The organism is Acinetobacter sp. YH12211 (assembly GCF_013418015.1).
Classification (GTDB): Bacteria; Pseudomonadota; Gammaproteobacteria; order Pseudomonadales; family Moraxellaceae; genus Acinetobacter; species Acinetobacter towneri.
In genome coordinates this window covers 1-115,343 of record NZ_VPCW01000007.1, presented here as the reverse complement: position 1 = coordinate 115,343, position 115,343 = coordinate 1, and the positions used below count along the sequence as shown (strand labels likewise).

The window sequence follows — 115,343 nt, the reverse complement described above, 5'->3', positions numbered from 1 at the left end:
TTTTGATCTTGTTTAGATGAGTCACAGGCGCTAAGCAAAACCATCCCGCTCAAAATTGCACCCAGATAAACCGATTTTTGCTGCATGATTTCCCCAATTCACTTATCAAAAATAATCTTTAATCTTTTACCGCCCCCATAATAAAACAGCTTCCTAAAGAAGCTGTTTTAATTTTGAAACTTTTAGCAACGCTGAACATTCATCTACGCTACGCTGATCGCACCTGCCAGATCAAACATTAGCAACGGCTTAGTGCTCGCGTGTATTTCTAAACTCAATGTCAGGGTAACGCTCTTGCATTAACTGTAAATTCACACGGCTTGGCGCGAGATAAGTTAAGTGACCACCACCATCGACAGACAACTGATCGTGGGCTTTTTTCTTAAATTCGTTAAACTTTTTCTCATCGGCACAAGACACCCAGCGTACCGTGTTGATGCTGACAGGCTCGTAAATACAATCGACTTTGTATTCTTCTTTCAGGCGATAGGCGACGACTTCAAACTGTAGCACACCAACAGCACCTACGATTAAATCATTGCTGTTTTGTGGCATAAAGACTTGCGTTGCACCTTCTTCTGAAAGCTCTTTAAGGCCTTTTTGCAGCTGTTTGGACTTCAATGGGTCTTTCAAGCGTACACGACGGAACATTTCAGGTGCGAAGTGCGGAATCCCTGTAAATTGCAACTTTTCACCCGAAGTGAAGGTATCGCCAATTTGAATCGTCCCGTGGTTATGTAGACCAATAATGTCGCCCGGCCAAGCTTCTTCGAGGTGCTGACGGTCACCTGCCAAGAAGGTCAAGGCATCGCTGATACGTACATCTTTATCAATACGCACATGCTTCATTTTTAAGCCTTTTTCATACTTGCCTGAACAGATTCGCATGAAAGCAATACGGTCACGGTGCTTCGGATCCATATTGGCCTGAATTTTAAAAACAAAACCACTAAAGCCTTCTTCATTGGCTTCTACAATACGGTCTTGCGTTGGATGTGCTTTTGGCGGCGGCGCATATTCACTGAATGCATTCAATACATGATCTACACCGAAGTTACCCAAAGCAGTACCAAATAGCACTGGTGTTTGACGACCCGCTAAAAACTCTTCACGGTCTAAAGGCTCATTCGCCATTTGTACCAATTCAAGTGATTCTTCAAATGCCGCCCATGCCAATTCACCTACTTTTTCACGTAGGTCTGCATGGTTATAGCCATCACGTACTTCAATTTCAGGAATGGTTGAACCAAAACCTGATTTGTACACATAAAACTTTTCTTCGATGAGGTTAAACACCCCTGCGAAATCACGCCCTGTACCCATTGGCCAAGTGATTGGCACACACTTAATTTTGAGGACATTTTCAATTTCATCCAACAACTCTAATGGTTCACGAATTTCGCGGTCCATTTTGTTGACGAATGAAATGATGGGTGTGTCACGCATACGACACACATCCATTAATTTAATGGTACGGTCTTCGACACCTTTCGCACCATCAATCACCATCAGTGCAGAGTCCACCGCAGTTAGAGTGCGGTAAGTATCTTCAGAGAAATCTTCGTGCCCTGGGGTATCGAGCAGGTTAATCATTTTGTCTTTATACGGGAATTGCATCACCGAAGTTGTAATGGAAATACCACGTTCTTTTTCCATTTCCATCCAGTCAGATGTTGCGCCACGATCTGACTTACGGCTTTTTACCATCCCTGCAACTTGAATGGCTTGTCCCCATAACAGCAGTTTTTCTGTCATGGTGGTTTTACCAGCATCGGGGTGGGAAATAATCGCGAAAGTACGTCGCTGTGCGACCTGCGCCGCTAACTCATCTTTAAAACTCATGCAAGACACCTACTGCAGAACCGCAGTGTATAAGATCAAAATGATCAATATGAAAAATTGGCGTAATTGTAGCAGATTTGAATCAAATTTTATTGATTGTTGATATGTTCTAATTTATCCACAACTGAGAATATAGTTATTTTTTCAATCTATACTTTTGCTTTTGGCTTTTCGGTTTTTCTGGAATCGTACGTTCAATCAAACCTACTTCTATGGCAGGATTCATATCGTTCTTTTGGAATGTTGCGCTATGAGTTAAACCTAACAACTGCATCAACTCAGCCAAACTATATTCATCTTGTTTCATCACTGAAATTAAACGCTGGACTTGGTCGCTCACTTGTACGCTATCTTGAGCGGTAGCATGATCGCTAGCTTAAGCCGAATGTTTAAACAGCTCTTCTAAACGCTCAACATCCATTGGTAAGCCTAATAAGTAGCCCTGTAATTGCTGACAGCCTAAACGGGTTAAAATCTCAGCTTGCAATGGCGTTTCCACCCCTTCAGCGGTCACAGTTAAACCCAGTTTAATGGCTAACTGAATAATACTTTCTAAAATTAATTCTTCTTTGCTGTCCAAACACAAATCTAAAATAAAAGCACGGTCAATTTTCAACTCATCGACTGGCAATTTTTTCAAATACAAGAAACTCGAATGTCCTGTACCAAAATCATCAATCGCCAATTGAATCCCCATTTGACGCAAACGCTCAAAACTACGAATACTCGATTCAATATGATGCATTGCTGTACTTTCAGTCACTTCAATCATCAGGTGATGGGGTTGAATCTCATAGCGTTTAAACAAGTTTTCTAACGTCGAAAATAAGTGTTTATGTTCAAACTGCACTGCCGATAAATTCACAGCCACAGGAAATAACGGTGCACCCGATCTTTCCCAAATTTGAATTTGTTTAAAGGCTTCTTCTAGCGTCCAATAGCCAATTTGAATAATCAACCCCGTCTTTTCAGCCCCTTTAATAAACATATTTGGGGTAAGTAAACCATGTACGGGGTGATACCAACGAATTAAAGCTTCTACGCCACAAATTTTATGGTCAGCGGCTTTAAACTTTGGCTGATAGAACAACGCAAATTGTTGTTGTTCAACCGCTTTATATAAATCATTAATCAACTTACTTTGGCTTTTGGCCTCAAGTAACTCCAGATCATAATTAAATACCGAACTGGTGTTACGCCCCTGATATTTAGAGGTCAGCATCGCCGCATCAGCATTCATTAAAATATCTTGCAAATTGGTGCCATGCTCTGGATACATCGCAATGCCAATACTGCCTGAAATATTAATGACCTTGCCTGCAATTAAGAAACTTTGCTGAATCAGTTCTAATATTTTTTCAGAAATGAGCGTGGCTTCTGCGATATCGGTATGTTCAATCACCAAAAGAAATTCATCGCCACCAATTCTTAATAACTGGGTATTTTCGCCCAAGTGGGATTGCACACGTTTAGACAACTGAATCAGCAATTGATCGCCAACATGGTGTCCAAATACGTCATTCACCGCTTTAAAGCGGTCTAAGTCGATATACAAAAACGCAATTTTAGTATTTTTTTGCCGATGCTCAGAAAAAAGCAATTGTGCATATTCGGCTAAATATAAACGGTTGGGCAATTTGGTCAGGTTATCTTTGACTGCCTGATTGGCCAATTCACGGTTGGCTAAAGACAATTGTCTGCTTTTTTCTTCTAAGCGCAGCTCCAGCAGAGATACGCCCACCGCAGCAGCAAAAATCAGACTGGTCACTAAAATAACCACCAACAGAGCTGGCCCTTGCCCGATCTGGAAGTGCCCTGATTGAGGCAAATCTGCTGTAGAGTAAAAATGCAGTGCTTCCATGCCTATATAGTGCATGGCAACAATGCTCAGACTCATGAGCACCGCAATGAAAATTTTATATTGTGCCTGACGCCCCATTCTGCACTTGGAATGAAACATAAACCAAAAGGTAAGTATTGCACCGCCAATGGCCACTAATACAGACAGTAAAACAATCGTGGGATCATAATAACTACGGTAGCCTTCTACCTGAATTCCCATCATGCCCGTATAGTGCATGCCTGAAATGCCCAACCCCATCAAAATGCCGCTCAGGATCAAACGCGCCACAGGCAGGGTCGATTGCGTGGTCAGCCAAACCGCAAACGTAGAAGCGATAAATGCAATAACAAAAGATAGGGTCGTAAAGCTAAGATCAAATTGATACGGTGCAGGTAACTGGCATGCCAACATGCCCACAAAATGCATACTCCACACTGCCGCACCCAGCAGCAAACCACTCATGATTAATGCAATTTTTTTTAGTTGTTGTCGTACATTTTGAAAAAGCATTTGCTCAACAGACACTGCAAAATAGCAGGCCAACACTGAGATTGCTACCGAGCCGATTACCAAGCTCAGATCATAATGTACATGCATCATTAGATGTATCCATCTCTGTCATATTATATTGTTTTTCGGCTACTCAATCTCACACTCTCTTATAAATAATAACTAAAAAGCAACCTGAACGACGGATTGATCTAGCAAAGACTGCATTGACTTAAGAGTCTAATACTATTCCGCTTTGGTCAATAGTCAAATATATAATATGTCATCATGAAATAATGGCAATTCAAAACTGCTAAAAATAGCTGTCTGACTCAAAGCTATATGCATCTTGTCACTTTACTTTTCGCTTTAGGATGAAAAAAACCAGCAACTTTTAGCTGCTGGTTCTATTTGATTAAGATTCTAACATTGTTTTAAGGTTGATTCGGCTCAGAAACACCTTTTTGTAACATGGCATAGTCTTGCAACACCTGCGCTGCTTCAATCACAAAAGCTTCTTCCTCAGGTAAAGCAGGGCGTTGTGCCGCTTTCATTTTGGCACGCGCTTCTGCCAAAGCATCAATAGATGCCTGATAGCTTTCCCAATTAGCAAATGGTTTCAAACCTGTTTCCTGACGGCGTTTGTTTTCCGCAGTCAGCGTTTGTTGCTCCAAAGCTAACAACTCTGCTCTGCGTTGTTCAATATCTAACACAATGCTTTTGCGATCTTCAGTTTGTTTGGCAATTTGCTTACGTTGTTCCAAATATTGAAATTGCGGATCAAGCGTGACACGTTGCTGTGACAATTGCCCTAGCTTGGTGATGTACGGCTGTACTGAACCTTCACGCTTAAATGGTGCAGTTGGAATAGTATCCCACTTCAAAGCATTTTTCGCTTTGCGTTCACCAAACTCCTCATTGTAAATATCCACCAGTTTAATGTCAGGAATCACACCTTTGTTTTGGGTACTTCCACCTGTAATACGGTAGAACTTACGTTGAGTTAAGGTCGCCTGCCCATAGGCTAAGGTGTCGAGTTGTACCTGCGCTGTACCTTTACCTGTGGTGGTGCTACCAATCACAATCCCGCGCTGATAGTCCTGAATTGCAGCAGAGTAAATTTCACTGGCCGAAGCAGAAGCAAGGTTAATCATCACTGCCAATGGGCCTGCATAAGTCTGTGCACCGCCATCGTCATCTTCAAATACGCTCACGTTGCCATTGCCATCACGAATTTGCACTACAGGGCCTGATTTGATTACTTGCCCAAGCATACGTGCCACTTCTTCTAGTGAACCGCCAGGGTTGTTACGTAAATCGACAATAATCCCTGCGACATTTTTGGCCGCCAAACTTTTCAGGGCATTGTTGGTATCTTCCGACACCGAGCGATATTCATTACCTGCACGACGCGCACGGTAATTCAAATAAAACGATGGAATTTCAATCACACCATAGGTATAAGTTTGACCATCACGTTTGATGTCAATCGTTCGTGAGCGAACTCCCGCATCTTCTTCCTGAATCACATCACGCACAATGGTCACATTACGCGCCTGATTCATCGCCGCACCCGCACCCAACAAACGCACAGTGACTTTGGTGCCACGTTTACCACGAATCAGCCCAACAATTTCATTACTCGGCCAACCCACAACATCCACCATTTTTTCGCCATCTTGCGCCACACCAATAATGCGGTCACCCGATTTCACCTGCCCTGTTTTACTTGCAGGGCCACCTTCAACAATGGTTTCAATTTTAGTGTAGTCTTCATTGCCCCGTTCAGGACGAATCGACACCCCAATTCCTTCAAGCTGCAAAGTCGTTTGACGGTTCAGCTCCATCGCATCGACAGGTGGGAAATAATTGCTGTGCGGATCATAAGTCAGCATCATCGCATTCAAAGTTTTATCCAGCACGTCATCGCTCTTTAAACGATCCATTCGCTCTAACTGGCGGGTATAACGCTTGGTTAAAGTCTGAACTGGTGTCAAATCTTCTGGACTTGCCAAATCCTGCCCATTAGTCAATTCAGGGTTATCTTTAATGGCTTTTTGTTTTGCCAATTCTTCTTCTTTGCTAATGGTCAGGTTAATGAGCTGCGACACCAGCATTTTTTGCCAATGCTTACGCATTTCTGCTTCAGTATTAAAGAACGGTGCTTTTTCCCGATCTGTTTCAATCGTGACATTTGGCTGTTTTAAATTTTGTGGTTTTTTCAGCTCTGCCAACATGAAATGATAAAACTGTTTTAAGCGTTCACGATACTGTGCATGAATTTGATACGGTCCAGCCAAATTGCCTGCTTTTAATGAAGCGCCAAATGTTGCTGCATATTGTTTGCGGTATTGCTCAACTTCTTTAGCCAAAAACAAAGTGTGGTCAGGGTCTAAACTGTCGATATAAAAATCAAAAATGCGCTGCGACGTCGCAGCATCTAAACGCTGATTTAAATAATGCTGACGATCGACCAAGGTCGCCAATTGACGCGAAACCAAAGCTTGTTCCTGCGTCGGCACAATACTGTTAGCAACGACAGCGGTATTATTGGCTGCAATTGCCTCGTTAATGGCGTGAGAAAAGAAAAAACCGCCAGTTGCTATTGCAACCGCACAAGCGATGGTTTGAAGTTTCATAAAAATATTTACGTCCTTGGTTTTTGACCAATCTCTGCTTTTCACAATGAATTGAGCAGATTCAAAATCTTATACAACTTAATTTGGGTCTGTCGTGTAGTTTTATCATAATCTGTGCTGTCAAAATGTAGCAAATCATTGCAGAATTCAGGTATTGTTTTTTTATTGATAAAAATCGAATACGGACACCCAATATGATTGGCGCATTGATGCTCGACATCGCTGGCACAGAACTTACTCAAGAAGATATTGAACTATTAAGCGCTCCGCAAGTCGGTGGAGTCATTTTATTTGCCCGAAATATCCAATCTCCTGCGCAAGTACGCGCCTTGACCGACCACATGCGTCAGGTACGCCCTGATATTTTAATTGCAGTCGATCAGGAAGGCGGACGCGTACAACGCTTAAAACAAGGTTTTACCCTATTGCCTGCTATGGGTAGATTTGGCGAGTTATACCAAAACGAACCTGAACGTGCCTTAGATTTAGCCGAAGAATGTGGCTGGTTGATGGCCACCGAAGTATTAGCGGTAGGCATTGATTTTAGTTTTGCGCCTGTTTTAGATTTAAATGACATCAGTGATGTCATTGGAGATCGTGCTTTTGCTGCGCGTCCTGTCGATATTATTGCTTTGGCAGATGCTTTTTTACGTGGAATGCATCGTGCAGGAATGGCAACCACAGGCAAACACTTTCCTGGACATGGATCGGTTAAAGCAGACTCTCACGTTGCTGCCGCGATAGATTCACGTTCTTTTGCCGAAATTCAACAACAGGATATGCAAACCTTTATCCAACTGCAAAATCAACTGGATGCGCTCATGCCTGCGCATGTCATTTATGATCAGGTCGATCCGAACCCTGCAGGTTTTTCTGAGTTTTGGTTACAGCAAGTGCTTCGCAAAGACTTGGGCTATGATGGTGTACTCTTTTCGGATGATTTAAGCATGCAGGCGGCTTGTGTAGCAGGCGATGCCGATGCACGTATTCATGCCGCTTTGCTTGCAGGCTGTGACATGGGATTGGTCTGCAACAACCGTGCTGCACAACGATTGGCTTTAAATGCGATTGCCGATTTACCCTTGCCGAATCAGGCACGTTTAGAACGCATGCGCGGTAAAATCCCTGAGCTTAGTGCAGAGTTTAGCATTGCTGAAGTTTTAGACTTGGGTGATGAATGGCGAAGCGTCCGTGATCGTATCTTGGTATTTAAAGAACAAAGTGCCACGCTACTGGCAGCACAAACTAGTCACGACCCGACCAATTATTCAAGTACCACTAAAAACGCTGCGACTTGAGATCACCACAAACTAACTAGGGTCTGTTGACAATTCGTCTATGTTTGCGACGTGAGAGATATATCTCGCAAGATTTTTTAGCTGATATAAGGCATGGGACAGGAAATTTAGTCATTCTAAATGACTGGCACATAACGCAATAGCAGCAAAAAATATGCTCGTCCTGAAAGGCTGTGGCTAAAACTTTCTCAGATTGCGTTATGGAACTTGAAAATAGGTCCACTATTCCCTGCGTTTTATGCCTGATCTGCTCAGTTTTAGCCTACAGCGCAAGCCATTTATGAAATGTCAACAGACCCTATACGCCTTCACTTTTTCACAGCATTTATACGACAAAGGAACACGACAGCGTGTTCCTTTTTGATTATGATAAACTTATTCTATTTTGAGTATATGCCTGACACCGCAGCTTGAGTGTCAAAGCATGCCTAAAAAGACAACGACCACCATACAAACAATTAAGGTCTATACGAAAATGACAAAAACATTGCTGAACAGCAAAATCACGACAGAAAAAAGGACTGAAATGCACAACTCGGATGCCAAGCCAACTCGCTCAGACACGACTGCATTGTCCAAACATCGGCATATTTCTTTTACCGCACATTATACGGGATATATCTGGTATCAAAGGGGGATTTCACATCCTGTATTTGCGACCCGAAAAGGTAAGTTTTTAGCCAAATTGGTACATCCTTTAGAAAACTGGGCAGAACGTCATGTGGGCGGCAGTATGCGCAGTACCCTCAAACAACGTCACCAAATGATTGATGCACACTTAACCGCACTGATTCAGCAACATCCGCAATTACAAGTGCTCGAAATTGCATCTGGGCTGTCACCACGCAGCTGGAACTTTCGACAAAAATATCCTGAACTGAATTACCGTGAACTGGATTTGCCTGATATGGCGCAAATTAAAACTCAAGCGTTACGACAAATTGACCACGACGCACCTGAAGTTCTCACCGCCGATATTTTTAGTGAATCCTTTCAACAGGCCTTTGAATATTTTGATCACTCGCAGCCCTTAGTAATTATTAGTGAAGGTTTAATTAACTACTTCAGCAAAGACATGCTACAACAGCTGTTAAATGGCATGTGTAACTACACCCAAGACTTTCCAGAACTGCATTATTTAACCGATATTTACCCTGAACCCGTCAAAAACAAGCTCGCCAATTTTATTTGGAACTGCAGCCGATTATTGAAATTTATGTCACGCAGTGCTTTCACCTTTCACTTTCAATCTCCGCAGGAATTAACTCAGTTTTTTCAAAATGCAGGTTTTGAGCAAGTGCAGCTACAACAACCACAACTGTATTTTTCCAACAGCTCTTTAGAAAAAACAACCGCAGAACATTTAGGCGATTTAGTCTGGATGGTTCATGCCTACAAAAAAAATAGCGTGGTTTAACACGCTATTTTGATTCTATTTTCTTTGGATAATTTTAAACCAAGCACTGATTTTATCTACTAACAGGCATATTCCAAATTTTGTGCAGCCGCTTTTTGACGTTCCACATAACGCAACAAACGCTCTGCCACCTCAAAACTACCATGCTTAAATAATGCGCGTAGTTGCTGCCCTTGGCTTTCAAAAATTAAACATTCAATGCTAAAACTGCCTTCCTCATCCTGTAATTCTAAGGCCATATCTCGTTCAAACTGTGCTGCTTGTGCCGCCAACGCAGCATTTTCAAAATCAAGCAATACACCAAAGAAGTTTAAATCGACAATGTGCGTGGCAATTTTCAAATCAGAATGACGATACTGCAAATGACTTTGCGGATTTTGCACCCGAATACGCGCTTCTCCACGGCGTTCCATCGTCAATAGTTGCGCACGTGTCATTGGAATAATGCCATCTAAGTCCTGAATAGATTCATCGCTTAAAAAGGTCGCAAATAAATTCATGGTTTCTTTACGGCGCTGTAATTGCGGCACATGATCTGCATTGGCAATCATGGCAAATTCCATGTTCGGGCACTGTAAGGCAAAATTGGCATTTTCATGCGGCAAGGTAAAACTGTCATATTGCCCACACGCCACCAAAACCTTACATTGCGGAATAGGCACATTGGTTAACCGCAATAAACGGTTGCAGTTCACATCGTAGCGATCTTGCTCTGTAGCGGTAAAGTCGGCCATTTGTCGGTAAAACAAACGCTTTGCAGTCGGTGACATGCGAGTTTGTTCCATTTTGGCATGATTGACCAAGTATAAAATCACCGCCTGACCAAATTCATCCATGCGCTGCTCTTTCATTAAATGCAGTGATTCTTCAAGCAACATGCGCCAACTTTTACGGGTCTTTTGCATAACCCCCATTAAAATCATGCGATCAATCAATTCAGGACGCTGATCTGCTAGACACGATGCCACCACCGAACCCAATGACATGCCCATGACGGATACTTTATCTAAGCCGACAATATCCAGCCAATCACCCAACATCTGACCTAAATCATGCAGTTCTAGCGTTCCTGCCGACTCACCTGTTTCCACATTGGTCATTTGCTGATTGGCGCCCATAGATGGCATATCAATTAAAATAATTGGCCCAGCACGAAAGAGCTGTTCCACACAATATTTATATGAATTAAAGTTTTGGAATGCACCGCCAATAATCACAATTGGGGTTAAATGAGCGGTTTCTGGCTGAGCAATTGCCATGTATTCCACTTTCCAACCACTAATCCAAGTAGTACGAGCGGGTTGTTTAAAGCTGTGCTTATCGTAAATATCAAAAAAAAAGACATGCGAACTTGCGTCCTGTACATCCGTATCCATCTGGATCATGGAATTCATATTCCTTACCTCCATGCGCATTTTATTTTTATTGTGCAAGTGTTCGTAATTGAACGATTACCCACTTATCTGAATTAAAGTGGCATCCTGCTTATTGTTGTGAATGACATCAATGTCGTTATCGCATCATTCTATACAGGTGCTGATTTTATACGCAAGATTTTCTATGACCGCTCATCTACTTTTAAATCATAAAGCATTTCAAAATATTTATTTTAAAGATGAAAGCATTGAAAAATATGTAAAGATTGAACAATTTAGTCTATTTTCTGCCGGGATGCTTCATTGTGCAGGCACAGACTGCTAATATCGAGATGAAATTTCTAAGTGATCAAACCGCTATGCAAGAGTCTATTGAACAATATATGCAAACGGTAGGACAACAAGCACGCCAAGCCTCTCGTGTCTTAGCAAGCGCTTCTACCCAATCTAAAAACAATGCGTTATCGGCTATTTATACGGCATTGGAAAATAGCGAGTCCGCTATTTTAGCTGCCAACCAAATTGATATGACCAAAGGTCGTAACAACAACTTGGATAGCGCACTGCTTGATCGCTTAGAACTTAACCCCGCACGCTTTAAAGGCATGTTACAAGGTCTGAAAGATGTGATTGGTCTCATGGATCCAATTGGTGAAATTACCGATATGGCTTACCGTCCATCTGGTATTCAATTGGGCAAAATGCGTGTACCGCTAGGTGTGGTGGGCATGATTTACGAATCACGTCCAAACGTAACCCTTGAAGCTGCGTCTTTGGCATTAAAATCAGGCAATGCGATTATTTTACGTGGTGGTTCTGAAGCACTGGAATCTAACCAAGCGATTGCTGCCGCGATTCAACACGGCTTAAAAGCATCAGGCTTGCCAGAAACATCGGTGCAAGTGATTAACACCTCAGACCGTGCTGCCGTTGGGCAATTAATTACCATGTCTGAATATGTAGATGTAATTGTGCCACGTGGCGGTAAAAGTCTGATTGAACGCATCAGCAATGAAGCGCGTATTCCAGTGATTAAACATTTGGATGGTAACTGTCACGTATTTGTAGAAGCACAGGCCGATTTACAAAAAGCCCTGCCTATTGCCCTGAATGCAAAAACTCACCGTTATGGCGTGTGTAATGCTATGGAAACCTTGTTAGTCGATGAGCGAGTTGCTGAGCAATTTCTACCTCGCATTGCAGAACTGTATGCAGAGAAACAAGTTGAATTACGCGGTTGCCCTGCAACCCAAAAGATTTTAGGCACGACTGTCAAAACTGCCACAGAAGAAGACTGGTACACCGAATATCTAGGTCCAATTTTGGCGGTTAAAGTGGTTTCAGGAATTGATGAGGCAATTGAACATATCAATAAATATGGTTCACATCATACTGATGCCATTATTACTGAAAACTTTAGTTTGGCGCGTCAATTCTTGGCTGCGGTAGATTCTAGTTCAGTCATGATTAACGCTTCTACACGCTTTGCTGATGGTTTTGAATATGGTTTAGGTGCTGAAATTGGAATCTCTACCGATAAAATTCATACCCGTGGCCCTGTCGGTTTGGAAGGTTTAACCTCACAAAAATGGATCGTGTTTGGCGATGGTCAAATCCGCCAATAAAATCCATCTGTAATTTTGCAATATCCAAATATAATGTTCAGTTTCACAGGAAGCTGAACATTATTCCCTTCTATTTTTTAGACATTGTTTTAAGACACAGTTCCACTACACATTTCTGCCTCACGCTCACTTAAAATAAAAACACCATCAAGATTAGAAAAATCATCAAAAAGAGTGGCGATGCTTATGTTTTATTATTTGATTATTAGTACCTTTGCTTTAGCACTGTTGGTGTCGTTCATTGTCATGCGTCTGTTTTCCAGCTCCATCAATGCAATTTTGGCGCGTATCATCCACGACCCAATTCATGAAGCATGGGCAAAGTACACCAAATTTGCTGGCATGGTGGTCGGCACATCTTCAGGCATTCGTATTTACGATATGGAAAAATACATTACCCCACTCACCTATGCCGAAAATGACAAAAGAATTGTGATTGAACTGACGCAAGAACGCTGGGTATTGGAAATTTACCGCACCATTATTGAAACCTTACAAGGCTTGGCGTGGATGATGTTGGTGTTTTTTATGGTGGCACTGATTGCTTATGTGATTGTCCGTTGGTCGGAAATTAAATACGCTGCCAAATCAAAATAAACCGACAAAGATTGAGGAAATAATTTAAAACAGTTTGCCACTCGCCTGCAGAATGAAGTGTGCTATGTTAAGAGAATACAACAGGAATTAAGCAGAAATTTTAGACCATCATTTCATGAAAAAATGAAAGTTTCGGGCTGATAAATTTTAATTATTTCTGATTTCATGGTCGATAATGCTTAAGTCTAATCTCCTAAAGTCTATCTAGGAGCAATAAAAAACCCATGATAAAACATACGTAATGATCAAGATTGCAACACAATAGATTGCCGTTTGCCATATCTTGCAATGCAGCTTGATTGACTAGGGATAACTTCAATTAGAATTCGGGTACATAAAAGTGACTACATCAGTATTAGTGATTAACTGCGGATCTTCTTCTATCAAATATGCGCTTGTATCTGAAAGCGTTGGAGATCGTATCTTTGGTTTGGCAGAAAATCTAGGTTCTGCTGATGCGCGCATTAAAGGCATTACCGCAGGTGGTGAGCCGCTCGAACTTTCTATTCCACATGCTGACCATGAAAAAGCATTGGAAACTATTCTTGGTCGCTTATCTCAATATAAGCCTCAAGCCATTGGTCACCGCGTTGTACACGGCGGTACTTTGACCAAAGCAGAATTATTAACAGAAGAAATTGTTCAACGTATTCGTGAAGCAACTCCGCTTGCTCCGTTACATAACCCAGCACACTTGGTGGGTATTGAAGCAACGATGCGTTTGTTCCCAGAGCTTCCGCAAGTGGCTGTATTTGATACTGCATTCCACCAAACGATGCCTGCACACGCTTACCGTTACGCAGTACCTAAATTCTTATATACCGACCACAACGTACGTCGTTATGGCTTCCACGGTACAAGCCATGCTTATGTTTCAGAGCGTGGTTCAGAATTGGCTGGCAGCTTTAAACAAGGTGGCTGGTTAACAGCTCACTTGGGTAACGGTAGCTCAACTTGTGCGATCTGGAATGGTCAAAGTGTAGATACTTCTATGGGCTTAACCCCACTTGAAGGTTTGGTGATGGGTACCCGTAGTGGTGATGTAGATCCAAGCTTACACAGCTTCCTTGCAAGCAACTTGGGTTGGGACATCTACAAAATTGACAAAATGCTGAATAGCCAAAGTGGTTTACTCGGCTTGTCAGGTTTATCGAACGACATGCGTACTTTAATTGAAGCATCTGAACAAGGCAATGAAGATGCAACGCTTGCCATTGAAGTATTCTGCTACCGTTTAGCTAAATCTTTAGCTGCGCTTAGCTGTGGTTTACCACGCTTAGACGGCTTGTTCTTCACTGGTGGTATTGGCGAAAACTCTGCTTATATCCGTGAAAAAACAGTATCTTACTTACCACACTTCGGTTTCAACTTCAGCAAAGAGCGTAACGACAACCTAAAACGTGGTACTGAAGGTCGTATCGATGCTGGTACAGGCCCACAAATTTGGGTTGTACCAACTGACGAAGAAGGCCGTATTGCTAAAGAAACTGCGCACGTTGCTGAGGAGCTAAAGTCAGCTGCAAAAAAGTCTGAATGTGATGCTGCGATTGCTTAAGCAATCGTAGTATCCGGTGTGCCTTCAATAAATTCCTAAATGATTTAGAAAAAACTATGAAAACAATACTTTTGGTTCCTACTGAAATTGGTGTTGGCTTAACATCAGCATGTTTAGGTTTAATTTACGCTTTGGAATGCCAAGGCGTAAAAGCAGGTTTCTTAAAGCCTTTTTCACAAGAATTACAACCTGAAGCAGACCGCACAACTGCGTTGTATCGTCACCTGTTCAAGCATGAAACAGTTGAGCCGATTTCTTATACTGCGCTGACTGAGCGTTTAAAAAATGATGAAAATGACGAATTGCTTGAAGATGCAGTTCGTTTACATCGTGAAATTTCTAAACATCACGATATCATTATTGTAGAAGGCGTGTTGCCAAATGGACGTGATCCATTTGCAACTGAATTGAATGCAAATTTGGCTAAAGCACTTGATGCAAAAGTCATTATTGTCAGCAATGCCGACATCAACAATGCTGTTAAAACAGCGTCAAAAGTAGACAATCAATTACGTTTCTTTGGTGGTGCAACTTGTGAGCGTACTGCGGGCGTATTGTTTATGCGTACCAAAGGTTTACCAGAAGATTCTGCACAAATTCCTGTTACGCTTGATCCAAACTTACGTTTAATTAGCGACACCAACCAGTTTGTCAGCAAAATTCAAACTACACATCCAATGATTGGTAAAGATTGCATGCCAGTGATTGGCTTGGTGCCATTCAGCAATACTTTAAGTGTGCCACGCATGTCGGACTTGGCTGCACACATTTCTGCAGAATGGATTAACCAAGGTGAAGCAGCGCAGCGCCGTGTATTACACAGCAGCTTAATTGCATCGAATATTGAACACGAAATGCATAAATTCGTTGCAGGCGAGCTGATTATCAGTGGTTCTGACCGTGTCGATGTATTGCTTGCCAGTAGCTTAGCCAGCAGCAATGGTATTCCACTTGCAGGTTTGGTGTTAACTGAACATCAAGCACCAAGCGCACAAGCTTTAGAGTTCTGCCAAGCAGCAATGAAAAATGGCTTGCCAATTTTACATACTAAATTGAGCACCTTTGAAACTGCACAACAGTTATTAAACCTGAGCAACGAAATTCCTGTAGATGATACTGAGCGTGCAGAACAAGTTACCCGCTTTGTGGCCAGTCACATCAATGCAGAATGGTTAACCCAATTAATCAGCGATACGCATAAACCACGTTTATCGCCTTCTGCGTTCCGCCATGAATTGGTGCAAAAATCTATTGCAGCGAAAAAACGTATCGTGCTTCCAGAGGGTGATGAGCCACGTACCGTTCAAGCTGCAGCGATTTGTCAATCACGTGGTATTGCCCACTGCGTATTATTGGCAAAACCAGAAGCGGTAGTCGATGTTGCCAAAGCACGCGGTATTGAGCTTCCACACGACTTAGAAATCATTGATCCTGACTTGATTCGTGAAAACTATGTCGAAAAAATGGTTGCGATGCGTAAAGGCAAACTTACTGACGATCAAGCACGTGAACAGCTGCAAGACACTGTCGTATTAGGTACGATGATGTTAGCACTTGATCAGGTTGATGGTTTGGTGTCTGGTGCTGTGCATACTACAGCCAATACAGTTCGTCCCGCATTCCAGCTCATTAAAACTGCACCTGATTATTCATTGGTATCTTCAGTATTCTTTATGCTGTTACCAGATGAAGTATATGTGTACGGTGACTGTGCGATTAACCCAGACCCAGATGCTGAACAATTGGCTGAAATTGCGATTCAATCTGCTGACTCTGCAAAAGCGTTTGGTATTGACCCACGTATTGCCATGATTTCTTACTCAACTGGTACTTCGGGTGCAGGTGCTGACGTAGAAAAAGTAGCGAAAGCGACTGAAATTGCGAAACAACGTCGTCCTGACTTACTGATTGATGGCCCATTACAGTACGATGCAGCATCGGTTGAAAGTGTTGGTCGCTCTAAAGCACCAAACTCTCAAGTTGCAGGTCGCGCCAATGTGTTCATTTTCCCTGACTTGAACACAGGTAACACGACGTATAAAGCAGTACAGCGTTCTGCTAACGTGGTGAGTGTTGGCCCAATGCTACAAGGCTTGAACAAGCCAGTGAATGACTTGTCACGTGGTGCATTGGTAGATGACATTGTGTTCACGATTGCATTGACTGCGATTCAGGCAGAGCAACAAGCAGCTCAATAATTCGTAAAGTTAAGTTTTACAAACCACCTGATTGAAAAATTGGGTGGTTTTTTTATTCCACACTGTAGATTCATAGATCACTACAAAAATTGATTAGCTCCATCCAATCTATTTTTAAAACCTCTGCACCAACCACACCGTATGCCCTGCACAGTCCTGATCTTCCGCGAGCATTTTCACAACTTTAAAGCCATAATCTTTTAACAATTGCCGATATTCATCCTGCGACAAACTGGCGTGATAAAGTGCTTCACCAAACATTTCCCCAATCGCCTCACCCGCAGCAGGTCCACTGCTAAACATTAAAACTGTATTGGCGGTAGACCATTGCGCAAATTTCTCGAACATGCAGCGCTGATCGTTTGGCGTTAAATGAAAAAAGCTATCCCACGCCAAAATACCATCAAAGCACCGATTCAAGTTCACTGAGCGCATATCGGCTTCAATCCAGCACTGTTCAGGAAAATGTTCACGTGCCATCTCCAGTATGCTGTCTGCGCTATCTACTCCTGTAAGTTGATGCCCATGCTGTAATAGATATGCAGCAATAGGACGCCCCGAACCACAGCCCAAATCTAATATTTTGGCCTGCGCAGGCAAATAAGCAAGAAAACGATCCAGCCAAGTTTTTTCATATAACAACTGACCGCGCAAGTCTGTCCACGCTTTTGCATGCCGTTGATAAATGGGGATAATCTGAGCAGCTAAATGCGTGTGATCATTCATATTTACCCCAAACATCATTCCAAAGAAGTCTTTGAACATAGCTGAATTTGCACCAACAAAACAGCAAAATCATGGCCCGTTTTGACGACATAATTTTATGGATATTTCACAAATTCTCTCAAGCTAACGACTGATATTAAACTTTCGCCCAAAGCTTGATCAAAGTGCCCACAATCGCTGCATTTTATCTTATAATTTAGCCCGCTAGCTATCCGCCCGCTCAAGAGATTTTTGATATGACAACTATTATCAAGCAAGATGACTTGATCACTTCGATCAAAGACGCGCTTCAGTTCATTTCCTACTATCATCCACAAGACTTCATCCAAGCGATGAGCCGTGCTTATGATCGTGAAGAAAACAAAGCTGCGAAAGATGCGATTGCACAGATCTTAATTAACTCACGTATGTGTGCAGAAGGTCATCGTCCAATCTGTCAAGATACTGGTATCGTAAACGTATTCCTTGAAGTGGGTTTAGACGTTAAATTTGATTTAACCATGAGCTTGGACGATGCGATCAACGAAGGTGTACGTCAAGGTTACCTAGAAAACTCAAACGTACTTCGTGCATCGGTATTGGCTGATCCTGCATTTGGTCGTAAAAACACCAAAGACAACACCCCTGCAGTAATTCACTACAAACTCGTTCCGGGTAACAAAGTAGATATTACAGTTGCTGCCAAAGGTGGCGGTTCAGAAAACAAATCTAAATTGGCGATGTTGAACCCATCTGACTCAATTGTAGATTGGGTACTTAAAACTGTTCCGACTATGGGCGCAGGCTGGTGTCCACCGGGTATGCTTGGTATTGGTATTGGTGGTACTGCCGAAAAAGCCATGATGCTTGCAAAAGAAGCACTCATGGAAGAAATCAACATGGACGAATTATTACGTCGTGGCCCACAAAACAAAATGGAAGAGCTCCGTATCGAGATCTTCGAGAAAGTGAACGCACTTGGTATTGGTGCACAAGGTTTAGGTGGTTTAACCACAGTTCTTGATATTAAAATCAAAGACTACCCTTGCCACGCTGCAGGCAAACCAGTGGGTATGATTCCAAACTGTGCGGCAACTCGTCACGCACACTTCCAGTTAGATGGTTCAGGTGTAGCGCATATTCAAGCGCCTAAACTTGAGGACTACCCAGAAGTAACTTGGGATTCATCTAAATCTAAACGTGTAGATTTAGACAACATTACCCAAGAAGAAATGAACTCTTGGCAGCCGGGCGACACGTTGTTATTAAACGGTACGATTTACACAGGTCGTGATGCTGCACATAAGCGCATGGTCGACATGATCAACAATGGTGAAGAATTACCAGTCGACTTAAAAGGCAAATTCATTTACTACGTTGGCCCTGTCGATCCTGTTGGTGATGAGGTCGTTGGCCCTGCAGGTCCAACAACGGCAACCCGTATGGACAAATTCACCCGCCAAGTCTTAGAACACACTGGTTTGTTCGGTATGATTGGTAAGGCAGATCGTGGTCCTGCAGCAATTGAAGCCATCAAAGATCACAAAGCGACTTACCTCATGGCTGTAGGTGGTGCGGCTTACCTCGTATCTAAAGCAGTACGTGAAGCAGAAGTGGTTGCTTTTGAAGACTTAGGTATGGAAGCAATCTACAAATTCAAAGTTGAAGATATGCCTGTATCTGTTGCGGTAGATGTCAATGGTACATCTATCCACGCGATTGCACCAAAAATCTGGCAAGCTAAAATTGGCAAGATTCCCGTTGTAGATGCTGCAGCAGAATAATATTCCAATTTAGTAATAAGCGAAAAAGCACCCAACATTGGGTGCTTTTTTATGCTTACTGGAAATAAATAAAAGCAATGCATGAGATAAAGATGCAAAACCTTACCACGTTCTCGGATCCCACAATTTAAAGGGTTGGGTTAAGTGCACATCTTCCGCAGGGTCATATTTCTCATGCTTGATTTTTTGTGGCTTTTTACGCAACTTACCTGTGGTTTGATCTTCCGCGACAAAGTTATAGCTTTCGGTTTTCAATTGAGTAAACGCTATTTCCTGTTGTGCCGTACTTGAAGGCATAAGAATTAAAGGCCCTGAAACCTCTTTGCGGGTACTCAAGTTTTCTTCATCATATTTAATAAAATACGACTGCCCTGCCTGTACCTGAAAATCCAAATACTTTGGTTTTTGGAAATGTAATGCACCCAAAGGACGACTCACACTCAGACGATACGCGCCCGGTGCCAGTTCAACCCAGTAATAATGATTGTGCAATAAACTTGGAATCCGATGTTTGTTGATAAACATACTAGCCGCGACAATTTCCTGTCTATTCCATTTAGAATCTGGACGATATAAATACACGATGGCAGCATCGGCATGTTGTGCCTGAACAGGTTTAAAATTTTGCCCTAGTTTTTGATTGACCCAACCACCAATGGTCATCATGCCCAAACGGTGTTGTTCTACAAAACCAGGTTTTTGTTCTAAATCTAAAACTTTTAAGGTACTAGGTGGTTGCGTTTGTTGCACCACGTTTTTTTTGCCATGACATCCCAGCAACATTAAACTGGTCACGACCAAGATTGCGACACCACGCATGTCTATCCCTCACTGCGTTTCTTATTTTTGTAAATCACGTTTTTGAAATCACGCTGCAAATTCATTTTGCAATTGTTGTTTTGAATAATGGGCATCCACGCCTAGGTCTAAGATTAACACTGCCTTGATTTTTTTGACAATAAAAAACGTGCCGAAACCTAGCGTTTCGGCACGTTTCAGACGAATAGCGTATTAAGCAGTTTTGCTGTCTAATACTTTTAAGTCAATTTTTTCTGCTGCAGGTTCTTCTGTTTGAGGCTGACGTTCGGTCTGAAATTCAGGTTTAGCACCTTCTTCAATCACCGCTTCAGTCACTACCACTGTGCCAACATCGGTACGGCTTGGCAAGTCGTACATGGTTTCGAGCAAGGCATTTTCCAGAATTGAACGCAAACCACGCGCACCTGTATTACGTTCAAGGGCTTTTTTCGCCACTGCACGTAATGCTGCATCTTCAAAGACTAAATCGACATTTTCCATCTCGAATAAGTATTGATATTGACGGGTTAAGGCATTTTTCGGCTCGGTCAGAATTTGCATCAATGCATCTTCATCTAGCTCGTCTAGCGTTGCAATTACAGGCAAACGACCAATGAACTCTGGAATTAAGCCAAATTTCACCAAATCGGTTGCTTCTACCTGACGAAATAAATCAGACAATTTCTTGCCTTCATCTTTTTTCTTCACATCTGCCGTAAAACCAATGCCGCCTTTTTCTTGGCGTTGCTGCACAATTTTCTCTAAACCAGAGAATGCGCCACCGCAAATAAACAAGATATTTGAAGTATCAATTTGAATGAATTCTTGCTGCGGATGCTTACGTCCACCTTGAGGCGGAATAGAAGCCACCGTGCCTTCAATCATTTTGAGCAAGGCTTGCTGAACACCTTCACCAGACACATCACGAGTAATTGATGGGTTTTCAGACTTACGCGTGATCTTGTCAATTTCATCAATGTAGATAATGCCTTTTTGTGCTTTTTCTACATCGTAATCGGCTTTTTGCAACAGCTTTTGCACGATGTTTTCGACATCTTCACCCACATAACCCGCTTCGGTTAAAGTCGTGGCATCTGCCATTGCAAAAGGCACATCTAATAGACGTGCTAAGGTCTGTGCAAGTAAGGTTTTACCCGAACCCGTTGGACCTACCAACATGATGTTACTTTTTGAGATTTCGACAGCATCGCCTGCTTTATGCGCCTGATTGCTCACTTTTAGGCGTTTGTAATGGTTATATACTGCAACCGATAAGGTTTTTTTCGCAGTATCTTGACCAATTACATACTGATCAAGCGCAGCACGAATTTCATGTGGTTTTGGCAATGGACGTGTTGCCCAATCACCCGACTCAACTTGTTGACTGGTCTGAACCAAGTCTAAGCATACGTCCACACATTCATTACAGATGTATGCGTCCTCGCCTGCAATCAGCTTCCCGACTTCAGACTGCGTTTTACCGCAAAATGAACAATGTTTTTGTCCCTGAGGATGTTCGGACATAGTCACTCCAATATCTCAATCTTTAAAACTTATGGACGTTTTGTTAAAACTTCATCCACAAGACCGTATTCCTTCGCTGCCTGCGCAGTCATGAAGTTGTCACGGTCGGTATCTCTTGCGACAGTTTCATAGTCCTGACCACTATGTTCTGCCATTAAACGGTTCAAACGCTCTTTAATGAATAGAATTTCACGCGCATGAATTTCAATATCTGATGCCTGACCACGGAAACCACCCAATGGTTGGTGAATCATAACGCGGGCATTCTCAAGACAGTAACGCTTACCTTTTGCGCCTGCATTTAACAGGAATGCACCCATAGATGCTGCTTGTCCCATACAGTAAGTCACGACGTCTGGTTTAATAAATTGCATGGTATCGTAAATTGCCATACCTGCAGTCACTGAACCACCTGGTGAGTTAATGTAAAGGTGAATATCTTTATCTGGGTTCTCAGCTTCTAAAAACAACATCTGCGCCACAATTAAGTTGGCCATATTATCTTCGACTTCACCCGTTAAGAAAATGACACGTTCACGTAAAAGACGTGAATAAATATCAAAAGAACGCTCACCACGAGATGATTGTTCGACCACCATGGGTACTAAAGCATTTTCAATTGTTGGAACATACATAATGGTTATTTATTCCTAAATTCTTGTGACACGACTCATGTTCACAATATGAGGGATAATTGTCTAAATTGCAAAATATTCACGGCTTAAATCGTAGATATTTTGAGTTAAATGCGATCAATCTCTGAAAAACTGAAAACCGCGATGCAATAAAAAAGGCGCACGAAGCGCCTTTTTGTATCAAAGCAAATTAGCCTTGTTGACGAGCTTGCTGCTCTTTCAATAAGTCTTCATAGCTTACAGTTGTATCTGTAACTTTTGCAGAAGCTAAGATGTGATCTACAACCTGGTCTTCTAAAACAACAGCTTCAATTTGTGAACGTTGTTGTTTGTCGTTTTTGAAGTATTCAATCACTTCGCTTGGATCTTCATAAGAAGAAGCCATGTCTTCGATGTAAGCATCTACACGCGCTTGATCTACTTCAAGTTTAGCATTTTCTAATACTTTGCTAACCAATACGCCAAGTTTTACAGATTTTTCAGCTTGTTCTTTGAACAATTCATCTGGAAGCATGCTTGAGTCAAATGCTTTTGCACCTTGCGCACCAAACTGCTGTGTGAATTGCTGAATCATTTGTTGACGTTGACGGTCAATTTCTTGAGCAACCATTGCAGACGGAATTTCAACTTCGTTTGCCGCAACGAGTGCATCAAAAGTTGCACCTTTTACTTGGTTACGTAAACCGTTTTTCACTTCACGTTCCATGTTTTTACGAACGTCAGCTTTTAACTTTTCTACGCCTTCTTCTTCAGAAATACCGAAGATTTGTAGGAATTCAGCATCAATTTCTGGAAGTTTTTGCTTTTCAACCAGCTTCAATGTGATTTTGAATTGTGCTGCTTTACCTGCAAGGTTCGCTGCTTGGTAGTCTTCAGGGAAAGTTACATCAATCACTTTCTCTTCGCCTTTTTTCATGCCCACGATACCATCTTCAAAACCAGGAATCATGCGACCAGAACCAAGTACCAGTTTAAAGTCTTCAGCTTCACCGCCTTCAAACTTCTCGCCATCTACAGTGCCTTCAAAGTCAAAAGTCACTTGCATGTCTTTTTTCGCCATGCCTTTGGTTTCAACCCAAGAAGCACGTTGCTTTTGAAGGTTTTCAAGCATTTGTTCAACATCGCTATCATTTACTTCAGAAGACTTGCGTTCAACTTCCAAACCGTCAAATTTCACTTCAACTTCTGGATAAACTTCAACAGTCGCTTCATATACTAAAGCGTCGTCTTTCATTTCAGTTTTTTCGATGTTTGGCATACCCACAGCATTGATTTTTTCTTGTTGGATTGCTTCAAACACGGTGTCACGAATAATGTCGTTGACCACTTCTTGATAAATACCCGCACCGTATTCACGACGAACAACGTTTAGAGGCACTTTACCTGGACGGAAGCCGTTGATCTTCACAGTTTTGGCAGTGCGTTTCAAGCGAGCTTCAAACTGCTCGTTAATACGGCTCGTCGGTACAGATACATTTAAACGACGGGCAACGCCCGAAACCGCTTCAGAAGTTACTTGCATGGCTTCCTCGATATAGTTAGTAATAACAGTTTATAAAAAAGTGCCACATTATATGACAACATTAAAGGATATACAAAATACGTTCTGATCTCGACTGAATTTTTTTAATCGTCACGCTATTTTCTGTAAATTTTCAACTTTGTGTATATTTCTTGTTGTAAATAAGAATCCTTATCATTATTATTAACCAACTCCTTCATGAATGATTCTAATTACCATATAGGTTCAATTGGCATCATCAATTCATAATCAGAGATTTCATTTTATGGCTAAGTTCAACCTACACCCGCTGTGTTTTGCTTTACTTGGGGCAACCTCTACTGCTGTTTTCGCAAATACCTCTACCGATGCGACTTCAACCCACCAACTTTCCACAATTGTGGTTTCAGCGGCAGGTTTTGAACAAAAAATTAAGGATGCGCCTGCATCAATTACGGTCATTAGCGCAGAAGATTTAAAAAATAAACGTATCAACTCCATTGCTGATGCCTTAGTTGATGTGGAAGGGGTTGATATTAGTCCAACAGCAGGAAAAACAGGCGGACTAAATATTCGTATTCGCGGGATGGATGCTGAATACACGTTGGTACTGATTGATGGCCGCCGCCAAAACAGTACAGGTGATATTACCCCTAATGGTTTTGGTGAATCGAATAACAGTTTCATTCCGCCAATTTCTGCAGTTGAGCGAATTGAAATTATCCGAGGACCCGCTTCTACCCTTTATGGCTCAGATGCCATTGGCGGTGTCGTTAATATTATCACCAAAAAAGTTTCACCAGAATGGACAGGTGCTGTCACACTCGAAGGGACAATTAACCCAAACTATTCAGATTTTGGCAATCAACGCTCAGTAGATGCCTACGTTACTGGTCCATTAATTCAAAATTTACTTGGTATTCAATTACGTGGCCGTAAAGCGGAGCGTGATCAATCTCATATAACCCCAGATGCCAATTCAGATACCGAGTTATCTCAAGGTAACAGCCCAACCAAATCTGATTTAGAAACTCTTGGTGTTCGCCTAACACTAACACCTAATGATAATCATGATATTTCTGCTGAATATGAGCAAACCGAACAATGGTATGACAATAGTAAAGGGCAATTGGGTACTTTAGGTGCAGATGGAGGATATAACTCCTCTCAAGAATATAATCGTGAAAAAGTAGTTCTAGCTCATACTTGGCGTACCGATATTGGTACTTTGGATTCAAGTATTAGCAATACTCAGACCGAAACTGTAGGACGTTTAATTCCAGCACGTGCTCAGAATTTGTCAAAAACTGTCACACCTCGCTTACTTGAGAGTGAAGATACTATTTTTGATACAAAGTTCACCACACAACACTTTAGTGGGCACAACATAACACTAGGCGGTCAATGGTGGGATGCAAGCATTAAAGACGGCTTACGTGTGAATAAAGAAGTTTCTTTTGATCAACTCGGTTTGTTTGCAGAAGATACTTGGGCATTAACGGATAGCTTAGCTCTGACTTTAGGTCTACGTTTTGATGATCACAGCACTTTTGGTGATTTTTGGACACCTCGTGCGTACCTCGTTTGGAATGCAAATGACAATTGGACATTTAAAGGCGGATATTCTGAAGGATATAAAGCACCACGTTTAGAACGCTTAACCAATGGTATTTATAATGTCAGCGGCCAGGGACGTAACCCAGTTTTTGGTAATCCTAATTTAAAGCCAGAAACGAGCAACAACTTTGAGTTAGCTGCATATTTCAATAATAACGATAATTTTGATGCCAACATTACTGCCTTCTATAGTCAGGTAGAAGATAAAATTGTAAATGGTAATGCTGAACTAAAATGTGACACAGATACCAATAAAGCAGCTTGTGAAGCATTTATGGACTCCATTGGAACACCGTGGACCATGGATTATTATAAAAGCAAAGGGCAAACACGAGCAGACTCATGGAATGTTACTCGTCCAACTAACGCAGAAGAAGCCGAGGTTTATGGAATCGAAACTGGTTTCAATTGGGAGTTTATCCCTGCTTGGAAATTTGGTCTAAATTACACTTGGACAGAAACCGAAATTAAAGATTCCAAGTTGGGTAATCCACCTTTAAACGATACTCCTGAACATATTGTAAATGCTTCTTTAAAATGGCAAGCAGCTGATTACGTGAATCTATGGGCTCGTGGTGAATACCGAAGTGAGCGTGCTCGTTTTACATCAACTTATGAAAACTTAACTGCTGCCAACCAAAAGGTTTATGATGAATTAGGTGACTTTAAATCTTATGCCTTATTCCATATTGGCTCTAATTTTACCGTAAACGATAATTGGGATATTGGTGTCGCACTGTACAATGTTTTTGATAAAGACTTTACCGATTACGAACTAATTGATGGCAGTTATTACAACCGCCACAGCAACACCCAAGAAGGTCGCCGTGTTCAATTGAGTACAACCTTTAAATTCTAAACTCGCTTTATATTTCTCAAACCCTGCTTCGGCAGGGTTTTCTGTCTTTACTCCCAAGCCTTTCACGTTCACATCGTTTTATTAAATAAAAATATTGATAATGATTATTATTTTCAAATAAGAATTAGAAAAAAGTGCCGTTCCGCACATTGTTGTTGATAATGATTCTCAATACAATTAGCAACAATTGTTATAGACGTCATAACAACAACTTCACACTTTATTCATTTTGAACTAAAAACGCTGAATAAAGCGTGGCCTCCTGTTGGTTTACATTTAGGGAAATACCATAAATGGCACAGATCAAAAGCCGCAAACACAATCGCTCTGCGCAACTGATGGCTTTAGCCGCCTCTCTTCCACTACTTGCACATGCCGCAAGCCCTGAAGATGACGTCACCCACTTACCCACCATTACGGTTAAATCAGAAGCCGAAAGCAAATACAAGGCAGACCGTTTAAGTTCTGCAAAATATACACAGCCGTTGTTGGATACCCCACAAACAATTTCTGTGATTAAAAAAGAAATGCTACAAGAACAAGGCGCAACGTCCTTAGTTGAAGCCTTACGCAATACACCAGGCATTACTCTACAATTGGGAGAAAATGGCAATACTAGTGCTGGCGATGCCTTTCAAATGCGTGGTTTTTCCACCCAAACCTCGACCTATGTTGATGGTGTCCGAGATTTAGGCGCAATCAGCCGTGATGTATTTAACATTGATCAAATTGAAGTTGTCAAAGGCCCATCGGGTTCAGAAGCGGGTCGTGGTGCAGCATCGGGTTATATCAATTTAGTCAGCAAATTACCGCAAAGTGAAAGCAGTCAGGAAATTTCTGCAACTTACAACACAGCACAACATACAAGACTTTCTGCAGATATTAACCAGGCCATCAATCCAAATACCGCATTTCGTCTAAATGTAATGGGGCAAGAAGGCGGCATAGAAGGACGTGACTATATTGAAAACAATAGTTATGCCATCGCCCCTTCTATTGCCTTTGGATTAAACACTGCCACACGCCTTTATTTATATTCTCAACACATCAGACAACGCAATATTCCAGATGGTGGCATTCCAACTGTGGGCATGCAAGGCTTTTACAATACCGATTCACTGTTAGCCACTGCGCCTAAAGTTAATCGGGAGAATTTTTATGGCCATGTCAATGACTATGAAGATGTCGATGCTGATATGTTCACCGCAAAAATTGAAAGTGATTTAACCGATCAACTCAAACTGACCAATATCACCCGTGTAGCGAAAACCCACATGAATCGGGTTTTAACAGGCATCAATACAGGTGCAAATGGTCTTCGAACCAATGGTTCATCAAACCCTGCCGAATGGGAAGTGAACCGCTCCCGCCAAGGCGTCGATCAAGAAAATAAAATTCTGGCCAATCAAAGCACTTTAAACTGGAGTGTCAAAACGGGGGCAGTACAGTATGATGTTGTTGCAGGCATGGAGTTTTTAAAAGAACAGCAATCTAGCAAACTCATGGCAACCCAGATGCCTGGCGAAGCCACTGCCGATACACCGTGGGCCAATCTTTATCACCCAGACCGCAATCAAGCCATGCCAGCGCTTATTTATAATGGCGGTTATACCGATGGTGAAACCCAAACGGCAGCCGCATATTTATTTGATACTCTAAAATTTGGGGAGCGTTTTCAACTGAATGGTGGCGTACGGGTCGATTATTATGAAACAGATTATCAAGGGCTTACTCTGCCACGTGGGGGAAATGCTTTGGTGGCCACAGATCTGAGCACCCACGATACGCTGTTCAGTTGGAAACTTGGCGCTGTGTATAAGCCTACGTTAAATAGCAGCATTTACGCTGCGTATGCAAAATCGCTGACTCCGCCCGGCAGCGCCAACTTTAGCCTGTCTGAATCGGGCAATGACGCAATCAATGCCAAGCCTCAAGAAACCCATCATTATGAAGTAGGCAGCAAATGGGAGTTACTACAAGGCAAGCTGGCTTTGGCTGCTGCAGCGTATCGTACAGAAAATGAAAATCAATCGACTATAGATCCAATTTCTCAGCTTGCTGTACAAGAGGGTAAAAAACGGGTCGATGGCATTGAGTTGAGTGCCGTTGGTCAAATGACCGAAAACTGGAATTTGTCTGCAGGCGTTGCGCACATGAAAGTGAAACAACTCAATCAACGTTCAACGAGTGCCACAACCTTATCGGAACGTTGGTCGCCTGAATGGACTGCAAGTTTATGGTCAACCTACGACTGGGCGGGCTTTAAATTAGGTTTGGGCGCGCGTTATGTCGATGAACAAAAACGTGTTGTGACTGACAGCAACGCACCAGCCAACATGCCAAATATTCCAGGCTATGTCGTGTTTGATGCATTGGCAGGCTACAACTTCAACAAAAATGCCTCGTTAAATTTAAACCTTTATAACCTTGCCGATAAAGAATACATCAGCACGCTAAACAATGGTGGTGGTCGCGTCGTGCTTGGGCAGCCACGCTCGGCAGCAATCAGCTTAAACTACAAGTTCTAAGTTATAGCAAATCTGTAGTAGCCCGCTTAAAACAGGCTACAGATTTAGATTCGAGCGATAGATTATTTTTCATACCATCTATTGCTCGAACTTTGCATGCCGAACAACGCTGTAGAATGTTCAGCAGTTTGAATTCAAACTTTTTCAGGAAGAATCGGTATGATGCTTCACATTCCAGAGGTCCTCAGCAAAATTCAAGTCCAACGAATTCGTGCTGAATTGGACACCGCAGATGCATGGCAAAATGGTCAACTCAGTGCAGGGGCTCAAGCACAGAAAATTAAACAGAATTTGCAGTTTGACCTGCAACATCCGAGCTGTGCAACACTGTCACAAGACATCCTCAGCGCACTGAAACAGCAGACTTTAATACAGTCGTTCGCGCTCCCTTTGCATATCCTCCAGCCGATGTTCAATTGTTATCAAAACACAGCAGCCTATGGCAATCATGTTGATAATGCCGTGCAATATTGCGCACAGGTACAACGTCCGATTCGCACAGATGTGTCCATGACCCTGTTTTTAAGTGAGCCTGAAGAATATCAGGGCGGTGAACTGATTATTGAAGACAATTACGGTAGTCATGAAGTCAAACTCAGTGCAGGTGATGCCATCGTGTACCCTGCTACCAGTTTACATCGGGTCGAACCTGTTACAGCAGGTCAACGAATTGCAGCGTTTACATGGTGTCAAAGTATGGTAAAAGATGACTGGCAACGCAGTATGCTGTTCAATTTAGATATGACTATTTTGCAATTGCGTCAACAACTTGGAGATACAGCAGAAGTATTGGCACTAACCGCACATTATCACAATCTGATTCGTCAATGGAGTCAGTTATGAATACCACGCCATTGGCAGCTTTGAATCACATCCCGCCACATTTACACACCATTGCCGACTATCAAAAACAGGCGCAATTACATTTAGATGCAGCCACTTGGGCCAATTTAGAAGGCGCTGCAGGCGATGAATATAGTCTGAACAACAATTTACGTGCGTTTGCCGATATTCAATTATTGCCCCGTCATTTAAATACTTTTGCAGGGGCAAATACGCAAATTCAGCTCTTGGGCGAACAGTATCCACACCCAATTTTTTTAGCGCCCGTGGCTTACCAACAACTGTTTCATCCACAGGGGGAAATTGCTACAGCGCAAGCGGCAGCCGCCCTACAAGCCCCCATGATTCTCAGTCATTTAAGTACCACTTCAATGAGCACACTGAATCAGGTTTCGGGCGCGGCAAAATGGTTTCAACTGTATTGGCAAGGCAGTCGTAAAGCTGCTTTGGATTTGATTTTTCAAGCGCAACACTATGCCTATCAAGCCATTGTACTCACGGTTGATGCACCGCACATGGGCATTCGAGATCGGGAACGTCGCGCTGCTTTTCAATTGCCTGCACATATTCGGGCGGTATATCAATCATCTGTAAATACCACTCCGCTTAAGGAAAATCAGCACCCTCTTTTTGATGGATTGATGCAGCAGGCTGCCACATGGGAAGATATTGCTTGGTTGCTACAACACAGTCCACTGCCTATTTTACTCAAAGGTATTTTACATCCTGCCGATGCGCAGCAGGCATATCAGTACGGAGCACACGGTATTATTGTGTCTAATCATGGTGGCCGAATTTTAGATACCGCGGTCAGCCCAATTCAAATTTTAGGCACGATGCGAAAAATTTTATCGCACGATTTCCCAATTTTATTAGACAGTGGGATTCGTCGTGGCACAGATATTTTTAAAGCACTGGCCTTGGGAGCAAGTGCGGTTTTGGTCGGTCGTCCATATATTTATGGCTTGGCAGTTGCAGGCGCGCTAGGGGCAGCGCATAGCATTAAACTGTTAAAGGAAGAATTTGAAGTCACAATGGCACTTATGGGAACAAGCTGCATCAAACAAATCAACAGCAGCTATATTTATCACCAAAATAGCTAATATCAGAAAAATATTTCACAACACATGCCGTATCTGTAAAAAACAGGGAATTATTACCCTTGCAGATCGATTAACATACAGATATTGGTTTACAAGTGCCATGATTCTACTTTTAGCGATAGCCTCCTGAAAACAGCTTGTAAATTGATAGAATAGACACAATCTATATTTATAGTAAGTTGCCGTTATCCACGCGATGCAACCGCTACTATTCAAGGAGTTTTCACATGATGTTGGCAGATCCAAGCAAAAAATACCGTCGTATGTACCAGCGTGTCGATTTACCAGACCGCCAATGGCCGAATAACGAAATTACCAAAGCGCCAATTTGGATGAGTACCGACCTACGTGACGGTAACCAAGCGATCTTTGAGCCAATGAACATCGAACAAAAATTCAAAATGTTCCAAATGCTTGTGAAAATTGGTTTTAAACACATCGAAATTGGTTTCCCATCGGCATCTCAAGTTGACTTCGATTTCACCCGTAAATTGATTGAAGAAGGTCATATTCCAGATGACGTGTATATTGAAGTCTTGGTACAGGCGCGTGACCACTTAATTCAACGTACTTTTGAATCTTTACAAGGTGCTAAACGTGCGATTGTGCATATTTATAATGCCAACTCACCAACCTTCCGTAACAAAGTCTTGAATGTTGATGTTGAAGGTGCCAAACAATTGGCAATCAATGCAGCAAGCAAAGTAAAAGAATACGCAGCGAAGCAACCTGAAACAGAATGGGTATTCCAGTACAGCCCAGAATGTTTTACTGCAACTGAGTTGGAAGTGGCTAAAGATGTTTGTGATGCCGTGACTGAAATTTGGGAAGCATCGCCAACCAATAAAGTAATTTTAAACTTGCCTGCAACGGTAGAAGTGTCTACACCAAACGTGTATGCCGACCAAGTGGAATGGATGCACCGCAACATTGCGCGTCGTGATGGCGTGATCATTTCAGTACACTGTCACAATGACCGTGGTTGTGGTATTGCCGCATCTGAATTGGCAATCATGGCAGGTGCAGACCGTGTAGAAGGCTGTGTATTTGGTAATGGTGAACGTACCGGTAACGTAGACGTTGCTGCAATTGCCTTGAACATGTACACCCAAGGTGTTGCACCAGAATTGGATTTCTCGAACATCAACGAAATTATTGCCACAGTTGAAGAATGCACAGGTTTGCCAGTGCATCCACGTCATCCGTATGCAGGTGATTTGGTGTTTACTGCATTCTCTGGTTCACACCAAGATGCGATTAAGAAAGGTTTTGAATTCCAGAAAAACGAAGAAATTTGGGATATGCCTTACTTGCCAATCGACCCGAAAGACTTAGGTCGTGACTATGATGCGGTGATTCGTGTCAACTCACAATCGGGTAAAGGCGGGATAGCTTACTTGTTAGAATCGAACTACAACGTGACTTTACCACGTCGTTTACAAATCGAATTCTCACAAATTGTGCAACAACGTACCGATGAGCAAGGCACTGAAATTAGCGCAAGCGAAATCTGGAACTTGTTTAAAGACACTTACGTTGCAGTAAAAGATGCGCACTATGCGACCAAAAACTACAAACTATCTGATGAAAATGGCAATCAAGTCATTGAGTTAGATGTGGTCGTGAACGGCGAAACGCAACGCTTACGCGGTGAAGGCAATGGCCCAATTTCAGCAATTTTGAATGCACTTCAATTACCAATTGATGTCTTGAATTATGAAGAACGCAGCATTAGCTCTGGCGCACATGCAAAAGCGTTGGCATTGATTGAGTTGCAAGTCAAAGGCACAGGTAAATCTGCCTTTGGTGCAGGGGTACATGACAACATCGTGACCTCATCTATTGATGCAATTATTGCCTGCACCAACCGCTTGATTGAACAAGGCGTATTAAGCACAGATCAAGTAGTTGCAGCAGCAGTATAATCTTGCGCTAACATGTAAAAGCATTTTGAAAAGGATACCCCAAGTGGTATCCTTTTATTTATTCATCCTCAGGATTTAAGGCGAATTATTCCCGTGTCTTTTCCAGCTGACTCAGTAGGTATTGTTGTTCCAGAAAAATTCCAATTTGAAGAACCTTTAGAACTCGAATGCGGTCGTGTTCTGCCCCGCTTTGAACTCATGGTCGAAACTTATGGCACGCTAAATGCCGATAAATCCAATGCGATTCTGATCTGTCATGCACTATCAGGGCATCACCATGCTGCGGGTTATCATCATGCCGATGATAAAAAAGCAGGTTGGTGGGATGCCTGTATTGGCCCAGGAAAAGCCATTGATACCAGTCGTTTCTTTGTGGTGGCGCTAAACAATATTGGCGGCTGTAACGGCTCTACAGGCCCAACATCGCCCAACCCTGAAAATGACAACCGTCCTTATGGCCCAGACTTCCCTTTAGTTACGGTGCGAGATTGGGTAAAAACCCAAGCCATGCTGTCTGACCGTTTAGGCATTGAGGTCTGGTATTCAATTATTGGCGGTTCTTTGGGTGGTATGCAGGCTTTGCAATGGTCGGTAGATTATCCTGACCGTCTGAAAAAATGCGTAATTATTGCCAGTGCGCCAAAACTGTCTGCACAAAATATTGCCTTTAACGAAGTCGCACGTCAGTCCATTTTATCTGACCCAGATTTTCATCATGGACGCTATTTGGAACATGACAGCTATCCAAAACGTGGATTGATTTTGGCACGCATGGTCGGACACATCACCTATTTGTCTGAAGAAGCCATGAAACAGAAATTTGGTCGTGACTTAAAATCTGGCAAGTTTATGTATGGTTTTGATGTCGAATTTCAGGTCGAAAGCTATTTGCGCTATCAGGGCGAACAATTTAGCCGTAATTTTGATGCCAATACCTATTTAATTATGACCAAGGCACTGGATTATTTTGATCCTGCACGTGAATACGAGCAATCCTTACAAAAAGCCATGGCGAATACAAAATGCAAGTTTTTAGTGGTGTCATTTACCACCGACTGGCGCTTTAGCCCTGAGCGTTCGCAGGAAATTGTGGATGCGCTAATTAGCAATCATAAACCTGTCAGCTATTTAGATATTGATGCCGAACAAGGACACGACTCGTTCTTGTTCCCAATTCCACTGTACGTGAAAGCCATGCGTGCATTCTTGGGCGGAACAGAACATCTTCAAGCAACCCCACAGGAGGCCGTGTAATGCGTCTTGATCAGCAACTTGCCGAAAAGTGGATTAAACCCAATTCTAAAGTACTCGATTTGGGTTGTGGCGATGGTGAACTGTTGGCACACATGAGCAAACAGCATAATATTCGTGCATACGGATTAGAAATTGATCAAGAAAAGATTGCAATTGCGATCAGTCGCGGGTTAAATATCATCCAACAAGACTTGAATTTGGGGCTTAGCCGTTTTGCAGACCAGTCTTTTGACTATGTGGTCATGGCACAAGCCTTGCAAGCAGTAGATGCACCTGACGTATTATTAAGAGATATGGTACGTGTGGGTAAACAGGCAATTATTACCTTTCCGAACTTTGCGCATTGGAAGACTCGCTCTTTTCTTGCCTTAAAAGGGAAAATGCCTGTTTCAGATGCATTACCTTATATGTGGTACAACACCCCAAATATTCATTTGTGTACGTTTCGTGATTTTGAGGCACTTTGTGCCGAAAATAATATTCGCATCATTAACCGACTTGCCGTGAATGGGAATCAACAAGATAGTTTACTCAGTAAGCATCTGCCTAATTTGTTTGGTGAAGTCGCAATTTATCGAGTGAGCGCTCTATGAAAAAACTATTATTAAGCACCACGCTATTGGTTGGACTGTTGAGCATTCAAGCCCATGCAGATTATGTTTCACCATCATCTTCTGTAGCGAGCCAAGCGGCTCAATATTCAACCATGGATATTAATGGCTTGATTAAAGCAGCCAAAGCAGGTCAGGCAGGCGCACAATTTTACTTAGCGACAAAATATCAACAAGGTAAAGACGTTCAACAAGACAGCCGTCAAGCGTTTGCTTGGTACAAAGCTGCGGCAGATCAAGGTTTATCGGCTGCGCAATTAAATGTAGGTCGTATGTTGGCAGATGGTATTGGCACGAAAAAAGACGAAGTCTTAGCACGTCAATATTTTGAAAAGGCGGCTAGCCGTGGTGATAACCGTGCCAGCTTTAACCTTGCCATGATGGAAGAACAAAAGAAAAACTATATGGGTGCGTATCAGTGGTATGAGTTATCTACCCGTGATGGCATGCTCGACAATAAAGTAATTTCTTTGTCTGAAGGTAAGAAAACCGCTTTGGCAGCTAACTTAACTCAAGAACAAATTCGTCAAGCACGTGACCGCGCAGACCAATGGATTCAAGCGCAATAAATTTAACTACGTTTGAAGTGATCTCAAAGCACCTTCGGGTGCTTTTTGTTTTATCCGAAATAAACTGCCTGCATGGCCTGTAGCAGTTCAGGACTGAATTCTTCTACTGCAGCAGAACCTAATGCCGCATCTATACCACAATGCGGACAAATTGCGGTTTGCTCATCATCACACCAATCTTCAATTTCGCTATAAGCAAAAGTTTCCAGACAGTAAAAACAGCCAGAACGCTCACTTTGCTGCAATAATGTACGGTGCTGACTCGAATAACGGTAGATCTCTGAAATTTTGCTCATCATGATTCCCCTATTTTTTTATATCTCAGCATAATTGGTATGTATTAAAACAAATCTATCTAAGATTAAACTTTTAAGTCTGCAAAATCCGTTAAAATATCCAAGATTATTTTGAATTAAGATCTGAATTATGGCTGCAACTGATTGGCGTGCTCAAGGTACTTTGGTTTTAGCAAGCAATAACAAGGGAAAAATTGCAGAATTTGAAACCCTGTTTGCGCAATTAGACTTGCCTGTGCAAGTGATTCCGCAAGGTCAACTAAATATTGAAGATGCTGTTGAAGATGGTTTGAGCTTTGTTGAAAATGCCATTTTAAAAGCACGCCATGCCGCAAAAATTTCAGGAAAGCCTGCCATTGCAGATGACTCTGGTTTATGTGTGCCTATTTTAGGCGGCGCACCGGGGATTTATTCTGCACGTTTTGCAGGCGAACATGGCAATGATGCAGCCAACAATGAAAAACTTTTGAATAAACTCAAACCACTACGTCAAGACGGCGCAGCAATTGAAGGTATGTTTGTTTGTGTTTTGGCTTTGGTTGAACATGCCGATGATCCATTACCACAAATTTTCCAAGGTATTTGGAAAGGCGAGATTTTAGCAGAAGCTCGTGGTGAAAATGGTTTTGGCTATGACCCGCTCTTTTGGTTGCCTGAATTGGGAGTGTCGAGCGCAGAAATGTCGAAAGCAGAAAAGAATAAAATCAGTCACCGTGGTCAGGCGATGCAACTGTTTAAAGCAAGTTTACAAGCTTAGATTTAACAGATGTGATTGATCTTACAGCCCGTTTTCAAACACGGGCTGTTTTATTTTCAAGCTTTACAAATCAGGTCAAACATCCCTTGTCGTCAAATCGCAACACATTCGTCACCGCATTGTCATACAGACCTGTTGAGATAGGCTCAACTATTGAGAGGTCTAAATCATGGCAGGATTATCTATTTGGCACGTGCTGATTTTTGCAATTGTGGTCATTTTATTATTTGGTACATCTAAGCTTAAAAACTTAGGTAAAGATGTAGGTGGCGCGGTCAAAGATTTTAAAAAATCAATAAAAGATGATGAGGCAGAAGCGGCGCAACTGAAAGAACCTCGTACGATTGAACATCAAGCCAATAGCAGTGATGTAAATTCGACTGTAAAGCATTAAGGCTGAGGGTTTGAGATTATGCTCAATATTGGAATGACGGAACTGCTGATTTTCGGCATCATTGCATTATTGGTGCTGGGTCCTGAAAAACTCCCTGAAGCAACGCGTTTTGTCGGCAAGTGGTACGCTAAAATTAAACGTATGGTCAGTAATGTTCAAAATGACATTGACCGCGAATTGCGTTTATCTGAATTACGCGAGCAAATGCAGCAAGAAATGGCGCGTATTCAGGAACTTGAAGCAAAGATGCAAGCACAAATGCATGAAATGCAGCAAGAAAAAATATTTGAAGATATAACTGCAAAAAGCACACATTCCCCGCATGCCGTATCAAAAAATACCTTACAACAGCATCATTACACCTTGGTTTTAAATACTGAAAAAACCTCTGCGGTGTTACTCCCTAAAACTAAAATGACATCACATTCAAATTTATCTGCGCTACAACATACTACAGCGCCCTATACTGAAATGAAGGTTGCAGTATGAGCCAATCAAACGCTTCTGAGCTTTCACATTTGCCTGTGAAGGCAGAGCAAGCCGCATTAGAAGAAATGCCAATTACCAAGCACTTGATGGTGCTGCGTAATCATCTTTTTAAAATTGTAGGGCTTATTCTTGCCTTATTCTTCTGTTTATTGCCCTTTGCCAATAAAACTTATCAAGTATTGTCGGAACCATTACGTGCACAGTTGCCACATACATCAACCATGATTGCGACTGATGTTACCGCAACCTTTATGGCGCCGTTTAAACTAAACTTTTTTGTCGCGCTGTTCATTGCGATGCCATTTATTTTGTATCAGATTTGGGCATTCGTAAAACCAGCGTTATATGAAAAAGAAAAAAGTTTGGCGCTGCCTTTGCTGATCGGCAGTATTTGCTTGTTCTATATCGGAATTAGCTTTGCTTACTTTGTCGCCTTGCCATCCATTCTGCACTTTTTCATTAGCGTTTCCCCTGAAACAGTCGCCCCGATGACCGACATTAATAGCTATCTTACGTTTTGTTTGAAGCTGTTTTTGGTTTTTGGTTTTACCTTTGAGATTCCAATTGTCACACTTTTGCTGATTATGATTGGTGTCGTGTCTACGCAAACTTTGGTTGAAAAACGTCGCTTTATTATTGTTGGCTGTTTTTTTGTGGCCATGTTTGTCACACCGCCAGACGCTTTATCGATGATCATGCTTGCCATTCCGATGTGGATGCTGTTTGAAATTGGTTTGTTTTTTGGCAAATTAATTGAGAAGCGCCGAGTCAGTCACAGCTAATCTAAAATATTGAATTTTAAAAAGAAGCACATGGTTGCTTCTTTTTTTGTGCGTGTAGATCACAACTGAACGGATTTAATCAGTTTGACACATAAGCTTAACCCGCATGTCATGTTTAGCCACTAATTTACATATAACTTTCAAACGACTAAGCAATTTGCTAGGAAAAAAAATGACTGATTTTATGCCTTACAATGAAGATCAAGAGTTAGATAATAACACTTCAGACAATACGCACTTTCGTGACATTCTAGAACAACGCATGAGCCGTCGCAGTTTAATTAAAAAAACTGCAAGCGGTGCAGCAGCTTTAGCTTTAGCTTCTTCTTTATCTGCATGTAGTGATGATGATGAAGATACAAATGTAACACCACCAACAAGTAAAGAAGAACCCAATACCAAGCCTGAAACATTAACATTTAAAGCTGTAGATAAAAATTTAAATGATATTGTTACTGTTCCTGAAGGTTACCAAGCAACTGTATTATATGCTTTAGGTGACTCAATCAATCCTTCTTATAGCAATTGGAATGCAGATGCAGATGTTCCATCTGGCCCAAGTTTCCAATTCCGCTCTGGTGACTGTCACGATGGCATGAGCTATTTTGGCTTAAGTACTAAAACTGGTCGTTATGATGAAAATGCATCAGATCATGGCTTATTGGTTTTGAACCACGAATATATCAACCAAACCTTCTTACATCCAAAAGGCGCAACTAAAAAGGATGGACGTCGCCCAGAAGATGAAGTGATTCGTGAAGTAAATGCACACGGTGTTTCAGTCGTTCATATTAAGAAAAATGCTGAAACTCAAGCTGTAGAGATTGTGAAGTCATCACCATTTAACCGTCGTATTACAGCTTCGACTGTCATGGATTTTGCAGGGCCTGTAGCTGGTTCTCCATTACTGCACACAGCATTCTCTCCCGCTGGTCGTCAAACTCGAGGCACACAAAATAACTGTGGTAATGGTTATACACCATGGGGCACTTATTTAACTGCTGAAGAAAATTTTATTGGTTATTTCCAACGCTCAGGTACAGACCAATACTCAGCCCGTAGTGAAGCTGAAAAAATAGCACTTAAACGCTATGGCTTAGGCTTAGAGATCTCTTATCAAACTGAAAAAAATGCAGACGGTAGTGTTAAACGTGATGCGAAAAACAACATCATTTATATTTTAGATGCTGATGGTAAAAAAATTCCAGAACGCGATGAGCAAGATCGCATCGTGTATTTGAATAAATCTTCACGCTATGGTTGGGAAACAGCAGAAGCTGGTTTTGAATCTCAAGACATGTATGATCGTTGGGCTGCTAACGTAACCAAAGAGTCTGCAACTCAAGACTATCGTAATGCGCCAAATACATTTGGCTGGATTGTAGAAATTGATCCATTCGATAGCCGCTCAAACCCAGTAAAACGTACTGCATTAGGTCGTTTTGCTCACGAAGACTGTCGCGCCAGCCGCGCAATTGAAGGGCAAAAATTTGCATTCTATATGGGCGATGACTCGCGCGGTGAGTACATCTACAAATTTGTATCAGATGCAACATGGGATCCTAAAGATGTGAATGGTGGCTATCGAGCTGGCGACAAATATATGAATTCAGGGAAATTCTATGTCGCTAAATTTAATGCATCAGGCACAGGAGAGTGGATTGAACTGGCTTATGGTAAAAATGGCTTAACCGAAACAAACGCTATTTACCCATTTAGCTCACAAGCGGATGTCCTTACTTTTGCTCGTCTTGCAGCAGATGCTGTAGGAGCTACAAAAATGGATCGTCCAGAATGGGTTGCTGTAAACCCTGAAAATGGTGAAGTGTACGTGACTTTAACCAATAACTCGAACCGTGGTTCAAGCTATGCAACAGATCCTGCAAACCCACGTAACTACACCGATCCTGAAGGTGGTAAAGGTAACGTCAATGGTCATATTATCCGCTTTAAAGAAGAGAATACTGCAGCAACATCATTTGAATGGGATATCTATCTATTTGGTGCTGAAGCAAGTATGGATCCGACAATTAACCTTTCTAATTTAAGCGATGCAAACGACTTCTCAAGTCCAGATGGTATGTGGTTTGACCCACGTGGTGTTCTTTGGATTCAAACAGATGATGGCGCATATACAGATGTTACAAACTGTATGATGTTAGCAGCACTACCTGGTCAAGTTGGTGATGGCGGTGTTGTAAAAACTGTTGGTGATCAAAGTACAATTGCTGGTGCTCAAGTCACCGATAAAAACTTACGTCGCTTCCTTGTTGGGCCAAAAGAATGTGAAATTACAGGTGTAACCATGACACCTGACTACAAAGCAATCTTTATTAACGTTCAGCACCCAGGTGAAGATTCAAAGAGTTTTGATGCGCCAAGCAGCCATTGGCCTGCAACACAAACTGACATGAACAATAAAACTGCACGTCCTCGTTCAGCAACGGTTGTCATCACCCGTAAAGACGGCAAAGCAATCGCTGGATAACATCCATAAATTAAAAATGCCGACATCACGTCGGCATTTTTTATGCCTCAATGTTCAACTGTTGCTGCACAATATCTCCCTTTTGCTCACCATATTGTGTTTTTTCCAGCCATGTAAATTGCTGCGCCTGCATACGTAAAAAATTGGAACAACGTGTACCGTAAAGTGGACTTTGAATAAAAGTCGATGACAACAACGCTTCCATCTCCAATGAAATCCCTGTTTGCGGTAACAATTCAGATGCAACTTTGCGTTCATCTTGCAAAATATCCCACGCCGCAGCATTTAGCTCTGCCGTTGCAAGATCAGGCAATTGCAGCATCGGTAAAAACTCCTGCGTAAAGCGTTTGCGTAAGCGTGCAGTTTTCTCCCAAGGGTCACTCATCAATCCATTCGACACCACATAAACGCCTTTAGCTAAAACCTGCGGCGCTTCTCCACGGTTACTCATGTACACCGCTTGAGTGGTGTCACCCACAAATAAATTAAAACCTGCATATTCACATTGCTGTTTTTCTAAGGCTTGCGCAAAACGGATAGGCGTTTGCTCAGATTCTAAAAAAGCCTGAATAATATGCCCACGTGAAGTTGGATATTCACGAACATCATTCGCATCACGATAATTGGTAATCACAGCCCAGCGTCCCGATGGGGTAATGCCCATCCACGTACCGCCCGATTCTAAATCTTGCCCTGCAACAATTGGACTATCAGACCATGCTGCCAGTGCTGCTGTCGGACGCCGATAGAACTCATCTCGATTTGAAATCAAACACAGTGGTGTGTCTGTCAAGACCTGCCAAGCCAATGCCACAATACACATAATTTAAACTCTTGATCTTTACACATTGAATGTACAACATTTTTCATCACATTCAGCTAAAATCTGTGCAAAACAGAATCACAAGGAACAGGAATGCTCACCTATCCAAATATTGACCCCGTTGCTATTTCGCTCGGGCCTTTACAAGTCCATTGGTATGGCTTGATGTATTTACTGGCATTTTTATTTGCATGGGGTTTGGCAACTTACCGTGCCAAACAACGTGGCTGGACACCAGACATGGTTTCCGACCTGATTTTTTACGGCGCTTTGGGCGTGGTGATTGGTGGACGTGTCGGTTATGTGTTTTTCTACGGCTTTGAACAATTTTTGGAAAATCCACTGTGGTTATTCCAAGTCTGGACAGGCGGCATGAGTTTCCATGGCGGCTTTCTGGGCGTGATTTTAGCCATGCTGTTCTGGTGTAAAAAATACAAAATGACGTGGTTTCAAACTTTGGATTTTATTGCCCCATGTGTACCTACAGGTCTAATGTTTGGTCGTATTGGTAACTTTATTGGTGGTGAATTATATGGTCGCCCTGTGACCGATCCGAATTTTGCTTTGGGGATGATTTTCCCGACCGATCCTTTACAATTGGTACGTCATCCATCGCAATTGTATCAAGCCTTATGTGAAGGTCTAATCCTGTTTATTGTACTGTGGTGGTTTAGTTCAAAGCCACGTCCACGCATGGCAGTGTCTGCCCTATTCCTGATTGGTTATGGTTTGGCGCGCTTTGTTGTCGAATTTTTCCGCGAACCCGATCATGGTCAGCTCTTTATTGCATGGATGAGTAAGGGACAATTCCTGAGCTTACCAATGATTTTGGTCGGTTTCTGGATGATGTGGTATGCCTATCAAAAGAAAATTTATGATTGGGGGCCGCAAAAAAACAGCTAAGCTACTACCCATTTAAATGCAGGTTTCATCCATTCAGGCGAAGTCAATCTTCGCCTTTTTTATGCTACAGTGCTATCTATTACTTACACTTTTCAGACATCAATATCTCACATGCTTGAATTTTGGTTTAACCCACAGGTTGCGGTCACAAAGAAAATTGCCCTGCTAATGGTGATCGCGCTGGTCACTGCAGCGGTATACTTCTTAGAACCCTTAAAGCTCGATGCGATTTTAATGTTTCTGGCTGCAGGTATTGTTTTTTTAATTTGTCGTTACTGCAAAATTCATTTTACTGCACAACATCCCACAGGTTGGTTGGCACGACTATTGACTTGGATTCCACTGGCGTTGTTACTCGCAATAATTTTTATGCAGATTCAACACGGTGAAATTTTACTGTCGGGCGCTCAAGGCATTGGCTTTACCGCTTTGGCTATTTGCCTGTTTTCGCCGTTGGCTTTACTGCATCAACATCACGCTTCCGACACACAATAAAGTCACAACTTTAAAAACTCTGCTATTATTCTTTCTGATTTACTGGGCATCGAATTGCCCAAACAAAAAATATTTCTTTTGCTTGACCAGAGAACGCTATGCGCCAGTATTTAGACCTACTCCAACATATTCTTGACCATGGTGGCGACAAAGGTGACCGTACCGGAACAGGCACACGTTCAGTGTTTGGGCACCAAATGCGTTTTAACCTTGCACAAGGTTTTCCACTGCTGACTACCAAAAAAGTACATTTCCGTTCTATCGTAATTGAGCTGTTATGGTTTTTAAAAGGCGATACCAACGTCAAATATCTACAAGAACATAAAGTCAGTATTTGGGATGAATGGTCTACCGCAGAACAAACCGCGCGCTTTGGTCGTCCTGAAGGTGAACTTGGCCCAGTGTACGGACATCAATGGCGTAATTTTGGTGCAACACAAAAAGCCGATGGTCTGTATGAGCAAGATGGTTTTGACCAAATTGCATGGTTAATCAATGAAATTAAAACCAATCCAAATTCACGGCGTTTAATCGTGTCAGGCTGGAACCCGAAAGAAGCAGGTCAAGTTGCTTTACCGCCTTGCCATACTTTATTCCAGTTTTTTGTGCACAACGGCAAACTCTCATGCCAGCTATATCAACGCAGTGCCGATGTGTTTTTAGGCGTGCCTTTTAATATTGCCAGCTATGCTTTACTAACCCACATGATCGCGCAAGTCTGTGATTTAGAAGTCGGAGATTTTGTCTGGACAGGTGGCGATACGCATTTATATGCCAACCACTTTGAACAGGCACAGTTACAGCTAAGCCGTGAACCACTGGCGTTATGTCAGTTAAAACTCAATCCTGAAATCAAAGATATTTTCGATTTTAAATTTGAAGATATTGAAATTGTAGGCTATGAGTCACATCCTGCAATTAAAGCACCTGTCGCTGTTTAATTGCCTGTTGCTAGATTTATCATCTCAACATTTAAATTGCCCCAACGTCCCCAAAAGATGCTTGGCAGACTAAGAAAATACGAGCCTAATTATGTCATTTCAAAATTTAGAAGTTGTACACGTAGTCGCTATGGATCAACAACGCTGCATTGGTCAGGGTAACCAATTGCCGTGGCATATTTCGGCAGACTTAAAACACTTCAAAGAAATCACCCAAGGTGGCGTGGTGATTATGGGACGCAAAACCTTGGAGTCGATGGGACGCACCCTGCCTAAACGTGTCAATTGGGTGATTACCCGCGACCCAAACTGGGCATTTGAAGGCACAAAAGTGGCGCATAGCATTGAAGATGCCTTGCAACAAGCCGTTGCCGATGTTCAAGCCTCAGAAAAACCAAACACTTTATTTATTATTGGTGGTGGTGAAATTTTTAGCCAAACTATGCCGATTGCTGACCGTTTGGAACTGACACATATTGAACTAGATGTTCAGGGAGATGCGCATTATCCTGCCATTCCTGCCGAGTTTAAAAAAGTGGCCTCAGAACAGCATGTCGATGAAAAATCAGGGATTGCCTTTGAGTTTGCCCGCTATCAAAAATAATGCTGACAGCCTTGGCAATATTTGATTATGATGACTTAAACGGAATTTAACTTTGCCTCAGGAATGGCGGATGCTGCATTTCATCTTCAGTTTAGGTGTCGTTCTTTCTTCTATTTGGCTCAGTATGGCCTTGTGGATTCATCAGCCTTTGGGTTGGTTAATGAGCCGTGTGCTGATTGGGACTTGGCTAGCCTTCACCCTCAGCATTTTGGGCATTTATATCACTCAGCATTTGCTCAGTCGCAATCAGGATATTTTGGTTTATCTTTTGGGTTTTACCTTGGGGCTGTTTTGGTATTTTGGGATGGATGCCAAGCAAGACCGTGACTGGAACCCTGAAGTAGCCCGTATGCTGCATTATGAACAAGTACAAGATCAGGTCACGCTGCACAATGTCCGCAATTTTGACTGGCATGCCGATGGTCGCTATACCGAACGTTGGGAAACCCGCCAATTTAACCTGAAACAGATTACGGGGGTGAATATCATCACCTCTTACTGGATGGGGCCAAAAATTGCGCATACCTTAGTCAGTTTTGACTTTGCCGATCAAGCGCCACTCACCTTTTCCATTGAAATTCGCAAAGAAAAACACGAAGAGTTTTCTGCGATTGGTGGCTTCTTTCGGCAATATGAACTCAGCCTTGTCGCTGCCGATGAAAAAGATATCATCTACACCCGCAGCAATATTCGGGGTGAGCAAGTTTATTTTTTCCCGATCCAGCTCAATCCACAAGAAGCACAAGCACTGTTTCAGGAATATCTGCATAAAGCCGATGCTTTAGCCGCCAAAGCGCGTTGGTATAATACGTTGACCAGTAATTGCACCACGCTACTGTTTGACATGATTCAGGCAGTATCTCAAAAACGTTTCCCTGCCGACTATCGTCTGTTTGCTTCGGGTTATTTACCCAATTATTTATATGATTTGCATGCGCTGGATCATCGTTGGGATATGCAAACTTGGTATCAACGTGCCCACATTAACCCACGTGTGGAAAACTTAAAAGATATCCACAGCCAAGACTTTTCCGCGCTCATTCGACAAGGCGTGCAGCTCGATTCTTCAGCAAACATCAGCACGCCTTATTCGCATCCGACTTATCAGAACAAAGTGCTGCCCTGACCTATTTTGGTCATTTTGCGCAGATACAATCAATTCAGAGAAAAAACCACACCATATCTTGGAAAAAGTTGCAGCAAACATACAAGTTTAACTAGAGCCACGGCGCATAATTTGTTTAGATAGCAACAATTTCAAAAAATTAGAGATCATTCCATGCTAAAAAAATACTTCGGGATCACCTTATTGGGTGCAATGATTGCTTTATCAGGATGTGAAACTATGCCAACTCAAACGAGTGCAAGCCAAATTAGCGCAATCAATCAAGCCAACTTAGTACAACGTACATGGACTGCTACGCAATTGGGCAACAGCATGTTAAAAACAGAAGCAAACCGCCAAAACTTGCCATATTTAAACTTTGATGCCGCCACACAAACAGTCACAGGTTCAGATAGTTGTAACCGACTCAGCGGTAGTTATGTCGCAGGACGTGACACCCTACAATTGGGGCAATTGGCAACCACGCGAATGGCTTGCTTAAATAACAACAACTTAGATCAGAAATTTCATGAAGCCCTAAATAAAGTGACGCATTATCAGGTCTATGGTAAAACCCTGAAATTGCTAGATCGCCATGGAAATTTACTGATTCAATTTGAAACACCAACGGCTGCACGTTAACGGCTAAGCCTAATAATAGACAGGCTTAAAATGGTTTATTCATAAAATATAAGGACAAAATCATGCAACAAGCATTGTTTGGTGGCGGATGTTTCTGGTGTGTCGAAGCCGTATTTTTACAACTGCAAGGCGTAGAAAAAGTCACCAGCGGTTATGCAGGTGGACATACCTTAAACCCAAGCTATGAAGATATTTGCCGTGGCGACAGCGGACATGCAGAAGTCATTTTGATTGATTTTGATGAGCAGCAGATCAGCTATTCACAATTACTTGAGGTGTTTTTTGCCACACACGACCCAACCACATTAAACCGTCAGGGCAATGATGTCGGCACACAATACCGCTCTGTGATTTATTATTTAGATGCTACACAGCAACAAGCTGCCGCCGAGATGATTGCAGCCTTACAAGCTGAAGGTGTGAATGTTGTGACTGAACTCAGTGCAGCACCTGAATTTTACCCTGCAGAAGACTATCATCAGAATTTCTTTGCCAAAAATCCAAATCAGGGCTACTGCAATTTTTCCGTTCCACCGAAACTGAATAAATTACGCAGTAAATTTCAGCATTTACTGAAAGTATAACCATTGGATTTAAAAGCAAGTACAAAACGGTGATACTCATCTTTTGATGACATCACCGTTTACACCACTATTTATTTTACAAAAGTCGTCCAGACAAATGCCTGAGTACGTCCTTGTAAGGTCATCTTCAACTGATCGCCCGACTGTAATGCTGCCACCCCTGCAGGTGTACCAGTCATTACCACATCACCAGGTTCTAAACTAAATACTTGGCTAATATCTGCCAACAATGCCGCAATATCAAAAATCAATAAACTGGTATCGCCTTGCTGACGTAATTCATCATTAATGTCCAAACGATATTGCACGTTTTTCCAGTCCTGAATTTCCGATACATCCACCCAATCTGCCAACACACAAGAACCGTCAAACGCTTTGGCTCGTTCCCACGGCTGTCCTTTTTTCTTCAGTTCATCCTGCAATTCACGCAAAGTTAAATCCAAGCCCAAAGTCACTGCACTTACAGCATCCAATACTTTGGCAGGATCTGTGTCTGCATTTAAAGGCTGGTCAATGCGTAAACTCAATTCACATTCATAGTGACAATTGCCCCAGACCTTATTCCACGTAATCCCATCACTTAAACTGCGTAAACTGCTTGGCGGTTTAATAAATAACACAGGATGATCAGGTACAGCATTACCTAATTCTTTGGCATGGTCTGCATAACTGCGACCGACACAGACAATTTTAGATGGACGTGTACTCATGATCATCCTCAAATAATTCGTAAATTGGGAAAATTAGAACTTACTTTTTAAAAGTATTTTCAAAAACCGTTTGTTCTGCAGGCTGATTAAATGCACGTTTCGGTACAATCACCACTGTACGATTTTTTAATTCCAGCATATAGGTCAGTTTACCCACAGCGAAATTTTGCACCTCGTTATAATGAAATACCTGTTTACGACCATTGGCATACAGCTCGGCATAGTCCTGAAATAAATCAATGCCTTGCTCGCTTTTTCCAAATTGGTATTTTACAAACTGGCGTTTAAACATCATTGGCAAAAACCAATAACGCATTAAAGTTTGCAAGATTAAAAAGAAAGCACCGAGTGCAACATAATAGCGACCTACCCCATCGAAGCCCAAATAAAAGCCCCAAGCAATAATCGCCACACTAATCAACGGTGTAATAAAACGGGTAAATTGTTTTTTACCAAAAGTCGCAAGGGCAAAGCCGTCTTGAGATTCTTCTAAATTTAAAAAATAGCGCAAAGACAATGCTGGCTGCGTGTCAGACATAAGCTCATCATCAAGTCATTCAAATTGAGCTAAATCTTACACTAGATTGAGCACTTTCCTTATTTTTTTCGTGTTTATTCGCTCAAAGCCAGACGTAAAACAATGGTCATGCTTTTGACACAGAAATTTCATCATTTTTAGATAGTGTAGATGCAAAAAAACCGCATCAAAAGTGCGGTTTTTTATTTCAAGTTGGTGCGCTCAGAGAGATTCGAACTCCCGACCCCTTAGTTCGTAGCCAAGTGCTCTATCCAGCTGAGCTATGAGCGCGACGACTTGATGGGGTGCATTATACGTGTTTTTTTCTGGCTGTTAAGTATTAATTCATCATTTTGCAATCAAATGCACAGATATTGGACGATTCAAAAGAATTTTAACGTAAAACCATGAGTACGCTATTCTTTTTAATAAACTGATTATTGTTTGAGTTTACTAAATTTCAGGCACAAAAAAACCGCATTTAAGCGGTTGATTGTTCAAGTTGGTGCGCTCAGAGAGATTCGAACTCCCGACCCCTTAGTTCGTAGCCAAGTGCTCTATCCAGCTGAGCTATGAGCGCATTACTTGTGTGCCAATTTAGGCGATACGTTACTGTTCGGTTTACTTATTGGTGCGCTCAGAGAGATTCGAACTCCCGACCCCTTAGTTCGTAGCCAAGTGCTCTATCCAGCTGAGCTATGAGCGCGACATAAGTAAAGCGTGGCGGTGAGAGAGGGATTCGAACCCTCGATACAGTTACCCGTATGCGTCCTTAGCAGGGACGTGGTTTCAGCCACTCACCCATCTCACCGTAACGTGCCGCCATAATACAAATTAAGTGCTAGCACTGCAAGCTTCGATACCACAATTTTTGCATATTTTTGCTCAATTAAATATTTTTTAAACAATTTTCAGGATTCATCACCAGAATTACGCCTGAACTTTTGGCAATCGCTGCACAAAAACTAGAAACATCGTAAAATAACGACAGAAAACACATTATTGCAATCATTTACGTGCAGTCTTTCCGTACATGACTTATGCTAAACCTATCTTCTGACATGAAGTTTATTCCATGATGAAAAATTGGGTCGATCCTGAAGCGAAAGCTGAAGCCGAACGCTACGAAAATCCTATTCCAAGCCGTACCTTAATCTTAGAAACCATTGAAACCTTGCAAGCGGCACAGTCACATGCAGACTTGGTAGAGCATTTTGCGATTGCCGATCAAAAAAGTATTGACGCCCTGAGCCATCGTTTAATTGCCATGGTACGTGATGGTCAGCTCATGAAAGATGGATTCAAGTTCCAGCTGGCTGCAGAACAACCGACTCATGACGCCACGGTTTACATCAACAGTAAAGGTTTAGGCACAGCCAATATTGCAGGTCATGAAGATATTTTATTGCCTGAACGCGAACTACGTTTGGTGTTTAATGGCGATCAGGTCAAAGTCCGCCAGACATCGGTAGATCGTAAAGGCAAGGCATGGGGGTTTATTACCGAAGTCACCCAGCGTCGTGTCAAACAAATCATTGGTAAATTGTCAGAATACGATGGTGAATATTTTATTCAGCCTGCCCAGCCAAATAGCCATCAACCCATTACCCTTGAAAAAGAATTAATTGAACATGCCCAAGTTAAATTGGGCGATTCTGTGCGCATTGCCATTGACGACTATCCAACCCGCGAAGAATTTGCCACAGGACATATTATTCAGTCGATGGCAGACAAAGCCGAAACTGAAATTATTATTCCGCAAACCATTTTAGAATTTGGTCTGCCGTATGAATTTCCTGAAGATGTCATTCAAGAAGCCGAAAGCTTTCAAGAACCGACAGCCCAAGACCGTGAAGGACGTGTTGATTTACGCGATTTAGCCTTAGTGACTATTGATGGTGAAGATGCCCGCGACTTTGACGATGCGGTATACGCCGAAAAACGTCCAGGCGGTGGTTACCGTGTCGTAGTCGCAATTGCCGATGTCAGCCATTACGTCCGCACAGGCAAACCGTTGGATGATGAAGCTCAGGAACGTGGGACTTCAGTCTATTTCCCGCATTTTGTATTGCCGATGTTGCCTGAAGCTTTATCGAATGGCTTATGTTCGCTGAATCCGCAGGTTGACCGTTTGTGTATGGTCTGCGATTTAAAACTGTCACGCGCAGGTCGGGTCACAGGTTTTGAATTTTATCCATCGGTCATGCATTCCAAAGCACGTTTAACCTATACTCAAGTGGCACAATATTTTGAGGGTGATAGTGCGGCAATTCCAGAAGATCGGGAGGTGTGCAAATCATTAAATACTCTGTTCCAACTGTATCAAGTGCTGAAAGGTTTACGTGCTGAACGTCATGCCATGGAGTTTGAAACCGTTGAAACCTACATGACCTTTGATGAGTTAGGTGGAATTAAAGAAATTTTGCCGCGCAGCCGTAACGATGCGCATAAACTGATTGAAGAATGTATGTTACTCGCCAACGTCGCAGCAGCAGAATATGCACTCAAACATGATGTGCCGATGCTGTACCGTGTGCATGAACCGCCAGAGTTTTCACGTATTCAAAAAGTCCGTGATTTTGTCAAATTACTTGGGCTACATTTTCCAGAACAACCCACTCAGGCCGACTATCAAGCGGTGATTGAAGCCACTAAAGATCGTATTGATGCACCAAGTATTCACGCGGTGTTATTACGCTCAATGATGCAAGCCTATTATGGCGCCAATAATTCAGGTCACTATGGTTTAGCTTACGATGCCTACACGCATTTCACTTCACCAATCCGTCGCTACCCTGACCTATTGTTGCATCGTGCCATTAAAGCGCATTTAAAACAAAAACCATCACCACTTTCGGGCGCAGCTTTAGATGATGCAGGCGAACATTATTCTGCAACTGAACGTCGTGCCGATGAAGCCTCACGCTCTGTCACCACATGGCTAAAATGCCACTATATGCAGCAGCATTTGGGTGAAGAATTTGTGGGCGTAATTTCTGCAGTAGCCGAATTTGGTTTATTTGTTACTCTCAAAGACCTTTATGTCGATGGCATGATTCATGTCAGCCAGTTGGGCGATGACTTCTTTGTATTTGACCAAGCCAGCCAAAGTCTAATTGGACAAGCACGTGGTCAAAGCTTTAGCTTGGGCGATGAAGTTAAAATTAAAGTCGCGGCTGTCAATTTAGAAGATCGCAAAATTGATTTTGAGCTCATGCAGCAACTCACCCATGCAGGTCGTGCTATTCGTATGCGCGCACCGCGCGTGGCAAAACCGTTCAGCCGTGAAGCCACTGAAGAAGTTTTTTCTGAGCGTCCAAGCAAGGCGACTTTAAGTGAAAACGGTGAGCAACCTGTGCCGAAGAAAAAGCCAAAAAGCAAACCGAGCTCTTACGGTAAAAAAACCTCAGCGAAGTCGGAAGCTAAACCGAAAGACAAAGCCAAAAAAAAGACCAAGGTGAAAAAGAAAAAATCCAATGCCAAAGCAAAGGGTGAGTAAATTTTACTAAATAAAAAAGAGTGCTACGGCGCTCTTTTTCATTTAATATATCTCTATAAAAATAAACCACTTAAAAATCATGACATCACAGAAAATTACTAAATACTATTACCATGAATATGTAATATGCTTAGTCTTTGTACTTAGTATTTCAGCACTGATTGCTCTCTTTTTTATAGACTTCACCCCAACAAATCAAGTCAAAATCACAGCCTTCATTGTTGCAACGTTGATTTATTTGGCTGTTTTGATCTACTTTTATGTTCTGCATAGATACGGACAATGGATCATTCCACGTACATGGACAAATGTACAAAAAAAGCCAAAATTCTATTTTTTACTCCTCTTCCCTATTTTTGTAATTCTGTTTCTTTACTCAAATCTAGTTGTCTATCCTCCTCTGCTTCATACCCTAGTTTTGGGTACACCTACTGTGGTGACATTGGAAGCAAGCGCTGTTAAAAAACATGGTAAAAAAGGAAGTGTCTACTATTCTATTGAAACACCGTATGACTCTACTGGTATGTTTCGAATCAATGTAGATGAATATGAACACTACAAAAATCAAAATCTATTCATAAAATTATCGGTCATTGAGGGGCGCTTTGGCACCTACATCCAAGATATTCAATCTATCCACGGTGAAACAAGAGCGAATAAATAGCACCCAAGGCTTGATTTATCCTTCTAGAAGCCTTACTTCTACAAATAACACAGGAAATAAATCGGCAGACCGACATGACATTAGAAAAGGCAACTTTGCCTGTTCCACAATTTGATCAAATTACCCTGGCAGATTTAAAACAAAAAATTGAGCATGCCATTCAGCAGGGACAAAACTTTTTAAATAATCTGACTGCAGTACCTGAAAATACGACGGCGCAATTAAATGTTTTAGAACAGATTGATCAGCTCGAAAATAACATGAGCGAAGCATGGGGCGTGCTGTCACATTTAAATGCGGTCATGAATAATCCTGAAACCCGCGAAGTGTATCAAGCGCTGTTACCAAGTTTAAGCGACTACTACACTCAATTGGGTCAGCACACGGTGTTGTATCAAAGCTATCAACATATTCACGACGCCAACACCTTTAAAGATTTGCCTGCTGCACAACAAAGCGCAATTCAACTGGCATTGCGCGACTTTAAACTGTCAGGTGTGGCCTTAGAAGGTGAAGCTAAAAAACGCTATGCTGAAATTTCAGCGCGTTTATCGCAACTGTCATCAGACTTTTCCAATCATGTATTGGATGCCACCCAAGCCTATTACAAAGTATTGTCCGAAGATCAGCTCAAAGGTTTACCGCCAAGCAGCGTTGAATTGCTGAAACAATATGGTCAGCAACGCGAATTGGAACAAGCTGTGGCAACACTGGATATTCCTGCCTATTTAGCCATTATGACCTATGCCGATGATCGTGCTTTGCGCGAAACCTTGTATCAGGCATACACTACTCGCGCGTCCGATCAATCAGCCCAGTCTGAATTTGACAATACCCCGATCATGGAAGAAATCTTGCGTTTACGTCAAGAAATGGCGCAATTGCTCGGTTTTAACAACTATGCAGAATTATCCCTTGCCAGCAAAATGGCACCAAGTGTCGAAGCAGTCGATCAATTCCTGCGTGAACTGGCAGAACATGCTCGTGCACCTGCAGAACAAGAAATTGCCGAACTCAAAGCCATTGCCGCCCAAGATGGGATTGATACCTTACAACCGTGGGATACAGGCTACTATTCTGAAAAATTAAAATTACAGCAATTTAACCTTTCACAAGAAATGTTAAAACCATATTTCCCTGCACCGAAAGTGGTTGAAGGTCTATTTAGCATCGTCAAGCGTTTATACGATGTCGATATTATTGAGCGCGCTGCCCCTGTTTGGCATCCTGATGCACGTTATTTTGAACTTGAAGATCAAGGTCAAGTGATTGGTGGTTTTTACTTTGATCTATATGCCCGTACAGGCAAACGCGGCGGCGCATGGATGAGTGGTTTCCGTTCACGCATGCAATTGGCACAAGGTTTACAAAAACCAATTTGCTATATGGTGTGTAACTTTACCCCACCTGTTGCAGACCAACCCGCGCTTTTAACGCATGATGAAGTCATCACCCTATTCCATGAATTTGGACATGGCTTACATCACATGCTAACTGAAGTAGATAATATTGCTGTGGCAGGTACACATGGTGTCGCTTGGGATGCGGTGGAATTACCAAGCCAATTCATGGAATTTTGGACTTGGGATCAAGATAGTTTAGATATGCTGAGTGCGCATATTGAAACCCAAGACACCCTGCCAGAACACCTGCTTAAAGCACTGTTAGATGCACGTTTCTTCCAGTCGGGAATGCAGAGCCTGCGCCAAATTGAATTTGCCCTGTTCGATTTAAGTATTCATCGCAGCAACCCTGCTTTAAATGCGGAACAGATTCAAGCCATGCTAGATGATATTCGTCAAAACTATGCCGTTGCGCCAACTACAGCTTACAACCGCTTCCAGCACAGCTTCAGCCATATTTTCGCAGGCGGCTATGCTGCAGGATATTATTCATACAAATGGGCAGAGGTTTTGGCCAGCGATGCCTTTGATCGCTTTGAAAATGAAGGGCTATTTAACACCGAAACTGGCAAGCAGTTTAGACAGTTTATTCTAGCAGTTGGCGGAAAAGATTCAGCGCTTGACGCATTTATCAATTTCCGCGGACGCGAGCCAAAAATAGACGCACTATTACGTCATCAAGGTTGGACGAACATAGTCAAAAACGCTTAAACTAAGAACTTTAGATGAAGTTAGGGGAGTCGTGATGACCATTAAACGTCGTTTCATTGCAGGCGCAAAATGTCCGAAATGTCAGGCGATGGATCGGGTTGTCATGCTCACCGCTGACGAAGCTGAATGGATCGAATGTATCGAGTGTGATTATACGGAAAACCGTCCAACACATATTGATGAACCTGAAATCCCAGAGGTTTCAGATGAAATTGGGGTGATCCAGTTTAAGCCGCGTCAGTCAAAGTAAAACAATAAGGTTCAACAACGCATGACTGAAGATCAACGACATAACCCTAAGCTTTTATGGGCGATTACGGGTGGGTTAATTATTGTCATTATTGCCGTATTTATCTTTCAATGGATGGGCGATAGCGACAATACTGCGCCTATAGAAACTGCCCCAACTACGGCGTCTGTAGCGAAAGCTGTACCTGCTGAAGCAACGCCATTGCAAGAAGATGAAGCAGCACCAAAACAGTTGGTCACAGAAGATTTACTCAAAGCACCTATATCTGAGAATGCAGCGCTTGCCAAAGAAGAAGTGGCTAAATTAGATGACATTCAAAATCAGCTGAATGATCAACGTGCCTTATTAAAACAGCAACATAACGATGCTGATGAATTGATTAAACTGAAAGAAGAACAAATCAAAATACTGGAAGCCCAACTGGCACAGTAAGCCTCCTCTGCTTCACATCAGTCATTTTAAAATACGATAAAGGGTCAGTGTTGTAGCCAATTTAAGCTAGAATAGCCAGAGGTTATTCTGGCTTTATTTGTATGACATCTTCTGGTTCTGCCCAACAAAATTTGCTCAAAGCAATTATGCTGTTGACCTGCTCTGCCTTTCTGTTTTCACTCATGGGAGTGTGCGTTCGTTACGCCTCAGAAACGGTAGATAATGCCACAGTGGTATTTTTCCGTAATTTCATTGGTTTGTTTATTTTTATCCCGCTCATTTTCAATAAAGGCTTGGGCTTTTTTAAAACTGAAAAGTTATGGATGCACACTTGGCGTTCGGTAGTCGGATTAACCGCCATGTATGGTTTTTTCTACGCGATTGCCAATCTAAAACTGTCCAATGCGATGGTCTTCACCTATTCATCGCCTATTTTTATTCCCTTAATTGCATGGCTATTCCTTAAAGAAAAAATCACCAAACCAATGCTATGGGCTGCGTTCATTGGTTTATTTGGCGTGTTATTTGTCGCCAAACCCGATGCAGGTATGTTTAATAGCATGTCCGCAATTGGACTCAGTGCCAGTTTTTTAGCAGCGATGGCTTTTGTCACGGTACGCGCCCTGACTCAAACCGAACCGCCTGAACGCATTGTGTTTTATTTTTGCATGATTGGGACACTCATTTCTGTTGTACCGATGTTCTGGTCATGGCGTCCTTACAACTTAAAAGAATTGAGTTTTTTAATTGGTGCAGGATTGCTGGCCAATATCAGTCAGATCTTTATGTCCAATGCCTACCGTCTTGCCCCTGCTGGGCAAATTGGCCCTGTCAATTACATTGCGATTATTTTTGCAGGGATTTGGGGCTTTAGCTTTTGGCATGAAACGCCAGACTTATTTAGTTTAATTGGCTTTGCCCTAATTTTGCTTGCCATTATTTTGTGCAGTCCACTGTTACAAAAACACCTGAATCATCACTCCCCGCATTCATAATGCTGCTTTGTATTCCCTGCATATCAACCTATTAAAAAAACACCCCGTAGTGAACCACAGGGTGTTTTTAAATAATAAGATGACAGTGATTAAGTATCCATGTGCTTATTCATACCAGCCGAATAGCTTGAACGCATACGGTGCATAGGCAATAATCAACATCGCAGGAAGCATCACAATCATAGGCAAAATCCAACGCTCATAACGATAATAGAACGATTTATGACGAACTTCTGCATCGGCTGCAGCGACTTCTTCATCTCCAATCGACTGCCTTGCCAATAAGTGATTCAGCGCTACAGGTGGCGTCACATAGCCTAATTCAAAACCAATTAGGGTAATCATCCAGAAATGCGCAGGATGTATCCCATATTGATAAGCTACAGGCGCAACCGTTGCAGAAATTAGAATCACCGCACCGAATGGATCCATAATCATGCCCACAAAAATCATCAAGGCAACAATCAGGCTAATCACAATAAAGATGCTGCTAATGTCGGTTGGGAACGCTTCCATAATTTCAATGCGTTCTAAATAGCCACCTACACTGACTGAAAGCGCCATCAAAATTACCAATGCCCCAATATGTCCCACCGTTTCACTGGTCGATAAATGCAGAGCTTTGAAGAAACCATACTGACGCAATGGTGAATCAGGTGCAGTCAATAATGAGCGCTCAGATGAAGCTGCTGTCTGTTGTGCTACAGGCTTGTGATCTAAAGTCTGATCCCACTGCCCCATCGCTGGAATAGGCGCAGGTTCATGGCGCAATTTATCAAACAACACCATCATCAATAAAATAACCGGCATCATTACAGGTGCAGTAAATTCATTCATATTGGTGTCTAAAGCATATTTATAGAACAACCAAATCAACACAAAAATGAGGATATATGGTAGTACAGGGCCAAAAGCACGTAAGGACAATGGCGCAGCTATGTTCGGTGCAGCAATGCGGAATTTATTTTCAGCAAAGAACAACGAAATCACTAAAAATAGGGTTGAAGTCAGTAGGAACACATACAAACCATAGTGATACAGCATGTCCGTTGTGACTTCTTTATTCAGCGATGCCACCACAACAATCAATAGGCATGGACGAAGCACGACCCCCATTGAACCCGACATAGCTGTTGCCGCCAGTGCAAACTGACGTCGTCCACCCGCATTCCAAACTTCTTTATAAATGATCGCACCTGCAGCAATGACAAAAATCCCCGATGCACCGGTATAAGCCGTTGGTAATGCAGCAGCAATCAGAATCAGCCAGGTTAAAGTTTCAGGTGCCAAATTCCACGGACGCAGAATATTCAGGAACAAATCCACAATTCGGGTTTGTTTGAGCAACATCCCCGCCCAAATAAACAAAGCCAAGTTCAAGAAAATACTAGAGAATTCGACCAGTTGCCCTAGGTAAATCCCTTGCCCCATTGGATAATCCATCAGGAAGGTAAAAGAGAAACCCGTACTAATTGCCATATAGGCATACAAAGGTACGCTCAGGAAAGCAAGACCTAAACTACCGCCTTCACGGGTCGGTGCAGGTGGCTTAATAAGCTGGAATAAACTAATTAAAGTCAGAGTTGCAAACAGAATCATCCACATCCAGTAAATGATTTGCGTTTCACCACTCATCGGTACGCCTGAATTGAGTACTGAACGATATTGACTGATACTTGACGAGGTTAAGAAACCATTCGCCACCACCATTAAGGTCGAATACACCTTGAAGTCAATTTTGGTCGCAGGGCCACGTAAACCAATGTGATGGGTCTTTAAAGTGGCACTAATTGCAGCAAAGACCACCATCAATACCAATAAAATGGCACGGTTTTCAGTACCAAATTTAAAAATACCAAAAAAAGAGGTTTCAATGGTTCGATACATTTTCAAGCTTGGATGGGCTTGAATATGCTGAATCGCCTGATCATGAAATTGAAATTTTTCTTCACAAATTTGTTTGGCTGCTAAAATGGAAGCGCGGACATCTGATTCAGAGGCAGTACCAAAAATATCGGCAAACTCATCAGCAGCATTGGCTTGCATTTGGGCATGTACTTGTGCATCGATATCGGGGTTGCGTTCGCAGTCAGGTGCAGTGGGTTCGGCACGCAAAAATGAATACTGCATACCCGTTGCAGGGTCACCGTATAGGCGTTCACCCATGCGCAACAACTGACCATGTACCATTTCACCTGTACCAATAATAAGTGTCAGTAGCAACAAGATCAAAATAACGAATGTAGAAATCCATTCTGTCCATATATGTCTGAGCAAAGCCAAGCCAGACCTGCGTTGTCCGTTATTGTGCATATATTTTCCTGTTTTTATTCTATGCAGAAACCGAGACACTCGAATTTCTGTCTGTCCTTATTCAACGGAATATCCATCTTCCATTGAGCATTTTTGTATTCAGTTTAAATGTGAATGAACGTCGTTATTTTTAAAATGACAATATAGATTTTCTTTTAAGTAAAAATGGTCAATTGTGAGATTTCTTGTGAGCCCTTTTTGCCATCATTTTGATGTAATTTTAATGCGGATCAATGCAATAGGCCCAAATAATATAAGCCAGTGCAAAAATTACTCCCCAAATCACCCCCAATAAATGTGCCTCAACTAATACAGGACTGCCGATTAATTCTGCTGTACCCAAACTGCCCACTGTATTTTCCCAAATCAGTTTAGATAAAATAAGCAGCAAGACCAATGTGGCAAAGCCACGTTCTTTTTTATAAAGCAAATGCACACATGCCACCGCCACATAAGCACCATGCAACACCCCAGAAAGTCCTGCATAGGCATCAATATCGGCAAGGAAATAATAGAAACTCAGACTAATGGCAGGCGGTAGTACCAGCAAAAGTGCCACAAAGTGCCATACTTTGGCATGCGGAAAAATAAAAGGTAAACAGGCAAAGGCGATCATATTGAGCAGATAATGAATCCAGCCCACATGCACCCAATGTCCTGTCCATAAGCGCCAGAATTCATCCAATAAATGTGTAGACCAATAAATAAAATGCTCTGCAAAAATCTGCAAACATGCCGAAACCGACATACATGCCGCAATAAACACAATTTTTCGACTGAGAAATTGAGATGAATATTGCATAGGCGCTTGCATCCTCCAAATTATTCTTGTTATGTGCTTCGGCAAACGGATTGCCCAATCCTAAAATTTCTTGTCTATATTGAATTGGGCAATCTTGATATTTTTACAATTGAGCTGCCGTATCCTCATTAAATAAATCATCTAATTCAGATGAATCATCTTGTTCATCCCAGAAACGTTGCTGATCACCAGTACGCACACCTGTATGTTCAGTCCAGTAACGGTCTGAAATTCCTTGTACCATGCTTCCTGCCATGGCATCAATCAATTTAAATTGTGGATTTACAGGTTTTTCGTCACTGCGTGCATTAGAAAAGGCTTTGAGTGCATCGCGGATTTTGGCATCTTCACCACTGGCTTGGGCAGCAACCGCATATAAAGCGTGTGATAAACGCACCCCTTTATTTTCACCAATTTGCATCGACTGCTTTAAGGTTTGATACGGATCAGGTTTGCCATCTCCCGCACCTGGAAGCAAAGTCCAAATTACGGCACGTGTAGCCTCTGGTGCGCCCCAGAATTTTTCATTGTTTAAACAGGTCATACCACGTTCAACAATCGCGGCAATATCTTTAGGCACATGCACTGCCCCGCCTGAATTAATATCATTGGTCATGGCTTGCAAGCCACTCAACATCCCCAACATATACACAGTTTGATCAATATCACTGTTCATTTTTGGACAACCTTCGCCCAAAGGTTTCCGATATTTCTTTTCCCAACGATGCTGAAACAATTGATAGCCTGTGTATTGGCGCTGTGCAGCCAAAGCCGCCCAACGCTTTTGTTGAATCCGCGCATCTTGCGCTTCGCCTACTTGCCCTGCTTTTGCTGCACGTAAATAACGCAATTCAGCATCCAAAGCTTTTTCTTCGGCACAAATGCCCGCCGCCGAGTACATCAGTACCGCAACACGGGTTGGGTCTGCGCCCATATCTTTAGTCGCCATAATGGCAGGGGTTAAGGAATTACCAGAATTACACACCATTTCAGCATCTTCCATCGCTAAAATTGGTGGCACAATATGTTTTTCAGTAAATCCAAGTGCGACATTGGCACCTGTTTTGATCACTTGTGAACAACCTGATAATAATAAACTTGTGATTGCAAATACGGCCACACCCTGGCCTATTTTTTGGACTTGCGACATTTTCCTGTCCTCTATAATTGTGTTTATGTCCATTGCAACAAACATAGCAGAAGCAATATCTGAATAAAAGCGTCTACTTGCTGCTTCAGATGGATAACTTTGCCATGTTTTAAAGTGACTAAAATTGACTGAAATCTGTCATCCGACAAAATTTAGGCAAAAAAAAGTAGCATTGCGACGGTTCAGCACATGCTACTTATTAACTGATGCCCAATTCGGGCTTATCTTAAAAAATCTTTCGACTAAATTTAAATCTGCACATTTCAGGAATCTGATTTGTATTGATCTACACTTGTCTGGAATGAATATAACTAAAAATAGGGATATGTGTAATCTTTTATGCCAATATAAAATGACTGATCAGGACACGAAAAATAGATGATAATTTTATCTTTATGATACTTATAGTTTTTTATTATTATAAAAATATACAGCTGTCTGTAAATTAGAGCATTTTCGCCAATATTTTTAGAGCCTTCCATTCCGCCTTGGAAACCTGATCACACCAAATCACCAGAGGTTTAAAGGCTTGCTGAAATTCCATGACGATATAAATTTGATGATCTATCACTTGACGCAGTTGCACACGCTGAATTTCAGTTTGGCGAGCTGTGCTTTTAATCTGTTGTGATACTACACGAGGCGCGAGATAGGAAATTGACCATTCACGGTCATCTAATTGATCTAAACCAACAATTCGGTTTGCACGAACAAATTTAAAATATGTCCAGCCCATAATGACAATACATACAACGCTAAGCCATGGCTTTAACACTTGTAGTAAAAGCCAAACGATGAGTAGAGCGATCATCAGCTGAAACACTATTGCGATGACACTAGGTTTCAGCTGAAACTGCTGCTTAGCCATGCACATAATGCTTTAGTTTACGGATAAAATCTTTCAACTCAGGACGTGGTGGCTCAGACACTTCCATAAACCAATCCAATAAATCTGGGTCTTCCTGCTCAACCAAATCGGCAAACATTTGTTTTTCTTCCGCACTGGCAGTCAAATAATGATTTTTCACATACGGGTCAAAATAGACATCAATTTCCTTTAAACCACGACGGGCACGGTAAATCACTTTGCGTTCTTCTAAGCTGATGTCATCACTCATGCGGTTTCCCCATTAAAATTAAACTCAGGCTAGTTTAACCGACCCCTTTTAAAGTTTCGATGACTTTTATGCAGCATTGACCAAAAGCATCATCTTTCATTTGCAATTGAAACTTTTGCACCTTGTTGCCCCCTATAAATTCTTCTAAGGTGAATTCAAAATAACAACATCAGGAAGATAAAACCATGCAATCTGCCGCAATTCGCCCCATTGCCAATATGTTACCGCGCACCTTATTCAGCGCTGAACACGATAGTTTTCGTGATTTGGTACGAAAATTCTATTTGCAGGAAGTCATCCCCCATACTGAAAAATTTGAAGCGCAGCAGCATGTAGACCGTGAGCTATGGCGTAAAGCAGGTACTTTGGGTTTACTGTGTAGCACCATGCCTGAAGAATATTCAGGTTCAGGAGTAGACCGCCTGTACAGCATGATTTTGATTGAAGAACAAGCCTATGCAGGCGACAGTGCCACTGGTTTTTCACTGCATTCAGATATTGTCGCCAATTACATTCATAACTTTGGCACAACTGAACAAAAACAACACTGGTTACCCCGCATGGCCACAGGCGAAGTGATAACCGCGATTGCCATGACCGAACCCGGTACAGGTTCAGACTTACAAGCTGTGCGTACCTCTGCGGTATTGGATGGCGATGAATACGTGATTAATGGTTCTAAAATTTTTATTACCAACGGCTATTTGTGCGACATGGCGATTGTGGTATGTAAAACAGCGAACACAGACAAAGGTTCAGCCAATCTGTCTTTAATATTGGTAGAAGCAGACCGTGCGGGATTTAGCAAAGGCAAACCACTGAATAAAATTGGTATGAAAGGTCAGGACACTTGCGAATTATTTTTTGATAATGTCCGCGTGCCTCGCAGCAATTTATTGGGTGCAGAAGGCATGGGCTTTATCATGCTGATGAAAGAACTGGCTTGGGAACGCTTAATTGTCGCGATTATTTGCCAAGCAGGTGCAGAAGCTGCTTTTGCACATACACTGCAATATACTCAGCAACGTCAAGCCTTTGGCAAAAGTATTCATAGCTTTCAAAATACGCGCTTTAAACTGGCAGAATTACGCACCGAAATTGATTTCTGTCGTGCTTTTTTAGATCAATGTATGCAGTTACAACTTCAAGATCAGCTCAGTGTTGAAGCTGCAGCGGCCGCCAAATATAAAATTTCAGAGATGTACTCCAAAGTGGTGGATGAATGTCTACAACTGCATGGTGGTTATGGCTATATGCTTGAGTATCCAATTGCACGTGCTTACTTAGACAATCGGGCCAATCGCATTTATGCAGGCACCAATGAAATTATGAAAGAGCTGATTTCACGTTCTTTATAAAACTTCCACCTCAACATAAAATGGCGCAAGAGATTTTAAATCCCTTGCACCATGCTATTTTTGCCCCTGATGATTTAAGACACTAATTTAGGTTTACGCTGCTGTGCAGGCATAGCTTGTTTGAATTTTAAAATACCATCTTCAAAACTTGCTTGTTTTAAAGTTTTGCGATCTTCTAAGTAATTGTTGGTCACTCGCCATGGCGCATGTTTGCCTTGCTTTGGCATCACATCAGCAGCACGCGCGATATAGCCCGAACTCAAACTGCCCATCACCGTATCTTCCAATAACTCTGTTTGGTCACCTTGAGGAATTACCTCGTCATAACCTTGTCGATCCATATAATTGAGCAAACGACAAATATAATCCGCAGCCACATCCACTTTAAGCGTCCAAGAGGCATTAATATAGCCAATAATCATCGCCATATTCGGTACATCGCTGATCATCACACCTTGATATAGCATGTGCTTCGAGGTGTCTAAAGGCACACCATCAATTGTGGCTTGAATACCGCCTAGAATCTGAATATTCAAACCTGTCGCAGAGACAATAATATCGGCATCCAGATGCTTACCTGATTTTAATTGCACACCTGTTTCAGTAAAACTTGCAATTTGATCAGTTTCAATCGAGGCATGCCCTTCGCGTAAAATCTTAAATAAATCACCATCAGGCACAACACATAAACGCTGATCCCACGGATTATAATGTGGTGTGAAATGCTTCATATCCACCTTGCCTTTGAGCTGCATTTGGATAGATTTCAGCAACAAAGTCCGCAGTAATTTCGGCTGCTTTTGTGCTAAAGCATAAATTGCGCGTTGCATGCCAATATTACGTGCGCGCGTGATTTTGTAAGCAACATCTTCAGGCAAAACTTTACGCATTTGCTGATAAACAAAATCCATTGCAGGCACTGAAGCAATATAAGTCGGCGAGCGTTGTAGCATGGTGACATGCGCTGCACCACCTTTTGACATAGCAGGTACTAAGGTAATGGCGGTTGCACCACTACCAATAATTAAGACCTTTTTACCACGATAATCTAAATTCTCAGGCCAATGCTGTGGGTGAATAAATGTACCTTTAAACGCATGTTGATTCGGAAAGTCAGGCTGAAAACCTTGATCGTAATTGTAATAGCCTGTGCAGCCTAAAACAAAATTAGCCACCCAAGTTTCAATCTGTTGTGCTGCATTTTCTATGCGTAACGTCCACTTACGTGTTTGAGAATCATAATTGGCAGATAGTACACGATGCTGAAAATGAATTTTTGAATGTAAGGCTTTTTCTTGAATGACTTCTGCTAAATAACCTTTGATAGATGCGCCATCGGCTAGTACATTGGTTTTCTTCCAAGGCTTAAAATTATAACCAAAGGTCGACATATCCGAATCTGAACGAATGCCCGGATATTGGAATAAATCCCAAGTGCCACCAAAACTTTGACGACGCTCAATAATTTCAAAAGAACGCTGTGGGCAGTTTTGACTTAAATGTGCTGCTACACCAATGCCCGAAATCCCTGCCCCAATAATTAATATATCAACCTGCTTATCCATGTTTTATTGTCCAGCTTGAATGATGTTTTTTATTAAAGCATAAATTTGACAATACACAATGTCAAGTTTAGCAAAAGTTACTAAAATTTATATCAATTCGGGACAATTTGATCATTTTTGAGATCAACTTATTTTTTTCATAAAAAAAGACCGGTAAAACCGGTCTTTTTCTGAACAACGTGCGTTATTCTTGGCGAAATTATTTAACTTCGCGATCTACAAGCTCAACGTAAGCCATCGGTGCAGCATCACCCGCACGGAAGCCCGCTTTAAGAACACGTAGATAACCGCCGTTACGCTCTTTGTAACGAGGGCCAAGAACGGTAAATAATTTACCAACAGTTGCTGCTGAACGAGTACGAGCAAACGCTAAACGACGGTTTGCTACTGTATCGTTTTTAGCTAAAGTGATTAAAGGCTCAGCAACACGACGTAATTCTTTTGCTTTAGGAACAGTTGTTTTGATTAACTCGTGTTCGAACAAAGAATTAGCCAAGTTTTGGAACATCGCTTTGCGATGGCTGCTTGTACGGCCTAATTTCACACCACTATTACGATGACGCATGGTGATAGTCCTACTTAATTAACGGCTACGATAGGCGAAACGATCGTCCATACGGAGACTAGCCGGTGGCCAGTTCTCTAAACGCATGCCGAGCTGTAAGCCTTTAGAAGCCAGAACATCTTTGATCTCTGTAAGCGATTTTTTACCCAAGTTAGGCGTTTTAAGTAGCTCAACTTCAGTACGCTGTACAAGATCACCAATGTAGTAAATATTTTCTGCTTTCAAACAGTTAGCAGAACGAACAGTAAGCTCTAGATCATCTACTGGACGAAGCAAGATTGGGTCAACTTCTTCACGAGGCTCTTGAGCAACAGGAGCTTGATCTTTCTGAAGATCAACAAAAATTGCAATTTGTTGTTGCAAGATTGTTGCCGCTTTGCGGATTGCTTCTTCTGGATCAACTGTACCATTGGTTTCAAGATCAATGATCAACTTGTCAAGGTCAGTACGTTGTTCTACACGCGCATTTTCTACGATGTAAGACACACGTTTAATTGGGCTATAAGAAGCATCTAACTGCAAACGACCTACAGGGCGAGTTTCGCCTTCTGGGAAACGTGAGTCAGATGTTTCATAACCACGACCTTGAGCAACTTTCAGGCGCATTTTTAAATTGCCTGTAGCACTTAAAGTGCCGATCAAGTGTTCAGGGTTAACCACTTCAACATTATGCGGTAAACGAAGGTCTGCAGCAGTTACATCGCCTGGACCTTGTTTTTCCAATGTCAAATAAGCTTCATTTTGATCGAACAGCTTAATAGACAATCCTTTCAGGTTCAGCAAGAGCTCGACGATGTCCTGCTGCAAGCCTTCCAAAGTACTGTACTCGTGCTCGACACCTTCAATTTCAACTTCTACCACAGCTGCGCCAGGTAAAGAAGAAAGAAGGATGCGACGTAAAGCATTACCAAGAGTATGACCAAAGCCACGCTCTAATGGTTCTAGAATAACTTTTGCCGAGGTCCCGCTTGCCGCTTCGACCTTGATCGCTTGCGGAGTAAGAAACTCATTTGCAGTACGCGTCATTATTGCTACCTCAAGGATTATTTAGAATACAATTCTACAATCAAGCTTTCGTTGATTTCAGCAGGTAAATCAGAACGATCTGGTGCAGCTTTAAACGTACCTTCAAATTTAGAATGGTCAACTTCCATCCATGAAGGGATACCACGTTGAGCAGCCAATTCAATTGCGTTTTTAATACGTAATTGTTGTTTTGCACCTTCGTGAACTGCAATTACATCACCAGCTTTAACTTGAATAGACGCAATGTTAACACGACGACCATTTAAAGTAATGCTACGGTGAGATACAAGCTGACGAGCTTCTGCACGTGTAGAACCAAAACCCATGCGATAAACAACGTTATCAAGACGGCTTTCGAGCAATTTCAACAAGTTCTCACCTGTTGCGCCTTTCACACGAGCAGCTTCTTTATAGTAGTTACTAAATTGACGCTCTAAAACACCGTACATACGACGTACTTTTTGTTTTTCACGTAATTGTAGTGAGTACTCAGATTGCTTACCACCACGAGCCCCGCCATGTTGGCCAGGAGCTTTAGCGTGTTTTTTAGTTTTGACGTCAAATGGTTTAACGCCAGATTTTAGTTGCAGGTCTGTCCCTTCGCGGCGAGAGAGTTTGCATTTTGGACCAATATAACGAGCCATGAATGTTTCTCCTTACACGCGACGTTTTTTAGGTGGACGGCAACCGTTGTGAGGGATTGGAGTCACATCGGTAATGCTGTTAATTTTATAACCCACTGCACCTAATGCACGAACCGCAGACTCACGACCTGGACCAGGACCTTTAACAAGGACGTCCAAGTTTTTCAAACCGTAATCTAAAGCAGCTTTACCAGCAACTTCAGCAGCTACCTGAGCAGCGAACGGAGTTGATTTACGTGATCCACGGAAGCCTTGTCCACCTGAGGTAGCCCAAGCCAGTGCATTACCTTGACGATCGGTAATGGTCACAATGGTGTTATTAAAAGAAGCGTGAATGTGTGCAACACCTTCAGAGACGGTACGAGTGACCTTCTTGCGTGTGCGAGTATCTTTAGCCATCTTTTAGCTTCCAGAAATCTTATTTCTTAATCGGTTTGCGCGGACCTTTACGGGTACGTGCGTTAGTTTTGGTGCGTTGACCACGGACAGGCAAGCTGCGACGATGACGAAGACCGCGGTAGCAGCCTAAATCCATTAAACGTTTAATGTTCATGGAAATTTCGCGACGTAAGTCACCTTCGGTCGGAACCTTAGCAACTTCTGCACGAATCGCATCAAGCTGAGCGTCATCTAATTCACGGATCTTTGTTGTTGGTGCGATACCAGCAGCAGCTAAGATAGTCTTAGCAGTGTGGCGACCAATACCAAAGATATAAGTGAGAGAGATAACAGCGTGCTTGTTATCCGGAATGTTTACACCGGCAATACGAGCCATTCAATTTTCTCCAAAAAGGCAGTTAAGATAATCAACCGCCCCACAAAAATCTTGAGGGGCGGATAATAACCTAATTAGCCTACTGAAATCAACAGGTCTTAATCAAATTAACCTTGACGCTGCTTATGACGAGGTTCTGCGCTGCAAATTACGCGAATAACCCCATTACGACGGATAACTTTGCAGCTACCACAAATTTTCTTTACAGAAGCTTGTACTTTCATGATGAAACCTCTAAGTGCGCTTATCCCTTAGGATGAGCAGTCGTTTTTCTCATTAACGTTTGATTATCGTACTGGTGCGAGGTGAGATGTGCTTGAAGCTGAGCCATAAAGTCCATCACAACCACTACAACGATTAATAATGATGTACCACCTAAGCTAAATGGAATTCCAAATGAGCTTTGTAGAATCATCGGCATTAAGCAGACTACAGTGATGTAAATCGCACCAATAAAGGTCAAACGACTGAGAATATGATCTAAGTAACGAGCAGTTTGCTCACCTGGGCGAATACCAGGCACATAAGCTCCGCTGCGTTTCAAGTTTTCCGAAACTTCTTTAGGGCTGAAAACCAGCGCAGTGTAGAAGTAACAGAAAAAGATAATTAACGCACCAAAGAGCACCAAATACAACGGTTGTCCAGGCGACAATACCAATGCCAAGTCTTGTAGACTACGCTTGATTAATCCAGCATTAGGGTCCGCACTGCCGACCCATTGACCTAAGCTCGCTGGGAACAAAAGCAATGAACTGGCAAAAATTGCTGGAATCACACCTGCCATATTAATTTTTAATGGCAAATGCGTTTGCTGAGCAGTAAATACACGACGACCTTGTTGTTTTTGAGCATAGTTTACTGGAATACGACGCTGCGCCTTCTCAATAAACACAATTGCTGCAAGTACACCCAAAGACAATAAACCAAAAATTGCCAAACCAATCAGGCTTGACTGGCCACTGTCAATAGATGTGAAGGATTGCATAATTAAATTAGGCAAGCCTGCAACAATACCTGCGAAAATGATCATGGAAATACCATTGCCCACTCCGCGTTCGGTAATTTGTTCACCCAACCACATTAAGAACATTGTGCCTGCAACCAAAGAGGTCACAGCTGGAACGTAAAAAGCCAGACCTGACGTTAAGGTAATACCTTGACCAATCAGACCTGCACACATCCCAATCGCTTGCACAAGTGCAAGAAACAATGTGCCTTGGCGCGTATATTGATTAATTTTGCGTTTGCCTTGCTCGCCTTCTTTTTTCAAAGCTTCAAGCGAAGGAACCACGGTAGACATCAACTGTACGATAATCGAAGCAGAAATGTATGGCATGATCCCTAAAGCAAGAATCGACATCCGCTCTAATGCACCACCCGAAAACATGTTAAACAAACCAAGGATTGTACCTTGGTTTGCATTAAACAATTGTTCAAGTGCGGCATTATTAATGCCTGGTACTGGAATATGCGCTCCTAGTCGAAATACCAACAACGCACCAATGAGAAACATCATTCGGCGTATAATTTCACGGTATTTCACGTGAAATGGTTGGCCTTTCATCATGTGAACATGACCTGAAGAACTAGGAGACATAGACACTGGGGATTACTCCTCGACTTTACCGCCAGCCGCTTCAACAGCAGCTTTAGCGCCTTTAGTCACAGCAACACCTTGAATAGTGAATGCGCGAGTAATTTCACCAGAAAGTACGATACGAGCACGAGCCATATCTTTACGTACAACGTTCGCTGCTTTTAAAGTTTCAAGGCTAACGATGTCGCCTTCCACTTTAGCAAGCTCAGATAAACGTACTTCAGCAGTTTTCAAAGCGATTTGGCTAGTGAAACCGAATTTAGGTAAACGACGATATAACGCAGTTTGACCACCTTCGAATCCAGGACGTGTACCACCGCTCTTACGTGAGTTTTGACCTTTGATACCACGACCACCAGTCTTACCAACGCCAGAACCGATACCACGGCCTAGACGACGGGCTTCACGCTTAGCACCTTCTGCAGGTGCAAGTTCATTTAAACGCAGAGTCATGGCTTATTCCTCTACACTAACCATATAGTAGACTTGGTTGATCATACCACGGTTAGAAGGCGTATCTTGCACTTCTACAGTATGACCAATACGACGCAGACCTAAACCTTTAAGGCTAAGCTTGTGATTTTTCAAGCGGTGCGATGCAGATTTAGTCTGGGTAACTTTAATCGTTTTCATGATTGATTACCCTTGAATTTGTTCTACTGAAAGACCACGTTTCGCAGCAACCTTTTCAGGAGTTGTCATGTCACGCAAACCGTTAAAAGTTGCGTTCACTACGTTTGCAGCGTTAGTAGAACCACGGCATTTAGTCAATACGTTACGTACACCTGCAGCTTCTAAAACTGCACGCATAGAACCACCCGCAATTACACCAGTACCTTCAGATGCTGGTTGCATGTAAACACGGCTTGCACCATGACGCGCATGAATCGGGTGTTGTAAAGTACCATCTGCCAATTCGATAGTGATCATGTTACGACGTGCAGCTTCAAGTGCTTTAGAAATAGCAGCTGGAACTTCACGTGCTTTACCACGACCAAAACCTACGCGACCATTACCATCACCTACAACAGTTAATGCTGTGAAAGAGAAGATACGACCACCTTTAACAACTTTGGCTACGCGATCAACGGCAACCAGCTTTTCAACAAGACCTTCGTTTTGTTCAACTTTAGCCATGATTAGAACTCCAAGCCGTTTTCACGAGCAGCATCAGCCAAGGCTTTGATACGACCATGATATTTAAAACCAGAACGGTCAAACGCAACTTTAGTTACGCCAGCTGCTTTCGCGCGTTCTGCAATTAAAGCACCTACTTTTTGAGCTGCTTCAACGTTACCAGTTGTACCAGCACGTAAAGTAGCATCTAAAGTTGAAGCTTGCGCTAAAACTTTGCCACCATCTGCTGAAATAACTTGAGCATAGATGTGACGCGGCGTGCGGTTTACACACAAACGAGTCGCACCCAATGCACGGATGTGCAAGCGTGTGCTTTTCGCACGACGCAAACGGGATTGTTTCTTTTCGTTCATAAGAACCTCGCGCCTTATTTCTTCTTAGCTTCTTTACGAAGAACAACTTCATCCGAATAACGAACACCTTTACCTTTATATGGCTCTGGTGGACGGTATCCACGGATATCCGCAGCAACTTGACCTAAAGCTGCTTTGTCAGCAGATTTAAGGATAATTTCAGTTGCAGTTGGAGTTTCTGCAGTTACACCTTCAGGAAGGGTGTAATCGATTGGGTGTGAAAAACCAAGGTTAAGGTTAACAACGTTACCTTTTACCGCAGCTTTATAACCAACACCAATCAATTGTAACTTACGTTCGAAGCCTTCGCTCACACCTTTTACAAGATTGTTAAGCACAGCGCGAGCAGTACCAGCTTGCATCCAAGCGTCTTTCGACTCAGCTTTAGGAGCAATAGCTAAAATACCGTCTTCCTGTTTTAGCTCGACCAGCGCATGCAGGTTGAAAGACAATGTACCTTTGCTGCCTTTCACTTCGACCTGCCGGCCGTTCTGAGTAACTGTAACACCGTTAGGTACAGTTACTGGGGCTTTAGCCACACGAGACATGAGGAATCACCTATTATTAAGAAACAAAAGCAATAACTTCACCACCGATACCTGCAGCACGTGCAGCGCGATCAGTCATGATGCCTTTGCTTGTAGAAACGATTGCAATACCTAAACCTTGCTTAACGCTTGGAAGTGCATCTTTACCGCGATACTGACGTAGACCTGGACGGCTTACGCGTTTCACAGTTTCGATAACTGGTTTGCCTTCATAGTATTTTAAAGTAATCGTTAATGTAGGTTTGCCTTCGTTGTCAGCCACTTCTACATTTGCGATATAACCTTCTTGTTGAAGTACGTTTGCAATAGCAACCTTCAACTTAGAATTAGGCATAGAAACAGTTTGTTTCTTTGCCATTTGAGCGTTACGAACACGCGTTAGCATGTCGGCAACGGTATCTTGCATACTCATTTATAGTGCTCCTTACCAGCTTGCCTTAACAACGCCCGGTACATCACCTTGCATTACTGTGTCACGTAATTTGTTACGGCTTAAACCGAACTTACGGAAGTAACCATGAGGACGACCAGTTAAACCACAACGGTTACGAAGACGTACTGGAGACGCATTACGTGGTAATGCTTGTAATTTCATCATCGCTTCGAAACGCTCTTCGTCGCTTGCATTTACGTTTGCAATCGTTGCTTTTAATTCAGCACGTTTTGCAGCGTATTTAGCAACAGTAGCTTCGCGTTTCAATTCGCGATTAATCATACCTTTCTTAGCCATATCGACCTCTTATTTGAACGGGAAGCCGAATGCACGCATAAGCGCACGGCCTTCGTCATCGGTGCGAGCAGTCGTAGTAATGGTGATGTCCATACCACGAATTTGATCAATCTTATCGAAATCGATTTCAGGGAACATGATTTGTTCCTTGAGACCCATAGAGTAGTTACCACGACCATCAAATGATTTCGAAGAGAAACCACGGAAGTCACGGATACGAGGGATCGCGATAGAGATCAAACGGTCTAAGAATTCGTACATACGTTCGCCGCGTAAAGTAACTTTACAACCAATCGGCCAACCATCACGGATTTTAAAACCAGCGATTGATTTACGAGCTAATGTTAAAACTGGTTTTTGACCAGCAATAGCTTGCATATCAGAAAGAGCGCCATCTAACAATTTCTTGTCAGCAGCTGCAGCACCAACACCCATGTTGATGGTAATTTTAGTGATGCGAGGGATCTCCATCACATTCTTAACGCCCAATTGTTCTTGTAATTGAGCCTTAAGTTCGTCGTTGTAACGTGTTTTAAGTCTGGCCATTGCCTATTTCAACCTATTACTTCGCCACCGCCACTGATTCACCATTCGATTTATAAACGCGAGTTTTCACGCCATCAATCGTTTGGTAACCAACACGGTCAGCCTTTTGGGTTGTAGCATTAAAAATTGCCACGTTTGAGATATGAAGCGAAGCTTCCTGCGTTACGATACCGCCTTCAGCGCCCGTAGCACGGTTTGGCTTCTGGTGCTTCTTAACCAAGTTAAGACCTTCGACCTTAACACGGTCATTAGAAACTGACAGAACAGTACCCTGTTTGCCTTTTTCTTTACCTGCGATCACAATTACTTGATCGCCTTTTTTAATCTTAGCCATGATTGCCTCTTATAGAACTTCAGGAGCCAATGAAATGATTTTCATGAACTGTTCAGTACGAAGTTCACGAGTCACTGGTCCGAAAATACGAGTTGCAATCGGTGCTTTGTTGTTATTCAAAATAACAGCAGCGTTATCATCAAAACGGATCACAGAACCGTCTGGACGACGAATACCGAACTTTGTACGTACAACAACAGCATTCATCACGTCACCTTTTTTAACACGTGCGCGTGGAATAGCTTCTTTTACAGTAACTTTAATAATGTCGCCAACAGAAGCATAACGACGATGTGAACCACCTAGTACTTTAATACATTGTACGCGGCGAGCACCACTGTTGTCAGCTACGTCAAGCATCGTTTCGGTTTGAATCATTGCCCTACTCCAAAACCGAGCATCACCGGTCACAATTTCGAAAGGCTCAAAGAGTACTCGAAATTGACCGATGATGCAACAAGAACGTTAATTACTCAGCAGCAGCTTCAACAACTTCAACTAAAGTCCATGACTTAGTTTTAGACATTGGGCGGCTTTCTTTGATGGTTACAACATCACCAATCTTGGCGGTATTGTTCTCATCATGAGCGTGTAATTTGGTTGAACGGCGAATCAATTTGCCATACAACGGGTGTTGAACTTGGCGTTCAATAAGGACAACAATAGATTTTTCCATTTTGTCGCTTACAACTTTGCCAGTTAACGTGCGGACTGTATTTTGACTCATTGCCCGTTCCCCTGTTTTTCGGTAAGGAGGGTCTTGATGCGTGCAATAGTTTTACGAGTAAGCGCAACTTCATGCGATTTACCCAATTGACCAGTTGCTTTCGCCATACGAAGACGGAATTGGTTAAGCTGTTGCTCATCAAGCAAAGCTGTCAACTCTTCTACCGACTTTTCACGTAGATCTTTAGTTTTCATTACATTACCGTCCGAGTCACGATAGTGGTTTTAAACGGAAGTTTAGCAGCAGCAAGCGTAAATGCTTCACGCGCCAATTCTTCGTTCACACCATCAATTTCGTACAAGACTTTACCTGGTTTGATTTGACAAACCCAATATTCCACAGAACCTTTACCTTTACCCATACGCACTTCAAGAGGCTTAGAAGTAATTGGTTTGTCTGGGAATACACGGATAAAGATCTTACCACCACGCTTAATACGACGGCTGATTGTACGACGTGCCGCTTCAATTTGACGCGCAGTCATTTGACCACGTTCAACTGATTTAAGAGCGATAGTACCGAAAGATACTGAGCTACCACGGTGCGCTAAGCCAGTGTTACGGCCTTTTTGCACCTTACGGAATTTAGTACGTTTAGGTTGCAACATGGATTATTCTCCTTTTTCAGCAGAACGATCATTGCGACGACCACGACGCTCTTGACCTTCACCACGACCGCGACCGCGTTTAGCTGGACGTTCTTCAGCAGGTGCTGGGTTCATGACTTGCTTCATGCCACCCAAGATTTCACCACGGAATACCCAAACTTTAACACCAATCGTACCGTAAGTAGTTTCAGCACGCATAGTTGCATAGTCGATGTCCGCACGAAGTGTATGCAAAGGTACACGACCTTCACGATACCATTCAGTACGTGCAATCTCTGCACCACCTAAACGACCAGAAACTTCAACTTTGATACCTTTAGCACCAGCACGCATAGAGTTCTGTACCGCACGCTTCATAGCACGACGGAACATTACACGCTTTTCTAATTGAGAAGCGATTGCTTCAGCAACTAAACGTGCATCTAAGTCTGGACGGTCAATTTCGTTGATGCTTACTTGCGCAGGAACACCCATAATAGATGTTAATTCGCGTTGTAATTTCTCAATGTCTTCGCCTTTTTTACCGATTACGATACCAGGACGCGCAGTGCTAATTGTTACTTTAGCAGCACCCGTTGGACGTTCGATAAGAATATTGCTTACCATTGCGTTCTTAAGTTTTTTAGTTAAAAACTCACGAACTTGAAGGTCTTTAAGCAAGTATTCAGCGTATTGTTTCGGATTCGCATACCAGTTAGCGTTATGACGTTTCACAACACCTAGGCGGATACCGATTGGATGAACCTTCTGACCCATATCAAACCCCTACCTTAACGGTGATGTGACAAGTACGCTTAGTAATACGATCTGCACGGCCTTTAGCACGTGGCATAATACGTTTAAGGCTCATGCCTTCATCAACGTAAATCGTAGATACTTTAAGGTCGTCTACATCTAAACTGTTATTGTGTTCAGCATTTGCAATTGCAGATTCCAATGCTTTCTTAACTAAAACAGCAGCTTTTTTGTTGCTGAAGTTTAAAATGTTAAGTGCATGCGCAACAGATTTGCCGCGGATAAGATCTGCAACCAAACGTGCTTTTTGTGCCGAGATAGCGGCACCGCGTAATTTAGCAGTTACTTCCATCATAGCACCTATTAACGTTTAGACTTCTTGTCAACACCGTGACCACGATAGGTACGAGTTGGCGCGAATTCACCGAGTTTATGACCAACCATGTGTTCAGAGATAATCACTGGAACATGGTTACGACCATTGTGAACAGAAATTGTTAAACCAACAAAATCTGGGAGGATCATCGAACGACGCGACCAAGTTTTGATCGGCTTACGGTTATTAGCCGCGATTGCCGCTTCAACCTTAGCGAACAAGTGCGCATCGACGAATGGGCCTTTTTTCAGAGAACGAGGCATTGTCAGATTCCTTTACTTGTTACTTAACGCGACGGTCGCGAATAATCATCTTAGTCGTACGCTTGTTGGTACGTGTCTTGTACCCTTTAGCTTTTTGACCCCATGGGCTTACAGGTTGGATACCTTTAGTACGCCCTTCACCACCACCGTGCGGGTGATCAACCGGGTTCATTGCCATACCACGAACGGTAGGACGAACACCACGCCAGCGCGAAGCACCTGCTTTACCAAGTGAACGAAGGTTGCTTTCTGAGTTAGATACTTCACCTAACACAGCGCGACATTCAACGTGCACTTTACGCATTTCGCCTGAACGTAGACGAACGATAGCGTATGAACCGTCACGACCCAACAATTGAACTGAAGTACCAGCAGAACGCGCTAATTGAGCACCTTTACCGATTTTAAGTTCGATGTTGTGAAGAGTAGCACCGATTGGCATGTTACGAAGTGGCAAGCAGTTACCTGGGCGGATTGGAGCATCGTTACCAGATTGAACTTGATCACCAGCACGTAAACCTTTAGGCGCAATAATATAACGACGTTCACCGTCAGCATACTTCAACAATGCGATGTGTGCAGTACGGTTTGGATCGTATTCAATACGCTCTACAACAGCAGGAATGCCATCTTTGTTACGTTTGAAGTCTACGATACGGTAGTGTTGCTTATGACCACCACCAACGTGACGTGTAGTAATGTGACCGTTGTTGTTACGACCACCAGTACGTTTTTTAGCTTCCACCAACGGCGCATAAGGCGCACCTTTGTGAAGATGGTCGTGAACGACTTTCTCTACAAAGCGACGTCCTGGAGACGTTGGCTTACATTTTTGAATCGGCATAAATTTCGTCCTTATTCCGCTGCGCTTTCAGCGGTATCGCCCAAGTCAGCCATTTCAACATCTTGGCCAGCTTTCAGGGTGACGTATGCTTTTTTAACATCAGAACGGCGTCCTAATGTACGACCAAAGCGCTTAGTCTTACCTTTAGTGATAGTCGTGTTAACTTTAACAACTTCCACACCAAATAATTGCTCAACTGCTTTTTTGATTTCAAGTTTGTTTGCATTTAATGCAACTTTGAATACTTGAACACCAGCAGTTTCGCCTAAAACTTGTGCTTTTTCTGAAAATACAGGTCCTTGTAGGACTTGATATAAACGTTCGTTGTTCATCCGAGTTCTACCTCAATTTTCTTAGCAGCAGCAACAGACATTACAACTTTGTCGAACGCGATCAAGCTAACAGGATCGATTGCAGTAGCATCAACCACATCAACGTGTGGAAGGTTACGCGCTGCAAGATATAGATTCTCATCTACAGCTTCAGTTACGATCAATGCGCGAGTTGCATTCAAGTCGTTAAGTTTTGCAAGCAACTCTTTAGTTTTAGGAGCTTCAACAGCAAACTCTTCAACCAATACAAGACGATCTTGGCGAACAAGTTCAGCTAAGATACATTGCATTGCACCGCGGTACATTTTGCGGTTAACTTTTTGAGACCAATCTTGTGGACGAGCAGCAAAAGTTTTACCACCACCAACCCAGATTGGGCTACGAATAGAACCAGCACGAGCGCGGCCAGTACCTTTTTGACGGAATGGTTTTTTACCACCGCCAGCAACGTCTGCACGTGATTTCTGAGCTTTAGAGCCTTGACGACCACCAGCTAAGTAAGCTGTAACAACTTGGTGTACAAGTGCTTCATTGAATTCACGACCGAACGCAACTTCAGATAACTCAACAGCAGAGCCGGAAACAGTATTTAAATTCACGTTATTTCCCCTCAAGCCTTGATCGTAGGACGCACAGTTACGTCACCACCAGTCGCACCAGGAATCGCACCTTTAACAACAAGAACTGAACGCTCTGTGTCGATAGATACAATTTCAAGACCCTGTACAGTTACGCGTTCAGCACCTAAATGGCCAGCCATTTTTTTGCCTTTGAATACGCGACCAGGAGTCTGGTTTTGACCTGTAGAACCTAGAACACGGTGAGAAACAGAGTTACCGTGAGTAGCGTCTTGAGTACGGAAGTTCCAACGCTTAACACCACCCTGGAAACCCTTACCTTTAGACTGACCAGTTACGTCAACGATCTGACCTACTGTGAACAAATCCACACCGATAGTTCCGCCAACTTCACGACCTTCAAGGTCAGCTTCTGTAGCACGGAATTCTTGAACTAAACGACCAGCAGCAACACCCGCTTTAGCGAAGTGACCTTTCTGAGCGTTAGTTACGCGAGATTCGCGACGTTCACCAGTAGTAATCTGAATTGCTTGATAACCATCTGTTTCAAGCGTTTTGATTTGAGTGATGCGGTTAGGATCAACCTCAATCACTGTAACAGGTACAGAAACACCAGCATCTGTAAAGATACGGGTCATACCGCACTTGCGACCGACTAAACCAATAGCCATGTGCATAAACCTCTAAAAAAGCGGCCTAATTAACTTAGAGTGTTAATTAACCGAAAGCCTTAACCCAATGCAATCTGAACATCAACACCAGCTGCTAGATCTAATTTCATCAACGCATCAACAGTTTTATCTGTAGGTTGAACGATGTCGATCAAACGCTTGTAAGTACGGATTTCATACTGGTCGCGCGCATCTTTGTTTACGTGTGGTGATGTTAAAACGTTGAAGCGTTCGATGCGAGTTGGCATCGGGATTGGACCACAAACTTGTGCGCCAGTACGCTTAGCGGTTTCTACGATTTCTTGAGCAGATTGATCGATCAGACGATGATCAAAAGACTTCAAACGGATACGAATTCTCTGGTTAGACATACCAGTTAACTCCAAGCCAAATATATAAAGAATCACCCTTGACGCATCTCACCCCACTAATTTAAGGCAAGTGTCAAAGGCAGTGAATTATCACTAAGGTCATGATCGATGCCATGACTGTCACGATGTTAACTACTTTCTTCGCAGTTAACCCCCTTGCATAAAGGGTCGCCCATTATAACGATTGTTTAATGCATAAGCAAATCTCTTTTTGGCTTTATTGCTTTATTTTTCACGCTCTGCCGATTTCTCTTTTTAAAATATACGATTAGCACTTTATATATGAGTTAAGCAGCATTCCTATCCATTTATTGAGTGTAAATTTAGGCCATCTGCATTTTGACCATTCCAACCATCCCTGACAGCAGAAATCGTCATCGCCCTGACCTAACTTTCTTTTCTGTGTTTACGCCACAATCCATGACTTTATTCTCGAAGTTTGCTTTGTGCTAAAACATAATCTATTGCACGATTCATTAATTGGTTGCCTGCCTGAAATTGTGCTGCAGACATCTGTTTTAATTCATGCGCGGGTTGTACATACATGCCTGAAAATGCAGGTTTCATTTCAGCATTGTCCAAAAACAACTGCAAAGCCCGTGGGGTAATTTCTGGATGGAATTGGAATCCTAGTACATTTTTCCCAATTTGATAGAGTTGATTAGCGCAGGCGGCATTACTGGCAAGTCTTACCGCGCCCTTAGGTAATTCAAAAGTTTCGCCATGCCACTGCATCACTGAGATTTGATCAGGCATTTGGAAACAGCTTTCTGGTATATTTTCGACTTTATAGACAGGATGCCAACCGCGCTCCTGTTCAGGATTAGGACTCACTGCTGCACCCAACGCATTGGCAATCATCTGCCCACCTAAACACAAACCGATTGCAGGTTTACCCATCGCCAAATAACGCCTAATCCAGCGTTTTTCTGTTTTTAACCATGGATAATGTACTTCATCATTTACACTCATGGCACCGCCCATCACAATTAACAGGTCAATATCTTCAACTTTGGGTAAGGCTTCAATTTCAATATTTTGCTCAGGCGGTAAAGCAAAAAATTCGGTTGCAGTGATATGCGCCCCCATCTGCTTTAAATAGTCATAGCAACTTCCAAAACCTTCACCTGCACTATGCTGAAAATAATGCACGCTTAGTGGTGCTTTCATCTGGATCATCCTTTGTATTTTCTATACTTCAGCTTCTGCAAAAATAGCGCCAAGTTCAAGGCATGTCTTGTAGTGCAGCTTTTTATAGCCTAAAGCCAGTATTTCTCTTAAGCTAAACTCAATATTTGCTTATTTTCTGAGTGAACCTGTGAAGAAAAATGCTCAAACTGCTTTAATTCATGCACCAAGACGTGCCCCACAATATATTCAAACGGTACAGCCTCCCCTATTTCGTGCATCGACCATTATCTTTGAAAACACAGATGCACTGTTTAATCGACACTGGACTGATGCTTATGATTATAGCTATGGCACACATGGCACACCGACTACATTCACACTCGCTGATCAGATTGCGCAATTAGAAGGTGGTGAATACTGCTTACTCGCACCAAGCGGACTATCAGCAATTAATTTGGTGAATTCCTGCTTTTTAAGTCAAGGCGATGAAGTTTGGGTGGCTGACAATATTTACGGCCCAAACATGGAGCATTTACGCAATTTAGAGCAGCGTTACGGCATCACCGTTCAAGTCTACAATCCAATTGATGTCGATAGCTTTCAACCCTCTGCAAAAGCCAAACTGATTTGGCTGGAAGCCGCAGGCTCGGTCACGTTGGAATTTCCCGATTTGAGCGCCTTAGTAAAAAAAGCCAAAGCACATCATATGCTCACAGCCTTAGATAACACTTGGGGTGCAGGGCTTGCTTTTAATGCTTTCGATTTTGGTGACGATCATTTAAGTGTCGATATAAGTGTCCATGCCCTAACCAAGTACCCAAGTGGTGGTGGCGATATATTAATGGGTTCTGTGGTGACCCGTGATCAACATTTACATCATCAATTATTTCGTATGCATGCCATCCAAGGCATTTGTGTATCGGGCGATGATGTTGCGCAAGTACAACGTAGCTTAGCCTCAATGCAATTGCGCTATGAACACCAAGCGCAAAGCTGTTTGCAGTTACTGAACTGGCTGAAACTACAACCACAATTTGCTCAGGTGTTGCATCCTGCTGATGCCACATCTGCGGGGCATGCGTATTGGAAAGAAATTTGCCGCGATGGACACAGCGCAGGTTTGGTCAGTGTGATTTTTAAGCCTGAATATGATTTAGCCGCTGTACGCCAATTCTGTGATGCACTATCTTTATTTAAACTCGGCTTTAGCTGGGGCGGCCCCGTAAGTTTAGTGATGCTTTACGTTCTCAAGTCCATGCGTACCCTAGAGCACTCTCACTTGGCTGAAGGATTATTGGTGCGTTTTTGTATTGGGCTAGAACATCCTGCAGATTTAATTCAAGATATTCAAAATGCCTTACAACGCTTCAGCGACTAATGCAGCACAGATCATCATTTTAACAATAGCTATATAAATCAGGATAAAAATATGAGTACAGCAATCGTTATTGGTAAAAAAACTGCCGACGTTCAACAAGACGTGGTTTTACATTCACAGTTTGCCAACCGCCACGGTTTAATTGCAGGTGCAACAGGTACAGGTAAAACCGTCACCTTAAAAGTCTTGGCAGAAAGCTTTTCACGAATTGGTGTACCCGTATTTTTAGCCGATGCCAAAGGCGATGTTTCCAGTCTAGCCAAAGCAGGCAGCAGCAGCCCAAAGTTTGATGCACGTATTAAGAGCTTAGGTATCGAAAGCATTCCGTTTGCAGCATCTCCTGTGGTGTTTTGGGATTTATTTGCCGAACAAGGTCATCCGATTCGTACCACCATTTCTGAAATTGGCCCGTTATTATTGGCGCAAATGCTGAACCTGAATGACACCCAAGAGGGCGTGTTGTCTGCGGTATTCCGTATTGCCGATGATCAAGGTTTATTACTGATTGATTTTAAAGATTTAAAAGCCATGCTGACCTATGTCAGCGAACACGCCAGTGAATTTAAAGCTGAGTATGGCAATCTTTCTCCAGCCAGTTTGGGTGCGATTCAGCGCAATTTACTGGCTTTAGCTGATCAGGGCGGTGATAAATTCTTTGGTGAGCCGAGTTTGGATATTTTGGATTTTATTCAAACTGACAGTCAGGGACGCGGCAATATTAATGTTTTGGCTGCAGACAAACTCATGAACACGCCAAAACTGTACGCTACCTTTTTATTATGGATGTTATCGGAACTGTTTGAACAATTGCCTGAAGTGGGCGATATGGACAAGCCAAAACTGGTGTTCTTTTTTGATGAAGCACACTTGTTATTTGACAATGCCAGCAGCGCGCTACAAGAAAAAATTGAACAAGTGGTACGCTTAATTCGCTCTAAAGGCGTGGGGATTTATTTTGTGACCCAAAACCCACTGGACTTGCCTGAAAGTGTATTGGGACAATTGGGTAACCGTGTTCAGCATGCCCTACGTGCTTTTACACCCAAAGACCAAAAAGCGGTAAAAACTGCCGCAGATACATTCCGTGCCAACCCAGACTTTAAAGTTGAACAAGCCATTACCGAACTTGCGGTAGGTGAAGCCTTAATTAGTTGCTTAGATGAACAAGGCACACCGCAAATTGTAGAACGTGCTTGGGTAATGTCGCCCTACTCATCGTTTAGCCCAATTAGCACAGAAGAACGACAAGCCTGTATCAGCCAAAGTGTTATTGCAGGCGTGTATGAACAGCAGCTAGATCGTGAAAGTGCTTATGAAATGCTGCAACAAAAAGTTGAACAACGTCAGCAACAAACGGCAGCAGCAGAACAAGCTAAAATTGAAGCCAAAGAAGCTGAAGCACGCGCCAAGCAAGAGGCTAAAGAAGCCGAAGCACTCGCCAAACAACAAGCGCGCGAGCAAGAACGTCTAGCCCGCGAACAGCAAAAAGAAGCAGAACGCGCTGCCAAACAGCGTGAAAAACTGACTCAGGATATTGTGGGTACCTTTGCCAAAAGCGCAGCACGCAGCTTAGGCGGTTCTACTGGGCAGAAAATTGTACGAGGTTTGTTAGGGTCATTATTTGGTAAGAAATAGCATGTTATAAACGATGAGGTTTGTATAGATTTCATTCATGGATGCACCATCCAAAACCTAAATGAACACTTACAAACCTCTCGCTGTCACATCTACAAACCCCATAAAAACTTTAAAAATAATGGGATATTTTTATAATCCATATTTTTTTTAAGGTTTCACAAAAAAATGTTTGCAATCCTTATTTATAAGATGTATTTTGAATACATCTTATAAATAACAGCCATGAGAGATCGAACATGACTCCACAGCAAATTGACCTTGTAAAAGCAACTGTTCCTGTACTCCGTGAAAATGGTGTCGCACTGACTGGTTATTTCTATAACCGCATGTTGGGGAATAATCCTGATCTAAAAGAAACCTTTAACATGGGTCACCAACGTAGTGGTGCGCAGGCTCAAGCGCTTGCAGGTGCTGTATTGGCTTATGCTGAAAACATTGAAGATCCTTCTGTGCTTGCGCCTGTGATTGAATTGATTGCCCACAAACACGTGAGCTTAAACATTCAAGCACCTGACTATAATATTGTGGGCGAAAACCTACTTCACTCAATTAGCGAAGTATTAAACATTTCAATGGAAGATCCTCTAATTGATGCATGGGCAGCTGCTTATGGTCAGTTAGCAGAAGTATTTATTAATGCTGAACGTGCGATCTATGAACAACACGAACAAACTAAAGGCAGCTGGTTAGGCTGGCGTAATTTCAAAATTGCCAAGAAAGTTGTAGAAAGTGACGAAATCACTTCTATTTACTTCGAGCCAGTAGATGGTGGCGATTTACCAAAATACGAAGCAGGTCAATATATTTCAGTACGCGTATTTGTTCCTGAACTTGGCTTGAAGCAACCACGTCAATACACGCTATCGACTAGCCCACAACAAGATTACTTACGCATTTCTGTAAAACGTGAGCCAGGCAATGGTGCAGATAAAGTTGCAGGTTGGGTATCGAACGTATTGCACCAATTACCAGAAGGTTCTGAAGTTGAAGTATCTGCACCAACAGGTAACTTCTTCCTCATCGACAGCAACAAACGTAATGTCTTCATTAGTGGCGGCGTTGGCTTAACACCAATGATTGCGATGTTGAATCAATTAGTGACTTTAGATGTACCACAACCTGTGACATTCATTCACGCATGTCGTAGCAAACAAGTGCATGCCATGAAACAGCATCTCCAAGACTTAACTGCAAAATGTCCACGTATTCATACGTTGACTGCGTATGAGTTCCCGAACGAAGGTGATGTACTGGGTCAAGATTACGATGTTGCAGGTCGTTTAGACCTCAGCACTGTAGATGCAGCGCTGTTACCAGCCGATGCAGATTACTACTTATGTGGTCCAATGCCATTCATGGCAGAACAGCGTAAAGCTTTACTTGCGCGTGGCATCAAAGATGAGCAAATCCATAGCGAAGCGTTTGGTACAGGTGGTGTTCGCCACTAATCTAAAGCGTTAAAAGCTAATAGGTAAGGCTAGTCTAGTTATGCTAGACTAGCCTTAATTTATTTGTATTTAAAAAAAACATCTGTGCGATCATGCAATTAAATAAATTCACTGACTATGCGCTGCGTATTTTAATGTATATCTCGCGTCCTCGAGATGTACCCTATACCATTGCGGAAATTGCACAGGATTTGCATGTTTCCCAGAACCATCTGGTAAAAATCGTTCACTTTATGGGTAAGCAAGGATGGCTAATTACCACTCGTGGTAAAGGTGGCGGGATTCGCTTGCATCCTGAAGCATTGCCTTTGCGTTTAGGTCATGTGGTGAGAATCCTGCAAGGTGAAAATCAAATTGTAGAGTGTAATACCCCGCCCTGCGTGCTGCGTGCGCAATGTGGACTAAAAGGCATTCTCAATCAGGCAATGGAACAGTTTTATCAAAGCTTAGATCAATACAGCTTGGGTGAAGTGCTACAGCCTGTACCCAATTTACAGTTCAGTACACAATCTCCAATCCCGCTGATTCATCTTTAAAGTAACTTAAACGGTCAAAGCAATATCATCCTAGATGTTGCTTTTTTCGGGCATTCAGGGCGCAAAGGTCGCTTGCCTGTATGACTTGCTTTATAATGCCTGTTTGTAGACCATGAATTGAAGTTAAGTTATGCACCATAGCAGAGGAAAATCGAAAAACAGTAAGGCAGCAGCACAGCCACGGCAGAAAATTAGCTACGAGAAAAAAGTAGACCCTGCCATTACTGAATACTCTGTTCGCGCCTTAAACTGGCTGCGTAAAGCCGAGTTTTTAATGAGTGCGCCTAAACTGAATTTATGTGTAGAAGATACTGGCTACGAAGTGGCTTTTGCAGGACGCTCCAACGCAGGTAAGTCCAGTGCAATTAATGCTTTAACCAATCAAAAACAATTGGCACGTGCTTCTAAAAAACCGGGTCGTACTCAAATGATCAACTTCTTTAGTTTGGGCAACCCCGAACAGCGTTTGGTCGATTTACCCGGTTATGGTTATGCAGCCGTACCTGAAGCCATGAAAATTGTGTGGCAAAAAGAACTCGAAAATTATTTGATTCATCGTAAAAGTTTACAAGGCTTGGTGTTACTGATGGATATTCGCCATCCCTTACAGCACTTTGATGTGATGATGCTGGAGTGGGCATATTCACGTAAATTGTTCGTGCATGTATTGCTCACCAAATCGGACAAACTCAACCGCGGCCCTGCCAATAAAGTATTGCTTGAAGTCAAACAGCAGTTGAAAAAGATGAAACTAGATTTCTCGATTCAATTATTTTCATCACTCAACAAACAAGGTTTGGAAGAGCTTGCGAGTGTGATGGGCGGTCGTTTGAACTTCACCTTAGAACAAGCGCATCAATTTGATTTAGACAGCATTCCAGAAGCGACTGGCGATGATGTTGATGTTGATGTTGATGTTGATGTTGATCAGCCTGAATTTTTAGAAACTGACGATTTAACCGCATCTGATACCGAAACCAAATAGTCCGTTAAATTACTGACTATTGGTCTATAATATAAAGTCCTATTCGCTCAATCTCGAATAGGACTTTTTATTTGTATGTCCACTTTCAGTTTTACGCCGTAATCACAATCTCCCTCTCCACCAAAGTTGCACTTTACAACGCAGCCAGAAATGCCCTACTGTCAAGATCATAACAATTAAACGTTTAAACAATTACATAAGATAAGGAGATCAAACATGCAGGCACACATTTCAGTGATTACCTTAGCGGTAGAAGATTTACAACGTGCACTCGATTTTTACCGCGACGGCTTAGGACTTGTAACTGAAGGCATTATTGGACAGGAATTTGAACAAGGTGCGGTGGTCTTTTTTGAACTGCAAGCAGGCTTAAAACTGGCTTTATGGTCTAAACAAAGTTTACAACAAGATACAGGCTTAACAGGTACAGCCAGCAGTGCTGCACAAATCACTTTAGGACATAATGTACATAGCCCACTCGAGGTCGATCAGGTATTGAAACAAGCAAAAAATGCAGGTGCGAAAATTTTAAAACCTGCACAGAGCACCTTTTACGGCGGTTATGCAGGTTATTTTCAGGACTTAGATGGTCATATTTGGGAAGTGGCCTACAGCCCATGTTGGGATTAATCTGCTTTGGCTCATGTCTTTACATAGCACAATAAAACAGGATGATGCTGAAAACTTGATTCGATTTTAAACCCTTTATCAGGAATGCAGTGCAGGGTCATCACGAGTATGCCGATCGACCACCACACTAACCATCATATCGCCCTGCACATTGACCACAGTACGCACAGTATCCAACAAACGGTCGATCGGCAATAAAATCGCAATCGCTTCTGCAGGCAAACCCACCGATTGTAATACCATAATCATCGTCACCATACCTGCGCTTGGAATACCAGGCGCGCCCAAAGAAGCGATCATGGCTGTGGCACAGACAATTAATTGCTGTCCTAAACTTAAATCCAGCCCCATTAAATTGGCAACAAACAAAGCCGCTGCAGCTTCATACAATGCCGTTCCATCCATATTCAGTTGTGTACCTAACGGGATCACAAAGCCTGCAGTTTGCGGACGCACACCTAAATTTTCCTGCGCACATTTCATCGAAAGTGGCATAGTGGCAGAACTGGAACTGGTGGCAAAAGCCGTAATTAAGGCAGCACGTGTGCCTTTAAAAAAGGTGATCGGATCCATTTTGCCAAATATCCACAACAGCAAAGGCAAGACCACCACACCATGAAAAATCGTGGTGCCCGTGACCACTGCAGCAAACTCTGCCAAACGACTCAGGACTGAAATATCTTCGGTTGCAACCAACTTAGCCAATAAAGCAAAAATCCCCAAAGGTGCCAGTTTCATTACCCAGCCAATCATCAACATCATAATTTCAAAAAATTGCTGACTGAGTTTACGTACCGTTTTAAAGTGCTCCCCGCCTTTGACCAGCGCCACACCCACCAATAAGGCAAATATCACCACTGCCAAAACATTACCCTCGGCAAAAGCTTTAAACGGATTGATTAAGGTGTTTTGAATGAAATTGGTAAAAAACGAAGACGGCGTAAGCGTGTCTGGGCTTTGATGCTGCGCCATAGCATCTTGAAACATCACAATATCTACGCCTTTACCCACTGCAAATAAATGCGCACACGCCAAACCTAAAATTAAAGCCAAAGTCGTGGTGGTGACACAACACGCCAACGTAATTTTCCAGACTCGACTCAATTGCCCTACAGCCTGTAAGTTCGACACACCGACCACAATTGAGCTAAAAATTAGTGGGATCAGCAGCATTTTCAGTAAACCAATAAAAATACTGCTCATTAAACCAATGCCATACAAACTGGCGCTAAAAAATGTGCTGTCTGGAAATAGATTCAGAATAAAACCAAACACCACACCCAAAATTGCGGCAATTAGAATTTGTGTATTGAGGCTCATACGCAATTGAGTTTTTTAATGTGATGTGTGGACTATGCCATGTGGCTGAAATTGAATCGAGTATTATTTTTCTAGCGCACTTTGATTAGGTTCAGATCGTGCTTCAGGATGTAAAAAAGCCGACATGAATGTCGGCTGATGAATGTAGATTTTAAAGGCTATATTTTATTGCGTTTCGATTTCACGTAAACGAATCAAGCCTTCCTGACTGGTGCTACACACCAATTCACCATTTTGCCACATGCGCCCAAAGTTCAAACCACGCGAACTAGTGCTAATGGTGGCTTCCATGTCGTACAGCATCCAGTCATCCACACGGAACGGTTTATGGAAATACATGGCATGGTCAATACTGGCACACTGCAAACTTGGTGATAAATAGCTCAAACCATGCGGACGCAGTGCTGTGGTCATTAACGTGAAGTCTGAATAAAATGCCGCAATTGCCTGATGCAAAGACACTTCATCCACCTCTGGTGAAATGCTGTCATGGGTACGAATGTAGTGTGCATAAGCAGGTGCTTCAGGCTGCGGTAAAAATGGATTGCTCGGATTAATCGGGCGAATCTCCACCAAGCGATCACGCATAAAACTGGCACGCACATTTTCAGGTACAAACTCGACAATATGCTGTTTGAGTTCCGCTTCGTTTTTTAAAGCTTCTGCTGCAGGATAGTTTGGCTCTGAAATTTGATAATTCAGACCGTCTTCCAACGGCGCAAAGGACACCATCGCAGTAAAAATGGTACGCCCATGCTGAATGGCACGTACTTGACGGCTAGAAAAACTTTTACCATCACGCAAACGGTCAACTTCATAAATAATAGGTGCGTTGACATCGCCACCAAACAAGAAATAGGCATGCAATGAGTGCGCAGGACGATCAGTGGTATAAGATGCAGCACGTAAAGCCTGTCCCAAAACCTGTCCACCAAAAACACGTTTACCCACCAAGTTACGACTGATACCTCGGTAGATATTTTCTTCTAACTTTTCTAAACAAAGAAGTTCAACCAGCTCTTGTGTGAGTGCGTTCATAACTAACCTATGTATGGCGGAAATTGGGGATGCGGGATCGAAGTCGATGAAAAAATAAATCGTCAAAATAAACTGACTATTTTAAGCCTGCTATTTTGCCATAGATTCTGCATCTTTTACCCATCAAAGACTGACCGCTGTGTCACAACTTAGCCGATCAATTTTGCTAAAAATACGATTTTTAACGATAAAATCTAACAATATTCATGCAAATTATCTAAAAATGCAGCGCGATTATTAGATACAATGACGCAAAATAAATTCCCTACTGGCTAGGGACTTAGGTGATGAAGTAGGAGTGAGTATGTCCAAGCGTGGTTTTGGTCAAATGTATCGTCAGCTTTCTGGTAAGCTGCTTGACCTTGTGGTGACACCGCATGTTTTGGGTGAAGTCCCTGTCAAGGATGCGCAAAGTGTAGACTCAAATGCCACTCGCACCAAGATAACTTGCTACGTATTGCAAAATCACTCACGCAGCAATGCCTTGGTGGTCGATGGCGAAACACGTCGCTTAAAACTCACGCCTGCGCTTGATCCATTGGTGATGGGTTCACATAAAGAAAAAGCCTCGATTCTGTTTTTACAGCATCACGATGAGAACAACCTACTCAATCCACCACCTTATGCTTTTCCGCCACGCTTGTTACGTTTAATTGAACAATTAGAACAACACCCAGAACTTGATATTGAATTGGTACCTGTGACCGTGTTGTGGGGACGTTCTCCAGACAAAGAGGATTCGTGGTTTAAACTACTGTTTACCGATACGTGGGCAACGCCTGGCACAGTCAAGCAGTTAATGAATATTGGGGTGCATGGTCGTCAGTCTTATTTGGAATTTCACGAGCCACAATCATTACGCGCTTTAATTGAACATGCCAAAACTGAGCATCCGAACCTGTCGCCTGCGACCTTTATTGTTAACACTCTAAATAATTACTTAGATGGACAACGTGAAGTCGTACTTGGCCCAGACTTGTCTGACCGCCGCAATGTCATGCTCAGTCTGATTAAATCTCCCGATGTGCAAGATGCCATTCGTCGTGAAAGTTTACGCAGTAAAATTAGCGTGATTGAAGCCGAGCGTCGTGCGATTGGTTATTTAAATGAAATCGTGTCGGACTACTCTCATGCAGCGGTACGCTTTGCCGATATGGCACTGACCCGCTTATGGACACAATTGTACGATGGCGTGGAAGTGCATAATTTTAGTACCGTGCGCGAACTGGCCAAAGACTATGAAATTATCTATACCCCATGTCACCGCAGTCATATCGACTATTTATTGCTGTCTTATGTGATTTACAAACGCGGCATGATGGTGCCGTACATTGCTGCGGGCGATAACCTGAATATGCCATTTGTAGGTCAATTGCTTCGTGGTGGCGGTGCGTTTTTTATCCGTCGTACTTTCCGTGGCAACGGCTTATACACAACCGTCTTTAAAGAATATTTATTCAGTATTTTGTCGCGTAACACGCCGCTTGAATACTTTATTGAAGGTGGACGTTCACGTACAGGCCGCTTGTTGCCACCAAAAACAGGCATGCTCGCCATGACCATTCACAGTCATTTGCGTGGTCGTGCTAAACCGATTGCTTTTGTGCCAACTTATATTGGTTATGAACGCCTGATGGAAGGTTCAACCTATGTCGGTGAAATGCAAGGCAAGCCAAAAGAATCTGAATCGCTAATGGGCATTTTAAAAACCATGCGCAAGATTGAACGGATTTTTGGCAAGGTGCATGTCAATTTTGGCGAACCTGTGTTTTTAGATGATGTTCTAAAACAACACGATGCCGAACACATCAGCATTGAAAAAAATGATGATCCTATTCCACCACAAGTGTCAGATGCAGTGAATACTTCGGCACATGCGATTTTGGAAAACATTAACCGTGCTGCGGTAATTAACCCGGTATCTTTGTTATCGCTGATTTTACTGGCAACACCAAAACATACCTTGGATGAAGAAATTTGTGTGAAGCAGTTAGACACTTACCGTAATCTGCTCACTGCCCTGCCTTATGATGAGCGCACTCAAGTCACACCATTATCAGGTAAAGAAATTATTGCCTACGGCTTAAAACTCAAACTGATTAAACGAGTGCAGCACGTTTTGGGCGATATTATCGCGATTGAAGACCATCAGGCGGTGTTACTCACCTACTTCCGCAACAATATTTTGCATGCCTTTGTCTTACCATCTTTAATTGCAGCATTGGTGAAACATAATGGTTCGATTCGTCGTGGTGATTTAATCAACGTCATTCGTACTTTATATCCGTTCCTGAAAGCTGAGTTGTTCTTGAAATGGCAAGATCAGGAACTCAAAGAACGGATTTGTGCCTATGTAGAAGCGTTAATTCAGGCCAAATTGATTTCTGAAGATGCGGAAGGCAACTTAATTTCACCTGCACCAAATAGTGAAGACCATAACCAATTGGTAGTATTGGCTGCACCTGTAATGCAGAGTTTAGAGCGTTATTACATGACACTGGCGCTGATTACACAACGCGGCTCAGGCAATATTTCGGCACGTCAGGTCGAAGAACTCAGCCATTTGGTCGGTCAGCGTTTGTCGGTGCTGTATGAATTCAACTCACCTGAATTCTTTGACAAAGCCTTGTTCCAAAGCTTTATTAAAGTCTTAACTCAGCAAGGTTATATCAGCACCAACAGTGACAATGCGATTGTGTTTGATGATAACTTTAAAAACGTCGCACAATACGCCAATTTGGTGTTGGATGATGTGACTTTACAGATGCTGCAACACATCACCACCTTTAGCGATGAAGAATTGCGTGAGGCGTTAGAAGCACTTGCTGCACAACAAGCAAAAAAACGCTTGAAACGTAAGAAGAAGTAATTTTTAAGCTTCTTCTCTTACGCCATAAATGGCTCAGGCAGAAAGTTGGGGATGAGGGTGAATAAAAGCTCAATATTTGAGATTTTAAAAATCACCTCTCGCTAGCCCTTTCCTAGCAAGAGAACTTTTATTCTCCGATTTCAGGTGAATCACTTTGCGTAATTCTTAGATGATCAAAATAATCCTCATGTTTGCGCTGAAATCCTGTTTTCTCCATGCGCGTAGCAAAAATCCGCTTCCCTGTTTCTCTCTCACTTTCCAACACCAACTCAGGTAAATTGAATTCACGCTGAATCTTTAAAATCATTTCATGCAAAGGCTGAGCTTGGTTATTGCTGCAAATATAAACTGGTTCAGGATGTTCCACGTGAAGCAAATGTGCCAAAAAACTTGCCAAATCATCAATATGAATTCGGTTTGACCAATGTATATTTGGGTAACTTTGTGTGCTTTCCGCAAGTTTGAGCATGCGTGCAGTCGAAGTGCCATAAATACCCGAAGGACGTACGATCACACATTGTTCAGGATAAGCCTGTTGCCACAAGTGTTCCATCTGCAACAACAACTGCCCTTGTACATCATTCGGCTTAGGCACAGTATCATCATCAATACATTCACCTGCGTTTTCGCCATAAACCCGTGTAGATGACACCACAATAATTCGCTTTACAGGATGATCTTTTAATGCAGCGACAATCGGCTGCACAGAATCTACATAAGTCTGTTGATACGCTTCTACAGAACTCAAAACCGTATTCCGAGATGGTGCAAGTAATACATAAACGGCATCAACAGGTTGAGTCTGTGATAAATCGAGCTGTTGAATATCTTGAAGCAGATGCGTCATATCAGGATCTGTTTTCGGACTGCGGCTAATTGTGGTAATTTGATGACCGAGCGTAAATAGTTGTTTTGCAACACGCTGCGATGTTTTACCATAACCAATAAATAGAATATGCATTCAGCACCTAATCATAGCATTTGAAGTTGAGGGGACATGGCTGCAGTCCATCAGTTGCAAGGGGTAGGCTCTGCCTCTGCTGCATTACTCGAAAAACTAAATATTTTCACCACAGATGACTTGCTGTTTCATCTACCGCGTGACTATGAAGATCGTAGCACGATCATTCCCATGAACCAATTAAACGTGGGGCGCAGCTATTTACTCGAAGGTGTGGTTAAAGGGGTCGATTTTCCACCGGGTAAACGCAAGTCGATGGCGGTCAATTTAGAAGATGAATTTGGAAAAATCACCTTACGTTTTTATCATATTTATAAAGGTATTACAGATCGTGCCAAACTCGGCAATCGTTTAAGAGTATTTGGCGAAGTACGGGTTGGGGCGCGTGGTCTGGAAATGTATCACCCCGAATTACAACTGATTACTGAACATACCCCACTGCCTAAAACCCAACTGACTGCCATTTACCCAAGCACCGATGGGCTGACCCAAGCCAAATTACGTGAATACGTCAAACAGGCCTTGACACAGCATAGTGATGATTTGCCTGAACTCCTGCCTGAAAAAATGACCAATGGCTATGCACTCAAACAGGCGTTGGATTATATTCATCATCCACCTTTAAATGCCAATATGCTGCAATTGGCACAAGGCTCTCACCCTGCACAGCAACGCCTGATTTTTGAAGAATTGGTGGCGCATCAAGTCAGTTTACTGACCCGACGGGCTTATATTCAGCAAATTGCCTCACCTGCCTTTTCCCCAAGTCAAAAACTAGCGCCTGCGTTACTCGGCAACATGCCATTTCAAATGACAGGTGCACAGCAACGGGTTTCGCAAGAAATCATGCAGGATTTGCAGCGTAATAAACCCATGCTGCGCTTGGTACAAGGTGATGTAGGTGCAGGCAAAACGCTGGTCGCTGCAGTCGCAGCGTGTCATGCGCTAGAAGAAGGTTGGCAAGTCGCGCTGATGGCACCCACTGAAATTTTGGCAGAACAACATTATCTGAACTTTCAAAAATGGTTTGAACCATTGGGCTTAACAGTGGCATGGTTGTCTGGCAAACAAAAAGGCAAAGCACGCGCAGCGGCTGAACTGAGCATTCAAGATGGTAGCGCCAATTTGGTGGTTGGGACACATGCGTTATTTCAGGACAATGTGCAATTTGCCAAATTAGGTTTGGTGATTATTGATGAACAACACCGTTTTGGGGTCGATCAACGTCTGGCTTTGCGCAATAAAGGTGCCAATCACACTACACCGCATCAATTGGTGATGACTGCAACGCCTATTCCGCGAACTTTAGCCATGTCCGCCTATGGCGATTTGGACACTTCGGTGATTGATGAACTACCGCCAGGACGTACACCTATTCAAACGGTGACTATTCCGCTAGATCGGCGTGAAGAAGTCTTACAACGCATTGCCAGCAATTGTGCCGAAGGCAAACAAGCCTATTGGGTCTGTACCTTGGTGGAACAGTCGGAAACCTTAGATGCGCAAGCTGCCGAGGCGACTTTTGCTGAAATTAAAGAACGCTTTCCTGAACTGAATATTGGGCTGGTACACGGCAAAATGAAAGCCGATGAAAAACAAGCCGTCATGCAGCAATTTAAAGACAATCAATTACAGTTGCTGATTGCCACCACAGTAATTGAGGTCGGGGTCGATGTACCGAATGCTTCAATTATGGTGATCGAAAATGCCGAGCGTTTAGGACTTTCACAGCTACATCAGCTACGTGGACGAGTCGGACGGGGTGCCAAAGCCAGTTTTTGTGCCTTATTGTATAAAAATCCACTTTCGCAAAATGGACAAGAACGCTTGCGGATTATGCGGGAAACCAACGATGGTTTTGTGATTGCAGAAAAAGATTTAGAACTGCGCGGCCCAGGTGAACTCTTGGGAACCAAACAAACGGGAGATATGGGCTTTCGGGTGGCTAAATTAGAACGGGATGATCATTTGCTGGCACAGGCGCATCATGTGGCACAGCAAATTTTAAACGATTATCCTACACATGCCGAAGCTTTGCTAAAACGCTGGCTGCCTGAGGCACCACGTTATGCCTATGTTTAAACGGATTGCAGTCGTAAGATGACTCAGCCAATCAACCTAGTACAACGCGGCATACAATGGCTGCGCCAACTGCAACCGTGTCAGCTCTGCCATAGCGACACGCAATGGCAACATTCGGTCTGTCAAACCTGTTGGCAACAATTGCCGTGGCGTAGCCAAGCGGTACAACGACAAGAAATGCAGATTCAAGTCACTTTTGATTATCACTATCCAATTAATCGCATCATTCAACAATTTAAATATGAACAGCAGTTACATTACCAACTGCTTTTAGTAGGCGCGCTAAAACAACTGTCTTATCCTAAAATCCAAGCCATTGTACCGATGCCAATTTCCACTGCCCGCTTGACTGAACGCGGCTACAATCAATCTTTATTGTTAGCAAAAGGACTAGCGCGGCATTTAAATGTCCCGATTTGGCAACCTGTGACCCGCTTACAACAGCACGCGCAAAAAGGCTTAAGTCGCTTAGAACGATTGGAAGACATCCAACAGCAATTTCAAATTCAGAATGCGCCTAAAATCCGTTTTCGTCGGGTTTTAATTGTGGATGATGTGGTCACGACGGGCAGTTCAATTCATGCACTCAAACAGCAGTTGCTCAAGCTCGGCTGTCAAAAAGTCGAGGCGGTTTGTCTGGCCAGTGCTGAATAAAAAAACTATTCGGTTGAATATGCTCAACGCATTAAAAAGTTGAACTTAAAATATAGAAGAATGATCAACTGCTCTTAATTTTGTTGTAAATATTGTTTTAACCACGGCATCACCACTTCACGGGTCAGCGGTGCCAACAAAGTATCTTGATCATCCAAATCTACCCACTTCATTTCGGCAATTTCAGCAGCAATTTTTGGTGCCTGATCAAGCTGAACCCAATACACATAACTGACCAAACGGCAGTCGGGCTCATTGGCCGTTGCTGTTTCATAGCGTCCAATAAATTGTTGAATTTGCGCCTGACAGCCAATTTCTTCGGCAATTTCTCGCAACATGGTCGTTTCAGGCGCTTCATTGGGTTCTAATTTGCCACCGACCTGCATAAAACACGCGGTATGCTGTTTACGCACCACCAATAACTGCTGTTTGACATTTAAAATAATTGCAGCTGCAACGGTAATGATGTTGTTGATCTCAGCCATTTTATTTCGCCAGTTCCTGCTGCACCCACTCTAGCTCAGGCACTTCCCATTTCATTTCAGGAACACGGTATTGTTCAAATTGCTGCAAAATATTGTCAATACAATTCGATACAATCAATGCCTCACAAAAACGTGGCTGAGTAAAACCTTTTTCAGAGGTCTGTCTTAAAAACTTCAGCAAATCATCATAAAAGCCAGCTACATTAAAAAAGGCACAGGGTTTTGAGTGAATTCCTAATTGTGCCCACGTCCATTGCTCAAAAATTTCTTCTAAAGTTCCAGAACCACCCGGCAAAGCAATAAAGCCCTCGGCCAATTCTGACATTTTTATTTTGCGGGCATGCATGTTTTCTACGATGTGTAATTCGGTCAAATGCGGATGCGCCAATTCATGCTCTGCCAAACTTTCAGGCATGACACCAATTGCACGCCCACCTGCGGCCAAAGTACTATCTGCCACCACACCCATTAAGCCTGAGCGTCCACCGCCATAAATTAAAGTTTTGCCTTGTGCAGCCAATGTTTCACCCACTTTTCGTGCATTTTCAACAAAAACTGAATCTTTTCCTGGGGCAGAACCACAGAAAATAGCAATTGACGACATCATTTTTTCACCATGTTATCTGGCTGTCATGCCATAAAATTAAACTTCAGGGAGATTTTTAAATAAAATAGCATTCTGAGCAGTGTATTTAGTAAGATCCTTGTCTAAAATACACCCATCCACAAAACCCATACTGCGCAAGGAGAAAAGACGAATGCTTGAAGCCTTTTATGCCACAGAGCGCGGTAGTCTGGAAGATGCCACCATTAACGGTGGTTTTGATTTGCATCCAGATCTGGTCTGGATTGACCTGATTGCCCCTTCACAAGAAGAACAGCAATGGGTACTAGACGCATACTCACAAAATTTACCAACCTTAAAATCTTTGGAAGATATTTCATCTTCAGCGCGATTCTACCGTGATGATGACGGTATTTTACACATTAGTACCTATTTTTTAACTAAAAATAAAAACTATCAAGTCGATGGTGAAACTGAAGACAATTCCAGTATTTTAGCCACAGTGCAAACCGTTGCCTTTATCTTACATAAAGAACACCTGTTTACCCTACGCGGTGAAAAATTAGTGGCATTTCGGGCATTTCGGGCACGGGCACGACGTAACGACTACGAAATTGATTATAAAGACCCGACTTGGGTGCTTTTAGGCTTGCTTGAAGCCAAACTGGACGAACTTGCGGATATCTTAGAAGATATCCACAAGGACTTGGAAAAGTATTCCACAGAAGTTCTGAATAACCGTCATCGTGAGCAAATTTTAGACCTCGATGACATGATTACCCGACTGGCACAATTAGAAGACATGCTTGGAAAAGCGCAATTGTGTTTGATTGATTTACGTCGTGTCCTGACCTTTTTGGCACGTCCGCGTGCGTTGGGTAGTCATATTTACGATGCCGACATTCGAGAACTCAGTGAAGATGTACGCTCACTGGTCGAACACGATGCCTTCTTATTCCAGAAAGTGCGCTTCTTGCTCGATACCACTTCAGGCTTCATTAACACCGAACAGAACGATACGATTCGTCGATTCTCGATTTTACCGAGTATGTTAGCACCACCGATGTTGGTTGCCAGTGTTTATGGTATGAACACCGACGTGTTACCTTTTGCCAAAGGTACCACCAGTTTTATAGTGGTCAGTATTATTTTAATTGGCTTCTTTATTGGCCCATTAATTTACTTTAGATGGAAAAAATGGATTTGATGCCTTTTATTCCCTCTCCTTTTAGCAGCGGATTAGAGAGGTTTGCAATCTCACCTCACTTGAATAAAGCGGAAAACTAAACGCAATAAAAAAGCACCTTACAAGTAGGTGCTTTTTTATGGTTTTCAGTTTTAGGCGATTAGCTGTAAATCATCTTGCAAATGACAGGCTTGAATGATCTTCATCATTTTTTCAGGAACCGCTTTAAACTGTAAGCCTTTGGCTTCAGGCGTCTGACGCAACCATTGCACCAAAACAGCCAAAGCTAAAGTGCTTCCGTGTTCCAGCTGCGCCAAATTGACCACCAAAGGCAACTGCTGCTGACGAATCAACTGCAGACCTTTTTGGTAATATTGCTCTGCATTACTGAAATCTATCTTTCCAGAAACGCATAATTCCTGATTTGATAATTCAATCACGCCACACCTAACCTATTTTTTCTTTTCAACCGCAGCTTCTGCATCTGGCTTAAAGGTTGCAATGGCTTTATCAATATTGCCACCATTACGCTTCACGTTCGCTGCAAACTGGTTACGGAATTGCAAACCTAAATCAATACCCGACACGTTAATGTTACGGATTTTCCATTGGCTGCCTTTGTCTGCCAACTGGAATGACACAGGAATTTTTTCACCATTATGCAAGAAGTCAATGGTCACCACTGGGTTCTTGCTGTTGGTCGCCTTATAAGGACGCATGGTGTAGCTTTGGTTGCTAAATTTCGCAAACGCTGTGCCATAGTTCTCAATTAAGGTTTCACGGAAGTTTTTCTCAAACTGCGCGCGCTGTGCTGCTGAACTGTATTGGTTCGTCGCATAAGTACCCATCACAATACGGGTAAATGCTTGCGCATCTACATACGGATCAAGGTTTTGACGCACAATCGTTTTGACCAATGCTGGATTGTTCTGCAATTTAGCATGATCTGCTTTTAAACGTGCAATCAAGCTATCGGCAACTTTTTTCACAAAAGCTGGTGGCGCTTCTGCAGGTGCAGCAAATGCAGTTCCTGCCAACATGGTTGAAAGTACACTTACCGCCAGAGTTTGCTTTAAAAGTGTTTTCACGGACAATCTCCTTCATTACTCAACAAATGACACTTCTGCATCTGTTGTTTCAGCTGTCGCTGTGTCTTTATCTGCGTCTGACGCTGCGTTGGATGTTTTCGCTGCACCGCCAGTAATAAACTTACTGATTAAATCTTCTAAATCCATGGTGCCTTGTGTGTTGGCAATACTTTCGCCACGCTTCACAAAGTTCAAACCACCACCTGGAACCACTTTGAGATATTTCTCACCCAATAGACCATTGGTTGCTACCATTATGTAAGCATCTTCATCAATACTGGTGATGGATTTCATGTTACCCAACAGTTGTTTTTCCATTTCTTTTTGTTGCTGAGGGCTTGCCTCTTGGTATTCTGCACTGTAACGCAATTCTTCAAGCGCATAATTTTGCACTGTTTTTAGTTGTTCAGGATTAAAACTGGTCAACCTGCCATCCAGTTCAAATTCAACTGTAGCCAAACGCGATACAGGGTCTAAAGTAATATCATTAACACGACCAATGGTGACACCGCTCATGGTGACTTTAGCACGTGGTTTTAAACCATTCACGTTGTCAAAAGTTGCTGTCATATTGTAACTGTCGCGCAAATTGGTACCCACCAATCCACTGACTTTCATGGCCAAGAAAAATAATGCAATGCCTGTCAAAATGACAAATACACCTACGGCCAGCTCACTTGTACGTGATTTCATTAAACACCTCCGAACATGACCGCAGTCAACACAAAATCAAAACCTAAAACACATAATGAAGAATACACCACGGTTCGTGTGGTCGACGTCGCAATGCCTTCCGATGTTGGGACACAGGCATAGCCTTGATATACTGCAATCCAAGTACAAATTAATGCAAAAACAAAACTTTTAATAATTGTGCCGTTAAAAATATCTTTATAGAACTGCACGCTGCTTTGCATACCGCCCCAGAAAGAACCTTCATCGACCCCTAGAAAATCGACCCCAACCATTTTGCCGCCCATAATGCCAATTGCAGCAAAAATAATGGAGAGCATTGGCAGGCTGACTATTCCCGCCCATAAACGTGGTGACACAATACGCTTGAGTGGGTCTACCCCAATCATTTCCATGCTGGCCAATTGCTCTGTGGCTTTCATCAGACCAATTTCTGCAGTTAAGGCAGAACCTGCACGACCTGCAAATAACAGCGCAGCGACCACAGGTGCCAACTCACGTAATAAAGTCAAAGACACCATCGTGCCCAACATGGCTTCTGAACCAATATTGACCAAAATGGAGTAGCCTTGTAAGCCCAATACCAAACCAATAAATAAACCTGATACCGCAATAATCAATAATGACATCACGCCAACACGGTACATTTGGTACAGGAACAGCTTCACCCCAAGCAGGGTTGGCATGGAAAATAGAATTTGCAACAACATTTGGGTGGCGACACCAATGCCACGAACACGCTCAATGACGCGTTGACCTAATGCGGCAATAGCATTCATGAACGCACCTCATCACTTAAATAAGCCCGATGGCTAAATTGATAATCGACTGGCCCTTCGGCAGCGCCTGTTAAGAACTGACGTACAAATGCCGATTCATGCTGTTTTAATTCTGCAGGTGTACCTTCGCCCTGAATCACGCCTTCCGCGATAATATAAATGTAGTCGGCAATTGATAAAGTTTCGCCAACATCATGCGAGACGATGATGGTGGTTAAATCCAACGCTTCACGCAAGGAACGGATTAAACGGGTCAACACACCTTTTACAATCGGGTCTTGCCCTGCAAACGGCTCATCGTACATGATCAATTCAGGGTCTAACGCAATCGCACGTGCCAATGCCACACGACGGTTCATCCCGCCTGAGAGTTCTGCAGGCATAAGTTGTTCTGTACCACGCAAACCGACTGCTTCAAGTTTTAAAGCCACCAATTCTGCAATTAAATGTTCAGGCAACTGGGTATGTGCACGCAATGGAAACGCGACGTTTTCATATACGCTCATATCGGTAAATAACGCACCGCTTTGGAATAACATGCCCATACGTGCGCGCGCAGCAAATAACTCCTGACGCGACATTTGCGCAAGATTTTTTCCATCCAGAAAAATATCACCATGATCGGGAGTCAACTGACCACCAATCAAACGTAATAACGTGGTTTTACCAGTACCTGAAGGTCCCATAATGGCAGTAATTTGACCACGGCGAATCTTTAAACTGACATTTTCAAAAATGACACGTTTCCCTCGCTTAAAGCTCAGTTCATTGACTTCAATCAATGACGGCTCATGTTGAGGTGTTGAATTATTCATAGCTGAGGGTCTTCCTGCATTTTTTCAGCACGCATACTATAAAGGATTGAAGCATAAAATGTTATCTAGCAAATTTTTTAAAACTGTGCACGTCTTGTGCAACTATAAATATTATTGTTATCTAAATCACTTTCATTACAGCAAATACTTAAAAATAAGAGGAAATAATATAATAAATTAAATTACATAAAATCAGCGCTAAACCAATATACGGCATCATTCCCTCTCTCGTCTGCATCAGCATTCGCAAGCCATCGATGTTCATAATTCGCACAACACAATAAAAACATGACACAGTATACATTTTATTCAGACGGAAAATCATTTTTTTAACAAAAAAAACCGGTGCTCAACACCGGTTTTCTTTAAGCTGACGCTTCAGATAGCGCTTAGTCGTTAAATTTACGACGTGGGCGATCAAAACCACCTTCACGGCGTGGACGATCTGAATTGAACTCACGACGTGGACGATCTTCACCACCAAATGAACGCTTAGGACGATCATCAAAAGAACGTGGTTGACGGTCACCAAAACCACCTTCACGACGTGCAGGACGATCACCAAAATCACGTTTTGGACGGTCACCGAAACCACCTTCGCGACGTGGTTTATAGTCTACGCGGTTGCCACGGTTGTCATCAGTCGCATCAAAGCGTGGTTTATCGTTGAAACCACCTTCGCGACGTGGACGGTCTGAATTAAATTCACGACGCGGACGATCTTCAAATGAACGTTGTGGACGATCACCAAAACCACCTTCGCGGCGTGGACGATCTGAATTAAATTCACGACGTGGACGGTCTTCAAATGAACGCTGTGGACGATCACCGAAACCACCTTCACGACGTGGACGGTCTGAGTTGAACTCGCGACGCGGACGATCTTCACCAAATGCAGGACGTTCACCACGTGGTTTGTCATCAAAGCTGCGACGTGGACGATCATCACCACCTTCACGACGTTTAAAGTTGCTTTCGCCTTCAAAACGACGACCGCCACCAAAACCGCCACGACCACCGCGACCGCCATCACGACGACCACGACCACCGTCACGACCAGAACGTGCTGGAGGTGGAGATGGCTCTAAGCCTTCAATTTCAGAAACGCTTAAACGTGCATCTAAGAAATCTTCCAACGCACGGATTTTGCCGCGCTCACGGTAAGTTGCCAAAGTAATCGCGTTACCAGTACGACCCGCACGACCTGTACGACCAATACGGTGTACATAGTCTTCATTTTTCATTGGTAAACCGAAGTTAATCACGTGAGAAATAGTTGGTACGTCTAAACCACGTGCTGCAACGTCTGTTGCAACCAAGATTTTTGCACGGCCTTCGCGAATGCTGCGTAAACGACGGTTACGAACGGTTTGTGGCATTGCACCGTGTAGTGCAACAACCGAGTGACCCGCTTCAGCCAATTCTTCAGCCAGCATATCGGTATCTTCTTGAGTAGATGCGAATACAACCGCTTGATCTACACCTTCATCAGATAACCAGTGTGACAATAATTTTTTCTTGTGCTCGAAACCATCAGTCCAGTGTAAAGTCTGGGTGATGTCCATGTTCGTTGAGTGACCTGTTTCAATCGCAATACGTACAGGCTCATTCATCATGCGTTCTGCAAGTGTGATAATACGGCTGGCAAAAGTTGCAGAGAACATCAAGGTTTGCTTACGGTTAGCAGCTAAATCGCTAATCGCTTCTAGGTCTTCAGAGAAGCCTAAATCGAGCATACGGTCAGCTTCGTCTACAATTAAGGCATCAACTTTATCAAGTTTGATTTGACGACGGTTCACCAAGTCAAGTAAACGACCTGGAGTCGCTACAACCACTTGCGCACCTTTTAATTGTTGGATTTGCTTACCAAAAGGCATACCACCCATGATTGCTGCAATACGTACACCTTTCATGTGACGTACAAATGCAATCGCGTCTTGGCTAACTTGTTGAGCCAATTCACGTGTTGGGCAAAGCACTAAAATTGACGGCTGAGTAATAGCTTTCATACGCTCTTTAAATGGTACGAAAGTATCTTGATTAGCAAGCGCGTTTAAAGTTGGGAGTAAAAATGCAGCAGTTTTACCAGAACCTGTTTGGCTAGATACCAATAAGTCTTTACCTTCAAGTGCCGCTGGGATCGATTGTTCTTGAACAGGAGTCGGCGTAGTAAAGTTCAAGCCTTCTAAAGCTTGTTGTAAAGATTCATGTAAAGAAAAATCAGCAAAAGTTTTGCTCATAGAGATTTTCACCCTGAAAATGGGTGCTCCATTAAATAAAGTCAGATGGACATCGGCAAAAAGCGGTACAGCAATTATCGCTGACAATTTAAGATTCAGCGGCGATCCGAGTAACGACGATGTGATATAACGCACGCATGATTACGGCTTAACCTGAAGGAATCGCTTTAGCGATTGGGGCGCGAGATATCGTCCTCTCTTTGGACCGCACGCGCATACACAATGATTAGAAGAGAAATGTTCAGGTAATGAACAGAAATTAAGTGCGTGCGCGGATTATAGCAGGATTATTTTAAAAGTCACCTTATTTAATCGACTTTTGCTGTTTTTTGTGTAAACAGTGATAGATTCTGCTTTTATGACTAGTATATGGACGATAACAACAGATTTAAAACCAGCAGTTTTAGACCGTTAGGTAAAAGAAAAGCCCTCAGGATGAGAGCTTTGCTAAGTGTCTTATTTAAGTATAAATATGATCAGCTGATTATTTCGCTGCTTCGCCCCAAGCAGGCACAACCGCTTTCATAAGTGGTTTTAACATTTTCATTGAACATGCCAAAACTTGCCCATTTTCCATAGAGTCGCTGCCACCACGTGCATCGACCACAGTACCGCCCGCTTCTTTCACAATTAACTCACCCGCAGCAATATCCCACGGTTTTAAGCCAAGTTCAAAATAACCATCTAAACGACCTGCAGCCACATAAGCCAAGTCTAATGCAGCAGAACCTGCACGGCGGTATTGAGCGCCTGCTTCTGTCACATTCAATAAACTTTCAAAATGGTTTTTGGCATAAGAAACAATTTCGCCATCGCGCTTAGCACGATAAGCATGACCCACTGCCAAGAAGGTGTTGTCTAAACTGTCTTTTACATTTACACGAATACGACGTTGATTCATCATCGCACCACGGCCACGGCTCGCAGAGAACAACTCATCTTTTACAGGATCGTAAATAACACCGTGCTGTGTCACACCTTTGTGTTGCACTGCAATCGAAATACAGAAATGAGGGAAACCGTGAACAAAGTTTAGCGTGCCATCTAAAGGATCAATCACCCAACACCAGTCGGCATCGTGACCTTTGCCTTCCTGCATGCCAAATTCTTCGCCCAGGAAGCTGTGATTTTTATAACTTTTGCGTAATGTATCAATGGTCAATTGCTCGAGGTAACGATCTACGCGCGTTACAGGACCATCAATGCCTTTTTCTTCGACTTGTAGATCGAGTTTATGACGATTCTGATGCGCTTTTAAAAGCTCTTGACCAACTGTTTGAGCCGCACGCGCAGCCATCACCACCATAGGTTCCATTGAACACCCACTACAAATTTGAAGAGATTGATAAAGAATAATGCATGAAAGCCCCAATATTTTAGCAAATATTGAGGCTTTTGGGGAAGAAGTGTTGCTAAAAATTAATTCAATATAGATTGATGCAGTATTTGCCAAGCATTTTGCATTGATTTTTCAATGCCTTGTGCATCTAAACCTGCCTGTTGCAGCATTTGACCATGTGTCGCCTGTTGCATAAAGCTATCTTCTAAACCTAAATGAATAATTGGTTTAACAATTTGTGCCTTTGCCAAGTATTCACTCACGGCACTGCCTGCACCACCCATAATCGCATGTTCTTCAATAGTGACGAATAATACAGTGCTGTCTGCAATCTCAGCTAACAGCTTTTCATCCAATGGCTTCACAAAACGCATATTCACCACACGTACTGCGACATCGTGCTGCTGAGCAAACGCTTCAGCCGCTTCAACTGCCGCTTGCACACGGCTACCAAAAGCCAGCACTGAAATATAGTCATCATATTGTGGATTGAACTGCGCCACAATTTCAGCTTGTCCTAATGGAATTGCAGTCATCTGCTGCTGAATTTCGACACCCAAACCATGCCCGCGTGGATAACGCACTGCTGCAGGGCCGTTATATAAATAAGCCGTGTGCAGCATTTGACGACATTCATTTTCGTCTTTTGGTGCCATAATCACGATATTCGGTACGGTACGCATATAGGCATAGTCGTAAGCACCTGCATGGGTCGGGCCATCTTCACCCACCAAACCTGCACGGTCGATACCAAAAGTAACATCCAGATTTTGCAAAGCGACATCATGAATCAGTTGGTCATAACCACGCTGCAAGAAGGTAGAGTAAATCGCCACCACAGGCTTCAAACCTTCACAGGCCATACCCGCAGCCAAAGTCACCGCATGCTGTTCGGCAATCGCGACATCAAAATAGCGTTCTGGGAATTGTTTGGCAAATTGCACCATGCCCGAACCTTCGCACATGGCTGGCGTAATTGCCAATAATCGTGAATCTTGTTCTGCCTGATCACATAACCACTGCCCAAATACATCAGAATATTTAGGTGCGCTAACTGGTGCAGCTTTGGCATGAATTTTACCAATGGCATGATATTTAATTTGATCAGCTTCTGCAGGCGCAAAGCCTTTGCCTTTTTTAGTGTAAACGTGAATTAAACGTGGGCCTTTACGTTTTTTCAGCGCATTAAACACGTGTGTGAGTTGTTCAACATCATGTCCATCGAAAGGGCCGAAATAATCAAACCCAATCGCTTTAAATAAGTTGTCTGCAGCTTCAGTGGCAGCACAGTGCAAACGTGAGTTGTATGTCCATTTTGGATGCGGCTGCACGTAAGCCTCACCTGTTTCACTGACATAAACCGATTCACCACGCTCCCAAATGGCAGCAAGATGTTTGGCAAAGCCGCCTGTGCTACATGAAATTGACATATCGTTGTCATTCAGCACCACCATCATATCGGCTTGGTGGGCCACTGCATCATTCATGGCTTCAAAAGCCATACCTGCCGTCATAGCACCATCGCCAATAATGGCAACAACTTCACACGGGTTTTGTTGATAACGTCGTGCCAACGCCATCCCCAATCCTGCAGAAATTGCTGTTGAGGAGTGACCAACGCCAAAGGTATCAAAAATAGATTCTTCACGCGCAGGGAATGCAGCCAAACCATCTTTGGCGCGAATGGTGGTGAGTTGCTCGCGGCGTCCTGTTAGGGCTTTATGCGGATAAGCCTGATGACCGACATCCCAAATTAAGCGATCGTGTGGGGTATTAAAGCAATAATGCAGCGCAACGGTCAGTTCGATCACGCCTAAGTTTGCGCCAAAGTGTCCTCCACTTTGACCTGCGGCATACAAAATGAATTGACGTAACTCATCTGCCACCTGTGGAAGCTGGCTTTGCGCGAGTAAACGTAATTGCTGCGGATGGTCAATCTCATCGAGCAATGGTGTTACAGGGCGTTGAGTTGGAATTTCTGTATACAGCATATGTGGCAAAGCCTTCTAAAGCCTGGCAAATCCTAAGCGAGGTCAATGGGAATTACTCGATCATATAACCGAATGGTATTACCTTCAATCAGCCACATTTCTAGCGATGTAGTTTTGAGCAGTGATTTCAGTTGGGCACACGTTGGGTGGGTAGATTATCCTGAATAATCTAACTATTTATCAACCATTATCGTGCGCTTTATACAAAAAAGAAAATCTTCTGTATAAATTCGTGTTCGCTATTCTACTAATGTCTGAGCATTACGCTATACTTTAAACAATTTATCGACTATTTCACGAGTTAAACAGTGCCGATTAAGTTTGTCGCAACCTCACGATTACCGACCGCATTTGGTGAATTCAACATTACGGTATTTCAAGATCCTGAAACTGGCGAAGAACACGTGGCATTATCCAAAGGTTTGGACACTGCGCCAACCCAGCCCGTTCTGGTACGGATTCACTCAGAATGTTTAACTGGCGATGCTTTCGCGTCTTTAAAATGCGACTGTGGCCCACAGCTTCAAGCCACTCAACGTCTGATTAATGACGCAGGACAAGGTGTGATTTTATATTTACGCCAAGAAGGTCGCGGGATTGGCTTGACCAATAAAATTCGTGCTTATGCCCTGCAAGATCAAGGACATGACACGGTGGATGCCAATTTAATGCTGAATTTACCTGCCGATGCACGTCGCTATGATATGTGCAGCATTATGCTAGATCATTTGCAGGTTAAAGCTGTGCGCTTAATCACCAACAACCCTTTGAAAATTCAAGCATTACAGGAACAAGGGATTACGGTGGTAGACCGTGTGCCTTTAACTGTGGGTCTAAATCCATTCAATGAAGAATATTTGCAAACCAAACACGAACGCATGGCGCACATGTATGATAAAGGTGACTTCTGAGTCACCTTTTAATTTTTGAATTAAATAATTTCTACTCAACTTACTTAAATCGTCATCGAAAAAATACGATTATTCGGCATACGGCGTTTTAAACGCAAATCAAAGGCCATACAAATATTGCGCACAAAAGGTTTACCTTTTTCCAAAATCTGAATGTGCTGATCTTGAATGAGCAGTAATTCATCTTCCTGCATTTCCTGTAACTGTTGCAGCACTTGCTCAATTTCAGGAAATGCCAATTCTGGACTGGCCCACGACGTTTCAAAGCTGCACATTAAATTTAAAATATGCTGACGTATTACCAAATCTTCCCGATCCAGCACATGCCCTTTAAACACAGGAATTTCATTGCAGGCTAAACGGGCATAATAGTCTTCAATGCTTTTTTCATTTTGCGCAAAGCTATACCAACTGTCGCTAATAGATGAAACACCCAAGCCAATCATAAGCTGCGTTTTAGATGCGGTATAGCCCATAAAATTACGGTGCAAGGTACCATTTTTAAACGACTGATACATACCATCACGTTCTAAGGCAAAGTGATCCATCCCAATTTCATGATAACCATAGGCCAAAAGACGCTGTTTGCCTTCTTCATAGCACTGACGTTTTAATTCATCTTTAGGTACATCTTCATCTTTAAAACCACGCTGCCCATTGCCTTTAATCCATGGCACATGCGCATAACTGTAAAATGCCAAACGGTCTGGCATTAAACGTTGGGTCTGCTCAATGGTATTCAGTACATCGTCTAGATTTTGAAAGGGCAAACCAAAAACCAAATCATGTGAAATAGAATCATAGCCAATTTCACGCGCCCACTCGGTCACACGTTGCACATGCTCAAAAGGCTGCATCCGATGAATGGCGCGCTGCACTTTTTCATTATAATCCTGCACGCCATAACTGACCCGACGAAAACCCAAGTCATATAAGGCCTGTAAATGTTCGCGGGTGGTGTTATTGGGATGACCTTCAAAACTAAATTCGTGCTGTTCTGCCACTTTGGCTTTTGCCAGAATGCCTTGAATGAGCTGCGTCAAATGTTCGACAGAAAAGAAAGTTGGTGTGCCACCGCCCAAGTGAATTTCTTTAATGATGGGAGTGCTTTCGAGCAATTGGCAATATAAGTCCCACTCTTTTAATAACGCCTGAATGTATGGCTGTTCAACTTCATGGCGTTTGGTGACACGTTTATGACAGCCACAAAAAGTGCATAGACTTTCGCAAAATGGCAAATGAATATACAGACTAATGCCTTCGCTGGCATTAGATTCATCAAAAGAACGCTTCAGCGTCTGCTGCCATGCCTCGGCTGAAAAAGTAGCATCATCCCAATAAGGTACGGTTGGATAACTGGTATAACGTGGTCCAGGCACATTGTATTTTTGAATTAAAGAATTTGCCTGCTGTGTCATCCACTCTGCCCCATTCAGTTAATTGCTGCTGACTAAAATTTAGATTGTAAAAACTATTGTGCTGAGCTTAGGCATGGAAATCAACCTAGTCTTTTGCTCGGAATACATGCTGAAATACAAAGCACCTTGCACAATTGCCTGAGCGATTTGCAGCAAACTGGATAAACCCCTTAATTTTTAGACAGTTTTATGTTTTGATGTAAGCCATTTTATTTTTATCCTGAGGTGGCCATGTCGCATCCTACTCACGCGGATATTCAACGTGTACGTGAATTTCTTCTCGATTTGCAGGCGCGAATTTGTGCGGCTTTAGAACAACAAGAACAGGCAGGTGGCGGAAGCGCACAGTTTGAAATTGATGACTGGCAACGTCCTGAAGGTGGCGGTGGTCGTTCCCGTGTCTTACAAAACGGTACAGTCATTGAAAAAGGCGGGGTGATGTTTTCGCATATCAATATTTCAAAACTGCCTGCTTCTGCAACTGAGCGTCATCCCAATATTGCAGGCGTACCTGCGCAAGCGATGGGTGTATCATTGGTAATTCACCCGAAAAACCCGCATGTACCCACCTCGCACGCCAATGTGCGTTTATTTGTCGCTGAACCTGAAGGACAACCGCCAATTTGGTGGTTTGGTGGTGGTTTTGACCTGACACCATTTTATCCAAATGATGAAGATGTGTTGGCATGGCACCAAACAGCACATGACTTATGTGCGCCTTTTGGCGATCAAGTCTATGCAGAACATAAACAATGGTGTGATGACTATTTTTATTTAAAGCACCGTGATGAACAGCGTGGCGTGGGTGGTTTATTTTTTGATGATCTGAATCAATGGGACTTTGACACCTGTTTCAACTATATTCAGGCGGTGGGTAACGGTTATTTGGCTGCAATTCTGCCTATTTTTGAGCGTAATCGTGACAAAGCCTATACCGAAGCACAACGTGAGTTCCAGCTTTACCGTCGTGGACGTTATGTGGAATACAATCTGGTCTATGACCGTGGCACTTTATTTGGCTTGCAGACAGGTGGACGGATTGAGTCCATTTTAGTCAGCTTACCGAACTTGGCGGGATGGTCGTACCGTCCTGAATGGGCAGAAGATTCCGCAGAGAAAAAACTCACTGACTATTATTTAAAACCACGCGATTGGTTAAATCTCAAGACGAGTTAAAGCTCGCGACTGGTGAAACCTTGCTACATCGCAGTGTAAAAAAGATCACATTCAAGGTTCAAAAAAGCGATTCTTCCACGAATCGCTTTTTTACTTACAAACTTTATTGCTTATTTTCAAATCAATAAATATGCACAGCATGAATTAACTGTCATGATAGTGCGGATGGATTTTAATAGATGATGTGACCGCGCACCCTATTCGACCATGCACAAATAGGATTTAACTATCCATACATCAAACCATGAGTCAAAGGCGAATTCATCAAACTGTCAAAGCCTTATGTCACACTGCGCCACATCTGTCAGGAGATCCGCATGTTTAGCCCGCTGTTCAAACACAAAATCTTTTTATTTTGGGCAACCTTTGCCATGTTACTTGGCTCAATTTGCATGACCTTTATTTTTGAAAGTCATCTTTCAGATGGCTTAGCCATTAGTAGCAGCATTTTAGCGGGCATTGCCATGTTCGTGATTGCCACTATTTTGGTATTAGAAACCGTTTTAGAGATTTGTAATCCTTAAGTCCAAAGACTCCCACCGTTTTATACCACCATAGGCTTTAGTCCGCGCTGAATTTGACGTATATTGATGCACATTTCAGCACATGGATTTTGGCAAATGCGCAAACAATTTGCCGTGATTGGCAACCCAATTGAACAATCACGTTCTCCTGAACTGCATCATGCCTTTGCAGAAAAAACAGGCATTGACCTGCAATACAGCAAACGCCTTGCCCCTCTTGATGGTTTTAGAGACAGTGTTGCAGACTTTTTTAATCAGGGCGGTGTAGGCATGAATGTAACCGTGCCTTTTAAAGAGCAAGCATTTGCCCAATGTGGCGTATTAACCGAACGTGCCAAAATTGCCAAAGCAGTCAATACCTTGTGGATGCAAGATGGTGTTTTGCATGGCGACAATACCGATGGTCAGGGTTTGGTTGATGCCATTCGTGCTTTGGGCTGGAATTTAGAGCACAGTGATATTTTGATTATTGGCGCTGGTGGTGCAACCCGCGGGGTAATTTATCCGTTGGTACAAGCAGGCGCAAAAAAAATTGTGATTGCCAACCGCACCCTTGCCCGTGCTGAACAACTGGTTGCTGACCTACAAGCTGCCGTACCGCAAGCAGAATTACAAGCCATGGCACTTACCGATTTAATAGGTCAATTTGATTTAGCCATTAATGCGACGTCTGCCAGCTTAACGGGAGATGCCCTCACCTTGCCTGAGTGTTTGCAGTTTAATTTTGCTTATGAAATGGCTTATGGCAAACCTTCGAGCTTTTTAGAACAAGCCAAAGCGCGTGGCGTACCGACATCGGAAGGTTTTGGCATGCTGGTCGGACAGGCGATTGAATCTTTTTATATTTGGAATGGCGTGAAACCTGAATTAAAAGATTTCCTCTAAATCATCACCAAATAAAAATAGCCCTTGAGCAGCAAAGGGCTATTTTTTTATTTAAACTGGGCAATCTTGTTGAACGCTGATTGCCCATTTTCACCCACGGTTTATTTTACAAATTTCTGCATATCTTCATACACATCCATATATAACTCATAATCAATCTGTTCAGCCTGATCTTCAGTTAAAGTGCGAATTGAATTTTGGCTCAATTTGCCCTGCTGACGATCAACATACGTCTGCCCCAAAATGTGTGCCGTTTTCTTTAAATTCTCCAAGTCAGGCACATCCCAATCATAAGCTGCTTCATAGGCTTTTAAATATTGCTGAGCAAATATCTGTTGTGGTTGCTTGTATTGCTGTTTCAGCTTACGCTATTCAAGTGCGACTTTATTTTCATCGACTGCATCTTCAGTCAAATTATTGATACGACGACCAATTGCATTATTAAATTGCTCATCTTCTTCTAAATGATGCTTGGCTTGTAAGGCTTCAATCCGTTTTAGCGCCGTACCTTTCGGGTCATAGTAGCGCTCATCACTAAACCAATAGGCATACACTTCTGCCATTTCCTGCAAGGTTTGTGGACTAAGATTTTTTACCCACGCACTTTGCTCTGCTGCCATGTGCACTAAAAATAAAGTCTGATAAGTCTGACTAAAAGATTCTGTTTGTTGATAGGTTTTTTGTGCCAACTGCGCTAATTCTTCATCATAACTTAAGGCGGGTTTTGCAGTGGTCTTATCTTTATTTTCTGCAGTTTCCTGCTCCAAGGTACGCCCTAAATTTGTCACCCATTTTTCTAAAATTGAGTCTTTACTAACTTCTTGAATGGATTTGGCTTGACGCAGCGCACTACGGTCAATTTTGCTGGCTTGCCCATAATTCGCAATGCTGACATCGTTATACACATGAATTGTGCCGTAATTTTCGCGTTTAAATTGCAGTGCATAATCAATTTTTGCAGCACTCCCCTGATCATCTAAAGCCACATCAATTTGCATCGGTGTTTTTTTATCTTTAGGTGTAGCATTCATAATCTGTTGAATTTCAGCCTGATGTTTTTGCCACAAAGCTGCGAAAGCAGCGGCATCGACCAATTGTTCCGAACGATATGGTTCAAAAACTTTAGCTAGCTTTTCTTGCGGTGAAGCAAAGTGCTCATCCAATACCGATTGTGCCTGCTCAGCACGATTTGGACTAAATGCTTCTAATTCATAGGCATAAGCACAGTAGGTTAAATCCCCGACTTTGGCTGTTTTTGCTGTTTCGATCAAACGCTGACAGTCTTGTTCGCTTAGCATACTTGCGGTGGTTGCTGAATCTTCAGCCTGCTCAGCCGCTGCCTGAACGGCTTGTTCAGCCGCAAGCGTGGCATCTTCACGAGCATCTGCTGAATAATCTGCTGCGTTATTCGCTGTCGTTTCAGTTGCATAAAACTTCTGACTGACCAAATCACGCAAAGCAAGGGTGGCTTGATAAGCCACAAAAGCCTCTTGGCTCATACCATAATCTTCAGCAGTTTCATTGTGTTTTAAGTAGTCTTCAGCACTTTCTTTGGCTGATGTATCTTGTGTAGTTTCAACTTGCTCAGTAGCATCTTCAGTTGTGGTCGCCTGCCCCAATACGGTCTGTTGCAAATACGGTGCATTGACCTGATCAAACATGGCAAGCTGCAGCAACATATCTTCCAAGCTACTGTTCAAACGTATTTTTTCACTAATTTTTTGCTGACGTTCTTGTGCAGTTAAAGATAATTTTTGAATGTGATTAGAATCTGCCAATACATACGGCACCGCATTCATGGCTTTTAAATATTCGGCAAATTGTGCCACTTTAATCCGCTCAAAATCGGCTTTGTATTTAGAAAAGTCGATATAGGCAAAGTCATTTTGACTATCTTTATTTACCAAATAAGGCAACAAAGAAAAATAATTGGTATAGAACTTATATTCATTAAAATCGACCACCATCGGTACTTTCATTTGCACCAAAAGTGTCGGTTTTTCATAACGTGCTGCCACATTCAAAGCAGCAATTTTTTGCCGATAATGCACCGAGCCATCGTAGCTAAACTGAGTGTCATTCAATACATTCAACACAAAATTAAAAGGACTCGATTTTTCGATTGCCCCTGCAGCATAGGAAGCAGAGTTTTGTTCCTTAGCCATTGCCGTATATAAGTTTTGTTTTTCTTGTGTACTTAAACGGACTTTTTGCTGTTTTAAATACTGATCTAATTGCTTTTTAAGTACAGGATCGAGTGTAGCAGGAGCCGCTACTTTTGGTATTGCTTCAACTAAATTGCTCTGTACCCGTAATTTGCCCTGAAAGTCATAACTTGGCGTTTCAAAGATGGCATTTAACCCTGTAATTGCCTTTTGTTCTATACTTGCCGTCTGATTGGAATTGGTCTTAATGACATGCTGCGAACAACCTGTAGCAGCTAAACTAAAAAGACATAAAGATAAATATTTTAATTGTATCTTCATTGCTAAACACCTTATATTCATTATAGATTGGTCTGTTCAAACATATAGATTATGATACATTGTAACATAACACTTCATTCGTTTTTGTAAGGTGAATAATTTTCACTATTCGCATTTCTGACATTTTTATTCGCTATTCTTATCAATGTTTTTTGATCATGAGTGTGAATAATCAACATATCGATACAGATAATCCAAAACTATTTCTAAATTAGGATTAAGACTATGCCAGCATATAAAGCCCCATTACACGATATTCGTTTCTTAATGAACGAAGTGCTTGATTACCCGACCCACTACAAAAATCTTTCTAACGGTGAACTTGCGGACGCAGATACAGTCGATATGATTTTGGAAGGTGCAGCAGATTTCTGTGAAAATGTACTTTCTCCTCTTAATCAATCAGGCGATGAAGAAGGCTGTCATTTTGAAAATGGCAATGTGACCACACCGAAAGGCTTTAAAGAAGCCTATGACCAATTTGTGCAAGGTGGCTGGCAAGGTCTGTCTTACCCTGAACAATACGGCGGTCAAAACCTGCCAATGTCGCTAAACCTCATCAAATCTGAAATGATGGGTACAGCAAACTGGTCATTCCAAATGTATCCAGGTTTAAGCGTGGGTTGTATCAACACCATTATGCAATTTGGTACAGACGCGCAAAAAGATACCTATTTACCGCACTTGGTTGCAGGTACTTGGTCAGGCACCATGTGTTTGACTGAACCACAATGTGGTACCGACTTAGGTCAGGTAAAAACCAAAGCAGAACCACAAGCTGATGGTACTTATGCAATTTCAGGCACCAAAATCTTTATTTCTGCAGGCGAACATGACCTGACTGAAAACATCATTCATATTGTGTTAGCGCGCCTCCCAGATGCACCTGCAGGCACGAAAGGTATTTCATTATTTATCGTACCGAAATTCTTGCCAACAGCAGAAGGTACGGTGGGTGAACGCAATCCTGTCACTTGTGGCTCAATTGAACACAAAATGGGGATTCGCGCGTCTGCAACTGCAGTCCTAAACTTTGACAATGCCGTGGGTTATTTGATTGGTGAACCACACAAAGGCTTACATGCCATGTTTACCTTTATGAATACTGCGCGTATTGGTACAGCAATTCAGGGGATTTGCCATGCAGAATTGGCATTCCAAGGTGCATTGCCGTATGCCAAAGAACGTATGTCAATGCGTGCGCTTTCAGGTAAAAAAGACCCTGAAAAAGTAGCTGATGCAATCATTCACCATGCCGATGTACGTCGTATGCTCTTAACGCAAAAAGCCGTAGCAGAAGGTGGTCGTGCCATGATTTATCATGCTGCACAATTGGCAGATAAAATGAACGACGCTTTAATGCGTGGTGATACTGCTGCTTTTGAAGCGCATGATGACCATTTAGGTTTCTATACGCCAATCTTAAAAGGTTTCTTAACTGAAATGGGTTATGAAGCTGCCAACCACGGCATGCAAGTGTACGGCGGTCACGGCTATATTAAAGAATGGGGCATGGAGCAAATTGTACGTGATTCACGTATTTCTACCTTATATGAAGGTACAACTGGCGTTCAGGCGCTCGACTTGATTGGTCGTAAAGTGTTGTTAAGCTCTAAAGGTAAAGTGATTCGTGACTACACCGCTGAAATTTTGAAATTCTGTGGTCAGCATGCACGTAACAAATACATGCGTCGTTTTGCATGGGACTTAACCAAGCTATGTGCTCAATGGAACGCATTAACCGTGCGCATTATGTTGGCAGCACGTAAAGACCGTGACATCGTATCCAGTGCTTCAGTAGACTTCTTGATGTTCTCTGGTTATGTGATGATGGCTTATTTCTGGGCGCAACAAGCGGCTGTGGCTTCGACCAAATTGGCTGAAGGCAATGGTCAGGAAACACCTGAGTTCTATAAAGCCAAAATCAAAGTTGCAGATTTCTACTTTGAGCGTTTATTGCCACGTACCCAAGGTCATGCAGAAGCAATGGTCAATCCATCTAAAACCATGACTGCATTAGCACCAGAACATTTTAGTTTTGACTACTAAAATATTCTAAGCAGATGTAAATCAAAAGAGCGCGTAATGCGCTCTTTTGGTGTTTACTTCAGAAAGTCAGTACTCGAATCTACACATCAATTAAAATTACTTTTAATGTGCTGTTGGAAAACCATGAAATACCCACTGAATCAGATATAAAATCAGAAAAATTAAAATCACTAGACATAAAATTTCTAGTCGTTTCATTCAATTCGCTTCTTAGCCTTGTCTTCTAGCAACATAAGCTGTCATTAAAAAGTAAACATGTATTCTTTTCCGAATTGGTTTGATACTCTCTCCACCCATTGCTCTATTTTATCAGCTGTCATGACTTGAAAATCTCGCCAATAATATTTCATCTGCTTCCA

Annotated in this window: 114 protein-coding genes, 4 tRNA genes and 2 pseudogenes (1 of these 120 running past the window's edge); 49 read left to right on the top strand and 71 right to left on the bottom strand. The window is 42.6% G+C overall.

What is annotated here, in order from left to right; all coding sequences use genetic code 11:
• From FTU98_RS05885 to FTU98_RS05865, 5 genes and pseudogenes are all read right to left on the bottom strand, one after another.
• On the bottom strand, positions 1-86 hold the 5' portion of the coding sequence (locus tag FTU98_RS05885; protein ID WP_004974888.1) for a hypothetical protein. It extends 730 nt beyond the left edge of the window; the window shows 86 of its 816 coding nt (coding positions 1-86); the start codon lies at positions 84-86; its stop codon lies beyond the left edge, outside the window.
• A gap of 163 nt (positions 87-249) precedes the next feature.
• Positions 250-1,842 carry a peptide chain release factor 3 gene (locus FTU98_RS05880; RefSeq protein ID WP_004974887.1) on the bottom strand — a complete coding sequence of 531 codons (1,593 nt, stop codon included), beginning with the start codon at positions 1,840-1,842 and terminating at the stop codon, positions 250-252.
• Positions 1,843-1,978: 136 nt separating this feature from the next.
• Positions 1,979-2,215 (bottom strand): annotated as a pseudogene (locus FTU98_RS05875) (Fic family protein); the annotation flags it as partial.
• A gap of 3 nt (positions 2,216-2,218) precedes the next feature.
• Complete coding sequence (locus FTU98_RS05870; RefSeq protein ID WP_180050699.1) at positions 2,219-4,285, bottom strand: bifunctional diguanylate cyclase/phosphodiesterase; 2,067 nt, start codon at positions 4,283-4,285, stop codon at positions 2,219-2,221.
• Between the two features lie 323 nt (positions 4,286-4,608).
• Positions 4,609-6,813, bottom strand: a complete 2,205-nt coding sequence (locus FTU98_RS05865) for a carboxy terminal-processing peptidase (RefSeq protein ID WP_096901393.1) — start codon at positions 6,811-6,813, stop codon at positions 4,609-4,611.
• A 194-nt stretch (positions 6,814-7,007) separates the two neighbouring features.
• Here FTU98_RS05865 and nagZ point away from each other — a divergent pair, with 194 nt between their 5' ends.
• Together nagZ and FTU98_RS05855 are read left to right on the top strand one after the other, a co-directional pair.
• Positions 7,008-8,111: a beta-N-acetylhexosaminidase gene (gene nagZ / locus FTU98_RS05860; RefSeq protein WP_167846325.1), complete on the top strand. Its 1,104-nt coding sequence runs from the start codon at positions 7,008-7,010 to the stop codon at positions 8,109-8,111.
• A 526-nt stretch (positions 8,112-8,637) separates the two neighbouring features.
• Positions 8,638-9,528 (top strand): class I SAM-dependent methyltransferase, encoded by an 891-nt coding sequence (locus tag FTU98_RS05855; protein ID WP_004974878.1) that lies wholly within the window; start codon positions 8,638-8,640, stop codon positions 9,526-9,528.
• Between the two features lie 59 nt (positions 9,529-9,587).
• Here FTU98_RS05855 and FTU98_RS05850 read toward each other — a convergent pair whose 3' ends face one another.
• Positions 9,588-10,922, bottom strand: coding sequence for an alpha/beta fold hydrolase (locus tag FTU98_RS05850; protein ID WP_180050697.1), 1,335 nt, complete (start codon positions 10,920-10,922; stop codon positions 9,588-9,590).
• Positions 10,923-11,263: 341 nt separating this feature from the next.
• Here FTU98_RS05850 and FTU98_RS05845 point away from each other — a divergent pair, with 341 nt between their 5' ends.
• The 4 genes from FTU98_RS05845 (at position 11,264) to pta (ending at position 16,879) form a co-directional block, all read left to right on the top strand.
• Entirely contained in the window at positions 11,264-12,529 is a 1,266-nt protein-coding gene (locus FTU98_RS05845) for a glutamate-5-semialdehyde dehydrogenase (RefSeq protein ID WP_179996009.1), read from the top strand.
• 186 nt (positions 12,530-12,715) lie between these two features.
• Positions 12,716-13,126 (top strand): hypothetical protein, encoded by a 411-nt coding sequence (locus FTU98_RS05840; protein WP_026438428.1) that lies wholly within the window; start codon positions 12,716-12,718, stop codon positions 13,124-13,126.
• Between the two features lie 340 nt (positions 13,127-13,466).
• Positions 13,467-14,681 carry an acetate kinase gene (locus FTU98_RS05835; protein WP_180050695.1) on the top strand — a complete coding sequence of 405 codons (1,215 nt, stop codon included), beginning with the start codon at positions 13,467-13,469 and terminating at the stop codon, positions 14,679-14,681.
• A gap of 56 nt (positions 14,682-14,737) precedes the next feature.
• Positions 14,738-16,879, top strand: a complete 2,142-nt coding sequence (gene pta, locus FTU98_RS05830; RefSeq protein WP_004974865.1) for a phosphate acetyltransferase — start codon at positions 14,738-14,740, stop codon at positions 16,877-16,879.
• A gap of 114 nt (positions 16,880-16,993) precedes the next feature.
• Here pta and FTU98_RS05825 read toward each other — a convergent pair whose 3' ends face one another.
• Positions 16,994-17,605: a class I SAM-dependent methyltransferase gene (locus FTU98_RS05825; protein ID WP_180050693.1), complete on the bottom strand. Its 612-nt coding sequence runs from the start codon at positions 17,603-17,605 to the stop codon at positions 16,994-16,996.
• A gap of 236 nt (positions 17,606-17,841) precedes the next feature.
• Between FTU98_RS05825 and FTU98_RS05820 the strand changes: the two genes are divergently transcribed.
• Positions 17,842-19,368, top strand: coding sequence for a fumarate hydratase (locus FTU98_RS05820; protein ID WP_004974861.1), 1,527 nt, complete (start codon positions 17,842-17,844; stop codon positions 19,366-19,368).
• Positions 19,369-19,470: 102 nt separating this feature from the next.
• On the opposite strand, the gene FTU98_RS05815 is transcribed toward FTU98_RS05820, so the two are convergent.
• From FTU98_RS05815 to tig, 4 genes are all read right to left on the bottom strand, one after another.
• Positions 19,471-20,187, bottom strand: coding sequence for a DUF2846 domain-containing protein (locus FTU98_RS05815; RefSeq protein ID WP_070153234.1), 717 nt, complete (start codon positions 20,185-20,187; stop codon positions 19,471-19,473).
• A 192-nt stretch (positions 20,188-20,379) separates the two neighbouring features.
• Entirely contained in the window at positions 20,380-21,690 is a 1,311-nt protein-coding gene (gene clpX, locus FTU98_RS05810; protein ID WP_004974856.1) for an ATP-dependent protease ATP-binding subunit ClpX, read from the bottom strand.
• Between the two features lie 29 nt (positions 21,691-21,719).
• Positions 21,720-22,325, bottom strand: a complete 606-nt coding sequence (gene clpP, locus FTU98_RS05805) for an ATP-dependent Clp endopeptidase proteolytic subunit ClpP (RefSeq protein ID WP_004974855.1) — start codon at positions 22,323-22,325, stop codon at positions 21,720-21,722.
• A 190-nt stretch (positions 22,326-22,515) separates the two neighbouring features.
• Entirely contained in the window at positions 22,516-23,847 is a 1,332-nt protein-coding gene (gene tig, locus FTU98_RS05800) for a trigger factor (RefSeq protein ID WP_004974853.1), read from the bottom strand.
• 265 nt (positions 23,848-24,112) lie between these two features.
• Here tig and FTU98_RS05795 point away from each other — a divergent pair, with 265 nt between their 5' ends.
• The 8 genes from FTU98_RS05795 to FTU98_RS05760 all read left to right on the top strand — a co-directional run bounded on the left by FTU98_RS05795 (position 24,113) and on the right by FTU98_RS05760 (position 35,135).
• Positions 24,113-26,302: a TonB-dependent receptor domain-containing protein gene (locus tag FTU98_RS05795; RefSeq protein WP_180050690.1), complete on the top strand. Its 2,190-nt coding sequence runs from the start codon at positions 24,113-24,115 to the stop codon at positions 26,300-26,302.
• Positions 26,303-26,595: 293 nt separating this feature from the next.
• Positions 26,596-28,830 (top strand): catecholate siderophore receptor Fiu, encoded by a 2,235-nt coding sequence (locus FTU98_RS05790; protein ID WP_180050687.1) that lies wholly within the window; start codon positions 26,596-26,598, stop codon positions 28,828-28,830.
• A 159-nt stretch (positions 28,831-28,989) separates the two neighbouring features.
• A complete protein-coding gene (locus tag FTU98_RS05785) occupies positions 28,990-29,673 on the top strand; it encodes a Fe2+-dependent dioxygenase (RefSeq protein WP_131260574.1) in 684 nt (227 codons plus the stop codon).
• The gene (locus FTU98_RS05780; protein ID WP_004974839.1) at positions 29,670-30,776 is read left to right on the top strand and encodes an alpha-hydroxy acid oxidase; all 1,107 of its coding nucleotides are present in this window, start codon (positions 29,670-29,672) and stop codon (positions 30,774-30,776) included. Before FTU98_RS05785 ends, FTU98_RS05780 begins: the two co-directional genes overlap by 4 nt.
• A 227-nt stretch (positions 30,777-31,003) precedes the next feature.
• On the top strand, positions 31,004-32,701 hold the full coding sequence (leuA, locus tag FTU98_RS05775) for a 2-isopropylmalate synthase (RefSeq protein ID WP_131260575.1): 1,698 nt from the start codon (positions 31,004-31,006) through the stop codon (positions 32,699-32,701).
• Positions 32,702-32,794: 93 nt separating this feature from the next.
• Positions 32,795-33,955, top strand: coding sequence for a homoserine O-acetyltransferase (locus FTU98_RS05770; protein WP_004974835.1), 1,161 nt, complete (start codon positions 32,795-32,797; stop codon positions 33,953-33,955).
• Positions 33,955-34,548: a methionine biosynthesis protein MetW gene (gene metW / locus FTU98_RS05765; protein WP_004974832.1), complete on the top strand. Its 594-nt coding sequence runs from the start codon at positions 33,955-33,957 to the stop codon at positions 34,546-34,548. The genes FTU98_RS05770 and metW overlap by 1 nt, the downstream gene beginning before the upstream one ends.
• Positions 34,545-35,135, top strand: a complete 591-nt coding sequence (locus FTU98_RS05760) for a tetratricopeptide repeat protein (protein ID WP_070153255.1) — start codon at positions 34,545-34,547, stop codon at positions 35,133-35,135. Before metW ends, FTU98_RS05760 begins: the two co-directional genes overlap by 4 nt.
• A 50-nt stretch (positions 35,136-35,185) precedes the next feature.
• On the opposite strand, the gene FTU98_RS05755 is transcribed toward FTU98_RS05760, so the two are convergent.
• Positions 35,186-35,431 (bottom strand): cytoplasmic protein, encoded by a 246-nt coding sequence (locus FTU98_RS05755; RefSeq protein WP_257220023.1) that lies wholly within the window; start codon positions 35,429-35,431, stop codon positions 35,186-35,188.
• A gap of 130 nt (positions 35,432-35,561) precedes the next feature.
• On the opposite strand from FTU98_RS05755, the gene rdgB reads away from it, so the two are divergent.
• The 5 genes from rdgB (at position 35,562) to FTU98_RS05730 (ending at position 40,341) form a co-directional block, all read left to right on the top strand.
• Positions 35,562-36,188: an RdgB/HAM1 family non-canonical purine NTP pyrophosphatase gene (rdgB, locus tag FTU98_RS05750; protein ID WP_004974822.1), complete on the top strand. Its 627-nt coding sequence runs from the start codon at positions 35,562-35,564 to the stop codon at positions 36,186-36,188.
• Positions 36,189-36,357: 169 nt separating this feature from the next.
• Positions 36,358-36,582, top strand: a complete 225-nt coding sequence (gene tatA / locus FTU98_RS05745) for a Sec-independent protein translocase subunit TatA (protein WP_004974820.1) — start codon at positions 36,358-36,360, stop codon at positions 36,580-36,582.
• 18 nt (positions 36,583-36,600) lie between these two features.
• The gene (gene tatB, locus FTU98_RS05740) at positions 36,601-37,071 is read left to right on the top strand and encodes a Sec-independent protein translocase protein TatB (protein WP_180050684.1); all 471 of its coding nucleotides are present in this window, start codon (positions 36,601-36,603) and stop codon (positions 37,069-37,071) included.
• Positions 37,068-37,853, top strand: a complete 786-nt coding sequence (gene tatC / locus FTU98_RS05735) for a twin-arginine translocase subunit TatC (protein WP_004974811.1) — start codon at positions 37,068-37,070, stop codon at positions 37,851-37,853. Before tatB ends, tatC begins: the two co-directional genes overlap by 4 nt.
• A gap of 172 nt (positions 37,854-38,025) precedes the next feature.
• Positions 38,026-40,341, top strand: a complete 2,316-nt coding sequence (locus tag FTU98_RS05730) for a PhoX family phosphatase (RefSeq protein WP_131260576.1) — start codon at positions 38,026-38,028, stop codon at positions 40,339-40,341.
• Between the two features lie 40 nt (positions 40,342-40,381).
• On the opposite strand, the gene FTU98_RS05725 is transcribed toward FTU98_RS05730, so the two are convergent.
• Positions 40,382-41,164 (bottom strand): NRDE family protein, encoded by a 783-nt coding sequence (locus tag FTU98_RS05725; protein ID WP_004974805.1) that lies wholly within the window; start codon positions 41,162-41,164, stop codon positions 40,382-40,384.
• Between the two features lie 93 nt (positions 41,165-41,257).
• On the opposite strand from FTU98_RS05725, the gene lgt reads away from it, so the two are divergent.
• The 7 genes from lgt to msrA all read left to right on the top strand — a co-directional run bounded on the left by lgt (position 41,258) and on the right by msrA (position 46,438).
• Positions 41,258-42,067, top strand: coding sequence for a prolipoprotein diacylglyceryl transferase (gene lgt / locus FTU98_RS05720; RefSeq protein ID WP_096901379.1), 810 nt, complete (start codon positions 41,258-41,260; stop codon positions 42,065-42,067).
• Between the two features lie 111 nt (positions 42,068-42,178).
• Positions 42,179-42,562 carry an AzlD domain-containing protein gene (locus FTU98_RS05715; protein ID WP_180050680.1) on the top strand — a complete coding sequence of 128 codons (384 nt, stop codon included), beginning with the start codon at positions 42,179-42,181 and terminating at the stop codon, positions 42,560-42,562.
• Positions 42,563-42,660: 98 nt separating this feature from the next.
• Entirely contained in the window at positions 42,661-43,503 is an 843-nt protein-coding gene (gene thyA, locus FTU98_RS05710) for a thymidylate synthase (RefSeq protein WP_004974795.1), read from the top strand.
• Between the two features lie 91 nt (positions 43,504-43,594).
• Positions 43,595-44,107 carry a dihydrofolate reductase gene (locus FTU98_RS05705; protein ID WP_004974792.1) on the top strand — a complete coding sequence of 171 codons (513 nt, stop codon included), beginning with the start codon at positions 43,595-43,597 and terminating at the stop codon, positions 44,105-44,107.
• A 70-nt stretch (positions 44,108-44,177) separates the two neighbouring features.
• The gene (locus FTU98_RS05700) at positions 44,178-45,233 is read left to right on the top strand and encodes a DUF4105 domain-containing protein (RefSeq protein ID WP_004974789.1); all 1,056 of its coding nucleotides are present in this window, start codon (positions 44,178-44,180) and stop codon (positions 45,231-45,233) included.
• 153 nt (positions 45,234-45,386) lie between these two features.
• Positions 45,387-45,854, top strand: coding sequence for an META domain-containing protein (locus tag FTU98_RS05695; protein WP_004974787.1), 468 nt, complete (start codon positions 45,387-45,389; stop codon positions 45,852-45,854).
• Between the two features lie 62 nt (positions 45,855-45,916).
• The gene (msrA, locus tag FTU98_RS05690) at positions 45,917-46,438 is read left to right on the top strand and encodes a peptide-methionine (S)-S-oxide reductase MsrA (RefSeq protein ID WP_180050677.1); all 522 of its coding nucleotides are present in this window, start codon (positions 45,917-45,919) and stop codon (positions 46,436-46,438) included.
• 71 nt (positions 46,439-46,509) lie between these two features.
• Here the strand turns inward: msrA and FTU98_RS05685 are convergent, their stop codons facing one another.
• The 6 genes from FTU98_RS05685 to FTU98_RS05660 all read right to left on the bottom strand — a co-directional run bounded on the left by FTU98_RS05685 (position 46,510) and on the right by FTU98_RS05660 (position 48,476).
• Positions 46,510-47,154, bottom strand: a complete 645-nt coding sequence (locus tag FTU98_RS05685; RefSeq protein ID WP_306669310.1) for a fumarylacetoacetate hydrolase family protein — start codon at positions 47,152-47,154, stop codon at positions 46,510-46,512.
• Between the two features lie 34 nt (positions 47,155-47,188).
• Positions 47,189-47,686, bottom strand: coding sequence for a YcxB family protein (locus tag FTU98_RS05680; RefSeq protein ID WP_179993954.1), 498 nt, complete (start codon positions 47,684-47,686; stop codon positions 47,189-47,191).
• A gap of 193 nt (positions 47,687-47,879) precedes the next feature.
• A tRNA-Arg gene (locus FTU98_RS05675) sits at positions 47,880-47,956 on the bottom strand.
• Between the two features lie 212 nt (positions 47,957-48,168).
• A tRNA-Arg gene (locus tag FTU98_RS05670) sits at positions 48,169-48,245 on the bottom strand.
• A gap of 49 nt (positions 48,246-48,294) precedes the next feature.
• Positions 48,295-48,371: transfer RNA gene (locus tag FTU98_RS05665), tRNA-Arg, on the bottom strand.
• Positions 48,372-48,386: 15 nt separating this feature from the next.
• Positions 48,387-48,476, bottom strand: a tRNA-Ser gene (locus FTU98_RS05660).
• A gap of 264 nt (positions 48,477-48,740) precedes the next feature.
• On the opposite strand from FTU98_RS05660, the gene rnr reads away from it, so the two are divergent.
• The 6 genes from rnr (at position 48,741) to FTU98_RS05630 (ending at position 55,619) form a co-directional block, all read left to right on the top strand.
• A complete protein-coding gene (gene rnr / locus FTU98_RS05655; RefSeq protein ID WP_154320309.1) occupies positions 48,741-51,164 on the top strand; it encodes a ribonuclease R in 2,424 nt (807 codons plus the stop codon).
• A gap of 79 nt (positions 51,165-51,243) precedes the next feature.
• On the top strand, positions 51,244-51,828 hold the full coding sequence (locus FTU98_RS05650) for a hypothetical protein (RefSeq protein WP_180050674.1): 585 nt from the start codon (positions 51,244-51,246) through the stop codon (positions 51,826-51,828).
• A 74-nt stretch (positions 51,829-51,902) separates the two neighbouring features.
• Positions 51,903-53,942 carry a M3 family metallopeptidase gene (locus FTU98_RS05645; protein ID WP_131260579.1) on the top strand — a complete coding sequence of 680 codons (2,040 nt, stop codon included), beginning with the start codon at positions 51,903-51,905 and terminating at the stop codon, positions 53,940-53,942.
• 40 nt (positions 53,943-53,982) lie between these two features.
• Positions 53,983-54,192 (top strand): YheV family putative zinc ribbon protein, encoded by a 210-nt coding sequence (locus FTU98_RS05640; protein ID WP_171324836.1) that lies wholly within the window; start codon positions 53,983-53,985, stop codon positions 54,190-54,192.
• A 21-nt stretch (positions 54,193-54,213) separates the two neighbouring features.
• Positions 54,214-54,624, top strand: a complete 411-nt coding sequence (locus FTU98_RS05635; protein WP_004974772.1) for a hypothetical protein — start codon at positions 54,214-54,216, stop codon at positions 54,622-54,624.
• A gap of 101 nt (positions 54,625-54,725) precedes the next feature.
• Positions 54,726-55,619, top strand: a complete 894-nt coding sequence (locus FTU98_RS05630; RefSeq protein WP_004974770.1) for a DMT family transporter — start codon at positions 54,726-54,728, stop codon at positions 55,617-55,619.
• Positions 55,620-55,724: 105 nt separating this feature from the next.
• Here FTU98_RS05630 and FTU98_RS14080 read toward each other — a convergent pair whose 3' ends face one another.
• From FTU98_RS14080 to FTU98_RS05605, 5 genes are all read right to left on the bottom strand, one after another.
• The gene (locus FTU98_RS14080; protein WP_373682943.1) at positions 55,725-57,098 is read right to left on the bottom strand and encodes a TRAP transporter large permease subunit; all 1,374 of its coding nucleotides are present in this window, start codon (positions 57,096-57,098) and stop codon (positions 55,725-55,727) included.
• A gap of 1,054 nt (positions 57,099-58,152) precedes the next feature.
• On the bottom strand, positions 58,153-58,734 hold the full coding sequence (gene rrtA, locus FTU98_RS05620; RefSeq protein WP_104853260.1) for a rhombosortase: 582 nt from the start codon (positions 58,732-58,734) through the stop codon (positions 58,153-58,155).
• A 103-nt stretch (positions 58,735-58,837) separates the two neighbouring features.
• Positions 58,838-59,884 carry a hypothetical protein gene (locus FTU98_RS05615; RefSeq protein ID WP_004974758.1) on the bottom strand — a complete coding sequence of 349 codons (1,047 nt, stop codon included), beginning with the start codon at positions 59,882-59,884 and terminating at the stop codon, positions 58,838-58,840.
• 445 nt (positions 59,885-60,329) lie between these two features.
• A complete protein-coding gene (locus FTU98_RS05610) occupies positions 60,330-60,752 on the bottom strand; it encodes a hypothetical protein (RefSeq protein WP_004974754.1) in 423 nt (140 codons plus the stop codon).
• Positions 60,745-61,002, bottom strand: coding sequence for a succinate dehydrogenase assembly factor 2 (locus FTU98_RS05605; protein WP_004974752.1), 258 nt, complete (start codon positions 61,000-61,002; stop codon positions 60,745-60,747). Before FTU98_RS05605 ends, FTU98_RS05610 begins: the two co-directional genes overlap by 8 nt.
• Positions 61,003-61,187: 185 nt before the next feature.
• Here FTU98_RS05605 and FTU98_RS05600 point away from each other — a divergent pair, with 185 nt between their 5' ends.
• Positions 61,188-62,360 carry an acyl-CoA dehydrogenase family protein gene (locus tag FTU98_RS05600; protein ID WP_180050670.1) on the top strand — a complete coding sequence of 391 codons (1,173 nt, stop codon included), beginning with the start codon at positions 61,188-61,190 and terminating at the stop codon, positions 62,358-62,360.
• A gap of 74 nt (positions 62,361-62,434) precedes the next feature.
• Here the strand turns inward: FTU98_RS05600 and FTU98_RS05595 are convergent, their stop codons facing one another.
• The 30 genes from FTU98_RS05595 to FTU98_RS05450 form a co-directional block, all read right to left on the bottom strand.
• Complete coding sequence (locus tag FTU98_RS05595; protein WP_180050667.1) at positions 62,435-63,925, bottom strand: NAD(P)/FAD-dependent oxidoreductase; 1,491 nt, start codon at positions 63,923-63,925, stop codon at positions 62,435-62,437.
• A 199-nt stretch (positions 63,926-64,124) separates the two neighbouring features.
• Positions 64,125-64,490 (bottom strand): 50S ribosomal protein L17, encoded by a 366-nt coding sequence (gene rplQ / locus FTU98_RS05590; protein WP_004974746.1) that lies wholly within the window; start codon positions 64,488-64,490, stop codon positions 64,125-64,127.
• 18 nt (positions 64,491-64,508) lie between these two features.
• A complete protein-coding gene (locus FTU98_RS05585; RefSeq protein ID WP_004974745.1) occupies positions 64,509-65,516 on the bottom strand; it encodes a DNA-directed RNA polymerase subunit alpha in 1,008 nt (335 codons plus the stop codon).
• A 17-nt stretch (positions 65,517-65,533) separates the two neighbouring features.
• Complete coding sequence (gene rpsD, locus FTU98_RS05580) at positions 65,534-66,160, bottom strand: 30S ribosomal protein S4 (protein ID WP_004974744.1); 627 nt, start codon at positions 66,158-66,160, stop codon at positions 65,534-65,536.
• Positions 66,161-66,172: 12 nt separating this feature from the next.
• Entirely contained in the window at positions 66,173-66,559 is a 387-nt protein-coding gene (gene rpsK, locus FTU98_RS05575) for a 30S ribosomal protein S11 (protein ID WP_001040166.1), read from the bottom strand.
• Between the two features lie 19 nt (positions 66,560-66,578).
• Positions 66,579-66,935, bottom strand: coding sequence for a 30S ribosomal protein S13 (gene rpsM / locus FTU98_RS05570; RefSeq protein WP_004974734.1), 357 nt, complete (start codon positions 66,933-66,935; stop codon positions 66,579-66,581).
• A 107-nt stretch (positions 66,936-67,042) separates the two neighbouring features.
• The gene (gene rpmJ, locus FTU98_RS05565; protein ID WP_000867907.1) at positions 67,043-67,159 is read right to left on the bottom strand and encodes a 50S ribosomal protein L36; all 117 of its coding nucleotides are present in this window, start codon (positions 67,157-67,159) and stop codon (positions 67,043-67,045) included.
• Positions 67,160-67,179: 20 nt separating this feature from the next.
• On the bottom strand, positions 67,180-68,499 hold the full coding sequence (gene secY, locus FTU98_RS05560; RefSeq protein WP_171257418.1) for a preprotein translocase subunit SecY: 1,320 nt from the start codon (positions 68,497-68,499) through the stop codon (positions 67,180-67,182).
• Positions 68,500-68,544: 45 nt separating this feature from the next.
• Positions 68,545-68,985, bottom strand: a complete 441-nt coding sequence (gene rplO, locus FTU98_RS05555; RefSeq protein WP_004974728.1) for a 50S ribosomal protein L15 — start codon at positions 68,983-68,985, stop codon at positions 68,545-68,547.
• Between the two features lie 3 nt (positions 68,986-68,988).
• Complete coding sequence (rpmD, locus tag FTU98_RS05550; RefSeq protein ID WP_004786899.1) at positions 68,989-69,165, bottom strand: 50S ribosomal protein L30; 177 nt, start codon at positions 69,163-69,165, stop codon at positions 68,989-68,991.
• A 6-nt stretch (positions 69,166-69,171) separates the two neighbouring features.
• On the bottom strand, positions 69,172-69,669 hold the full coding sequence (gene rpsE, locus FTU98_RS05545) for a 30S ribosomal protein S5 (protein WP_004974725.1): 498 nt from the start codon (positions 69,667-69,669) through the stop codon (positions 69,172-69,174).
• Between the two features lie 2 nt (positions 69,670-69,671).
• Positions 69,672-70,022, bottom strand: a complete 351-nt coding sequence (gene rplR, locus FTU98_RS05540; RefSeq protein WP_004281497.1) for a 50S ribosomal protein L18 — start codon at positions 70,020-70,022, stop codon at positions 69,672-69,674.
• A 14-nt stretch (positions 70,023-70,036) separates the two neighbouring features.
• The gene (rplF, locus tag FTU98_RS05535) at positions 70,037-70,570 is read right to left on the bottom strand and encodes a 50S ribosomal protein L6 (RefSeq protein ID WP_004974722.1); all 534 of its coding nucleotides are present in this window, start codon (positions 70,568-70,570) and stop codon (positions 70,037-70,039) included.
• 16 nt (positions 70,571-70,586) lie between these two features.
• A complete protein-coding gene (gene rpsH, locus FTU98_RS05530; RefSeq protein WP_004974720.1) occupies positions 70,587-70,982 on the bottom strand; it encodes a 30S ribosomal protein S8 in 396 nt (131 codons plus the stop codon).
• 12 nt (positions 70,983-70,994) lie between these two features.
• Complete coding sequence (gene rpsN / locus FTU98_RS05525; RefSeq protein WP_004825185.1) at positions 70,995-71,300, bottom strand: 30S ribosomal protein S14; 306 nt, start codon at positions 71,298-71,300, stop codon at positions 70,995-70,997.
• A gap of 9 nt (positions 71,301-71,309) precedes the next feature.
• The gene (gene rplE / locus FTU98_RS05520) at positions 71,310-71,846 is read right to left on the bottom strand and encodes a 50S ribosomal protein L5 (RefSeq protein ID WP_004974719.1); all 537 of its coding nucleotides are present in this window, start codon (positions 71,844-71,846) and stop codon (positions 71,310-71,312) included.
• A 16-nt stretch (positions 71,847-71,862) separates the two neighbouring features.
• The gene (gene rplX, locus FTU98_RS05515; RefSeq protein ID WP_004974717.1) at positions 71,863-72,180 is read right to left on the bottom strand and encodes a 50S ribosomal protein L24; all 318 of its coding nucleotides are present in this window, start codon (positions 72,178-72,180) and stop codon (positions 71,863-71,865) included.
• Between the two features lie 9 nt (positions 72,181-72,189).
• Positions 72,190-72,558, bottom strand: a complete 369-nt coding sequence (gene rplN / locus FTU98_RS05510) for a 50S ribosomal protein L14 (protein ID WP_001982634.1) — start codon at positions 72,556-72,558, stop codon at positions 72,190-72,192.
• 91 nt (positions 72,559-72,649) lie between these two features.
• Complete coding sequence (gene rpsQ, locus FTU98_RS05505; protein WP_004974714.1) at positions 72,650-72,907, bottom strand: 30S ribosomal protein S17; 258 nt, start codon at positions 72,905-72,907, stop codon at positions 72,650-72,652.
• Positions 72,904-73,101, bottom strand: coding sequence for a 50S ribosomal protein L29 (rpmC, locus tag FTU98_RS05500; RefSeq protein WP_004650482.1), 198 nt, complete (start codon positions 73,099-73,101; stop codon positions 72,904-72,906). Before rpmC ends, rpsQ begins: the two co-directional genes overlap by 4 nt.
• Positions 73,101-73,514, bottom strand: a complete 414-nt coding sequence (gene rplP / locus FTU98_RS05495) for a 50S ribosomal protein L16 (protein WP_004691317.1) — start codon at positions 73,512-73,514, stop codon at positions 73,101-73,103. The genes rpmC and rplP overlap by 1 nt, the downstream gene beginning before the upstream one ends.
• Before the next feature lie 3 nt (positions 73,515-73,517).
• Positions 73,518-74,270: a 30S ribosomal protein S3 gene (gene rpsC, locus FTU98_RS05490; RefSeq protein WP_004974711.1), complete on the bottom strand. Its 753-nt coding sequence runs from the start codon at positions 74,268-74,270 to the stop codon at positions 73,518-73,520.
• 1 nt (position 74,271) lies between these two features.
• Positions 74,272-74,601 (bottom strand): 50S ribosomal protein L22, encoded by a 330-nt coding sequence (rplV, locus tag FTU98_RS05485; RefSeq protein ID WP_001982638.1) that lies wholly within the window; start codon positions 74,599-74,601, stop codon positions 74,272-74,274.
• 11 nt (positions 74,602-74,612) lie between these two features.
• Complete coding sequence (gene rpsS, locus FTU98_RS05480; RefSeq protein ID WP_004673001.1) at positions 74,613-74,888, bottom strand: 30S ribosomal protein S19; 276 nt, start codon at positions 74,886-74,888, stop codon at positions 74,613-74,615.
• A 19-nt stretch (positions 74,889-74,907) separates the two neighbouring features.
• Entirely contained in the window at positions 74,908-75,732 is an 825-nt protein-coding gene (rplB, locus tag FTU98_RS05475) for a 50S ribosomal protein L2 (RefSeq protein WP_004974706.1), read from the bottom strand.
• Positions 75,733-75,743: 11 nt separating this feature from the next.
• Complete coding sequence (gene rplW / locus FTU98_RS05470) at positions 75,744-76,064, bottom strand: 50S ribosomal protein L23 (RefSeq protein WP_004974703.1); 321 nt, start codon at positions 76,062-76,064, stop codon at positions 75,744-75,746.
• Positions 76,061-76,663 carry a 50S ribosomal protein L4 gene (gene rplD / locus FTU98_RS05465; protein ID WP_004974702.1) on the bottom strand — a complete coding sequence of 201 codons (603 nt, stop codon included), beginning with the start codon at positions 76,661-76,663 and terminating at the stop codon, positions 76,061-76,063. Before rplD ends, rplW begins: the two co-directional genes overlap by 4 nt.
• 11 nt (positions 76,664-76,674) lie before the next feature.
• Positions 76,675-77,313 (bottom strand): 50S ribosomal protein L3, encoded by a 639-nt coding sequence (gene rplC / locus FTU98_RS05460; protein WP_180050664.1) that lies wholly within the window; start codon positions 77,311-77,313, stop codon positions 76,675-76,677.
• 59 nt (positions 77,314-77,372) lie between these two features.
• Complete coding sequence (rpsJ, locus tag FTU98_RS05455; protein ID WP_000070912.1) at positions 77,373-77,684, bottom strand: 30S ribosomal protein S10; 312 nt, start codon at positions 77,682-77,684, stop codon at positions 77,373-77,375.
• 426 nt (positions 77,685-78,110) lie between these two features.
• Positions 78,111-78,854 carry a type 1 glutamine amidotransferase gene (locus FTU98_RS05450; RefSeq protein ID WP_180050662.1) on the bottom strand — a complete coding sequence of 248 codons (744 nt, stop codon included), beginning with the start codon at positions 78,852-78,854 and terminating at the stop codon, positions 78,111-78,113.
• A 148-nt stretch (positions 78,855-79,002) separates the two neighbouring features.
• Between FTU98_RS05450 and FTU98_RS05445 the strand changes: the two genes are divergently transcribed.
• From FTU98_RS05445 to FTU98_RS05420, 6 genes are all read left to right on the top strand, one after another.
• Positions 79,003-80,193: a PLP-dependent transferase gene (locus FTU98_RS05445; protein WP_180050659.1), complete on the top strand. Its 1,191-nt coding sequence runs from the start codon at positions 79,003-79,005 to the stop codon at positions 80,191-80,193.
• A gap of 51 nt (positions 80,194-80,244) precedes the next feature.
• Positions 80,245-81,828, top strand: coding sequence for a helicase HerA-like domain-containing protein (locus FTU98_RS05440; RefSeq protein ID WP_180050656.1), 1,584 nt, complete (start codon positions 80,245-80,247; stop codon positions 81,826-81,828).
• 239 nt (positions 81,829-82,067) lie between these two features.
• A complete protein-coding gene (hmpA, locus tag FTU98_RS05435) occupies positions 82,068-83,279 on the top strand; it encodes an NO-inducible flavohemoprotein (RefSeq protein WP_004974691.1) in 1,212 nt (403 codons plus the stop codon).
• A 92-nt stretch (positions 83,280-83,371) separates the two neighbouring features.
• Positions 83,372-83,815, top strand: coding sequence for an Rrf2 family transcriptional regulator (locus FTU98_RS05430; RefSeq protein ID WP_004974689.1), 444 nt, complete (start codon positions 83,372-83,374; stop codon positions 83,813-83,815).
• 130 nt (positions 83,816-83,945) lie between these two features.
• Positions 83,946-84,800 (top strand): ribosome biogenesis GTP-binding protein YihA/YsxC, encoded by an 855-nt coding sequence (gene yihA / locus FTU98_RS05425; protein ID WP_179989915.1) that lies wholly within the window; start codon positions 83,946-83,948, stop codon positions 84,798-84,800.
• Positions 84,801-85,016: 216 nt separating this feature from the next.
• Positions 85,017-85,430 carry a VOC family protein gene (locus FTU98_RS05420; protein ID WP_019836869.1) on the top strand — a complete coding sequence of 138 codons (414 nt, stop codon included), beginning with the start codon at positions 85,017-85,019 and terminating at the stop codon, positions 85,428-85,430.
• A gap of 78 nt (positions 85,431-85,508) precedes the next feature.
• Here the strand turns inward: FTU98_RS05420 and FTU98_RS05415 are convergent, their stop codons facing one another.
• Both FTU98_RS05415 and FTU98_RS05410 read right to left on the bottom strand, forming a co-directional pair.
• On the bottom strand, positions 85,509-86,750 hold the full coding sequence (locus tag FTU98_RS05415; RefSeq protein ID WP_179995926.1) for a dicarboxylate/amino acid:cation symporter: 1,242 nt from the start codon (positions 86,748-86,750) through the stop codon (positions 85,509-85,511).
• Between the two features lie 165 nt (positions 86,751-86,915).
• Complete coding sequence (locus FTU98_RS05410) at positions 86,916-87,788, bottom strand: acyl-CoA thioesterase II (protein WP_004974677.1); 873 nt, start codon at positions 87,786-87,788, stop codon at positions 86,916-86,918.
• A gap of 304 nt (positions 87,789-88,092) precedes the next feature.
• On the opposite strand from FTU98_RS05410, the gene plsB reads away from it, so the two are divergent.
• A complete protein-coding gene (gene plsB / locus FTU98_RS05405) occupies positions 88,093-90,657 on the top strand; it encodes a glycerol-3-phosphate 1-O-acyltransferase PlsB (RefSeq protein ID WP_004974675.1) in 2,565 nt (854 codons plus the stop codon).
• A 127-nt stretch (positions 90,658-90,784) separates the two neighbouring features.
• On the opposite strand, the gene FTU98_RS05400 is transcribed toward plsB, so the two are convergent.
• On the bottom strand, positions 90,785-91,618 hold the full coding sequence (locus FTU98_RS05400) for an NAD-dependent epimerase/dehydratase family protein (RefSeq protein WP_154320298.1): 834 nt from the start codon (positions 91,616-91,618) through the stop codon (positions 90,785-90,787).
• Between the two features lie 36 nt (positions 91,619-91,654).
• Here FTU98_RS05400 and recG point away from each other — a divergent pair, with 36 nt between their 5' ends.
• Both recG and FTU98_RS05390 read left to right on the top strand, forming a co-directional pair.
• Positions 91,655-93,700 carry an ATP-dependent DNA helicase RecG gene (gene recG / locus FTU98_RS05395; protein WP_167846341.1) on the top strand — a complete coding sequence of 682 codons (2,046 nt, stop codon included), beginning with the start codon at positions 91,655-91,657 and terminating at the stop codon, positions 93,698-93,700.
• 18 nt (positions 93,701-93,718) lie between these two features.
• On the top strand, positions 93,719-94,354 hold the full coding sequence (locus FTU98_RS05390) for a ComF family protein (RefSeq protein WP_180050654.1): 636 nt from the start codon (positions 93,719-93,721) through the stop codon (positions 94,352-94,354).
• A 74-nt stretch (positions 94,355-94,428) separates the two neighbouring features.
• On the opposite strand, the gene FTU98_RS05385 is transcribed toward FTU98_RS05390, so the two are convergent.
• Both FTU98_RS05385 and FTU98_RS05380 read right to left on the bottom strand, forming a co-directional pair.
• Complete coding sequence (locus FTU98_RS05385; RefSeq protein ID WP_004974664.1) at positions 94,429-94,839, bottom strand: NUDIX domain-containing protein; 411 nt, start codon at positions 94,837-94,839, stop codon at positions 94,429-94,431.
• Position 94,840: 1 nt separating this feature from the next.
• Positions 94,841-95,443 (bottom strand): TIGR00730 family Rossman fold protein, encoded by a 603-nt coding sequence (locus FTU98_RS05380; protein ID WP_026438479.1) that lies wholly within the window; start codon positions 95,441-95,443, stop codon positions 94,841-94,843.
• A 154-nt stretch (positions 95,444-95,597) separates the two neighbouring features.
• On the opposite strand from FTU98_RS05380, the gene FTU98_RS05375 reads away from it, so the two are divergent.
• The gene (locus tag FTU98_RS05375; protein WP_096901036.1) at positions 95,598-96,611 is read left to right on the top strand and encodes a CorA family divalent cation transporter; all 1,014 of its coding nucleotides are present in this window, start codon (positions 95,598-95,600) and stop codon (positions 96,609-96,611) included.
• A 131-nt stretch (positions 96,612-96,742) separates the two neighbouring features.
• On the opposite strand, the gene FTU98_RS05370 is transcribed toward FTU98_RS05375, so the two are convergent.
• The 8 genes from FTU98_RS05370 to dxs all read right to left on the bottom strand — a co-directional run bounded on the left by FTU98_RS05370 (position 96,743) and on the right by dxs (position 105,535).
• Positions 96,743-97,030: a lipid asymmetry maintenance protein MlaB gene (locus FTU98_RS05370; RefSeq protein ID WP_154320296.1), complete on the bottom strand. Its 288-nt coding sequence runs from the start codon at positions 97,028-97,030 to the stop codon at positions 96,743-96,745.
• Positions 97,031-97,042: 12 nt separating this feature from the next.
• Complete coding sequence (locus tag FTU98_RS05365) at positions 97,043-97,678, bottom strand: phospholipid-binding protein MlaC (protein ID WP_004974651.1); 636 nt, start codon at positions 97,676-97,678, stop codon at positions 97,043-97,045.
• 15 nt (positions 97,679-97,693) lie between these two features.
• On the bottom strand, positions 97,694-98,371 hold the full coding sequence (locus FTU98_RS05360; RefSeq protein WP_179991598.1) for an outer membrane lipid asymmetry maintenance protein MlaD: 678 nt from the start codon (positions 98,369-98,371) through the stop codon (positions 97,694-97,696).
• Positions 98,371-99,150, bottom strand: coding sequence for a lipid asymmetry maintenance ABC transporter permease subunit MlaE (gene mlaE / locus FTU98_RS05355; protein ID WP_004974646.1), 780 nt, complete (start codon positions 99,148-99,150; stop codon positions 98,371-98,373). Before mlaE ends, FTU98_RS05360 begins: the two co-directional genes overlap by 1 nt.
• The gene (locus FTU98_RS05350; protein ID WP_179991599.1) at positions 99,147-99,965 is read right to left on the bottom strand and encodes an ABC transporter ATP-binding protein; all 819 of its coding nucleotides are present in this window, start codon (positions 99,963-99,965) and stop codon (positions 99,147-99,149) included. The genes mlaE and FTU98_RS05350 overlap by 4 nt, the downstream gene beginning before the upstream one ends.
• A gap of 389 nt (positions 99,966-100,354) precedes the next feature.
• Positions 100,355-102,205: a DEAD/DEAH box helicase gene (locus FTU98_RS05345; protein WP_104852597.1), complete on the bottom strand. Its 1,851-nt coding sequence runs from the start codon at positions 102,203-102,205 to the stop codon at positions 100,355-100,357.
• Between the two features lie 484 nt (positions 102,206-102,689).
• On the bottom strand, positions 102,690-103,520 hold the full coding sequence (locus tag FTU98_RS05340; RefSeq protein ID WP_019836885.1) for an inositol monophosphatase family protein: 831 nt from the start codon (positions 103,518-103,520) through the stop codon (positions 102,690-102,692).
• Positions 103,521-103,624: 104 nt separating this feature from the next.
• A complete protein-coding gene (dxs, locus tag FTU98_RS05335; RefSeq protein ID WP_179991600.1) occupies positions 103,625-105,535 on the bottom strand; it encodes a 1-deoxy-D-xylulose-5-phosphate synthase in 1,911 nt (636 codons plus the stop codon).
• 308 nt (positions 105,536-105,843) lie between these two features.
• Between dxs and ribA the strand changes: the two genes are divergently transcribed.
• Positions 105,844-106,446, top strand: coding sequence for a GTP cyclohydrolase II (gene ribA / locus FTU98_RS05330; RefSeq protein WP_004974633.1), 603 nt, complete (start codon positions 105,844-105,846; stop codon positions 106,444-106,446).
• 44 nt (positions 106,447-106,490) lie between these two features.
• Here the strand turns inward: ribA and hemN are convergent, their stop codons facing one another.
• Positions 106,491-107,864, bottom strand: coding sequence for an oxygen-independent coproporphyrinogen III oxidase (gene hemN, locus FTU98_RS05325; RefSeq protein WP_096901232.1), 1,374 nt, complete (start codon positions 107,862-107,864; stop codon positions 106,491-106,493).
• A 231-nt stretch (positions 107,865-108,095) separates the two neighbouring features.
• Here hemN and hemF point away from each other — a divergent pair, with 231 nt between their 5' ends.
• From hemF to aroE, 3 genes are all read left to right on the top strand, one after another.
• Positions 108,096-109,040 carry an oxygen-dependent coproporphyrinogen oxidase gene (gene hemF, locus FTU98_RS05320; RefSeq protein ID WP_179997387.1) on the top strand — a complete coding sequence of 315 codons (945 nt, stop codon included), beginning with the start codon at positions 108,096-108,098 and terminating at the stop codon, positions 109,038-109,040.
• 317 nt (positions 109,041-109,357) lie between these two features.
• Positions 109,358-109,564 (top strand): hypothetical protein, encoded by a 207-nt coding sequence (locus FTU98_RS05315; protein ID WP_004974627.1) that lies wholly within the window; start codon positions 109,358-109,360, stop codon positions 109,562-109,564.
• 96 nt (positions 109,565-109,660) lie between these two features.
• Positions 109,661-110,449: a shikimate dehydrogenase gene (aroE, locus tag FTU98_RS05310; protein ID WP_167846346.1), complete on the top strand. Its 789-nt coding sequence runs from the start codon at positions 109,661-109,663 to the stop codon at positions 110,447-110,449.
• Positions 110,450-110,550: 101 nt separating this feature from the next.
• On the opposite strand, the gene FTU98_RS05305 is transcribed toward aroE, so the two are convergent.
• Together FTU98_RS05305 and FTU98_RS05300 are read right to left on the bottom strand one after the other, a co-directional pair.
• Positions 110,551-110,730 (bottom strand): hypothetical protein, encoded by a 180-nt coding sequence (locus FTU98_RS05305; protein ID WP_180050652.1) that lies wholly within the window; start codon positions 110,728-110,730, stop codon positions 110,551-110,553.
• An 87-nt stretch (positions 110,731-110,817) separates the two neighbouring features.
• Positions 110,818-112,935: a hypothetical protein gene (locus FTU98_RS05300; RefSeq protein ID WP_180050650.1), complete on the bottom strand. Its 2,118-nt coding sequence runs from the start codon at positions 112,933-112,935 to the stop codon at positions 110,818-110,820.
• A 225-nt stretch (positions 112,936-113,160) separates the two neighbouring features.
• Between FTU98_RS05300 and FTU98_RS05295 the strand changes: the two genes are divergently transcribed.
• A complete protein-coding gene (locus FTU98_RS05295) occupies positions 113,161-114,984 on the top strand; it encodes an acyl-CoA dehydrogenase C-terminal domain-containing protein (RefSeq protein ID WP_154320290.1) in 1,824 nt (607 codons plus the stop codon).
• Between the two features lie 242 nt (positions 114,985-115,226).
• On the opposite strand, the pseudogene FTU98_RS05290 reads toward FTU98_RS05295, so the two are convergent.
• A pseudogene (locus FTU98_RS05290) lies at positions 115,227-115,343 on the bottom strand (transposase); the annotation flags it as partial.

Coding starts and splice junctions, on each gene's coding strand:
- rplF (WP_004974722.1), bottom strand. CDS start 70,570: ATGTCTCGTGTGGCTAAAGCCCCAGTAACTGTACCTAACGGTGTTACA.
- rpmC (WP_004650482.1), bottom strand. CDS start 73,101: ATGAAAACTAAAGATCTACGTGAAAAGTCGGTAGAAGAGTTGACAGCT.
- FTU98_RS05845 (WP_179996009.1), top strand. CDS start 11,264: ATGCAAGAGTCTATTGAACAATATATGCAAACGGTAGGACAACAAGCA.
- secY (WP_171257418.1), bottom strand. CDS start 68,499: ATGAAAGGCCAACCATTTCACGTGAAATACCGTGAAATTATACGCCGA.
- dxs (WP_179991600.1), bottom strand. CDS start 105,535: ATGCTGTATACAGAAATTCCAACTCAACGCCCTGTAACACCATTGCTC.
- hemN (WP_096901232.1), bottom strand. CDS start 107,864: ATGACACAGCAGGCAAATTCTTTAATTCAAAAATACAATGTGCCTGGA.
- rnr (WP_154320309.1), top strand. CDS start 48,741: ATGATGAAAAATTGGGTCGATCCTGAAGCGAAAGCTGAAGCCGAACGC.
- FTU98_RS05760 (WP_070153255.1), top strand. CDS start 34,545: ATGAAAAAACTATTATTAAGCACCACGCTATTGGTTGGACTGTTGAGC.
- recG (WP_167846341.1), top strand. CDS start 91,655: ATGGCTGCAGTCCATCAGTTGCAAGGGGTAGGCTCTGCCTCTGCTGCA.
- rplE (WP_004974719.1), bottom strand. CDS start 71,846: ATGGCCAGACTTAAAACACGTTACAACGACGAACTTAAGGCTCAATTA.
- FTU98_RS05585 (WP_004974745.1), bottom strand. CDS start 65,516: ATGACGCGTACTGCAAATGAGTTTCTTACTCCGCAAGCGATCAAGGTC.
- rpmJ (WP_000867907.1), bottom strand. CDS start 67,159: ATGAAAGTACAAGCTTCTGTAAAGAAAATTTGTGGTAGCTGCAAAGTT.
- thyA (WP_004974795.1), top strand. CDS start 42,661: ATGCGCCAGTATTTAGACCTACTCCAACATATTCTTGACCATGGTGGC.
- tig (WP_004974853.1), bottom strand. CDS start 23,847: ATGCAAGTAACTTCTGAAGCGGTTTCGGGCGTTGCCCGTCGTTTAAAT.
- FTU98_RS05315 (WP_004974627.1), top strand. CDS start 109,358: ATGTTTAGCCCGCTGTTCAAACACAAAATCTTTTTATTTTGGGCAACC.
- msrA (WP_180050677.1), top strand. CDS start 45,917: ATGCAACAAGCATTGTTTGGTGGCGGATGTTTCTGGTGTGTCGAAGCC.
- FTU98_RS05780 (WP_004974839.1), top strand. CDS start 29,670: ATGAATACCACGCCATTGGCAGCTTTGAATCACATCCCGCCACATTTA.
- FTU98_RS05820 (WP_004974861.1), top strand. CDS start 17,842: ATGACAACTATTATCAAGCAAGATGACTTGATCACTTCGATCAAAGAC.
- FTU98_RS05725 (WP_004974805.1), bottom strand. CDS start 41,164: ATGTGTATTGTGGCATTGGCTTGGCAGGTCTTGACAGACACACCACTG.
- FTU98_RS05825 (WP_180050693.1), bottom strand. CDS start 17,605: ATGAATGATCACACGCATTTAGCTGCTCAGATTATCCCCATTTATCAA.
- FTU98_RS05380 (WP_026438479.1), bottom strand. CDS start 95,443: ATGTCGTCAATTGCTATTTTCTGTGGTTCTGCCCCAGGAAAAGATTCA.
- tatB (WP_180050684.1), top strand. CDS start 36,601: ATGCTCAATATTGGAATGACGGAACTGCTGATTTTCGGCATCATTGCA.
- FTU98_RS05645 (WP_131260579.1), top strand. CDS start 51,903: ATGACATTAGAAAAGGCAACTTTGCCTGTTCCACAATTTGATCAAATT.
- FTU98_RS05730 (WP_131260576.1), top strand. CDS start 38,026: ATGACTGATTTTATGCCTTACAATGAAGATCAAGAGTTAGATAATAAC.
- FTU98_RS05450 (WP_180050662.1), bottom strand. CDS start 78,854: ATGAAAGCACCACTAAGCGTGCATTATTTTCAGCATAGTGCAGGTGAA.
- aroE (WP_167846346.1), top strand. CDS start 109,661: ATGCGCAAACAATTTGCCGTGATTGGCAACCCAATTGAACAATCACGT.
- clpX (WP_004974856.1), bottom strand. CDS start 21,690: ATGTCCGAACATCCTCAGGGACAAAAACATTGTTCATTTTGCGGTAAA.
- rpsH (WP_004974720.1), bottom strand. CDS start 70,982: ATGAGTATGCAAGATACCGTTGCCGACATGCTAACGCGTGTTCGTAAC.
- rpsM (WP_004974734.1), bottom strand. CDS start 66,935: ATGGCTCGTATTGCCGGTGTAAACATTCCGGATAACAAGCACGCTGTT.
- rplW (WP_004974703.1), bottom strand. CDS start 76,064: ATGAACAACGAACGTTTATATCAAGTCCTACAAGGACCTGTATTTTCA.
- FTU98_RS05880 (WP_004974887.1), bottom strand. CDS start 1,842: ATGAGTTTTAAAGATGAGTTAGCGGCGCAGGTCGCACAGCGACGTACT.
- hmpA (WP_004974691.1), top strand. CDS start 82,068: ATGACTCCACAGCAAATTGACCTTGTAAAAGCAACTGTTCCTGTACTC.
- FTU98_RS05870 (WP_180050699.1), bottom strand. CDS start 4,285: ATGATGCATGTACATTATGATCTGAGCTTGGTAATCGGCTCGGTAGCA.
- rpsK (WP_001040166.1), bottom strand. CDS start 66,559: ATGGCTAAAGATACTCGCACACGCAAGAAGGTCACTCGTACCGTCTCT.
- FTU98_RS05705 (WP_004974792.1), top strand. CDS start 43,595: ATGTCATTTCAAAATTTAGAAGTTGTACACGTAGTCGCTATGGATCAA.
- FTU98_RS05415 (WP_179995926.1), bottom strand. CDS start 86,750: ATGAGCCTCAATACACAAATTCTAATTGCCGCAATTTTGGGTGTGGTG.
- FTU98_RS05850 (WP_180050697.1), bottom strand. CDS start 10,922: ATGAATTCCATGATCCAGATGGATACGGATGTACAGGACGCAAGTTCG.
- FTU98_RS05420 (WP_019836869.1), top strand. CDS start 85,017: ATGCAGGCACACATTTCAGTGATTACCTTAGCGGTAGAAGATTTACAA.
- FTU98_RS05715 (WP_180050680.1), top strand. CDS start 42,179: ATGCTTGAATTTTGGTTTAACCCACAGGTTGCGGTCACAAAGAAAATT.
- yihA (WP_179989915.1), top strand. CDS start 83,946: ATGCACCATAGCAGAGGAAAATCGAAAAACAGTAAGGCAGCAGCACAG.
- leuA (WP_131260575.1), top strand. CDS start 31,004: ATGATGTTGGCAGATCCAAGCAAAAAATACCGTCGTATGTACCAGCGT.
- rpsS (WP_004673001.1), bottom strand. CDS start 74,888: ATGCCTCGTTCTCTGAAAAAAGGCCCATTCGTCGATGCGCACTTGTTC.
- FTU98_RS05295 (WP_154320290.1), top strand. CDS start 113,161: ATGCCAGCATATAAAGCCCCATTACACGATATTCGTTTCTTAATGAAC.
- rpsE (WP_004974725.1), bottom strand. CDS start 69,669: ATGGCTAAAGTTGAACAAAACGAAGGTCTTGTTGAAAAGCTGGTTGCC.
- FTU98_RS05795 (WP_180050690.1), top strand. CDS start 24,113: ATGGCTAAGTTCAACCTACACCCGCTGTGTTTTGCTTTACTTGGGGCA.
- FTU98_RS05385 (WP_004974664.1), bottom strand. CDS start 94,839: ATGGCTGAGATCAACAACATCATTACCGTTGCAGCTGCAATTATTTTA.
- FTU98_RS05615 (WP_004974758.1), bottom strand. CDS start 59,884: ATGTCGCAAGTCCAAAAAATAGGCCAGGGTGTGGCCGTATTTGCAATC.
- FTU98_RS05350 (WP_179991599.1), bottom strand. CDS start 99,965: ATGAATAATTCAACACCTCAACATGAGCCGTCATTGATTGAAGTCAAT.
- metW (WP_004974832.1), top strand. CDS start 33,955: ATGCGTCTTGATCAGCAACTTGCCGAAAAGTGGATTAAACCCAATTCT.
- FTU98_RS05785 (WP_131260574.1), top strand. CDS start 28,990: ATGATGCTTCACATTCCAGAGGTCCTCAGCAAAATTCAAGTCCAACGA.
- FTU98_RS05635 (WP_004974772.1), top strand. CDS start 54,214: ATGACTGAAGATCAACGACATAACCCTAAGCTTTTATGGGCGATTACG.
- FTU98_RS05400 (WP_154320298.1), bottom strand. CDS start 91,618: ATGCATATTCTATTTATTGGTTATGGTAAAACATCGCAGCGTGTTGCA.
- FTU98_RS05340 (WP_019836885.1), bottom strand. CDS start 103,520: ATGGAACCTATGGTGGTGATGGCTGCGCGTGCGGCTCAAACAGTTGGT.
- rpsQ (WP_004974714.1), bottom strand. CDS start 72,907: ATGAGTCAAAATACAGTCCGCACGTTAACTGGCAAAGTTGTAAGCGAC.
- FTU98_RS05840 (WP_026438428.1), top strand. CDS start 12,716: ATGTTTTATTATTTGATTATTAGTACCTTTGCTTTAGCACTGTTGGTG.
- rplN (WP_001982634.1), bottom strand. CDS start 72,558: ATGATTCAAACCGAAACGATGCTTGACGTAGCTGACAACAGTGGTGCT.
- rplC (WP_180050664.1), bottom strand. CDS start 77,313: ATGGCTATTGGTTTAGTCGGTCGCAAGTGCGGTATGACCCGTATCTTT.
- rplX (WP_004974717.1), bottom strand. CDS start 72,180: ATGGCTAAGATTAAAAAAGGCGATCAAGTAATTGTGATCGCAGGTAAA.
- rplP (WP_004691317.1), bottom strand. CDS start 73,514: ATGTTGCAACCTAAACGTACTAAATTCCGTAAGGTGCAAAAAGGCCGT.
- clpP (WP_004974855.1), bottom strand. CDS start 22,325: ATGTATGTTCCAACAATTGAAAATGCTTTAGTACCCATGGTGGTCGAA.
- FTU98_RS05790 (WP_180050687.1), top strand. CDS start 26,596: ATGGCACAGATCAAAAGCCGCAAACACAATCGCTCTGCGCAACTGATG.
- FTU98_RS05865 (WP_096901393.1), bottom strand. CDS start 6,813: ATGAAACTTCAAACCATCGCTTGTGCGGTTGCAATAGCAACTGGCGGT.
- FTU98_RS05755 (WP_257220023.1), bottom strand. CDS start 35,431: ATGAGCAAAATTTCAGAGATCTACCGTTATTCGAGTCAGCACCGTACA.
- FTU98_RS05410 (WP_004974677.1), bottom strand. CDS start 87,788: ATGAACGCACTCACACAAGAGCTGGTTGAACTTCTTTGTTTAGAAAAG.
- mlaE (WP_004974646.1), bottom strand. CDS start 99,150: ATGAATGCTATTGCCGCATTAGGTCAACGCGTCATTGAGCGTGTTCGT.
- FTU98_RS05345 (WP_104852597.1), bottom strand. CDS start 102,205: ATGAGCAAAACTTTTGCTGATTTTTCTTTACATGAATCTTTACAACAA.
- FTU98_RS05605 (WP_004974752.1), bottom strand. CDS start 61,002: ATGAGTGATGACATCAGCTTAGAAGAACGCAAAGTGATTTACCGTGCC.
- FTU98_RS05600 (WP_180050670.1), top strand. CDS start 61,188: ATGCAATCTGCCGCAATTCGCCCCATTGCCAATATGTTACCGCGCACC.
- FTU98_RS05695 (WP_004974787.1), top strand. CDS start 45,387: ATGCTAAAAAAATACTTCGGGATCACCTTATTGGGTGCAATGATTGCT.
- rplB (WP_004974706.1), bottom strand. CDS start 75,732: ATGCCGATTCAAAAATGTAAGCCAACGTCTCCAGGACGTCGCTTTGTA.
- rplO (WP_004974728.1), bottom strand. CDS start 68,985: ATGACTCTGCGTTTAAATGAACTTGCACCTGCAGAAGGTGCTAAGCGT.
- plsB (WP_004974675.1), top strand. CDS start 88,093: ATGTCCAAGCGTGGTTTTGGTCAAATGTATCGTCAGCTTTCTGGTAAG.
- FTU98_RS05650 (WP_180050674.1), top strand. CDS start 51,244: ATGACATCACAGAAAATTACTAAATACTATTACCATGAATATGTAATA.
- rpsJ (WP_000070912.1), bottom strand. CDS start 77,684: ATGTCTAACCAGAGAATTCGTATCCGTTTGAAGTCTTTTGATCATCGT.
- tatC (WP_004974811.1), top strand. CDS start 37,068: ATGAGCCAATCAAACGCTTCTGAGCTTTCACATTTGCCTGTGAAGGCA.
- FTU98_RS05855 (WP_004974878.1), top strand. CDS start 8,638: ATGCACAACTCGGATGCCAAGCCAACTCGCTCAGACACGACTGCATTG.
- FTU98_RS14080 (WP_373682943.1), bottom strand. CDS start 57,098: ATGGCAATTAGTACGGGTTTCTCTTTTACCTTCCTGATGGATTATCCA.
- FTU98_RS05815 (WP_070153234.1), bottom strand. CDS start 20,187: ATGCGTGGTGTCGCAATCTTGGTCGTGACCAGTTTAATGTTGCTGGGA.
- hemF (WP_179997387.1), top strand. CDS start 108,096: ATGTCGCATCCTACTCACGCGGATATTCAACGTGTACGTGAATTTCTT.
- FTU98_RS05630 (WP_004974770.1), top strand. CDS start 54,726: ATGACATCTTCTGGTTCTGCCCAACAAAATTTGCTCAAAGCAATTATG.
- FTU98_RS05300 (WP_180050650.1), bottom strand. CDS start 112,935: ATGAAGATACAATTAAAATATTTATCTTTATGTCTTTTTAGTTTAGCT.
- FTU98_RS05595 (WP_180050667.1), bottom strand. CDS start 63,925: ATGGATAAGCAGGTTGATATATTAATTATTGGGGCAGGGATTTCGGGC.
- FTU98_RS05390 (WP_180050654.1), top strand. CDS start 93,719: ATGACTCAGCCAATCAACCTAGTACAACGCGGCATACAATGGCTGCGC.
- tatA (WP_004974820.1), top strand. CDS start 36,358: ATGGCAGGATTATCTATTTGGCACGTGCTGATTTTTGCAATTGTGGTC.
- rplR (WP_004281497.1), bottom strand. CDS start 70,022: ATGAACGAAAAGAAACAATCCCGTTTGCGTCGTGCGAAAAGCACACGC.
- pta (WP_004974865.1), top strand. CDS start 14,738: ATGAAAACAATACTTTTGGTTCCTACTGAAATTGGTGTTGGCTTAACA.
- rpmD (WP_004786899.1), bottom strand. CDS start 69,165: ATGAAAACGATTAAAGTTACCCAGACTAAATCTGCATCGCACCGCTTG.
- rpsN (WP_004825185.1), bottom strand. CDS start 71,300: ATGGCTAAGAAAGGTATGATTAATCGCGAATTGAAACGCGAAGCTACT.
- rplQ (WP_004974746.1), bottom strand. CDS start 64,490: ATGCGTCATCGTAATAGTGGTGTGAAATTAGGCCGTACAAGCAGCCAT.
- nagZ (WP_167846325.1), top strand. CDS start 7,008: ATGATTGGCGCATTGATGCTCGACATCGCTGGCACAGAACTTACTCAA.
- rpsC (WP_004974711.1), bottom strand. CDS start 74,270: ATGGGTCAGAAGGTTCATCCAATCGGTATCCGCCTAGGTGTTGTGAAA.
- rdgB (WP_004974822.1), top strand. CDS start 35,562: ATGGCTGCAACTGATTGGCGTGCTCAAGGTACTTTGGTTTTAGCAAGC.
- rplV (WP_001982638.1), bottom strand. CDS start 74,601: ATGGAAGTAACTGCTAAATTACGCGGTGCCGCTATCTCGGCACAAAAA.
- FTU98_RS05440 (WP_180050656.1), top strand. CDS start 80,245: ATGAGTACAGCAATCGTTATTGGTAAAAAAACTGCCGACGTTCAACAA.
- FTU98_RS05610 (WP_004974754.1), bottom strand. CDS start 60,752: ATGGCTAAGCAGCAGTTTCAGCTGAAACCTAGTGTCATCGCAATAGTG.
- FTU98_RS05375 (WP_096901036.1), top strand. CDS start 95,598: ATGCTTGAAGCCTTTTATGCCACAGAGCGCGGTAGTCTGGAAGATGCC.
- rpsD (WP_004974744.1), bottom strand. CDS start 66,160: ATGGCTCGTTATATTGGTCCAAAATGCAAACTCTCTCGCCGCGAAGGG.
- lgt (WP_096901379.1), top strand. CDS start 41,258: ATGCTCACCTATCCAAATATTGACCCCGTTGCTATTTCGCTCGGGCCT.
- FTU98_RS05700 (WP_004974789.1), top strand. CDS start 44,178: ATGCTGCATTTCATCTTCAGTTTAGGTGTCGTTCTTTCTTCTATTTGG.
- FTU98_RS05360 (WP_179991598.1), bottom strand. CDS start 98,371: ATGAAATCACGTACAAGTGAGCTGGCCGTAGGTGTATTTGTCATTTTG.
- FTU98_RS05430 (WP_004974689.1), top strand. CDS start 83,372: ATGCAATTAAATAAATTCACTGACTATGCGCTGCGTATTTTAATGTAT.
- FTU98_RS05680 (WP_179993954.1), bottom strand. CDS start 47,686: ATGTCTGACACGCAGCCAGCATTGTCTTTGCGCTATTTTTTAAATTTA.
- rrtA (WP_104853260.1), bottom strand. CDS start 58,734: ATGCAATATTCATCTCAATTTCTCAGTCGAAAAATTGTGTTTATTGCG.
- FTU98_RS05685 (WP_306669310.1), bottom strand. CDS start 47,154: ATGATCATGAGTACACGTCCATCTAAAATTGTCTGTGTCGGTCGCAGT.